Source organism: Rodentibacter genomosp. 1 (assembly GCF_001999285.1).
Lineage (GTDB): Bacteria > Pseudomonadota > Gammaproteobacteria > Enterobacterales > Pasteurellaceae > Rodentibacter.
Map to the genome: position 1 here is coordinate 115,344 of NZ_MLHN01000008.1, position 99,189 is coordinate 214,532.

A 99,189-nucleotide genomic window follows, 5' to 3' on the forward strand; every position below is an offset into this window, starting at 1 on the left:
GTCGCAATCAGTACTTTTTTCATATTAGATCTCCTGAGATTAAAGATTATGCTGATTTTTTACTTTGGTATTTCATAACTACTAAAGCAAAAAGAGCAGCGATGATTAAAATGCCTTGTGGAATGAGGGTTTCTAGATAAGGGTAAATACCCAACCACGAAATTTCCGGTATGCCGTTCATTAATGTTGGCTCAAATAATTTCCCTTCAATTAGTTCCAAGACCGATTTGCCGGCAAAGACAAATGCCATCGCATACAGAAATGTGCCGGTGAACATAAAAAATGGTTTAAGGGGAAGTTTTACCACGCTATAACGCATAATGAAATAGCAAATTGCCAGTAGCAATACACCGATGAGGAACCCGGCAAAAAGATAAGCTAAACCGACCGCACTTTTGGTATCACTTGCCAAAGCGTAATAGAACAAGACGGTTTCCGCCCCTTCGCGATAAACTGCTAAAAAGCTGGTGAGCCATAAACCGGCTAAAGAGCCAGCGGTTAATGCCGTAGAAAGTTTGCCTTCTAAATAACGCTTCCAATTTTGCGCTTCGACTTTGGAAAGCAGCCAGTAACTCATCATAAAAAGCATCACAACGGCAATCATCATTGTAAAACCTTCTAACAGCTCCCTGTTTTGACCGGAATTTTCAAAAATAAGTTGGAAAATAAAGGCGGTGACAACACTTGCGCCCAAGGCGGCATAGATAGACTGGCGAATTATCGGCAATTTGTCTTGATGATTATTTTTGACGAGGTATGCCACAATAGCAGCGACAATGAGTAAGGCTTCCAAGCCTTCACGTAGAATGATTAACAGACTGTATAAGAATAATGACCAATCACTTTGTTCTCCGCCTTGCAACATTCCAACGGCTTTGGATAAATTTTGGGCTAAGCCCTCTGCTTGGGGTGGTAATTTGTCTCCTTGATTGGCTTTCATTAAGCTGACCATACGTGTGAAATAGCCTTCAATTTCCGCTTTGAAATTACTATTACGAGAGCCGATTTTATTTTCCATTCCACTGTTTTCAAACACATCAAAATAGGTATCTTGCACGGCAAGGATAGCTTTTTTCTGTTCGCCTTTCTCATAAAGTGAAATAGCTTGTTGAATACCTTGATTGACTTGATCGGCAATTTTTTGCCAATCTTGTTGTATATTTTCCGCAGATTGTGCCGTATTATCTTGTTGATTTTGTTCTTCACGGGTGGTTGGTAACGCCGGCAATAATTCCTCAATATCTTGTAGAAGGTTCGTACTTTGATAGGCGATTTCCGTCATTTGATCCGCTTGTTCGCTTAAACGAATTAAATTATAGAATTGTTGATTAATCGCGGAGGATTGTTCGGAAGAACGATGAGTGCGTACCGCCATTTCCATTTCTGAATTTTTATAGCCGTCATATTGTGCTTGCTGAAAGGATTGTTTAGCTTTGGCGAAATTGCCTTGTTCATAAGCCTCAATGGCTTGTGCCACTAAATCATCAATGGTTTTAAAATTTTGTTGCCAGTAAGGCAAAATCTGAGCATTTTGATAGACGCTGTGTTGTCCGTCTGCATTAAGTTGATGACCTTCTGCTAAGGCGGGTAATACCTCCTGCAATGCCTGTTTTAGCCCGTTAATTTTGGCTTGAATTTCATCTAGGGACTTACCTTCTCCAATCATTTTACGAATTTCGCCAAAGGTGGATTCCATTTGATAGCTTTTTTGAGTGGAAAAATTAATACGAATCGGGCCTTCTAAATTTTCAAAGACTTCAAAATACGCCATCTGAACTTCAGTACGGGCATCATCAGGATTATTTTGTTGAAGGAGTGCGGTTGTTTTATCCAATCGTGCTGTAATATCCGCTACCCATTGTTGATAGTTATCTTGTGCTAAAACGAGTTGAGAAAAGAAAAAAGTAAATAATACTGCGCCACAACGCACAATACGCAACATTGAAATCTCCAAATGCAATTCATTCTTATTTCTGAGTATTATCCTATAATAAGAAAAAATCTCAACTGTGATTTTATTATTTTGTGATGTTGGTCAAATTTGGGGCAGAGGTGAAAACGAAAAGTGCGGTCAATTTTGACCGCACTTCTATTGATAGATTATTAACTAAACATTGCAGAGATGGATTCTTCATTGCTGATACGACGAATAGCCTCGGCAAGCATTGAAGATAAAGTGAGAATACGCACTTTTCCAAGGGCTTTCATTTCGGCTGAAAGTGGAATAGTATCGGTAACCACAATTTCATCAATAGCGTCACTTGCCAAATTTTTCGCAGCCGAGCCGGAGAAAACAGCATGTGTTGCATAAGCAAATACGCGTTTTGCACCACGTTCTTTGAGGGCTTCCGCCGCTTTGCATAATGTACCGCCGGTATCAATCATATCATCTACAAGAATACAATCACGTCCTGCAACATCCCCAATAATATGCATAACTTGTGCGACATTTGCATGAGGGCGACGTTTATCAATAATTGCCATATCGGTATCGTTTAATAATTTCGCTACCGCACGGGCACGTACCACACCACCGATATCCGGAGAAACGACAATTGGATTTTCAAGATCGGTCTTTTTCAAAATATCGTGAATCAGCACCGGTGAGCCGAACACGTTATCAACCGGCACATCAAAGAAACCTTGGATTTGTTCTGCGTGTAAATCGCAGGTGAGGACTCGGTCGATTCCCACCGTGGAAAGCATATCTGCCACCACTTTAGCGGTGATAGGTACACGGGCTGAACGTACACGACGATCTTGACGTGCATAACCGAAATAAGGAATCACAGCAGTGATACGGCCAGCAGAAGCACGGCGTAAAGCATCCACCATCACGATTAATTCCATTAAATTATCGTTGGTTGGCGCACAGGTTGATTGGATGATAAATACATCTGCCCCCCGTACATTTTCATTGATTTGAACTTGAATTTCACCATCGCTGAAACGACCGACTGTCGCATCGCCAAGAGAAATGTATAAACGTTCTGAAATACGTTTTGCAAGTTCAGGTGTTGCATTACCCGCGAAGAGTTTAATGTCTGGCATTTTGTTATGACCTCAGGTTAAATTGTAGATGAGTAAGGGAGATTGTGATGTTTCAACAGTTGATGTAACGGCGAAACATTGAGTCCTTTCGCAACAAAACCGAATAGTTCTTTTGGTTTTTGTTGAAAGCATGCTTGAGCATCTGCTTCGTTATCAAATTCAGCGAATACGCAAGCACCGGTTCCAGTTAATCTTGCCGGCGCATATTGTAGCAACCAGTTCAGGGCTTTTTCAACGTCTGAATAGTGATTTAGCACAATTTTTTGGCAATCGTTTTCGTAGGGCGAATGGAGTAGGCTGTCTAAAGTTCTTTTAGGTGTATTGCGCGGTAAATTAGGATCACTGAAAATTACAGCGGTAGAAATTGAACTTTCCGGTTTTAATATTACAAACCATTTTTCGGCAGGAGAGCAGTAAGTGATTTTTTCGCCTACACCTTCAGCAAAAGCAGCGTGACCATGTACAAAAATAGGCACATCCGCCCCCAAGTTCAATCCTATTTCGGCCAGTTTATCAAGAGATAAATTGGCACCCCAAAGATAATTTAAGGCAACCAGTGTGGTTGCAGCATTGGAAGAACCTCCACCGACACCGCCTCCCATAGGAAGAATTTTATCTAAATGAATGCTGGCACCCTTTGTGATGTTAGCTTCTTCTTGTAAACGTTTTGCTGCTCGGTAAATTAAATTATCTTCGGGTTTTAAATGGGGAATATCCGGTGTGATAATAATGTCGCTATGTTGTTCACAAACTTCAATTTCAAGCCAATCGCCGAAATCAAGAAATTGGAATAGAGTTTGCAGTTCGTGATAACCGTTTGGGAGTTTACCGTTGATGTAAAGGAATAAATTAAGCTTTGCAGGACTTGGAAAACGTTGAGGCTTTCCAAGTAAAGGTTGTGAAGAAAGTGCGGTCGAAAATTGATATGTTTTCATTAAAATATCCACTCGTCCACGCGAATTTTTAGAGTTTGAGCAGTATTTTGGTTTTTTAGTAAAATATTTTCCGGCATGGAATTTTCAGCATGATAAGTTAAATAATCCGCTGTCCAAATCGAACCCTCAAGGGGATAGCTAAATGCACCAAGTCGATGATTCATCCCGACTTTATAATCAGAATTGGCGGCTGGTTGTCCTTTCAGCCAATAAGCGAGATGTTCTAAGGGAATATCCATACCGATCATCTCTTGTAGCAATAATTTGGCATTGCGTGCGGATTGTCGGTTGCCATTGTTATCCGAAATCGTCATTCCTTTTGCATTCATTTCAATTAATAATGTAGATTTGCTAATTAAAGAATAGAGTTTGAGTGTATAGGATTGTGGATTTTGATATTGCCATTCAAAACGACTGGAAAAACGTTCTGTTGGGCTAATATAACCAATTTGCCCCTTGGCACGATATTGTTGGATTTTTTCTATTTTTTGCAAATGTTGTTGCCATGTCGCATCAGTTTTATCAAGGTACTGCACATTGGTGGGGCGTTCAGCATCTAATGTGCAGGCAGTTAGAATCGTTGTGATAAAAAGTGCGGTTAAAAATTTTAATGATTTCATAGATTATGTTTAGTCAAAAAATTGCGGCTATTGTAAGAGCTCATCTCTATTTAGTAAAGCCTGTTTTTATTGCGTTTGATAGGCTTTTTTCATCTCTCTAATTAGGTTGGTTCGGCGACGGTTTAACTCATCCCGAATCCCTTGTTTTTCAAATCCGTCTGCAATCACTTGTTGTACATCCACTTTTTCAGCCGCTTTTAATAAGACGTTGATATAATCCCGTTGTGGGTATTCCCGCATTTCAAAACCGGTTCTCCCTCTTGTATCGGCAAGGCAAACTAACAGGAATTCTTGGAAACGTTGCGGTTTTCGCCATACATCAAAACGGTTAAACAGTTTCATCAGCGTTTCCGGACGAAGTTCAAAGGCTTTGTGAATATGAGTGTGATATTCACAAGTGAGTTCAGCAAGTTCTTGATAGTAATTGGGTACTTTTAACCGTTTACAAAGGCTGCGGGTTGGTTTTATGCCTGCTGATTCATGTCCATAATGATGAGGAAGGATTTCTTTGGGCGTGAGGGCTTTGCCCAGATCATGACAAACAGCTGCAAAACGAACCGCACTTTGATTGAGTGCAGGATTATTTTCTGTGAGTTTTACCGCTTGTTGCAACACTAACATGGTATGCACAAAGCTATCAATTTCCGGATGATGTTGTGGCGGATTGGGTATGCCGTAAAGGGCATTAAGTTCAGGGAAAAGGATTGTCAAAGCATCAATTTGATGTAGCACGTCAAAATAAATTTCAGGGTGCTTTTCATTTAATGCCTTTTCTGTTTCAAGCCAAACACGTTCTGCCGTTAAATGTGATAGTTCGCCACTTTGTGTCAGATTTTTCATCAATCGGAGGGTTTCCGGTGCAATTTTAAATCCCAACTGATGGAAACGTGCGGCGAAACGGGCGACACGTAAAACCCGTAAAGGATCTTCTGCAAATGCCGGAGAAATATGACGCAAGATCCGTTTCTCTAAATCCTGTTTACCATGATAGGGATCGTGAAGATTGCCTTGTTTATCCTGTGCCATAGCATTAATGGTGAGATCTCGGCGAATAAGATCTTGTTCTAGCGTGATATTTTCTGAAAAATCACAGATGAATCCGGTATAACCATTGCCTGATTTTCGTTCTGTTCGAGCAAGGGCATATTCCTCTTTGGTTTTGGGATTGAGAAAAACAGGGAAGTCTTTACCAACTTGTTGATAGCCTTGTGTCAATAAGTAGTCGGGGGTAGCGCCCACAATCACCCAATCTCGATCTTTTACCGGTAAACCGAGTAATTGATCTCGAACCGCACCGCCAACTAAATAGATTTCCATTGATTTTCCTCAAAAAGAAACACCGAACTTGTGCTCGGTGCTATCAAATTATGCCCAACCGTCACGACGTTTACGTCTTGGTAAAATATGAGGGATAATTAGGCCGAGTAATAAGCCTACACCAAGCACAGAACCGCCATAAATAAACCATTGGATAGCGATTTCACGTTTTCCGACATCAAGCATGGCTTCAAGGTCACGATTTTTATTTTTGACGATCTCTAATTCACGTTTGAGTTGAGAATTTTGTTCTAATAATTCGCTACTTTGTTGCTCCGATTGTTTGGTACGACGTTGCATTTCCACCGTACGTTGTTGCCAATCATTGTCTAGGTGATTGAGTTTTAATGTTAATTCTTGAATTTGTGCTTTTAATTTGGGATTTTCTAATTTGCTGCTTGGGGTATTGCTTAATTCAGCGGTTAAAATCCAAGCTTCACGATTTTTGCTATCACGAATGAGGCTGTATTTACCTTGTCGTTCTAGCACATTAACCTGTTCTCCCGATTGAATCGCACCGGCAATTTTAAATTGATCACCGGCACCACGGCGAAGATAGGTATTTAGATTTTCTGTGACATATTGGGTTTCGGCATAGGCGGAATTGATTGCTGCGCCGAGCAAAACAGTTGAGAGTAAAAATTGAGTTAGTATTGAGGAGATTTTTGGCATAGTTATCCTTTAATTGTTTTAATTCACTTTGGTACAGACATTGATTAAGAAGGAAAGTGCGGTCAAATTTCACCACACTTTTTATTAGTACGGCATAATGTAATTGTTACACAAACCTGATTTCATGGCTATTGACAGGGATACATATAATGTATCCCTACATTTCGTTGAAATTCCTAATTTTGTGTATTTGTTACATCATACCCTATTAGTGAAAAATTGCCCGTAAGATATAGAAAATCACGATAGCAAAGAAAGCCCCCGCTGGTAGGGTAACAATCCATGAGCTAATGATATTACGAATTACCGTCAAGTTTAAGGCGGCAATACCGCGGGCAAAACCGATACCTAAAATTGCGCCAACAAGCGTTTGTGTGGTAGAGATTGGTAAACCCGTACCGGAAGCAACAACTACGGTCATTGCGGTGGCAAACTGAGCTGCGAAACCACGACTTGGCGTTAAATCTGTAATACCTGATCCTACCGTAGCCATTACTTTTTGCCCCATGGAAATTAATCCCACTGCAATACCTAATGCGCCTAATGGGAGTATCCACCACGCTAATGTACCACCAGAAACGATTTTGCCCCCTTCATCAACAATGGAGACAACGGCTGAAAGTGGCCCGATTGCGTTTGCCACATCGTTAGAACCGTGAGCGAATGCCATGGCACAGGCGGTTAGGAGCATTAAAATACTAAATACTTTTTCAACGGCGCCGAATGTGCCTTTTGTTGCTGATTGAGCGAAGGTTTTACTGCGGAAATAGAAGTGGAAGAAAATCATACCGACGAGGCTGATAGCCAATGAAATTGCTAAGGTTTCACCGTTAGAAAGATGTAATCCAACATGTTTTAAACCTTTTTTCATTGTCACGATACAGAGCACAAAGATGGTGACACCCATGTAGTAAGGCCCATATTTTTGTGCGTTTTTAAGGGGTTGGTCAGTATCAAAGATGAGTTTTTGTGTGCTGGCAAAAATCGCATAAGCTAAAACCCCGGCAATCACAGGCGTAACAAACCAACTTCCGACAATGCTACCGATGGTTGACCAATCCACTGAGCCCGGGCCGATAGTCACACAAGCAAAGCCGAGAATAGCACCGATAATGGTATGTGTGCCGGAAACCGGCCATCCCATTTTAGTTGCGATAAATAACCATGCACCGGAAGCAAAGAGTGCGGAGATCATCCCGAGGGCGAGAATGTCCGGTGTATCGACAAATTGCATAGGATCAATCACACCACTTTTAATGGTCTCTGTCACTTCACCACCGGCAAGATAGGCACCGGCTGACTCAAAAATTAATGCGATAATAATCGCTTGTTTTGCGGTAATCGTGCCTGAACCCACAGAGGTTCCCATAGAATTTGACACATCATTGGCGCCAATACCAAACGCCATAAAAAATCCAAACACAGCGGTGATCAACACCAACCATGTACCATACTGATTAATTATTTCCATAGTCTTTTTCCTATGTATATGAGTTTTATGAACGCGCTAACATTAATTCAATACGTGAACCGACACGTTGTGCTTGGTCGGCAAGGACACCTACCCACTCAATAATTTTATATAAGAACATTACATCAATCGGATTGTAACGGCTTTCAATGGTATAAAGCATTTTTCGTAGTTTAATTTGCATTTGATCTGTATCGTCTTCAATGCTATCCAATTCCTGAATCATATTGTTCACTAACTGTAACTCACGACCTTTAAAGCCGGTTTCTAACAATTTATCCATTTCTTCAATCACCAAATGGGCTTGATGAATGGAATCTAAACTACGGCGAACATAGTTCAAAAAATCTTCTTGCATTTCTTCCGGGATACCAAACTGGCGACCAATCATCCGACCGGCAATATCTTTGGCGAAGTTTGCAAGTTTGTCTTGTTGTGTGACTAATTCCAATAAATCGGTACGATCGATGGGTAAGAATAAACCACGCGGTAATTTCAAACGAATTTCACGTTTGAGACTATCCGCTTCACGTTCGCGTTGAGAAATTTCTAAACGCACGCTTTCTGCATTTTCCCAATCTTTTGAGAAGGTTTTTTCAAAAAAAGGAATCAAAAGATCGCAACATTCCGTCACTTTGTCTGAATGTTTCTGCAAAGGTTTTAATGGTGAGTGGGCAAATAATCCAAGAATATTATTCATTGCCATATCTCATTTACTCCATAACAGGGGGTTGAAATTCGTGCGCATATTACCTGATTTTTATTTGAAATAGAATTGATTTTATAGATGGCGGTTATCGGGTTATTGATTAATATTTTATGTATATCTCTAGAAACATTCATACAAGAACAGTTTGAATAAGCATTTTCTGCAATATTATGGATAAAAAAGTTTTTATTTCGTTATTATTAAGTAGAAGGGAAGTAACACAAAAAACCTTGATTTATTTACATTTACTTGTATATTTAACCAGTTAAATTAATAAAGGATTTATCCTCATGACCAATGAAGTTGAACTCAAACTTGCTGTTTCTCCGGAAATATTTCACTTACTTGAAAAACATCTACAACAATTTAATCTATTAAAATGTAAAAATATTGATTTAGGGAATACTTATTATGATTATCCCGATCATTTTCTTGCTAAGCAAAAGATGGGATTACGTATTCGTCAAGAAAATCAAACCTTTACATTAACCCTCAAAACTAACGGAAAAGTCCTAGGCGGTTTGCACGAGCGTCCGGAATATAATTTGTCGCTGGAAGAAAAAGAAACACCGACAAATGAACAGCTACGGAATTTGTACCACTTTGAGCAGTTACCCAATGCACCATTAAATGCCATATTCTCCACGGATTTTAACCGCACTTTTTGGTTAGTTGAATTTCGAGATTCCAAAATTGAAGTCGCCTTTGATCAAGGGGAGATTGTGAGCGGCGACCATTCACAACCTATTTGTGAAATTGAGTTTGAATTAAAAGAAGGGAAAGTTAGCGATCTTTTCTATTTTGTGGAAGAATTGCCCGTTTTGACCGATATTTATTTTAGCAGTGCGAGCAAGGCGAAGCGTGGCTATCAACTTAGTAGCCCCGTAGTTTTAACGGATTGGCTAGATAAATGGCGTGATTTTTTGAACAAAGATCGAGAAGAAAGTGCGGTAGATTTTAACGCAAAATTTCACCGAATTTTAAAAATGGAGCAAGCATTGGTGGAAGAAACCTTGTCTTTAGCGCCCTCGTTTTTTAGCCAAGATTTTATGAAAACCGTGGAACGGGTCGGGGCATTTTTCAATTTGTATCATTATTACGATGAAAATAAGACATTGTTTGAGCAGGTATTAGAACAGAGAAACAAAGACTCGGTAGAAGATGGTATATTGCAACAGTTGCTTGAAAGTAATCAAAGGTTTCTTGACGATATTCAGGCTTTGATTCGTTTTCACAGTGAAACCAAGGATAATGAAAAAACTATTGAAAAATTGACCGCACTTTTTAAGACACGTTTATATTTTGAACGAATGATTCAGTTAATGCGTTTATCGGTATCGGGCGAATCAAGCCTGTATCATTAAAAAGTATCGCTATTCGATATTGCGTGTTCAAAACAGTTTTATTTGATGGAGAAATACCATGGCGAAAGCCCCTAAAACGGCTTATGTATGTAATGATTGTGGCGCAGAGTTTTCCCGTTGGCAAGGGCAATGTTCTGCTTGCAAGGCGTGGAATACCATTAGCGAAGTACGGTTGATTTCTGCGGTAAAAAGCAAAAATGACCGTTTCAGTGGTTATGCCGGTGAAACGCAGGCAAAAATTCAAACGCTGTCAGAAATTAGTTTGCAGGAAACGCCACGATTTACCAGTGGATTTAAAGAGCTTGATCGTGTACTGGGCGGGGGAATTGTACCGGGCAGTGCGATTTTGATCGGGGGGCATCCCGGTGCCGGAAAAAGTACCTTGTTGTTACAGGTGATGTGTGGTTTGGCTCAAAAAATGACCGCACTTTATGTGACGGGGGAAGAATCCTTACAACAAGTGGCAATGAGAGCGAATCGCTTAGGTTTACCGAATGATAAACTCAATATGCTTTCTGAAACTTCGGTAGAGCAGATTTGTAATCTTGCCGATCAACTCAAACCACAAATTATCGTGATTGATTCTATTCAAGTCATGCATTTGGCTGATATTCAATCTTCGCCCGGTAGTGTGGCGCAAGTGCGGGAATGTGCTTCTTTTTTGACACGCTATGCGAAAACCCGACAAGTAGCGATTATTATGGTGGGGCACGTGACAAAGGACGGCACACTTGCCGGCCCCAAAGTGTTGGAACATGCCATAGACTGTTCCTTGCTTTTGGAAGGGGAGGCGGATTCCCGTTATCGTACCCTACGTAGTCATAAAAATCGCTTTGGGGCAGTGAATGAACTGGGCGTATTTGGTATGACAGAACAAGGTTTACGTGAGGTAAAAAATCCATCAGCGATCTTTCTCAGCCGTGGTGACGAGCAAACATCGGGTAGTTCTGTGATGGTATTGTGGGAAGGGACACGCCCGTTATTGGTTGAAATTCAAGCCTTAGTGGATCATTCTATGTTGTCAAATCCACGTCGTGTTGCGGTAGGGTTAGAACAAAACCGTTTGGCGTTATTACTTGCGGTACTGCATCGCCACGGGGGATTACAGATGGCGGATCAAGATGTATTTGTTAACGTTGTAGGTGGGGTGAAAGTCACGGAAACCAGTGCAGATCTTGCCTTATTACTTGCACTAATTTCCAGTTTTCGCAATCGTCCTTTACCACAAGATTTAGTGATCTTTGGTGAGGTAGGACTTGCCGGTGAAATTCGTCCTGTACCGAGTGGGCAAGAACGTATTAGCGAAGCAGCAAAACACGGATTTAAACGTGCCATTGTACCTTTTGGTAATAAACCGAAAAGTGCGGTCGAAAATATGCAAGTTTTTACGGTGAAAAAATTAGCGGATGCGTTAGCGGTTCTGGATAATTTCTAGAAATTCATTGTCATACTGAAAACTTCGCCAAAATCAATTAGAATACCTTGCATAAATAATCGGTATTATGTCGCAAGCACACAAAAGTAGGAATTTCAATGAAGTAGTAGGGACACACTGTGTGTCTGATAGTAACATATTGAAATAATTTGATTTTATAAAGGACATAGGCAGTGTATCCCTACAATTCCAAAATTAGGTTTATGCAACTGCTACATAATGCCGTAGATAATGGGGACAAAACAAAATGGAAAAAAAGAAGCCGCTAGATGCGATTGATATTAAAATCCTTAATGAACTACAGCGTAATGGCAAAATTTCAAATATTGACCTCTCCAAAAAAGTTGGATTATCACCGACCCCTTGCTTAGAACGGGTAAAACGTTTGGAAAAGCAAGGCGTGATTATGGGCTATCGTGCCTTGCTTAATCCAGAGTTACTTGATGCACAACTTTTAGTGATTGTTGAAATCACACTTGTTCGTGGTAAACCAGATGTATTTGAAGAATTTAATGCGGCGATTCAAGCCCTTGATGAAATTCAAGAATGTCATCTTGTGTCCGGTGATTTTGATTATTTATTGAAAACTCGGGTGGCAGATATGGCGGCTTATCGAAAATTATTAGGCACAACACTACTTCGTTTACCAGGTGTGAACGATACTCGCACCTATGTTGTGATGGAAGAAGTCAAACAAACTAATTATCTTGTTTTAAAATAAAAAATGATTAAACAAATTACTGAACGATTTACACCGAAACAATATCTCGCTGAATTGATTTTAGGCTTGATCGCACTTTTCGGTTTGTACATGATTGTGGCTTGGTCAAGCTATACACCACTGGATAATTCTTGGTCAACCGCAAGTTTTCAAACCGAAACCATCAATAAAGCCGGTGCTTTTGGTGCATGGTTAATTGATGCGTTTTTTGTGTTTTTTGGCTATATAGGCAATTTACTTCCTTTTTTGATTTTTCTTATCCCTACGTTTTTGTTGAAAACAAAAGCGGTTCGCTTTTTATCTGTGACTAAAATCTTGCTACGGAGCTTTGGTTTTATCACTTTAGTAATTGGGTTAACCATGGCAGTCACCTTGTTATTTTCTAATACCAATTATTATTTATCCGGTGGGGTATTAGGCGGTAGTCTTGTCGTATGGCTTTATCCAATTTTAGGAAAATTTGGCTGTATTCTACTGGGTTTTACTCTCACCATTGTGGGGTTTATTTTTTGTTCAGGCGCTTCTTTGATCCGTCTTATTATCCGTTTTTATCATTGGTTGACGATGAAAAATGACAACCCAAGGGATATAGAACAGTCTTCAACATCCGTTGAGGAGCTTGAACAAATTGTGATTCAAAAGCCGGAATCTTTGGTGATGAATAGAGATAATGGTACGGAAGAACCAGTTCAAAGTGGGGAAAAACATTTAACAACGAGTGAGGATGCTGAAACGCCTCTTGTTCAACCGGAAACGCTGATTAATATCAGTGGTTTGTCACCATCAATGACACGCCCTTCTGACTCCAAACAAATGACATCTGAATTTCACGAAAATTTTGATGCTTTCAAAGCTGAAACCTTTGATGAATTACCGAAAGTAAGCATTGCGGCTTATGGTGAAGCCACATTTCAGCCACCTGTTTCGATTTGGCAAAACACAAGCCAACAACACCATATTGAAGAAGAACAAAGTACGGCTGATTTTTCCTCGGTTTCTAAATTAAATGAGCCCACAATACCGACGGTCACGCTCGCCCCGGCTACGCAAAATTCATCATCACAATTGACCGCACTTTCTGATGAAGTGAATGATGAAACAGATAATTTGGCACGTCAATTTGCTGAGCAAGAGCAGCATCGCCTTGCAGAAATGGAAGCCCGTGCTAAAGCCTTAAATGCAGAAGAAACATTAAAAGTCATTTTAGCAGAGCCACAAACCGCTATTCAAAGCACACAAGAGAAAGAAACTGCACCGATTTATAAGCCTTATGGCGATTCATTGATTCATCCGGCATTCCAACAACCGACAACGAAACGTGAGAAACCGACTACACCATTGCCGAGTTTGGATTTATTGGAATATCGTCCAACACAAGCGCAAGATATTACTAGAGAGGAAATTCACAATATCTCTCAACGTATTGAGCAGCAGCTCCGTAATTTTAACGTTAAAGCGGTGGTGAAAGATGTATTGGTCGGGCCGGTGGTCACACGTTACGAGCTTGAATTACAACCGGGAGTGAAAGCCTCAAAAGTGACAAATATTGATACGGATTTGGCACGTGCGTTGATGTTCCGTTCTATTCGTGTCGCAGAAGTGATTCCGGGTAAACCCTATATTGGTATTGAAACACCGAATGCCCACCGTCAAATTGTGCCGTTACGTGATGTATTAGACAGCAATGAATTCCGTGATTCTAAAGCGCTTTTACCGATGGCATTAGGGAAAGATATCAGTGGTAAACCTGTTGTGGTGGATTTGGCGAAAATGCCGCATTTATTGGTGGCAGGTTCAACAGGTTCCGGTAAATCGGTTGGCGTGAATACTATGATTTTAAGTTTGCTTTTCCGTGTTCAACCGGAACAAGTGAAGTTTATTATGATTGACCCAAAAGTTGTAGAACTTTCCGTCTATAACGATATTCCACATTTGCTCACGCCGGTTGTTACCGATATGAAGAAAGCGGCGAATGCATTACGTTGGTGTGTCGATGAAATGGAACGCCGTTATCAGCTACTTTCCGCTCTTCGTGTACGAAATATTGAAGGGTTTAACGAAAAAATTGATGAATATGAAGGCATGGGAATGCCTGTACCGAACCCAATTTGGAAACCGGGCGATACGATGGACCAAATGCCACCGGCACTGAAAAAATTAAGCTATATTGTAGTGATTGTCGATGAATTTGCCGATTTGATGATGGTGGCAGGGAAACAAATCGAAGAGTTTATTGCCCGTCTTGCTCAAAAAGCACGAGCAATTGGGATTCACTTGATATTGGCAACACAACGTCCGTCAGTAGATGTAATTACCGGATTAATTAAAGCGAATGTGCCTAGCCGTATTGCCTTTACGGTGGCAAGTAAAATTGATTCCCGTACGATTTTGGATCAGGGCGGGGCTGAAGCCTTATTAGGTCGTGGTGATATGCTTTATTCCGGACAGGGATCATCCGATCTGATTCGTGTTCACGGTGCATTTATGAGTGATGATGAAGTGGTACGTATTGCCGATGATTGGCGTGCCCGTGGAAAACCGGATTATATTGACGGCATTTTGGACAGTGCAGATGAGGAAGAAAGTGCGGAAAAATCAGCAGGAAGCAGTGGGGAACTGGATCCGCTATTTGATGAAGTGATGGAGTTTGTTCTCACAACAGGCACCACTTCTGTCTCTGCTCTTCAACGTAAATTCAGCGTAGGCTTTAACCGTGCTGCCAGAATTATGGATCAAATGGAAGAACAAGGCGTTGTGAGTGCCATGCAAAATGGTAAACGTGAAATTCTTGCACGTCGTCCGGATTATTAATTTCTCTTTTAAAAAGGAAAGTAAAATGAAAAAAACATCGTTAAAATTATTCACAAACTCGCCCGCTCGTTTGTTCACCTCTCACGAGGCCGTTGGCAAAGCCAACGTTCAAAAAACAACGTTTTTTGTGACCGCACTTGGTGTGGTGGGGTTGGGGTTAATGAGTTTTAGCCCTATCGCACTTGCTGATGCCGCAAGTGAATTACAATCACGTTTAACACGAGTAAATGTATTAAGTGCGGATTTTTCCCAAACAGTTACTGCTGCGGGGGGAAAAAATGTGCAACAAGGGAGTGGGAAACTTCAAATTAAACGCCCGAATTTATTTAGAATGGAGACTAAATCACCACAAGAAACACAAATTATTGCTGATGGCAAAACCCTTTGGTATTACGATCCTTTTGTACAACAAGTGACGGCACAATGGGTGAAAGATGCAGTAAATAATACCCCTTTTGTGTTGCTGACCAGTGATGATAAAAGCCATTGGAATCAATATTCGGTAACGCAGCAGGTAGATACTTTTGTGTTAAAACCTAAATCAGCGAAAAGTAATATTAAACAGTTTGATATTCGTGTGGATGCCAATGGCGTATTGAAAAATTTCAGCACCACAGAAAAAGACGGACAAACCAACCTTTACGTGTTGCGTAATATTACCAACCAATCTCTCCCTGATAGTTTATTTAGCTTCAATCCACCTAAAGGCGTGGAGTTGGATGACCAACGTAAAAAGTAATGCTTGGGGCGTATTAATTACGCCCTTGATTTTTATTTTAAATGCTTTAATGGGGAAAAAATGATGGCGAATCTTGATTTTGATTTTTCGGAAAATGATTTTCGTCCCCTTGCCGCCAGAATGCGCCCGACCAATCTCGATCAATATTTTGGTCAATCACATCTTATTGGTGAAGGTAAACCGCTACGTAAAGCGATTCAAGCCGGTCATATTCATTCTATGATTTTTTGGGGGCCGCCCGGCACGGGCAAAACCACATTGGCAGAAATTGTTGCTAATCAAATTAACGCGGATGTTGAACGCATTTCAGCGGTTACCGGTGGGATAAAGGAAATTCGTGAAGCCATTGAGCGTGCAAAACAAAACCGTCTCGCTGCTCGAAAAACGGTTTTATTTGTAGATGAAGTGCATCGTTTCAACAAAAGCCAGCAGGATGCCTTTCTCCCCCATATTGAAGACGGCACGATTATCTTTATCGGTGCAACAACAGAGAATCCCTCTTTTGAATTGAATAATGCCTTACTTTCCCGTGCAAGGGTATATGTGTTGAAATCTTTAACCGTTGATGAAATAGAATCCGTGCTTCAGCAGGCACTACAAGATTCGGCACGTGGATTGGCAAAAGAGCGGTTAATTTTAGAAGAGAATTTATTACGGACGCTTGCTGAATATGCTAATGGTGATGCCCGTCTCGCCTTGAATTGTCTTGAATTGATGGTGGATATGGCAGATGAAGTGGAAAACGGCAAAAAAATTGACCGCACTTTACTGAAAACAGTACTGGGCGAGCGTCAAGCCCGTTTTGATAAACAGGGTGATCGTTTCTATGATCTTATTTCAGCTTTGCATAAATCCGTTCGGGGATCAGCTCCTGATGCGGCATTATATTGGTATGCACGTATTTTAACGGCGGGTGGCGATCCGCTTTATGTCGCAAGACGGCTGTTAGCCATTGCCTCGGAAGATATTGGGAATGCGGATCCCCGTGCGATGCAAGTGGCGCTTGCCGCTTGGGATTGTTTTACCCGAGTGGGGGCTTATGAAGGAGAGCGTGCCATAGCGCAAGCGATTATTTATCTTGCCGTTGCCCCGAAAAGTAATGCGGTTTATACCGCTTTTAATACGGCAAAACAGCAAGCCAAAAACTTACCGGATTATGATGTACCGCCTCATTTACGCAATGCACCTACTAACCTGATGAAAGAGTTGGGGTTTGGGGTGGAATATCGTTACGCTCATGATGAACCCAATGCTTATGCTGCCGGTGAAAATTATTTCCCTGAAGAACTTAAAGAGACACAATATTATTTTCCGACAAATCGTGGGATGGAAATTCAAATTAAAGAAAAGTTAGAGCGATTACGTGAACAGGATAAAAATGCGGTGAAAAAACGGTACAAATAACAAATGCGTGGATTTCCACGCATTTTTCTTAGAACATACTACGCCCGCTCTCTGTTTTTTCCGGTACGGCTTGAATGACATCCCAGTGCTCTACAATTTTGCCATCTTTATCAAAACGGAAAATATCCACCACTGCCTCACCACGATCTTCGTCATTTAACTGACTATGAACATGTAGGGCAACCAAATCGCCATCAGCTAATACACGTTTTACGGTTGCTTTTGATTTTGGATGGGCTTTTAAGAACGGCGTAAACGCATCAATAAAGGCTTGTTTACCATCAGCCACGGTTGGATTGTGTTGCAAGTATTCTTTACCGATATATTTGTCACTGGCTTCTTGTAACTTATGTTGATTAAACACCATTTCATAGAAATCAAGCGCAGCAGCTTTGTTTTGTTCCGGTGTTGAAGCAAATAAACTTGTTGAAAATGCAAAAAGTGCGGTTGTTAAAAGAACTTTTTTCATCAAAACTCCTTCATATTCTATTAAAAAAGCACGGGCATTATAATGAAATTAAATCTTAAAGCTAGTGTGTATTTGGAAATAGACTTTTTCTTATTATGAAATAATTAAGACCGAAAACTGATTGAATTGCAGATTCTAACAATCAATTCCACCGTACTCTTGAATCTCGATTATTAGCTAAGCTAATTTTACTTACTTGAGGATATGACTGAATTCTTCTTATGCGCTGTTGTATTTCTACACCATATCTACATTTTTTTATTGGTAAAACATCAAAATATCTTATAATCATCAATATTACTTACCTTTATATTAATTTTTCCTATGAGTAATGATTTTCTAATAAGGTTTTCTTATTTTTTATTAATGGGTTTTGGCTTTCCTATTATGCGTTATATGAGTATTCATTTTGAAACACTAAATAATAATGCGGTTCGATTTATCTCCGGTGGTTTATTATTTGTTTTTATTTGTGTCTTAAAATATAGGAATGAGTTAGTTAAGTTGTTAAGAGAACCGGCAATCATTTTTTATCTTCTTTTGTTGGCGGTGTTTATGACTGCCAATATGTATTTTTTTATTAATGGTCTTAAATATACTTCGGCTTTAGCGGGTAGCGTTTTTGGTATTATCTCAATGCCTTTAGCCGTTATTATGGCTGCAATTTTCTTTCGCGATGAAAGGGAAAAGGTAAAACAAAAGAATTTTTATATTGGGAGCGCCTTGGCTATCATTGGCTCTTTGCTATTTGTCATTGAGGGAAATAATGCTAGTGGCGGTAACGATTTTATAACGGGTTCACTTTTTTTAGGCACCGCCATATTTATTCAATCTATCCAAAATCTTTTTGTTAAAAAGGTTTCAAAAAAATTAAATGCTGTCGTTATCAGTGCTTTTACCGCTACGTTATCCGGTATTTTTTATCTGATTTTAGCAAAAGATAGTGGCGTTATTTATCAGTTGCAGGATGTGAGTTTCGGTTTATTAATAGGGTTAATTTTTGCAGGAATGTATGGAATGCTAACGGGAATGTTGTTGGCATTTTATATCGTTCAAAAGCAAGGTATTGTTGTTTTTAACATTATTCAATTAACCGTACCTTTATCTACGGCTTTAATTAGTTATGTCACCTTGGGGGAAACCATTTCGGTTTATCAAGGTTTTGGTGCTGCGATAGTTATTGTGGGATGTGTTTTTTCATTGAGAAAAAATCAGCAATAGAATCAATGAAATTTATTGAAGTTATAAAAGAATCATCACTTAATAAGAGTTTGATAATATTCTATTGGTTTTCTCGGTATTATGTGGCAAATACACAAAATAGAAAATTCATACAAAATATAAGGCGTACTGAGTATGCCCTTTGTTTATAAGCCATTAAAGTTATTGATATTGGATATAATAATCCGTGTGTCCCTATAATCATATTAAAATACCGGTTCTATCATTTTCTACATAATACTGAAAGTGCGGTTAATTTTGACCGCACTTTTCTTTACACAATACAAACCTCCAATTTCAATTGTTTATTGTGGAATTGTTGCAGTGTATTGCGGTGTCCGATACTGAGAATAATCATATTCGGTAAACATTCTTTAATGATTTTATAAAGCTGATATTCGGTGGCTTCATCAAGTGCGGAAGTCGTTTCATCCAAGAAAACTACGTCAGGTTTCGTGAGCAAGATACGAATGAACGCAACCCGTTGTAATTCACCGGGTGATAAAATAGCCTGCCAGTCGTTTTCTATATCAAGCGCGTGGAGATATTTTTCCAAGCAACAATCACGCATTATATTGATTAAGTCCGGATGATGAGGATTAATGTCCGGATAACAAATAGCCTCACGCAAAGTCCCTTGTGGCATATAGGGGCGTTGCGGTAAAAATAAACTTCCCATACAGGGGTGTTCCGCAATCCCGATAATTTCAAAAGGATAGATGCCGGCAATGGCCTTGAGTAAGGTAGTTTTACCTGTACCTGACGCCCCTTGAATGAGTAACGCATCACCATTTTCAAGTTCTACATTTATGTTATTTAATAAAATGCGTCCTTGTTCGTCTTTTATACCAAAATCTTTTAATGCCACTCGATTGGAGCAGGTATAAGGTTGGGAGATTCCCGACCTATCTAATTCATCTAATTTGGTTATAAAACCATAAAGACGATTAAGACGTGCCTGATATAAGGTAAATTCTTCATAAAATAACCGGAAGAAAGAAAGTGCGGTCATTAATCGATTAAAGGCTTGCACGGTTTGGTGCATATCGCCCAGTTTGATTTGGCCACTAAAAAAACGGGGGGCTTGTAGCATTAATGGTAATAGTTTGGCAAAACGGGTAACGCTGTTGTTAAAACCGTCCAAACCAAGCATTTTTAAGACAATCGCCCAACGGTTGCGAATGATTTGAGAAAATTTATCTTTCAGTAAAATTTGCTCTTTCGGCTCACCATGATAAAAGGCAATACTTTCCGCATTATCACGCACACGAATTAATGAATAACGATAGTCTCCATTGAGTTTTTCTTTATTAAAGTTGAGTTTTATCAATGGGTAGCCAATCCAAACGGACATTAGGGTAGCAAAAATAATAAAGCCATAAATAAAGAACACCACGCCTTTTTCAATAGTCAAACCGAAGATATTTAATACACCGGAAAGTGACCAGAGAATAATAGTAAACTCAATGGTGGTCAGAACAGAATTTATCATTCCCCGCACAATTTGCATGGTGCTGGTGATAAATTCCCGTGCATCCTGTTCAATTCGCTGATCGATATTATCGGGGAGTTCCCGTTCATATTTGAGTCGATAATAGTTTTTATTTTCCAGCCAGCGTTTCACTAAAATCCTATTAAGACTTTCTAACCAACGAATTTCAAAAACTTGGCGTAGAAAATAATCAATAATGGTATGTACTACTTGAATAAGTACTAAAAGTGCGTTGAGTTTAGCAAAGAACCAAAATTTATCTGCATTGAGTTCTTGCATTGAGCTATACAAGCCATTGTAGAAAAAGGAATTGAGCACACTAAACCGTACTTCAAGCAAAATCATCAGGAAAAGCAATAGCAGCATGGCAATCAGTTTAAGCCGGTTTTGCTTGGTAATGGATGGCGAGGCAATTCGCCAAAATTTTTTGCCGAAAATTGTGTGTTTTAATGCTGTCATTGTAAGGGTAACGCAGATTATCACCCAAAAAAGTGCGATCAAAATCCAGTTTAAACTATTATTGAGTTCGGTTTGCCAGTTCATAAATGTTTATCAATGAAAAAAGGGCGAGAGTGTTTCGCCCTGATAAGATTCAATGAATTAGAAGGAATATTCTACGTTAGCCCAATAAGTGCGAGGCATACCTAACACAGCAAAGCTACGATCATAACGGCCACGTTGAACCTGCCAGTATGATTTATTAAATAAATTTTCTATTCCAACACGGAATGTCAGGCTTTGTTGCTCACTTAATTTCGCCACGTATTTAGCACCTGCATCAACCGTCGTATAAGATGGAAAGGCAAATTTTTCAGAATAATCTTGATAGGATTTTCCGTAGTATTGAACAGCTGCATTAAGTGTTAAAGCTCTGATAAATGGGGTATCCCATTCAACGGCGGCTTTAGCAATCCAACGAGGGCTTGCCACTTGTGAGCCGTTGATAATCGGACCGGCAAAACTTGAGTAATCAATTAATTTTCCTTGATTGTAAGTGATACCTAAACTTGGGCGTAATGTACTATTTAGCAGATTTCCGTAGATATTTAATTCAATACCGCGGTTACGTTCTTTGCCTTGTTCCTGTCCGGTTTTAGTATGAACACCGGGGCGTGATAATTGGTAAATGCTTAAGGTTGTAGTTGCAAGATCTTTCCAGTTTTTACGCACCCCTAATTCAATTTGTCGGCTAACAACAGGTTTTGCCATAACGCCGGTATCCTCATCAGTTGCACCCGGTTCCAAATCTTCTAAATAATTGGCATAAAAAGTTAAGTTTGGATTAGGTACATAGGCTGCCATCACCATTGGGCTAAAACGACTTTCGTGATAGCGAACATCTCGATCTGGTTTTGCCGGATAAGGCAGGGCGTGTTGCTTAATCCACTGGAAACGTCCGCCGAGTGTTAAACGAACGGTGTTATCAATAAATGAAGCGGTATCTGCAAAGGCGAGGCTGTAACTCGCTAGTTTTTCGTTCGTTGCGCCTTGAGTTACGGCCTTATTGGGCTGCTGGGATGTCATAAATTGCGGATGATAAAGATTAAGATTGGAATAAATATTTTGATTTAAAACCGTCCCCTGATCAAAATCACGTTGGCGTCTTACCGCATCAAATGCTAAATTCCAGTTGTGGTTGATCGAACCGGTTTCAAATTCACCTTGTAATTTTAGATTTTCGCTTGTTGTACGAATATGGTAATCCATCGCTCTGAGTTGTTGTAAACGATATTGTTCGGTATAGGTGGTTTCATCCATCATTCGAACTTGACCGAATGTACCGTAATAGCGTGATTCCATATAACCCAAGCCACCGGATAACATCATGTTATAAGGTAGATCATATTCAAAGGTTCCCATAATGGTTTGATCTTGAGTAGTTTGACCGTTCCAATGTGGCACAAAATTTGTATCACCGTTTGGTGCGCTTGGTAAACGATAGTTTAAGCGCTGAATATCTTGAATACGCGCACGGCCGCCATGTGTTGCCCGTTTGGCATACATATAATCAATACCTGCACGGAACTTCTCACCACGATAGTCCAAACCCACAGCCAATTCTTTGTTTCGTTCGTCATAGTTATGGCGTGCCGTATCACCATCACGATATTTCCCGTTTAGGCGGATACCCCATTCTTTATTTGCACCGAAACGGCGACCAAAATCAAAGGTTTCCTGTAAACGATTGTTGCTGTACCAAGCAAAACCAAGTTGATTAATATCTTCATCCGCCGCCCGTTTGGTCTCAACATTTAAGGAAGAACCGGCGGCACCTTCAGGATCCATTCCGGCGACAGCCGTTGAAGCGCCTTTGATTAGCTGAGCGGAGCTAACGGCAGCAGTTGGGGAGTTATAAGTAGAATAAAGCCCTGGTAATCCATTCACTGTAATTTGACGGGCATCCAATTGCAATCCTCGCACATAAATGCCCGATAAGGTATTGGTTTCTCCACCGAAATTCATCACAGAAGAATCAATTTTAGCAATTCCGTCTAAAAGATTACGTTGTTGAGAATTTTCAAAGGCTTTTTCATCGTAGTGAACAACCGCAATAGGTGAAGTAAATGCAGTTTGTCGCCCCAGTAAACTGAGATTAACAATTTCTTTTTGTTTTTCACCGGCCGCTTTGGCTTTTTCTAGCTCACTCACGACATTGATTTGATCTAATACGGTGGAATCTAAGCTTGCATCAGATACTTGAGTCTCTGCTAGTGTAGAAACAGATATTCCGGCAAATAGCGCAGTATAAAGAATGTTATGTTTAAACATCATGATTGCTTCCCTTAAAATGAATGAAATAAAAAAGAGTCACAAGTATAACTGAAAATAATTGTTTATCTCAATAAGAATAATTTGTATTTGTTATTAATAAAATATAGAGAAAATTAGTTAGGAGGAAAGTGTAGAAGAAATGACAAAAGCGTGGAGACGTGTGAGAAAAGGGTAATGTCTAAAATTTTAGCCCTCTCTGTTTATAGAGAGAGCTATGGTAAAAATACAATGAAAAACAACCGCACTTTGTTTCTTAATGCTTTGATTTTTCATTAATAAATTGAAAGAGCGCATTTTTAGGCGAATTGCTTTATTTCAGTTTTTCTAATCGAGCCATCAATACGTCATCACTCAAACCTTGTATTTTTCTCATCCGATAGAATAATAACACGGCGGCAAAGGTCAGAGAAACGACAAAGGCAATCCAGAAACCTTGAGCACCAATATTGGGGATAAGCAAATCGGTTCGCGCGAGCGTATAGCCTAACGGCACACCGATCACCCAATAGGCAAAAAGGGTGATATAGAGAATGACTTTAGTATCTTTATAACCACGTAACACTCCGCTTACAACGACTTGTATCGTATCTGAAAACTGGTAAATTGCTGCAATAAGCAATAAACCGGCGGCCATACTAATCACGGTTCTATCTGTTACAAAAATGCCTGCAATTTCGTAGCGAAAGAATACGGTAATAAATGCGGTGATGAGTGTGACGGTTAAACCAAGAATAATGGCTGAGTAAGCGATATTTTTCGCTTTTTTTGGTGAACCTGAGCCGAGTGCCTGCCCAACAAGAATTGTAGTGGCCATACCGATCGACATCGGAAACATAAAAATAAAGGAACTGGTATTTAACGCAATTTGATGGCTTGCCACAATAGTTGCACCAAGCGGAGAAAGCAATAATGCGGTAATCGCAAACAGTGCCACTTCACAACAAATCGAAAGGGCGATAGGTAAACCTAGCTGCAAAAGTTTTTTTAATGTAACAAAATGAGGTTTTTCAATGAGTTGGCTAAATACTTTTAGTTCACGTTCTTGACGATTAAAGTAAGAGTAGCTAATCATCATAAAAAACATTAACCAATTCACTATTGCCGTTGCAATACCGCAACCCACCGCACCGAATGCCGGTACGCCGAGTTTACCGTAAATAAAAATGTAGTTCAGCGGAATATTTACCATCAAACCAAGAAAAGTAATCACCATGGCGGGCTTGGTTTTTGCAATACCATCATTTAAACAACGAAAATTAATCAGCAATAAATAAGCGGGTAGTCCCCACACCATGGCATGCAGATAGTCTCGCGCAATTTGTGCCATTTGAGGCTCCATTTGCATAAATTGTAAGACAAAATCGCTGTGATAAATAAATAATCCAAGAGGAATACTGCTTGAAAGGGCAATCCAAATACCTTGTCGAACTTGATGTGCGATGCGATGGCGTTGTCCGGAACCATTTAAATAGGAAATGGTTGGGGGTAAGGCAAGTAATAAGCCATGCCCGAAGAGAACTAACGGTAGCCAAATAGAAGCACCGACAGAAATGGCAGCCATATCCGTAGAGCTTACCCGCCCTGCCATAATGGTATCTACAAGCCCCATTGAATTTTGAGCGACTTGTGCCAGCAAAATAGGGATAGCAATTTTAATTAGTTTTTTAATATCAACGTGATACTCGGATAAAAGACGAAAATTCATAAATTTGATATACTACGCAAAAATTTGATTGAGGGAAATTTATGTTTACAGGAATTGTACAGGGCATAGCCCCGATTCATTCAGTTACAGAAAAGACACATTTTAGAACACAGGTCGTAAAATTACCACCTGAAATGCGCAAAGGGTTAGAAATTGGTGCGTCTGTCGCGAATAATGGGGTGTGTTTGACTGTGACTCAAATTCATGATGATTTAGTCAGTTTCGATTTAATGCAGGAAACCTTACGAATTACTAATCTAGGCGAATTAAAGGCAGGTGATTTCGTTAATATTGAACGCGCCATGCAAATGGGCGATGAGATTGGCGGGCATATTTTATCCGGTCATGTTTATTGTACTGCGGTGATTTCCGACATCATCACAACCGAAAACAATCGCCAAATTTGGTTTAAATTACCGAATATGGAAGTCATGAAATATATTTTAACCAAAGGTTTTGTGGCGGTAGATGGTATTAGCTTGACCATTGGTGAAGTGAAAGACAATCAATTTTGCGTGAATTTGATCCCTGAAACATTACAAAGAACCTTGATGGGGCAGCGAAAAATAGGGGATGTGGTCAATATTGAAATTGATCCTCAAACTCAAGCAATTGTTGATACGGTAGAGCGTTATTTAGCGGCTCGCACCTAAATGAAAAGAGCGGTCAAAAACCTTACTGTTTTCGGTATTATGTCGCAGTTGCACAAATCTGTTTTTGGGTAGGGACACACTGTCGTGTGTCCCTACATGTCGTTGAAGTTTCTGTTTTTGTGCATTTGCTAGATAATATCGAAAAATCTTACTTTTTTTTGACCGCTCTTTTATAAAATTAATTTTTCTGTTTTTTCGATTTTTTCCACTTCCAAACTAAGAATAGGGCAACAGCAGCAACCAATATGTAAATAACCATTTGACCCTTCTGTATTTGCTCATGTAGCCAATCTAAATTTCTCGCCCCAAATTCTCCAAGGTACACCCAAATTGGCACAGAAATAATGGCTGCACAGAAATCAATGAACACAAAACGGGCGTAGCTTACTCGACGTGTAATGCCTGAAACCATATAAATTGGCGCTCTTAAGCCTGGGAGAAAGCGAGCGATAAATAGCACCCGATTACCATACTGAGCGAATTTTTCACGTACCATTTTTAAACGTTTTAAGGTGACAATTTTTCTCATTGGTCTGAAACGTAAAATTTTTGTGCCATAAATTCGACCTAGCCAATACATACAGGAATCACCGGCAAGTACGCCGAACATACTGACTAACAACATGACATGGGAATTAATACTTTCGGGATAAAGCCCGGCGATGACACCACCTGAAACAAGGGTTATATCTTCCGGAATAGGAACACCAAAGCCACAGATAATCAAAACAAAAAGTACAGCCCAGTAGCCGTAATCAGTAAAAAAACTAATAAGAAATTCCATTTTTGCCTGCTATTTTCATTCTCTCAATGGGTAAAAATTGGGAGGTATTCTAATCTTTTCTGACTGAATATCCTAGAAAAAGTTTGCCTTGGTGGAGAGGATATTTTATAATCTGCGCCCTCAAAGTCAGGGACTTTGGGACAATTCAGGAAAGTTGTTGGGTCGCCTGCAACTTTTTAATTTTTAATCTTATTTCAAAGAGAACATCAAAATGGCATTTAAATTTAACGCTGAAGTTCGTGTAGCGCAAGGTACGGGTGCGAGCCGCCGTCTGCGTCATAATGGTCAAATTCCTGCTATTGTTTATGGTGGTAAGGAAGCACCGGTTTCAATCATCTTAAATCACGATGAACTAAACAATGCACAAGTTCATGATTCTTTCTACTCTGATGTGATTACACTTGTCATTGACGGTAAAGAAGTCGCTGTGAAAGTGCAAGCCATGCAACGTCACCCGTTTAAACCAAAATTGGTTCATGTTGATTTCAAAAGAGTATAATTCAGTATTTATTCTCTTTTAAGCTGATTTTATTCCCGAAATAGCTTTTCTCTTAAAATTAGCTCTCATTATTAGATAATAAAAAAGCCTTGAAGTGAGTATTTTCAAGGCTTTATCGGTTCTTATTGGATTGTGTTGGATTTCAATTTGGTGCTGGCGTCATTTGAATTGATAGTGATAAAGCCTTGTGTATAAAGGGTTCTTTGTAATTTGATTTTTTAATGTACTACTAAAATACAAAGTCATCTATTAAAATGACTATTCTTTGAACAATTATTTGGATCGTAAAGAGAGGGGATCAGCCAATAGCGACCACCCAAATTTAGTCGCTCAAATTTTCTCTTTTTACAGTGCCGGCAAAATCGGCAATATTTCCCATTTTGGTAAAATTGGCTTTACTCTTTCAGTAAAATTTAGGTTGGCGTAAAATTGCGTTCACCTCTAACCGATCCATTTTTGGATTGGTTGCTTATTCTCAAATTGAGGTTAAGTCATTAAGTAAAATTTAATAACTGGCAAAATAACTTTCACCGTTGGTGGGTGTTGAAATATTAAATCAGGTGTTCGTGTTATACGAATGCCTCAATCGTTCGCATCATACGAATCGTTCAACTGTTACCATATAGTCAGGGTTCACATTTCCTCAAATTTGAGGGCGTTAAATTTTCCCTCGCGCGCGTACTGCTGAAAAAATTCCAATAAAAAAGGCTCAATGCGCTGCACTAAGCCTTTTGAATTATGCTGTTTTGATATGATTCAATAGCACTTCATTGATCCGAGTTTGCCAACCTTGCCCCGTTGCTCTGAACGCTTGAATCACTTCAGGCGATAATCTTAACGTGATAGATTGTTTAGTCGGTGCTTTCTGCTTTCCTCTCCCTGCTCGAATTTTCCCTTGCTGTTCCATCTCTTTTTGGTGGTTTTTTACCATTGCCATAAACTCAGGGGGCATAACCTCTACTAAAGGTTTAGCAAGCGCAAAATCAGCCTCTGTCAATTCTCTAACTTCGCCATCTGCATTAATAAGCGGTTCTCTGTGTTTCATATCTCTTTACCTCTCTTTTATTTGCCTTGCGTGTCAATGATCTTCCAAAATTGAACCACAAAGATCCTTTAAAAGTGATCCACTTTTATTATTTCTTAATTACGATGTTTAAATCGATAAGATTCATTACCCGTTTCTAAAATATGGCAATGTGAATTAACCTATCTAAAAGTGCATTTGTCACTTTTGCCTCAGTAAATAGGGTGTCCCACTCTGAAAACTCAAGGTTTGTCGTAATGATAACACTGGTATTTTCATGAAGTTGACTCGTTAAATGAAACAGTAATGCCCCACCTTTTTGACTAAAGGGTAAGTAGCCTAGCTCATCCAAAATGATGACATCTTGACGAGTCATCTAAGGGACAAGCTTAAATTGTTTCATTTGATTATCCAGCTCAAGCTGATTCACCAAATCCAATACGTTCCAAAATCGTACTTTATAGCCTTGTTCTGCAGCTTGGATGCCAAATGCCGTCGCTCAGTGCGTTTTTCCTGTACCTGGACCACCCACTAAAATAATATTACGCTTGGCTTTAATCTATTCACCATCCAGCAAAAGTTGAAAGCGGGCTTCATCTAAAAGGCTTTGCTTAAAATCAAATTCAGCAAAGGTTCTTTGTTGGGGAAACTTAGCACGTTTAATCCGCCCTAAAGTTTGGTTAATGCTTCGTTGTGTGATTTCAACATTTAGTAAACGTGCGAGAATATCGAGCGTCGGGCGTTTGCGTCGAACACCTTCAATCACGATATCGTCAAATTCATTTGCCATTGTTGTTAATTTAAGCTGTTGTAGTCATGCAATATAGTCTTGTCTTTCCATTATTATCTCTTGTCTGTTTTATTTTAGTGAAGGAAAGGTAGTGGTTCTTCGATATTGAAGGAGTTGGTCAAATTGACTGAGATTTGCTTTAGGCGGACAACGCAGCGCAACGTGTCGACTCTCTATTTTAGGGACTGTTGGTTCAGTCAATCTTAAGATAATATTCAGTACGGCTTCAACAGTAGGTAATCCTTGTTCTAATGCGAGCTCTGCGGCAGTCACGCCGACTTCCTCGCCAAAATCCGCAATTAAACTCAGAAGCTTAACCATTGCCTTGTCACCACGAGGTTGTTTGAGTAAGTGATGTTGAAGGGTTTTAATCGCAGGAGGAAGTACCAAAGGGCGGAAAAGCCGCTTACGGCGTGTTTGAACTTGTCGCTCGACTTGACCTTTCTCCCAACCTGAGGCCGGTGTACAAGCGACAGGCTCAATGAGAAAAGGGTTCATCATTGCCAAAATCCCTCATTAAATGACCGCTCTTTGCCTGATTTTATCTGTTTGACAATGGTTTTAGGGTTATCATAAATTCCCCGAGAGGGGACACCACCAAAATAAGTAAAGGCGTGATTATGTGCATCGATAAGCATTTCTAAGGTTTGTCTAAAATAAGCTCGGACATAATAAGCACGAGAATGACAAAGTCGAAATGAGCGATATTTACCGTTGTTTCAACCTCATTTAATACCACTTTCTCAATGCTCCAATCAAATTGATAAGACTCACCGAGTGGAAATTTTTGAGGGATAAAAACAGCCGTAGTGGGTGGGGAAAAAGAGGCTTTATAACGCTTAATAAAACGAGAAACACAAGGGTATTGCCCTTCAAAGCCAAGGCTTTGCAAATACTCAAAATGACGTACTGCAGTTAAACGTTGAGAAGGTGGCTTATCCATCTCCTCTTTGAGTCGTTCAATTAATAGGGCTTTATAAGGCCCTAATTTAGGTGAATCTGTGTGTTGACGTTGATAGTTTGGAATCTCAACCATATTGAGATATTTTTTGACTGTACGACGACTGAGTCGAAGTTTTTCAGCGATTTTACGCTGAGAAAGCCCCTCTTTATGGTAAAGGCGACGTATTTTTAAGATGGTTTCCATGCAAAGCATACCAGGTTATTCCCTGTTTAAATAACAAGGAGTTTATCAAAAGATGCAGTGGATCACTTTTCGATGATCTTACTGCATCAGCCTGGTGCATTTTTGCATGATCATTAACAGGTAGTAAGATCCTACTAAACGTACTACTAAAACTCAAGGAGTTAGTAGTATCTCGTTGGCTCGCATTGGACAATAAAAAAGCCTTGAAGTGAGTGTTTTCAAGGCTTTATCGGTTCTTGTTGGATTGTGTTGGATTTCAATTTGGTGGGCTGGCGTCATCTGAATTGATGGCGATAAATCCTTTTAAATACTGAATTTCTTTTAATTTGATTTTTAAGTGTATAACTAAACGTATAACTAAAACAAAAAGTCATCTATCAAAATGACTATTATTTAAACAATTATTATGATCGTAAAAAGAGGGTATCAGCCAATGGCGATCACCCCAATTTAGCCTCTAAACTTCACTGACCTTTAACCGGTCCTTTTTTGGTCTCGTTGTTTATCCTCAAATTGAGGTTAAGTCATTAAGTAAAATTTAATAACTGGCAAAATAACTTTCACCGTTGGTGGATGTTGAAACATGTCGAAAGGATTGCGTGATAGTTTCCGGCAAGTGAAAAGGTACTCCTAGACGGGGTGGGCGTTCCACGGGGTTTAGGGCGCGTGGTTTTCGGCAGTTTTTTGAATTTCTAGTCATCATCATCTTTCTAACAAAACTCAATTTGAGGTTTATTATTCGATTAGGTGTTCTTGTCATACGAATGCCTTAATCTTTCGCTTGATACGAATAGTTCAACCGTTACCTATAGCCACGGTTCACATCTCCTCAAATTTGAGGGCGTTAAATTTTCCCTCGCGCGCGTACTGCTCCCTAAATTCAATAAAAAAGGCTCAATGCGCTGCACTAAGCCTTGTTAATCATTATTTTTGCTTGCTTCTATCTCTGCCGGCTCTGGGCTTTGTGGTGTGTAACTTGGTAGCTCAATTTCGCCTTTTTGGTGCGCTTGGATTTGATCAAAGCCTTGTTTTAATTCATTGAATAAATTTCTTTTTTCCATTTTTTCAGGCTTTAATTTCACCCCCAAATTAATGATTAATTTAGCCATTGAGCAACCACGCCTTTATATCTTGAGATGTTTTAACATTTTCAGGCAAAGTCACAAATTCATCATTGATACGTTCTTTCATTCTATCCATATCGTAGTTAAATTCGGTGGTTCTGCTTCTGATTTTTACAAGCTCATTATATTCTTTATGTGGTTTTTTAGCGCTCATGAGGAGGATGATTTGAAAGGCAAGGAGGTAGCGTTTACTCTTAGCATTTCGAACTAAGGTCAGTTTTATCTTTTAGGCTACCCCACGATTAAGGTGATTATAAGGCTTTATTCTTTCTTTTACCAAGTCATTTTTAGTTTACGCCCCTGTTCAACACAATCTTTTAAATAAAGGTTAATCAATGTTTGATAGGGTAATTTCATTTCTTCTGCCAAGCCTTTGAAATAATCTATGGTTTCATCTTCAATGCGAATGGTAACCACTTTTTTAGATTTTAGATTATTGGCATAAGGATTTTTAACTCCCTTGCTGAAGTCATATTCTTCTCTCATTATTGCCCCCTGTATTGGTTAATTTCTCGTTTGGTTGCTTTTCTTGCTGAAATAATCCGGATATTGTTATCTCTTTCACAATGCACCACTACAAGCACGTTACTTTTCTCACTACGCCCTAACAATAAAAAGCGCTCTTCTAAGAAAGAGTGATCGGGGTCGGGAATTAATAATGCATCGTCATCATAAAAAACGCTGACTGCCTCAGTGAAATTAATTCCGTGCTTTCTCTCGTTTATCTCTGCTTTGTTTTTATCCCACTCAAAGCCAGCAATAGAAAACATAACTGCCCTTTATCGGTTGATAGTAAATACATTATATTTACACTAACATAAAAAGCAACGTTAATTTAGAAAAGTTTCACCTATGGATCAATCCAAGACTTTCCACCACCTAAAAAATAAAAAAAGTGTATAGATACACGAAAATCATTAGACACACTAGACACATCCGATTTTTAGAAAAAATATTTTTATTTTTCAAATGGTTAAGCCTAATTTTTGTGTCTAAACGCATTAGACACACCTTAGACACAGTTAGACACATTCGCGAATTGTTTATTTTTTGATTAGACACAAAACCCCATTTTTTAGACACAAAACCCCTAAAATTAGACACAAAAAGGGTATTTTTAGACACAGCATTTTTATTAAGCGATTGATATATTTAGCTTTTGTTCTTTTGTGTCTAGTGTGTCTAAGTTTTTTTGATGTTTTCTACACACGGAAAAAAATTTTTTCGTTGGTGGATAAAAAAAGAGCAAATCATTTCTGATCTGCTCTTTGTTATTTGATAGTCCGTACCTTTCAAAATAGGCTTTCTATTCCGTTTCTATGCTTTCCTCATCATCTTCATCCAATACGGCCAACACATAACAACGGATTGTTTTATTGCCTCGGATGGCTCTCGGTAATTGTTTTCGGTATTTGTAACCGCTGGCATTTGAAGTTTCTAACATACCTACACCCGCCAAGACTTCATTCGCCTGTTTCTCATTAAAGCCTTTAATCACATCTTCAAGATAAACCTGTGGAAAGACCCAATATCTATCGCTTTCTTGGGGTTCTTTGCTGTCGGCTAACTGGCGATAACCTGCCATATCTCTCGGCTCTTGTTGGTTATGATTAAAGGGAAATTCAATAAACCGTGCGCCATTTCGCAATAACCAACCATTCACCTGTTCAATAATCTGTTTTTCCTCCCGAGAATGTAGCCCGTACTCGTTCACCCATTCATTAAAACTGTGTAAAAGTGCGGTCTGATTTTCCGCTGTTTTCCACCCGGTAAAAGGGCTTGCCAGTTGTAGGGCAGTTTCCAGTATGGCAAATCGACCAGCCACCCGTTTAACTTGTGGACTCGCGTCATTGGGTAGCATTGCTTGCCATTGCTCCGCATAACGTTGATATTCAGCCACCACCGCTTGTTTATTTTCCAATAGCCACATAATCCACGCTTTGCCCATTGTGCCGTAGTATTGGCGTGTCATGGCGTTTAAATGGTCGGCGTGGGCTTTGCCATTGCCAAAATGATAAAACGTGTTGGCGGGCTGAATAGGGATATTTAACAAACGCACTAATTGCCCCGCATTGGTTCTGATGTTGTCCTGTTTGAGATATAACTCTAAATCTTGCTCACCGGTGGAAAAGGCAAGAATGCGCCAGCGGTTTAGCTCTCGGTTTCCGCCTTCCTTTGCCCCTTGGATTTTCCCTACGCCATTAAATAACGCGTAAGCGGTCTGTTCTACGTGCTTTTTACTTGCCCCTTGCCCGATTTCATCAAGGGGAATAAAGCCGTCATTTCGTGCGGCGGCTTCGTTAATTAAGCCTAGGCTGGTGCCGTTCCACGATAACCGGATTAAATCAGGCTCGCCATAAATTGAACTGGCAATATTGGCGATAGTCGTTTTCCCTGCGCTGGATTTTCCGAACAGGTGAACGCCAAAACTTTCCGCCCCAATCAAGCCAATCAAAGGGGCGGCCAACGAACACGCCACGCCCAACATCATAGAATGATTGCCTTCGAGATATTGCCCGATTTCTTGTTGCCATTCCTGTAGCGAGCCTTTGGCTTGATAGCCTGCGGTGGTGGCTGATTTGTTGTTGAAGTAAACGGGCTGATTCGGTTTCCCCAACACTTCACCATTCGGCAAAATATACGCGTTAAAATCCGCCTGCCAGCCTGTTTCATTCACAATCTGATAAATCGGCTTGTCTTGTGTATCTTGGAGATAATCCGCGAGGTGCGGTTTCAAGCGTTGGCTATTGGTGAGCCTAACGCCTTTTTGCTTGAGCAGTTGCCAGCCGGCACGCTCGCCAATTTCCGCCCACGGGAGAGCGATTAAAGTCGGTTCGGTTTTGCCCTGCGCTTGGAAAGAGAGCATAGAAAAGTAATCACTTTCGGAAATGCCTACGCCCACCACATCCACACAATCCGCCAGCCATTCGCATTTATCAACCATTTCGCCGGTGTCTTTGTCTAACTTCGGAACAACCCTAAAAAGCCCCGCTATGCCGTTTTCCTTGCGTTTTTCGGTGTAAGGTTGATGATTATCTCGGGTTGATTCGCAAATGAGCTGAATTTCACCGTGATAGGTTTCGCCCTTGCGTATGCGCTGAATATATCGGCTTACATCTTCAATCATCTGTAAGGCTTCATCACAATACATCACATTTTCGGCTGCCGTATGTTTGGCAAGATTCAAATAAACCGCTTCTAAAACTTCCGTGTCTAACGCATTGCCACCATTTGCCCGAATTAAACGAACATAACGGGCGTTTTTCGGGGCAATTCGCAATGATTGAATAGATTCTAAGGCTTTATCGTCCACCACCACACAAGGCGATTTACGGGCGTTTTCGCCTAAGGCATTTTCAAGGTCGATTTCAACCGCACTTTTACCCGATTCATTAATATGTTTGGCAATCTCCCACGCCTGCAAGCCTAAGCAAATCGTGATTTCTGTTTCGCCTGTTTGGTCTTGGACTTTCACAAAAGGGGCGTTTTTTAGTTTAGCCATTGTTGCCCTCCTGTTTCACTCGCTGTGCGCTTTTCTATTTGAGCAAGGGCAATCTGTGCTTCTTGAGATATTAAAGCGATATTGGCGCGCAGAAAGCCTAATACAGTGAATTTCATTAAATCCTGCTGGATTTCTTCTGCACTTAAATTCGCCAGCGCATCATCTACATTGTGAACGCCTTTGCGTGCCGGCATTGATTGAATTAGCCATTTCTCCACATAATGACAATCAGCCACCAACGCCCGCAGATAATCATCATAGCCTTTCATCTCGGTATCAACGGGAATAAGGGTCTCCCTCATGGTGTCAAAAAGTGAAAACAGGGCAGAAAATGCCATCGCTTTATCTTCCATAGCACAGGCTAACGCCTCTTTCTCCCGTTCGGAATAGTCCGACCAGTCTAACTTTTCTTGTGAAGGATTGGATTTTGTTGTTTTAGCCATTGCTTACCCCTTGTTTTTTAATCACCACCGCTTGATAGACTTCATCATTCAAGGCTTTTTCTGATAGGCTTAACGCTTCCGCCAGACTGCTTACCGTACCGAGTATGATGGGCTTTTGTTGGCTATATCCGACGACTTGATAATTTACCTTACTCATTCGATACCCCTTGCAACTTCTCATTTTCAACGCGCTCGATATTGAGCCGGTCAATTTGTTCGATCACTTCATTGAATTTATAAATCAAATAGCCGTTGGCTTGATTGAAGTCTTTCAACGTGCCGGCATTGTCTTTTGTGAGGTTTGCACCTTGAGATTTCGCCAGCGCATTAAATAACTTTCCACCCGCCTTTAACCGTTCGACTAAATCCGCCATTTCCGACCGCATTTTCAGCTTGTGGTGGAAATCATCGGGGTAAAGTTCAAAACATCGCTTGTTACTCTCTGAAATTAGCCTAAATTGCCGTGTAATTTGAGCGTAGGCGAACGCTAGGGGGTTAAGTGATAATTTCCCTTTGTATTTCCCTTTAATCGCTCCTTGCGTTTCCTGTTGCGTTTTTGGGGTTTCCTCAATTTGAGGAGACCGATCCAAATTTGGATCGGTGTTATTTCCAACTTCCTCAATTTCCACCCGCTCCACGTTGCGATAGCTAAAATCATCTCTGTTTGATTCAACGTAGGCTTTGATTTCTTCTGCCCGTGCAAGGGCGACGCCTTCCGCACAAATAAACGTGCGCCCGTCTTGATAGTGTAGGGTGACGTTATTCATTGCCTTTGCCTCCCTTCATATTGCTAAGGTGAAATTCTGCATTGCCTGCGCTATCTCGTAACACATTGAGGAGATAAGCGTTCGCTTGGATTAATCCGCCTAATTGTCTCACGGTGGCATTGTTTAAGGCTTGGTCGTTGAAATTCTGCTCTTTCTCATCAGCAAAAATGCCTAAGTGTTCCATCATCTTGCCTACGGCAAATAACCCATATTCAATTGATTCGCAAAGATATTCGCTTTCATTGCGGATGGCCTCTAGGGTTTCTTTGGTGGTCTCGTCACTATCGACTTTTTCAAATAAAATGTTTTGAATAGCGTTATATTTAAGCATTGTTCACCTCCGAAAAAGTGCGGTTAATTCTCGCCACGGTTGCGATATGGCGAAAATCGGCAGATAAGCTCAAGCGTGCTTGTTCTTCGGTGATGGAATAAAGAGAAATTACGCATAAATTAAAATGCGCCTGTGTGCGATTCACACATAGAAATTTGAATAGCATTTTGGATAGTCCTTGTATTAATTTTTTAGGAACTACCGCTAGACTTCCTACGGTCGGGCGGTAGAACGTAACAGGGTAGGAAACTGCCATACAAGGAAGACAGCCAACCGCTAAGGGTTGCCTATTACGCACTACCATTGAAAAATGATCGGTTTTTGATTATGTAAAACAAAACCCGCCATTATTTGAGGTGTGCGAGTGTTACGCATAAAAAAACACGCTTTGGGCGTGCTATGCGCCTTGTATAAATTCAGCTTCCTACGGCTGGCAATCTCTTTTTCAGACTGCCTTTTTACTCTATGCCTATCGTGGGAAAGTGTCAAGCGGTAAATTTATGAATTTAGGTTTAGTTGTTTTTTAACGTTAAGATAAAATCCGATAATGCTTTTAGAAAATCGGGTGATAACCATAGAAAAAAAGCTATAGCAACGCCCACGCCACAAGACTTAAAAAAGAATTTTAAGCCTGCGGATATTTCTAATCCTGCTTTATCTGCGCCGTTTTCACTCATATTTCCCCCTATACTCACTGTTGTTAATAAGTTGCTAATAAATCTACAATGCTATAAGCCTGCCATAGGGTATTGGTTGCATTTTTTAAATGCGCTTGAGCTTTGTCGTCTAAGGTGTATGAGGTGGTAGCTTTAGGCATAGCTCACCTCCGAAAAAGTGCGGTCATTTTTAAGGTTGATTTTGCTGGCAAGAACAAGCACAAATTCACGGGCTAAAATGGCTCGGGCTTGTAATTCGCTGTCAGCATTAATGCGGATTTTTTGGATATGATTGGTTAAATCGGTGCGACGTATAGCCGCAAAAATGAATTGGTACATTTGTGTAACTCCAGTGAATCGTTTTTCAAGAGTTACCGCTTTAAGTTTCGAGGCTTTTTGGCGGTAACGTGTAACGGGCTCGAAAACTGCGATCACTGGAACACAGCAAAGGGCGAAACCTTTCCCGCTACACGCTACCATAGATAGACGCGCTAGGCGTTCTTTAGGTGTGTGTAAACCACGCATAAAAAAACACGCTTTCGGCGTGCTATGCGCCAGTGATAGATTATTCGAGTTTCGAGGCTCGACCTTTAACTTTTTCTTAAAGGCAGAAAAATCATAATGAATTTGACCGCACTTTGTAAAGCAGTTTTTGTTGGATTTTTCAAAAGTCATTAGTTTGTCTCATAAATAATTAGGGTATTTTTGGTAATGGTAATCGATTGATAACGTTCAAAATCTAGCCCTTGTTGCCGCAAGCCTTTGAGGATTTTCGCCTTGTTGTCAAACCGGGCGATATTCTCTTGGTTGCCTGTGTGGGTTGTACCGATTACGTCATAAATAGGTTTGTGCTTGCGTTTCATTGGTGTTTATCCGGCAAAACTGAAAGCGATAATCAGAAAGCTGATAAACATTAAAAATTCGATGATTTCTTCTTTCATTCTGTCTCCAATCTGTTCCCTATTATTTCGGGAGTGGTTTGTTTTAAATTCAAGAATTAGCCCATATATTCGCGCGCACGCACGCGCGCGTACTGGTGAAGAAATTATTTATTTTCTATGCTGCCCAATTTCTCAAAACGATTAGATAGCATTGATTGTAATTTAAATCGGCGTTCTTCAAAGTCGTGAATATCGCTATCTAGTAACATCTCATTTGCCCGTTCTAGATATTCCAATCGTTCAAGCTGGTTTGCATTTAGGTGTTCCCGCACATCGCCTTGAATATTTCGCTCGGCTTTGAATTGTTTCACGCTCTGCTTTAATACAATGCCTGTTAGCATATTGATTTCGTTGATATAGTGATTTCTTGCGGTTAGCTTGCCTTGCCGTGCTCTCATTCGTTCAAGGGCGTTATTCATTGATTTAAACGGGGATTTCGCTAGTTCTCGGCTTTGTTTCCAGCGGGCTAATTCTTGTTGATGAATATCCGGTGCTATTTCACTTAATCGTTTTTCACAGGCGATAAAATAACGCCTTGCTCGTTTACCTTGATGGGTTTTATCCACCATAGAAATTTCTTTTGCCATATCAAGCGAGATTTTGTACTCAATGGGCTTACGTCCTCGTTCATTTTTTTTACTCAAATTTGAGTAAAATAAATTAGGTGATTTTGATTTTTTGCTTGATAGATTTATCACGCAAAAATCTTCATTTTCGATAAAGCCATATTCATCAACCAAACGTTTAAACCAATCATTAAAACGGGTTTTATTTTCTAAAAATCCGTGTAAAGTTCTTGCGTCAACGTGATAGGTCGTGATGCCTTTGTAGGTGGTTTCCTCAATGGGTAAAAGTGCGGTGATTTCGGTTTTAGTGTTCATCTGTCATTTCTCCTTGCCGTTGTTCCATTCGTTTTAGCTGTTTTTTCAAGGCGTAAAGCTGGGTTTCTAAGGTTTCATGCTCTCGGCCCAATTTTCGCCACGGCTCTAATTCACTCTCTAAGCTGTGTATTTTGAGTTTTATTACGTCCACCACCTCATCTAAGGGATAAGGCTCAAAGTCGCTGTATAGGCTTAAAAACGTGAATATCGTTGATGATTTTCGGTAGTGGTCGATTGCTTGTTTCAGCAGTAAATCATTGTGTTTTGCAATGGTGCATTTCATTTTTTATCCTTAAAAAGTCAGCTTTTATTGGGGGATCTTCCTTAAAAAAACGTTGATTTGCGGATCGTTTTGGTATCAATTACGGATCGCTTCTTGGGGTTTTCTTAGTGTTTTCAGAGTGGATCTTTATTTACCTTTTCCCCCGTAAAGCACGCCGCATTTTCTTACTCACTCGGCTTAGTAACTGTTGGTGTAATGCCTTAATCTCTGCCAGTGGGTCATAGTGTTGTGAGCGTTCATTTTGAAAAAACTTTCGCGCCTCATCAGTCATTAAATCCGTTCTTACTGTGGGTTTTCTGTAACGTGGCAATCTTTCCCGACGTGATAGCATTTCTGCCTTCTCAAACTCGATTAAAGCCTGTGTGCGGTAGTCGTTAAACAATTCACTGGCTTTGGCTCGTAACGTGTGAGGTTTCATTCTTGCCGCACGCTCTTCACCTAAAACCGACTTTAAAGCGTGAGTAGCATTGCCAATTCGTGCATAGGTTTTCGCAAAGTCTTTCCGTATGGCTTGCCCGTAACTCATTGCCCTAAACCCCTCTTAACTGCTCTTGAGCAATTTCAATCAGGCGATCTACATTGCCTAAGTGCCGGTGGATAGTTGCCCACATTTCCTTGTCTGTAATGTCGCTTTTTAGCGGTGCGCCTTTCGCCATATTGTCGGCAATGGAAATAATCCGTTCTAAATATTCCCTCGCTTGTTGCAATGTTGGTTTTTCTTGGCTGTCATTTTCTTGAGTGCTGTTTACTTGTTCGGTCATTTGGTTAAATCTCCCTTAACGTCCACCAACGGCAAATAAACTAATTCACCTCGTTTTTTATTGCTGGTGGTCAGTCTTTCAAATTCTTGGCGTAAGGTTTGAATATCCATTAAGGCAAGATTTGCCATCTCATTAATCAGGTCAAACACTTCATTCGGCTGCATCGGTGTTTTTGTGCCGTCAGGGTTAAGAGTTGATGCCTTGCCGGTAACGGCTGAACTTGAAAATGCCTCAATACGGCCAATCATCTCTTCAATGCCCGCCAGTGTTGCACTGTGTTGTTTTTTCTCTTGGGTTGGTGTCATTGCATTGTTCATTGTGAAAATCGCTCTATGCTCGTTAAATTAAGGATTTTGATTAGCCTTTAATGGCTAAAATAAAATTGGCTAAATTGGGTAATTGCCACAAAATCAAAGCGACAAATCCGCCTGCGCCTAACATCAATAAAAAGCACTTAATCCCGCTTGAAATGTTTTCCCCGTATTTATCCGCTCCTTGTTCGCTCATGCTTCCTCCTATGCTGATTTGTGTAAATAGATTGCTCACAAATGGAAATCTGATAGAATTTCGTCGTTGTTCCGCTTTTGGCGGTGTGATTAGCCCTGAATCTTGGCTTGGTGTGATTCGGGGCTTTTTGTTTTGTCTCATTCGTGAAACTTCCCCTCTTTTTGGCTCACTTCGTTTTCGTGTAATACATAAACGCCTACTCGGTGAGTTAATCCACTTGAATCGGTTTCATCTCGGTAGAAGGTATCAATCACATAGCCTTTATCCCGTAGTTCCTTGATTCGTGCCGGAGGGTAATAAATCCCTTTGGCTCTTAATTCGTGGGTGCTATGTTCTTTCTTGCGTAAACACTGCAGAATAAAAAGCCGTTGTTCGTGGGTATCTGTCGTATTGATGGCTTCCATAATGCCGCCTTATGGTCGATTCTCGGCCAGCTTTGCAATGTAAGCGTTAATCTCGCTTTCAAGGTAGCCAACGGAATTTACGCCTAATTGAATTTTCTTCGGGAAGTCAGGGCGATAACGCTTAGATTTTGGGTTCTGCCAGTCGGAAAAAGTGGATTTACTCACGCCAAAACGATTAATCGCTGCATTTCGTCTGATAATGCTGTCTTGTTGATGGGCGGTCTCTGGCATTGAGGTTTTCATTGGCATTGTGTTTTCTCCATAAATGATAGTGATTAAGAATTGATAAGCCTGCTTTGGCTTTCCTTGTGTCGGTGGGGATTGTAGAAAAGTGGAAATATTGAATCATCGCAACGAAAAAGATATTTTCGCTGCGAAAAAATAGGATTGATTTGGAAGGATTTTTCGGAAATAAAAAAACGCCCTAGGTGGGCGTTAGTGATTTATGGAGTTAGCCGTTTATTAGCATTAGAGAAATATTCTTCTATTGTGCGTTGCTCTAAGCCTTGAGCTGTTCTGTTTTCGGTTTGTCGTTGCTCTAAAATGTCTCTTATGATTTCTCCTTGTGTCCATTTTTTAGCTTTTGATTTGACTGTTTGCAATACTTCTCCAAGTAAATAGAGTGCATTATCTAAATTTAATTTGCTATTAGGATCGGCTGCCAGTGCTTTATATTTATTTGATAGCTCTGCGTATAGATTACGACCTCGCTCTAACCGTTCTTCAGCATCTTGTTGGCTTAGTTTAGCCTGTTGTAGCTGAATAGATAAAGATTGCATTGCTAAATCTTGATCTCTGATTCGGCTTTCTTTATTTGCTAACTCTGTTTTAATTTCATTTAATTTGGCTTGTAAATTGGTATTTTCAGCTAAATACTTTTGATACTCTTTGTTCATTCGTTCATATTCAGCTGAATCAATAACGGGCTTTAATTCTTCATTGTGAAAAATGGTTTTAGGGCGATCATTTGGGTAATTTTCAGAAATAAATTTTTTTAAATCAGAAATCCAAAAGTGCCTACGACTATAAGCGACATGATCAATTTTTTCTTCTTTAGTTGTAGGGTCTATGTATTTTTCGCCACCATCTCCATGTTCTCTTACCGCCCTTAGTTCACCATTATTTACTACTCTATTTAATATCCTAGTCTTTTTTTCAAGACAGGGGATATATGGATGTCTATAAATACTTTGAGAAATATTTGTTAATAATTCTGTTTCCCCCGCTAAATCTTCAAATTTAACTCCACACCATAACAAAGCCGCTTCTGGCAGAGGAATAACCTCATAATCAATAATAGAACATTCTGGGAGTGAATTATAATATTGTTGGGTTTTAGCCATCTTTTAACGCCCCTATGCGTACCCTATTCAGTGAGAACACGGCAAAGAACAAATAGGGTTATTCTCTTTCAGTGTGGGTAATTAAGCCACTCCTAGCCGTGTAAATTGGTTTGGATTTCGTAAGACTGTAAAAGTCTCTATTGGAATAGATTATAACCTGTTATTATATCCAGTCAAAAGAAAAAGTGCGGTGAAATTTGACCGCACTTTATTTCAGATTTAAACAACCATTTGCAAATGATGTTTAGGTAATGCACCTTGAGAACATTCCTCAATAAAATCGCCCCATACTTGCAACAATTTGAATCGTTGCTCTAATCGTTCGCCACGGTCATAAGCGGCTTTTATCCGGTCTGATTTCATGTGTGATAACGCCACCTCGATTAATTCGCTATCATAACCTTGCTCATTAAGGTAAGTGCTGGCAATGGAGCGTAAACCGTGCGCCACCAGCTTACCGGCATAGCCCATTCGTTTAATAGCCGCATTTGCTGTTTGCGTGTTTACGTGGGTTTGAGGATTTTTCACACTGGGGAATAGATAAGTTTTGCCACTGCTCAATTTCTTGATTTCCCGTAATATGGCGAGGGCTTGGCGTGACAGGGTTATTTTATGAATGCGCCCCTTGTCGTTTTCTTTAATGCCTTTTTGAATGTAAATCGTCCACAGTCTTGTGGTTTCGTCAATGTCCTCATAGCGTGCTGTTGCCGCCTCATTTGGGCGTGTCATGGTGAGAAGTTGCCACAGGATTAAATAACGTGTCTGTAAGTGAATTTGAGCGTGATTTAAGGTGTAAATAAACTCGCTCAAGTCTTCCGGCTTGATAGTTTTGAAATGTTCAACAGTGGGACTATCAAATTCTTTTGAGATATTGGCGGTAGGGTTCACCGATATAATGTCACGGTGTAGGGCGTAGGTCATTATTTCGTTGTGTTTTTGAATCGTGCGCTTGAGTTTCTCTAATTTGCCCTCGTCTTGATATTGCTTAAAGGCTTTTAAGGCTAAAGGGGCGGTAATTTGAGAAATAGGCAAGTGTCCAAAGTGGGGGAGTAGATTCCGCTTAATGAGGCTTTCTATGTCTTTTTGATAATCAAGCGAAAAGTTCTTTTTTGTTTTTCGATATTCGAACCACGCCCAAGCAACCGATTCATAGGTATTGATTAATTCTTTGTGTTTGATTTCTTCTTGCTGTTGGTGGTGAATTTGCGGATCGATACCTTGAGAAAGCAAAGCCCTTAATTCTTCCCGTTTTTCCCTTGCTTGTGATAGTGAAACATCGGGATATTTTCCCAATCCAATTAAAGCCCGTTTTTTGGTTAGCGGTTTGTAGTAATTAAACCGCCATAGTTTCGCACCGGTTGATTTAATCAATAAATAAAGCCCCAATCCATCAGACAAAGTGTAATCTTTATCTTTAGGCTTGGATTTGTCTATCTCTGTGTTCGTGAGTGGTTTAGTTATACGTGCCAAAATAACCGCCTTTTCTGCGTATAACTAACAAAAAATCTAATCAGCAATAAAGCCTTAAATATCAAGCCTTCGTGAGTTTTTAGTTATACGTGATTTGTTGATTGGTGAGCAGTATAACTAAACGTATAACTAAAACTCAAGGATTTAGTAGTATCTCGTTGGCTCGCATTGGACAATAAAAAAAGCCTTGAAGTGAGTGTTTTCAAGGCTTTATCGGTTCTTGTTGGATTGTGTTGGATTTCAATTTGGTGGAGCTGGCGGGAGTTGAACCCGCGTCCGAAATCACTCTACCTTCAGTACTACACGTTTAGTCGGTCTTTAGTTTCACTTAAGCATGCGGACAGACACGCTAAACTTAAGCCAGTTTGATTCAATTTAATGCTTCGATCCTCAAACGGCGGCTTCCACACGATCTCGTTTTGGTTTGACTCCGCGTTATCCCCGTCTTACGAGCGGAAGTTGGGGCGCGAAGGCTAAATGCAGGTTATTAAGCTGCTAAAGCGTATTGTTCGTCGTTTGCGACTATTTTTTGCGGTTTATTTACGAGGCCTACCGCACCTCGACGTGCACCTTGGGCTTTGCTAATCCCGTCGAATCCAGAATCAGCCCCAAATTGGGCGTAAGTTTATCAAAAAAAGATGCGAAGTAAAAGAATCTATTCATAAAGCTTTTTTATTGGGTTAGAATTCGCCCACTTTTTATTGAAAGGAAAAATAGAATGAAAAATTTGACATCTCTTGTTATTGCTTCGATGAGTGCATTATTTTTAGCGATAAATGCTTCTGCTCTTCCTACTAAAAAAGAGGAGGTAAAAGTTGCTACCAAAAAAGAAAGTGTGGCTGAAATGAAGTCTGTTTCACAAGCCGCCTCAATTCATATTGAGAATCGTCAATTAACTGTTGATAATAACGGTCAGGCGTTAGCTGTATTTAAATATGTGGTGACAAATATTGGTAATAAACCCATTTCAGCTATTCAATGGCTCAATGCTTATGTGAGCAAACGTGAAGTGATTCATAATCAAGATATGAAACTGGATCTTACATCACCATTAATGCCGGGGCATTCATTATCAATTAATTTACAAATTCCTTTTGTGCAGATTCAAGAAAAATTCAGACCGATTTTTATGGATTCTCAATCTAGAATTGATGTTTACCCAATTGATCGGATTATTCGTTTTAGTGATAAAAAAGAACTTCACGAACGTTAATCATTTCCTCCTAGCTTAAGCCTGCCAATGTGTAGGCTTATTTTACATGTATAGTTGAACAGTGGTTTTCTTCCCGTTATACTAAACACCTGTTTTTTAACCGCACTTTGATTTATGTTTTTCACTCGCAAAATTATTCATATTGATATGGATTGTTTTTATGCTTCGGTAGAGATTCGTGATAACCCTGCTTTGCGAGGAAAACCTGTTGCTGTTGGTGGAAGTTCCCGCCAGCGTGGTGTTTTAACAACATGTAATTATGAAGCGAGAAAATTTGGTTTACATAGCGCAATGCCAACCGCACAGGCAGTGAAAAAATGTCCGAATCTTATTCTTGTACCCGTCAATATGCCGTTATACAAACAGGTTTCATTGCAAATCCATCAAATTTTTCGCCGTTATACCAACATCATTGAACCTCTTTCATTGGATGAGGCCTATCTGGATGTGACGGATTGCGAAAAATGTTCAGGTTCCGCCACTTGGATTGCACAAGAAATTCGCCAAGCGATTTTTGACGAACTCAAATTGACGGCATCGGCAGGTATTGCTCCTCTTAAATTTCTTGCCAAAATTGCCTCTGATATGAATAAACCGAACGGACAATTTGTAATTAAACCGGACGAGATAGAGGAATTTGTTAAAACCTTGCCTTTAAAGAAAATCCCCGGTGTGGGAAAAATCACATCACAGCGTTTATTAGAAATGGGGCTTGAAACCTGTGCTGATGTTCAAAGATTAGATCAAACCGTATTACTCAATCAATTTGGCAAAATAGGTAAGCGGATTTGGGATTTTAGCCATGGCATTGATGAACGGGAAGTGCAACCTTATCGGGAACGTAAATCTGTGGGCGTAGAACGTACATTGGTAGAAAATATCCATCATTTGGAACAAGGAATTGTGTTGCTGGATAAACTTTACACCGAACTTATTCAGCGTGTTGAACGTAGTGTGCCAAATACACCATTATCTGCGTTTCGTAAAATAGGCGTAAAACTTAAATTTGAGGATTTTCAAGTGACCACCTTAGAAAAAACAGGGTTGTCACTGTCATTATCGGGGTTTCAGCAATTATTAGGGCAAATTTGGCAACGTAGTAATGGAAGAACGGTGCGGTTAATTGGATTACACGTTAATTTACCTGAGGAAAATAAACAGGAGCAAATGAGCCTTTGGTGATATAATCTCGGCACTTTGAATACCATTGATGAGAGAACTATGGAACATAAATTAGAAGATATTATTGACATTTTTAATCAATGCTTTGAACAGGAATACAACACGCGCCTTGTAAAAGGCGGGGAAGAACCTATTTACATTCCGGCAAATGAAAGTGTCCCCTATAACGCCATTTATTTTGCACGAGGTTTCTACAGTAGTGCATTGCACGAAATTGCCCATTGGCTGGTTGCCGGCAAAGAACGCCGTAAATTGGAAGATTTCGGCTATTGGTATGAGCCGGACGGCCGCTCGGAAGCGCGTCAGCGTGATTTTGAAAAAGTTGAAGTAAAGCCGCAGGCATTGGAATGGATTTTGGCAACCGCCGCTGGTTTTCGCTATTTTGCCAGTGCGGATAATCTTAATGGTAATCCCGGTGATACCCAACCTTTTAAACAAGCCGTGTATGAACAGGTAAAAGGTTATGCGGAAAGAGGCTTACCGAAACGGGCGGAGACCTTACGAAAAGCCTTAGCGGATTTTTATGGCACGGAAGATCGTATTGATTTGAGTAAATTTGATGTGACGCGTATTTAAAAGTGCGGTTGGTTTTATACGATTATTTATGGCTTCGCCACTGTTAGCAAAAAAAACAACGTTCAAAAAATGTGTTTTTTGTGACCGCACTTCCACATTGTCAATTTCCCCTAAAATCAGCTAGAATACGCGGATTTTATGATAGGTCCGAAATATAAAAGAAGATGAAAGAATCCATTATTGTAAAACTTGAAAGTTTAAAAGAACGTTATGAAGAGTTAGAAGCGTTGCTAGGTGACGCTTCTGTTATTAGTGATCAGGATAAATTCCGTGCCTATTCCAAAGAATATGCACAACTTGAAGATGTGGTGAAATGTTTTCATCGCTGGACACAGCTTAATAACAACATTGAAGAAGCGGAAATGTTGTTAGATGATCCGGAAATGAAAGAAATGGCACAAATGGAAATTGAAGAATCCAAAACAGAAATTGAAGAAGTGGAACAGCAACTTCAAATCCTTTTATTGCCAAAAGATCCGAATGATGAATACAACTGCTATTTGGAAATTCGTGCCGGAACCGGTGGGGATGAAGCGGGAATTTTTGCCGGTGATTTATTCCGTATGTACAGCCGCTATGCGGAAAGTAAACGTTGGTGTGTAGAAATGTTGAGTGCGAATGAAAGTGAGCAGGGCGGCTATAAAGAAGTGATTGTAAAAGTGAGCGGTGATGGCGTATATGGTCAGTTAAAATTTGAATCCGGCGGTCATCGTGTACAACGCGTGCCAAAAACCGAATCTCAAGGTCGTATTCATACTTCTGCTTGTACTGTGGCGGTTATGCCGGAATTACCGGAATCGGAAATGCCGGAAATTAATCCTGCTGATTTACGCATTGATACTTATCGTTCGTCCGGTGCAGGTGGTCAGCACGTTAATACGACAGATTCCGCGGTGCGTATCACCCATATTCCAACGGGGATAGTGGTAGAATGTCAAGATGAACGTTCACAGCATAAAAATAAAGCCAAAGCCATGTCGGTGCTTGCCTCACGCATTGTCCAAGCGGAGCAAGAACGCCAAGCGGCAGAACAAACGGATATGCGCCGTAATTTATTAGGTTCAGGCGATCGTTCCGATAAAATTCGTACTTATAACTATCCGCAAGGTCGCGTTACCGATCATCGCATCAATTTAACGATTTATCGTTTAGATGAGGTGATGAATGGTAAAATTGATGAACTGATTCAGCCGATTATCACCGAATATCAAGCGGACCAATTGGCGGCATTATCTGAAACAAATTAACGAGTAGGGCATCTGATCTCAGATGCTCTTTTTTACTTTTAGGGAGCAATAAAATGTTAGTTGAAAATCCAAAGGATCAAAAAGTGCAAGATGCGGAATTTTCTTCATTTTTCCAAACTTCACAGCCGGTGTTGGCGAGCCGTTTTAAACGCTGGCTTGCCAGTATGATTAACGGCGTGATTTTATGGGTTGTATTAACGATCGGCTTTATATTTGGAGACTTTACCGGATTTCTTTCTATCTTGTTGTATTTAGGTTTACAGATCTATTTTATGAAAACTTACGGTCAGACAATGGCAAAACGTTGGCTGGGATTACGTGTTTTTGATTATCAAACCCAACAGCCGATAGCGTTTGGCAAATATATTGGGCGTGAGCTGATTGATCAATTGCTTGCATGGACAAGTTTTTTAATCCTTATCAGTGGAATTGTCGCGCTTATACGTGATGATCGTCGCTCTTTAACCGATTTAGTGATTGGTACTGTAGTGGTTCAAGACAAAAAATAATGAATTATCGACAATGGTTGAAACAAGCCTCGGAAGCCTTAAATCAAGCCAATCCTGATGAAAACGGCAAAACTGATGCCTTGGTGTTATTACAATTTGCCACCGGAAAATCCCGTACACAAATTTTAGCTTTTGATGAAACGGAGATTGATGAAAAAGTGCGGTCAAATTTAACCGCACTTTTGGCTCGTCGTTTAAAGGGGGAGCCCATTGCCTATATTTTAGGTGAAAAAGAATTTTGGTCATTATCATTAAATGTTTCTAAAAGCACCTTAATCCCTCGTCCTGACACAGAAATTTTAGTGGAGAAAGCCTTGATGATAGCGAAGGAAAAACTCCAGAAAAATCCACCGTACTTTGCTATATTGGATCTCGGCACGGGAACGGGAGCGATTGCTTTAGCGTTGGCATCAGAATTAATGCCAATTTGTGAAAAACAGCAGACCGAATTAAAAATTATTGGGGTGGATTTGATCCCGAATGCGGTGGAATTGGCAAAATCCAATGCGGAAAAAAATCAACTCAATGTTGCTTTTTTCCAAAGTCAATGGTTTGAAAATGTAGAGGGGAAGTATGATTTGATTGTCAGCAATCCTCCTTATATTGATGAAAAAGATGAACATTTAAATCAAGGTGATATACGCTTTGAACCGCTTTCTGCTTTGGTTGCTTCCGAACAAGGTTATGGGGATTTGCAACATATTATCAAACTCGCACCTGCTTATTTAAAAAATAGCGGAGCATTGTTAGTGGAACATGGTTGGCAACAAGGTGAAAAAGTGCGGTCAATTTTCGTTGAAAATCATTGGGAAAACATTGCAACCTTGCGGGATTATGGCGACACTGAGCGAGTGACATACGGTTTTTGGGACAATTATGAAGTATTATAAACGAGCGTTATACGATAAATTTGTGAGCTTTTATCATATTATTTCCGAGAATGAAGGGAACACTGAAGCACAGTTACGCGCTAAAATGGGACATTTGGTACGTAAAGCGCGTAGTGAAATTTCACCGGATTGGGCGGTAGAAGATCGTATTCATCATTTATTACAATTGGTCTATGGTGACTGGGGTTTTCATTGTGATCCTGAACATTATTTTTATGCTCGAAATCTCTATTTACCCTATGTCTTAGAATATCGTGAGGGCATGCCGGTGAGCCTTGGGGCAATTATCTTATACCTTGCGGAAGCCTTAGATTTACCGATCTATCCTGTCAATTTCCCAACGCAATTAATTTTGCGTGCTGAAGTGGATGAGCAAGTGGCATTTATCGATCCTTGGAATGGAAACTACATTTCTCAAGAAAAATTACAGCAGCTTTATGAAGGAGCTTTTGGATTTGGTGCAAAGATCCAATCTGAGGAACTTGATCGTGCAGATATTCAACAGCTTTTTTCTCGCTTTGAACAGCTTGCCAAAAATGCCCTCATTCGTGAAGAACATAATGATATGGCGTTTCGTTATATTGAATCATTAGTTCATCAATCTGATGATCCCCATAATATCCGCGATCGTGGTTTAGTATTGGCTCAGATGGGGGCATATTCCCAAGCATTGAAAGATCTAGAGTATTTTGTCGATAAATGTTCGCAAGATCCCACTGCCGCATTGATTCGGGTACAACTATTAGAACTCAAAGGCGAGATTGATAAAGATCGCCAAGTTATTCATTAAGAAGGAAAACTTATGCAAAATAAATTAGTAAAAATTGGTCATATTGAGTTGGCAAACGACAAACCTTTTGTTCTTTTTGGCGGAATGAATGTACTTGAAAGCCGTGATATGGCGATGCAAGTGTGTGAGACCTATGTGAAAGTGACAGAAAAACTCAATGTGCCTTATGTGTTTAAAGCCTCTTTTGACAAAGCCAATCGTTCATCTATTCATTCATACCGAGGGCCGGGTATGGAAGAAGGTTTAAAAATTTTCCAAGAATTGAAAGCCACATTCGGTGTAAAAATTATCACGGATGTACATGAAATTTACCAATGTCAGCCTGTGGCAGATGTCGTGGATGTGATTCAACTTCCGGCATTTTTAGCCCGTCAAACGGATCTGGTGGAAGCAATGGCTCGAACAGGTGCCGTGATTAATGTAAAAAAACCACAGTTTTTAAGCCCGGGGCAAATGGGGAATATTGTGGAAAAAATCGAAGAGTGCGGTAATGATAAAGTGATTCTTTGTGATCGTGGGACAAATTTTGGCTATGATAATTTAATCGTCGATATGCTTGGTTTTAGTGTGATGAAAAAAGTGTCAAAAGGTAGCCCGGTGATCTTTGATGTGACCCATTCACTGCAATGTCGTGATCCGTTTGGGGCAGCATCAGGTGGTCGCCGTGAGCAAGTGACGGAGCTTGCCCGTTCAGGTTTAGCAGTGGGCATTGCCGGTTTATTTTTAGAAGCACATCCAAATCCGAATCACGCCAAATGTGATGGGCCGTCAGCCTTACCATTGTCAGCTTTGGAAGGTTTTGTTTCACAAATGAAAGCCATTGACGATTTAGTTAAATCTTTCCCTGAATTGGATACGTCAATTTAATAGCGAAGTGCGGTTAAAAATAGGAAGGTTTTTCTGGATTATTTGTAGGGACACACTGCGTGTGTCCGCTATAAAATATGTGATAATTGGACACACGCAGTCATTTCATTGAAATAACTGTTTTGTGTATTCACTATATAATACCGAAATTTTGATCGCGCTTTTTTAAATAAAAAAGGAGAACATAATGCAAATCGTATTTTTAGATAGTACCGCTATTCCAAAACATATTCCTATTCCTCGTCCAAGTTTTGAGCATGAATGGATTGAATACCCTCATACCTCTGCTGATCAAACTATTGAACGGGCGAAAAATGCAGATATTGTGATTACCAGTAAAGTCATTTTTGATCGTAAAACGCTTGAACAGCTCCCAAAACTTAAACTTATTGCAATTACTGCAACAGGTACTAATAACATTGACTTAATTGCAGCAAAAGAATTAGGGGTTGAAGTCAAAAATGTGACAGGCTACTCCAGTGTCACCGTCCCCGAACACGTAATGGGGTTGATTTTCTCCTTAAAACACAGTCTTGCCGGTTGGTTGCGTGATCAAACTTCTGCCAAATGGGGGGAAAGCCAACAGTTTTGTTACTTCGATTATCCGATTACCGATGTGCGGGGTTCTACCCTTGGTATCGTAGGAAAGGGGTGTTTAGGTTCTGAAGTCGGGCGTTTGGCTAAAGCATTGGGAATGAATGTGCTTTACGCAGAGCATAAAGATGCGACAACTTGCCGTGAGGGATATACGCCTTTTAATGAGGTATTAAAGCAAGCGGATATATTGACTTTACATTGTCCATTGACTCAAACAACTGAAAATTTAATCAATGCGGAAACCCTGTCACAAATGAAAAACGGGGCATTCTTAATCAATACAGGACGTGGGCCTTTAGTGGATGAAATCGCCTTATTAAACGCATTAACAAGTGGGCATTTGGGGGGGGCTGCCTTAGATGTGATGATTAAAGAACCACCGGAAAAAGACAATCCGTTGATACTTGCGGCAAAAACCATGCCAAACTTAATTATTACCCCACACATTGCGTGGGCAAGTGATAGTGCGGTGACGACATTAGTGAAAAAAGTGACGCAAAATATGGAAGATTTTGTCGCACAATTAAACCAAAAGTAATATGAATTTACCCATTTCTCTTTATATTGCCTTACGTTATTGGCGAGCGAAAAGTGCGGATCGTTTTGGGCGATTAGTGACGAGCCTCGCCAGCTTGGGCATTGTTTTAGGTGTGATGGCACTGATTATCGTACTTTCGGTGATGAATGGGCTGGAGGGGTATCAAAAGCAACAAGTGCTTTCCTCCATTCCACATGCCATTATTAGTCAAGAGCAACCAATTTCCACAAAAAAACCGTTAGAAAATCTACCGCACTTTGTGCAAAAAGCCGTACCGATTAACACCACAAAAGTGATTTATCAAACAACTAAAGGCGTGAGTGCGGGGCAGGTGATTGGTGTACAATCCTTTTCTGATGATCCTTTATTGGAAGGCCAAGATCGTATTCCTTTTGAAACCTTATTGCCCACAGGTGAATTTAAATTGATAATTGGCAATCAATTGGCTCAAAAACTTGGTGTCAATGTCGGTGATAAAATCCGCTTAATGATTACGGAAAATAGCCAATACACCCCCTTTGGGCGTGTGCCGATGCAGCGTTTGTTTACTGTGAGTGATATTTACTTTGATTATAGCGAAGCATCTGGTTACGAAGCCTTTGCCAATTTATCGGATATTGGGCGATTAATGCGTATTCAACCGGAACAGGCACAGGGCTATCGTTTGTTCTTGACCGATCCTTTTTTAATTACTGAATTACCCGCTTATTTCCCTCAGCAACAAATCACCGATTGGCGTGTACAAAAAGGCGAATTTTTCCAAGCTGTGCGTATGGAAAAAAATATGATGGGGCTATTGATTAGCCTGATTATCGTGGTTGCCATTTCTAATATCGTCACCTCTTTGAGTCTCATGGTGGTGGACAAACAAGGGGAAATCGCTATTTTGCAAACCCAAGGGCTGACGAAATCACAAGTACGTTCAGTGTTTATTTACCAAGGCTTGCTCGTGGGGTTGGTCGGTACGTTGATTGGGGCAATATTGGGCATATTGATTACCCTAAACTTGACAACGATCATAAGTGCGGTCAATCCAAACAGTGTTTTTTTGCCTACTGAACTAGGAGCTTGGCAAATTTGCTTTGTTATTGCGTTCTCTCTTTTATTATCTTTATTATCCACTATTTATCCTGCTTATCGTGCGGCAAAAACAGAGCCGGCGGAAGCATTGCGTTATGAGTAAAGTATGAGTCAATATTTATTACAGTGTGAAAATATCAGTAAATTTTATCAAGAAGGTGATAACCAAACTCAAGTCCTAAAAGGGGTGTCTTTTGCCATGAAACCGAATGAATTGGTAGCAGTTGTCGGCAGTTCAGGTTCCGGAAAAAGTACGCTTTTACATACTTTAGGCGGTTTAGATCAGCCAAGTAGTGGGGAAGTGTTTATTAAAGGTCAATCACTGCAAAAAGCCTCGGAATCAGAATTAGCGAAATTGAGAAATCAGAATTTGGGTTTTGTGTATCAATTTCATCATTTGATGGCAGATTTTTCAGCCCTTGAAAATGTGATGATGCCAATGTTGATTGGTCGTCAAAATAAAACAGAAGCGAAAGACCGTGCAGAAAAAATGCTCAATGCAGTGGGATTAAGCCATCGTATTTCTCATCGCCCGTCAGCGCTTTCAGGTGGTGAACGCCAGCGTGTTGCCATTGCCCGTGCCTTGGTAAATCATCCAGCTTTAGTGTTGGCAGACGAACCGACGGGAAATTTAGATCATAAAACAACGGAAAGCATTTTCGAGTTAATTCAAACCTTGAATCAGGAACAAAGTATCGCTTTTTTACTCGTTACCCATGATATGGGGTTAGCTGAAAAATTATCCCGCCGTCTTACGATGCAAGATGGGGTATTAAGGGAAGACGTAGAATGAACACTCCGTTTTTTATTAGCTGGCGTTATCAGCGTGGTAAGCAGAAAAATCCTTTGGTGGCATTGATTGCCAAATTCTCAGCAATTGGCATTGCTTTGGGCGTAGCTGTGCTGATTGTTGGTTTAAGTGCCATGAATGGCTTTGAACGGGAATTAAATCAACGTATCTTAGCTGTGGTTCCTCATGCTGAAATTATGGTGAATGAAAATGCTCATGAGAAAACGATTAATCATTGGCAAAATCTCTCAGCACGTTTAAAAACAAATGAAAAAATAACCGCACTTTCCCCTTTTGTCAGTTTTACGGCATTGGTTGAGAACGGCAGTAAACTGAAAGTGGTACAGGTAAAAGGCTTGGATAAAACCACACAAGATCAGGTGAGCTCACTCGGAAAGTTTGTCGAGGGGAATGGCTGGCAACAGTTTGACAAAGAAGGCGGGTTGGTACTCGGTTTTGGTATCGCAAAAGAGTTGGAGGTCAAAGAAGGGGATTGGGTTTCCCTACTGATTTCACAAGCCAATGAAGAAGAATTATCCCAGCCTTATCGTGAACGTGTTCAAGTGACAGGTATTTTGCGTTTAGACGGTCAGCTTGATCACAGTTATGCCTTACTTTCACTTCCACAAGCGCAAGAATTATTGGGTTATCGAGCAGACCAAATTACCGGCGTAGAGCTTAAAGTTGCCGATCCTTTTAAGGTTCAAGCTCTTAACTATTCTGAGTTGAGCGATTATCCACAGTTGCTTTATGTACAAAATTGGATTGCTAAATTTGGCTATATGTATCGTGATATCCAGCTTATTCGTACCGTGATGTATATTGCCATGGTGCTTGTGATCGGGGTTGCCTGTTTCAATATTGTTTCCACCTTGATGATGGCGGTAAAAGATAAGCAAGGCGATATTGCTATTATGCGTACATTAGGTGCAAATAATGGGTTTATTAAACGTATTTTTATCTGGTACGGCTTGCAAGCAGGAATGAAAGGGTGTTTAATAGGTATCGTTCTTGGCGTGATTTTGGCGTTGAATTTAACTTCGCTTATTCAAGGCTTAGAATATTTACTCGGAAAGAAATTGCTATCGGACGGCATTTATTTTGTCGATTTTCTTCCTAGCGAGCTTCATTGGCAAGATGTTTTGTTAGTTTTAGTGGCAGCGTTAGTCTTAAGTCTCTTGGCGAGCCTTTATCCGGCAAGTCGAGCAGCCAAACTTCAACCGGCTCGGGTGTTGAGCAGCCATTAAACAATATTGGAACTTTTACAATGAACTAGTTTACTAGTACAGAAAATAAGTGTAGAGTATTTGCAATTTTCAAACACAATACTTAAAAAATATAAGAGAGTGATGTATGACAAAAGAAAAAATTAAAATCGTCGTCGCAAATGATGATACACGTATCGAAAAGATTGATCAGGTTTTACCGCCTATCGCCCTATTAGAAAAATTCCCCGCTAGCGAAGAAGCGGCGGCACTCGTTAAACAAACCCGCCAAGAAACACATAATATTATTCATGGTAAAGATGATCGATTATTAGTGATTATCGGTCCATGCTCCATTCATGATCCTAAAGCGGCGCTTGAATATGCCAATCGTTTAAAACCCCTACGTGAAAAATATAAAGACAGCCTAGAAATTATTATGCGTGTTTATTTTGAAAAACCACGCACCACAGTAGGTTGGAAAGGATTGATCAATGACCCTTACTTAAATGATACTTATCGTTTGAATGATGGTTTACGCATTGCCCGTAAATTACTCTCTGATATTAATAATCTTGGTGTACCGTCTGCCGGTGAATTTTTAGATATGATTACACCACAATATGTTGCGGATTTTATGAGCTGGGGGGCGATTGGTGCACGTACTACTGAATCGCAGGTTCACCGTGAATTAGCTTCCGGTTTATCTTGCGCTGTTGGTTTCAAAAATGCGACGAATGGTGGGGTAAAAGTGGCATTAGATGCGGTTGGTTCTGCAGAAGCACCCCATAATTTCTTATCGGTCACTAAATTTGGCCATTCAGCCATTGTTTCTACCAAAGGTAATGAAGATTGCCACATTATTTTACGTGGTGGGGATAAAGGGCCAAATTACAGTGCCGAAGATGTGGCAAAAGTCTGCGCAGAAATTGAAAAAACCGGTCGTGTTCCGCATGTTATGGTAGATTTTAGTCATGCCAATAGCAGTAAACAATTCAAAAAACAAATGGACGTTTGTGAAGATGTCAGCAAACAAATCGCCAGCGGTTCAAAACAAATCTTTGGAGTGATGGTAGAAAGCCACTTAGTTGAAGGTCGCCAAGATTTAGTCAATGGCAAAGCCGCTACTTACGGACAAAGCATCACCGATGCTTGTATCGGTTGGGAAGATACGGAGATCTTACTCAAGCAGCTGTCTGATGCGGTGATTGCACGTCGCAACGTCAACGCATAGTTTTAAGTTTTAGTTTCATTTTAGTGTATAGGGGGCGAGTTTTTCGCCCTTTTTTCTTATTGAGTGGTTAATTCATCGCAATGCGAATTCAATGGTCTCTAATGTGTTTTATCAAAGTATTTATTGCGTTAAAAGTGCGGTTGGTTTTAAATGAGAAATATTTTTTATTAAGGAATCTCATCTTTTATGAAATTTGATGAATTGGACTTATCAGATGGACGGACTAAATTGGATTTGCTTGCAGGCATTATCCAAATAGAAAAAGGGAATTATCTAGATTTTATCGTTGATCGTCCGGAAGGTATGAAAGGATATATGTTACAACTCACTACCTTTGGACATGGAAAAGTGTTTGATGGAAAGCAATTTTTTTCCGTTAAACGAGGGCAACTTGTACTGTTTCCACCGAATACGCTTCAGCATTACTATCGCCAATCCGAATATCAATATTGGCATTATAAATGGATTTATTTTCATCCCAAACCACGGTGGCTAAAATGGTTGAATTGGACAAATTGTAAGGAAAATATTGGGCGTATTGTTATCAATGAAATGCTTTCTTTTCAAGAAATTAGCCAACTTTTCAGTAAAATTGCACAAGAGTCTGAGTCAAATGATTTGCTTAAAAAGGAAATGAATTCCGGGTTGTTGGAATATTTACTGATGAAGTGTGTTTCAGTGGAGAATATTAAAGATGCTTCACCAATAGATAGCAGAATATTAAAGGTTTGCGATCTAATTTTAGAAAATTTGTCACAAAATTGGAGTGTTGAATATTTTGCTAATCAGGTCTTTTTATCTGAGTCTCGTCTTTCACATTTATTTAAACAATCTCTAGGAATTGGTTTGATTCAATGGCGTGAACAGCAACGTATTGGCGAGGCGAAAAAATTGCTTTACTTCTCGAGTTTACCAGTCCATAAAATTGCAAAGTCCTTAGGTTATGAGGATTCTCTGTACTTTTCAAAAATTTTCAAAAAACATACCGCACTTTCGCCCTCTCAATTTCGTGTTGGTGAGTTGAGTGGTGAAATTAAAATGTGATCCATTTCTCACTTTATTGGCTGTAGCGGATTTTTCCATATTCTTAACAGAAAGTTACCTATGCTTTTTGAATTAAATTACTAAGATATTTAATAGCCTTAATTGCTGTTGTAAGTTAAGGAATTATTCATTTTATGAGGAAAATCTTATGAAAAAGCCAACATTCAAACATTTCTTACTTTCCGGTCTTTTTACATTTGCTTGTTACAGTTCAGCGATTGCAAGTGATGTGGTAAATATTTCAAAAATTGATGGTATGCCTTGGTTTAACCGTATGGCTGAAGGGGTTGTTCAAGCGGGCAAAGATAACCATATTAATGCTTATCAGGTGGGACCGTCAAATACCGATGCCCCTCAGCAGGTGAAATTAATTGAAGATTTAATCGCTAAGAAAGTCAGTGCGATTTCTATTGTACCTAATGATGCCAGTGCATTAGAACCCGTACTGAAAAAGGCCAAACAAAACGGTATTGTTATATTAACTAATGAATCGGTTGGTCAACCGAGTGCTGACTGGGATATTGAAATTATTGATAATACCCAATTTGCAGCGGATTATGTTGAAGAGGTGGCAAAATCATTAGGCGGCAAAGGGGGTTATGTACTCTATGTCGGGAGTTTAACCGTTCCGCAACATAACCTTTGGGCGGATCTTTTTGTGAAATATCAAAAACAACATTATCCAGATATGTTTGAGGTAACTAGCAGAATGCCGGTGGCAGAGAATATTAATGATGCCCGTCGTACGACGATTGATTTAGTAAAAGCTCATCCTGATCTTAAAGCGGTCATTTCTTTCGGTTCACAAGGTCCGATTGGAGCAGGGCTCGCAGTAAAAGAAAAACGATTAAAAGGTAAGTTAAATGTTTTCGGTATGATGATTCCTTCACAAGCCGCTTCTTTAATTAAGAGCGGTAATATTACAATGGGGATTACTTATGATCCGGCGAATGCAGGCTATGCTTTAGCAGCAGTGGCGGCAAAAGTATTGAAAGGAGAAAAAATTGAAGAGGGATTGGTCATTCCAAATGTTGGCCAAGCTAAAGTAGATCAAGAGAGAAAACTATTGCAATTCCACAACGTATTGAAGGTAACTCAAGAAAATATAGATAACCTATATTAACTAAAATTCTACCGGGTTCTTTTGAACCCGGTTTCCGCTAAAGGAGATTATATGTCTTTTATTTCAATGCGTAATATTAGTAAAACCTTTAATGGCGTAAAAGCTTTAAATCAGGTTGAATTATCATTAAATTATGGCGAAGCACTTTGTTTAGCTGGGCAAAACGGCTGTGGAAAATCAACATTAATTAAGATTTTATCAGGGGTTTATCAACCGGATCGGGGCGCGGAAATTCAGATTGGCGCAAGTCAATACGATAAATTAACACCGGAAGAATCTATTAACAAAGCTATTCAAGTTATCTATCAGGATTTATCTCTTTTTCCTAACTTGAGTGTTGCAGAGAATATTGCGATGAATGCGTATCGCCAATTCGGTTGGGTGAGTTCACAAAAAATACGAGAAATTGCCCGCCAAGCAATTGATAGCATTAATGCGGATTTGAATTTAGATGATCTTGTTGAGGATCTACCTATTGCTCGACAACAATTGGTTGCGATTTGTCGGGCATTGGCACAAAACGCCAAATTGTTAATTATGGATGAACCAACGGCTTCATTAACCGCAAAGGAAGTCAATCATCTACTTGATGTAGTGATTAAGCTAAAAAGTAAAGGAATTAGTATTATTTTTGTCAGCCATCGATTAAAAGAAGTGATGACGGTATCTGACAGCGTATTAGTTCTGAAAGACGGTAATATGGTGGGTAAATATCCTATTAAAGAGATGGATGAGAAGCGTTTGGCTTTTCTTATGAGTGGATTGGAAATCAATAAAGTGCGGTTAAATTTGTCGGATTTTTCACAATATCCGACAGTACTTGATGTAAGAAACCTGACCCGAGAGCATCAATACCGGAATATTAATTTTTCCATTAAAAAAGGAGAGATTGTGTCTTTAGTCGGTTTACTCGGTGCCGGTAGAACGGAACTTTGTCTGAGTTTATTCGGTATTACACAGCCAACGAGTGGGGAATGTTATTTAAACGGCGAACCAACAAAAATTAACAATAACCGTGAGGCAATTGCAAAAGGGATTGTTTATGTTTCGGAAGATCGAATGAATACCGGCTTGATTATGCAAGAATCTATTCATCATAATATTATTTCAACCATATTTAAGCGCATTATTAATCCTTTTGGAATTATTCAATCACATAAAGCCCGTCAATATACAAATCAACTTATTCAGTCATTAAAAATTAAAGTATCGGATCCTGATCTTCCGGTTAATACATTATCAGGTGGTAATGCTCAGCGGGTTTCTATTGCCAAGTGGTTGGCAATCAACCCTAAAGTGATTATTTTAGACTCACCCACTATCGGTGTCGATGTTGCTAATAAAGAGGGGATTTTTCAAATTATTCAATCTCTTGCAGAACAAGGCATTACTGTTATTTTTGTGACCGATGAAATAGAAGAAGCCTATTATTATAGTCATCGTGTATTGGTTATGAAAAAAGGGGAAATCATTGCAGAATTTATGCCGTCAAATTGTACTGAGCAAGATATCGAGGAACTGGTCTATGAAAAATACGAACAATAAAATCCTATTTATTACATTATTTGTATTATGTACATTACTTAGTTTTTTTACCCAAGATTTTCTTTCTATTGAAAATATTTACGATGTAATCAATAACTATGCGATGTTGATGATATTAGCTTGTGGTTTATTTGTCGTACTCATTTCCGGTGGTATTGATATTTCATTTCCTGCAATAACAATCATCGCCCAGTATATAATGGTTGGGTTAATACAACAATATGATATTGGGTTATTTGGTGTTTTCATTAGTGCCGGTACAGTCGGTATTTTATTTGGATTGATTAATGGCATTATTGTTCATAAATTAAATGTACCTTCAATTATTATTACTATTTCAACACTCAATATTTTTTATGGTGGATTATTATATGTGACTAAGGGTGTTTGGCTGTATGATTTCCCAGAATGGTTTCAGCAAGAGTTTATATTATTTAAACAAACTACTTTGGAGGGATTTGAATATGGATTATCTTTTCAAATTCTTGTTGCCATATTTGCAATATTACTGACGGCTGTAATAACAAATAAATTAACTCTAGGTCGTAAGATTTATGCCTTAGGTGGAAATAAAGAAGCGACTTCTAGAATGGGATTCAATTTGCTTTATCTATATTTGGTTGTTTATGGTTATATGGGATTAATGGCTGGTCTTGCAGGTGTTGTACAATCTTATACGGTACAATCAGTTGCACCGGATTCATTACTGGGTTATGAATTAACCGTATTAGCAGCCGTTGTATTAGGCGGCGCAAGTTTATCGGGGGGAAAAGGGACGCTATCAGGAACAATAATGGGGGTGATTTTATTGGCCGTTATTCAAAATGGGTTGAATTTATTAAATATTTCTTCCTATTGGCAGACCGTTATTACGGGTGGCATTATTATTTTAAGTGTAAGTGTCACAGCATTTACACAAAGAAAAAAATAAGGAGAAGAGAATGAAATTGCAATCAGATAATACTATCAAATATCTCTTTCTATTATTCATTATTGCTATCTCAATATTTAGTATTTTAATTCCAGATATATTTTGGTCAATTGCTAATTTTCAATCAATCGCTTCACAAATGGCGGTATTGGGTATTTTAACCTTAGCGATGGCTATCCCAATGCTAACAAGCGGTATTAATCTATCAATTATTGCAACAATGAATGCTTGTGCATTAATCATAGCGTATTTTATTACTAAGCAAGATAGTCTTGGGTATTTATTGATTGGATTGTCCTTAAGTCTGCTGTGCGCTTTTTTAATTGGTCTATTTAATGGTACATTAATTTCTATTGTTAAGGTATCACCTATTTTGGCAACATTGGGAACAATGACATTAATTAATGGATTGAATATTTTGGTGACAAATGGTTCCACTGTTGCTAATTTTCCTGAAAGTTTTCTGTCTATTAGTTCTACAACGTTTTTATTTGTCCCATTTCCCTTAATTATATTTCTGTTTTTAGCATTGATTGTCTGGTTTTTACTCGAAAAAACAACAATTGGTAAATCGATTTATTTTATTGGAAATAATGAAAAGGCAACATTTTATTCAGGGATTGATACTAGAAAAGTCATTATTGTTGTTTATATTATCTCTTCTTTACTTTGTATGTTTGCTGCGATATTGATGATGTCAAAATTAAACTCAGCCAAAGCATATTATGGAGATTCTTATTTATTAATTTCTATTTTGGCATCCGTGTTGGGAGGCGTCAATCCTGACGGAGGAAAAGGGAAGTTAATTGGTATATTGATTGCTTTAATTTTACTACAAATAATCGAGAGCGGTTTAAATATGCTAGGGGTAAGTAGTTATATCACTATGATATTATGGGGAAGTTTACTTATTTTATTTATCTTTTTGCAAAGATATCGTTTATTTAAATAAATCGGGGATAATAAATGCAATATGAAAAAACATTAATTGATACCGGTAATGTCGTTATCGGTATTGAATTGGGATCAACCCGTGTCAAAGCCGTATTAATTGATCAAAAAGGGACAATTTTAGCGACCGGTGGCGCGGATTGGGAAAACCATTTAATTAATAATATTTGGACTTACCATCAAGAAGAAATTTGGTCGACATTACGGTCTGCCTTTGAAAATTTACAAATGACGGTTAAGGAGAAATATCGGACGGTAATCAAAACTGCACGAGCCATTGGTATTAGTGCGATGATGCACGGCTATTTACCTTTTGATAAAGAGGGAAATCAACTGGTACCATTTCGGACTTGGCGCAATAATATTACGTTTACAGCTGCCCAAAAATTAACGGAATTGTTTCAATATCCTATTCCACAGCGGTGGAGTATCGCTCATCTTTATCAAGCTATTTTGAATGAGGAACCGCACCTTGAAAAACTTGCCTATTTAACCACGTTATCCGGTTATATCCACTGGCGATTAACAGGAGAAAAATATCTTGGCATTGGTGATGCTTCCGGTATGTTTCCTATCGACACGGAAACGTCTGACTATAACAAAACAATGTTGGAACAATTTAGCCGGTTAATTGAAAATAAAAATTATGATTGGCACATTGAAGATGTGTTACCACAAGTTCAAGTTGCAGGAAAAACAGCAGGAAAATTGACCGCACTTGGAGCAAAATTATTAGATCCGACAGGGGCTTTACACGCAAATATTCCATTTTGTCCACCAGAAGGCGATGCAGGCACCGGAATGGTGGCAACCAACTGTATTAAAGAAAAAACAGGGAATATTTCCGCCGGTACATCAGCCTTTGCAATGATTGTATTAGAAAAAGCATTATCAAGAGTCTATGCTGAATTAGATATTGTTACTACACCGGCAGGAAAATTAGTCGCAATGGCTCACGCCCAAAATTGTACGACTGATATTAATGCCTGGGTTAACTTATTGGGCGAATGTTTACAAACATTTGGTATCAAAATTTGTACTGAAGAATTATACGAGACGTTATTTCTTCATGCTTTACAGGGGGATACGGATTGTGGCGGATTATTGTCCTACGGATTTTATTCTGGGGAACATAATGTCGGTTTGGAAAAAGGCTGCCCGTTATTTTTGCATCCGGCTAACGCCAAATTTAATTTAGCTAATTTTATGAGGGTTCACTTATATACAGCATTTGGTGCAATGAAATTAGGCATGGATATTTTATTGCGGCAGGAAAAGGTTACAATCACGCGTATTCTTGGACACGGCGGCATTTTTAAAACGGAAAATGTTGCTCAACAAATATTAGCTTCTGCATTAAATATTCCGCTTGCTACAATGGAGACCGCTTCTAATGGCGGTGCTTGGGGGATTGCTTTATTAGCCAATTTTTTAAGTCGCTCAGAAACCTTTTCTTTAGAAGACTATCTGGACAATGATATTTTCAATCAAGTGGAAATCAGCTTAGTTTATCCGGAAAAACAAATCACAGAAGGTTATCAGCAATTCATTGAGCACTACAAACAAGGTATACCAATTATTCAAACCGCAATAGAGCGGGATTTTATCGAGTAAATATGAAAAAATCTGATTAAATTTGATGAGTCATAACAAATAAGGTGAGTATTTCTTGTTAGTGTCAATTATTGATAATTTTAAACAAAGATTGGGCATTGCTAGTGGGATTATTGTTAAAGAGGGAAGCAGGAATACTATTTGTATTGTGTATTCTCTCTGAGCAAGTCGGTCAGTATTTGAAATAATACAGAAATCATAGCTATGATGGATAAACAATACTACCTGTATGGAAATGTAAAAAGAAAAAGTAAGAGGAAAGACCGGATAAAACAAAGCCCCGCGTTAAGTTACACGGGGCTATGATAGGGATATATGGTGCGACTAGCTGGACTCGAACCAGTGACCCCCACCATGTCAAGGTGGTGCTCTAACCAACTGAGCTATAGTCGCTTTGAATGTGGCGGATGATAAACAGTTTTTTTTATGAAGACAAGAAATTTTTTTTATGTTTGTGATGAATGCTAAAAAAATGAGCAAAAATACAGGAAGTTAAGGGGAAAACTCTTTTTTGATTTTGAATTTTTTTAAGCGTATAATGCGCGCCGATTTATTTCGCTCAAAAGGCTTGAGCGAACTTGTTTTATTTTTAATATATCAATATTGACGGAGTAGCATAATGTCTAGAAGACTAAGAAGAACGAAGATTGTTTGTACTATGGGGCCGGCCACTGACCGCGATAACAATCTGGAGAAAATTATCGCAGCAGGTGCAAATGTCGTTCGTATGAATTTCTCACACGGTACACCGGAGGATCATATTGAGCGTGCTGAACGAGTTCGTTCTATTGCGAAAAAATTGGGTAAAACGGTGGCAATTTTAGGTGATTTGCAAGGTCCTAAAATTCGTGTTTCTACTTTCAAAGATGGCAAAATTTTCTTAAATGTTGGTGATAAATTCATTCTTGATGCTGAGTTGCCAAAGGGTGAAGGTAATCAAGATTCCGTTGGTTTAGACTATAAAACCCTTCCACAAGATGTGGTTCCGGGCGATATCCTGCTATTAGACGATGGTCGTGTTCAATTAAAGGTATTGTCAACAGAAGGGGCGAAAGTATTTACTGAAGTGACTGTTGGCGGTCCGTTATCAAATAATAAAGGGATTAATAAATTAGGTGGCGGTTTATCTGCTGATGCATTAACCGAAAAAGATAAGGCAGATATTATCACTGCAGCACGTATTGGTGTTGATTTCCTCGCAGTATCTTTCCCACGTTCAAGTGCTGATCTAAATTATGCTCGTGAACTTGCTCAACAAGCTGGATTAAATGCGAAAATTGTGGCGAAAGTTGAACGAGCAGAAACTGTGGTTGATGATGCAGCTATGGACGATATCATTTTAGCATCAGATGTGATCATGGTTGCCCGTGGTGATTTAGGGGTTGAAATTGGTGATCCTGAATTAGTGGGCGTTCAGAAAAAATTGATCCGTCGTTCACGTCAATTAAACCGTGCTGTGATCACGGCGACTCAAATGATGGAGTCTATGATCAGTAATCCAATGCCGACCCGTGCGGAAGTCATGGATGTGGCGAATGCGGTATTAGATGGTACCGATGCGGTTATGCTTTCTGCTGAAACAGCAGCAGGTCAATATCCGGCAGAGACAGTGGCGGCTATGGCTCGTGTTTGTTTAGGAGCAGAAAAAATGCCTAGCGTAAACGTATCCCGTCATCGTATGGATAAAGAGTTTACCGATATTGAAGAAGCCGTTGCAATGTCTGCAATGTATTCGGCAAATCATATGAAAGGTATTGCAGCGATTATCACTTTAACCCATTCCGGTCGTACGGCATTATATATGTCTCGTATTAGTTCTGGGTTACCAATTTTTGCTTTATCCCGTAATCAAGAAACGCTCAATCTTTGTGCATTATATCGTGGAGTAACGCCGGTATTTAGTGATACTGAGTCACGTAGTGCAAATGGTGCACAAGCTGCAATTGCATTGCTAAAAGAAAAAGGTTATTTAAATTCAGGTGATTTGGTGTTGTTAACTCAAGGTGATGAGACGATCAAACATACTAATGTGTGCCGTACTTTAATCGTTGAGTAATGAGCAAATTGAGAGAAAAGAGCGGTGGATTTTTCCACCGTTTTTTATTGCTATTGCAAGGCATAAAAAATCATCAGATACAAATCTCATAGAAAATTGACCGCACTTTTTTCTTAAATCTCCCCATCATTTGCGGTATTATAGCCACCAATTCTATTGAGTCTCAAAATATCTATGGCATCCCAACCACAAGTTAAATCATCTGATAAAAAAACTGCACAAATTAGCATCCCTCCCCATTCTCTTGAAGCTGAGCAAGCCGTGTTAGGCGGCATTATGTTAAGCAATCAACATTGGGATGGTATTGCTGAGCGCGTGATTGCCGATGATTTTTATACCTTTGCCCACCGCATCATTTTTCAAACAATGGAAGAATTAATGCGGAATCAATCACCTATTGATCTGATTACGCTTGATCAAGCGCTAAAAAATAAAGGGGTGAGTGAGGAAGTTGGGGGATTTGCTTATCTTGCTGACTTGTCAAACAATACGCCAAATGCAATTAATATTTTAGCGTATGCGGATATTGTGCGTGAAAAAGCGATTCTACGTGAACTCATTGCTGTGGGCAATCGTATTGCGGAAAATAGCTATTCCCCTAAAGGGCAAGACATTAAATTGATTTTGGATGAGGCGGAGAGGGAAGTCTTTGCCATTGCGGAAAAACGTAGCACTTCTAGTGAAGGACCGCAAAATGTGATCACTGTGCTACAAAATACAATTGAGCGTATTGATACATTAAGCAAGTTGGAAAATCATTCCGGTGTGACAGGGGTGACAACAGGATTTACGGATCTTGATAAAAAAACAGCCGGGTTACAACCTTCAGATTTAATTATTGTTGCAGCTCGTCCTTCCATGGGGAAAACTACCTTTGCCATGAACCTCTGTGAAAATGCCGCCATGGCAAGTGAGAAACCTGTGCTAGTGTTTAGTTTAGAGATGCCGGCCGAGCAAATTATGATGCGTATGATTGCTTCTCTTGCTCGTGTAGATCAAACTAAAATTCGTACAGGACAAGGCTTAGATGAAATTGAGTGGAATAAAATTAGCAGCGTATTTGGAATGTTTAAACAGAAGAATAATCTTTATATTGATGATTCTTCCGGTTTAACGCCAACAGAATTACGATCTCGTGCACGCCGCGTTTATCGTGAAAATGGCGGATTGAGCCTGATTATGGTGGATTATTTACAACTTATGCGTGCACCGGCATTTTCAGATAACCGTACTTTAGAGATTGCAGAAATTTCACGTTCTTTAAAAGCTTTAGCAAAGGAGTTAGAAGTACCGGTTATTGCGCTTTCTCAGTTGAATCGAACACTTGAACAACGTGCGGATAAACGTCCGGTGAACTCGGATTTACGTGAATCGGGATCTATTGAGCAGGATGCCGACTTAATTATGTTTATTTATCGTGACGAGGTTTATAACGATAATTCCGAGGACAAAGGGGTGGCAGAAATTATTATTGGTAAACAGCGTAACGGCCCGATTGGTCGTGTACGATTAAAATTTAACGGACAGTTCTCCCGCTTTGATAATCTTGCCGAGCAACGTGAGTATTATGACAATTATTAAGGATAAATAATGAACGTAAAACCGGCGACAGCGAAGATTAGCTCCTGTGCTTTAAAACAAAATTTAGAGGTAATTAAACAAAAAGCACCTCATAGTAAAATTATTGCGGTTGTTAAAGCCAATGCCTATGGGCATGGGGTGGTATTTGTCGCATCGACACTTGAAAATACGGTAGATTGTTTTGGGGTGGCGCGTTTGGAAGAAGCGTTGGCATTGCGATCGCATGGCATCACAAAACCTATTTTATTGCTCGAAGGTTTTTTTGATGAAAAGGATTTGCCAATTCTTGCTGTGAATAATATTGAAACGATCGTACACAATCGTGAACAGCTTGAGGCATTAAAACGTGCAACGGTACCAAGCCCGATTAAAGTGTGGCTTAAAATTGATACCGGTATGCACCGTTTGGGCGTAGCCCTTGATGAAGTGGATGAATTTTATCAAGCATTAAAAAAACTTCCTCAAATTCAACCGCACTTAGGTTTTGTCAGCCATTTTAGTCGGGCTGACGAGCTTGAATCTGATTATACCCCACTTCAAATTAATCGATTTTTATCCGTGACCCAAGATAAACAGGGAGAACGCAGTATCGCAGCATCGGGAGGGATTTTATTTTGGCAAGAATCTCATTTAGATTGGATTCGTCCCGGTATTATTATGTACGGTATTTCTCCAACAGATACTGTAGGCGCTAAATTTAACTTAACTCCCGTGATGAATCTCACTTCTTCCCTTATTGCCGTACGAAACCATAAAAAAGGCGAACCGGTCGGCTACGGGGGAATTTGGACAAGCCCTTGTGATACCAAAATCGGTGTGGTAGCAATTGGTTATGGTGATGGTTATCCACGCGATGTGCCGGAAGGTACACCCGTGTATTTAAATGGGCGTATCGTGCCAATTGTGGGGCGGGTATCTATGGATATGCTGACTGTCGATTTAGGGTGGGATAGCCAAGATCAAGTTGGTGATGAAGTGATTTTATGGGGAAAAGAATTACCGATAGAGACCGTTGCCCAGTTTACCGGCATTTTAAGCTATGAATTGATTACAAAATTAACACCTCGTGTTATCACCGAATATGTAGACTAAATTTAAAATTAATAAATAATAGAAGGAAATACTATGAAAAATATCAATCCAACCCATACTCAGGCGTGGAAAGCGTTAGAAACGCATCAAACCGAATTGGCAAATATGACCATTCAAAATTTATTCCAACAAGAAAAGGATCGCTTTAAAGATTATTCATTAACCTTTAAGGATCAAATTTTGGTGGATTTCTCAAAAAACAATATTAATCAACAAACTCTTTCACTTCTTCGACAACTGGCTCAAGAATGTTCGCTGGACAGTGCAAAAGAGGCAATGTTTAGTGGTGAAAAAATTAACCGTACCGAAAACCGTGCCGTATTACATACCGCACTTCGCAATCGGGCTAACACACCTGTGATGGTGGATGGCAAAGATGTGATGCCGGAAGTAAATGCGGTTTTGGCAAAAATGAAGGATTTTTGTCAGCGCGTGATTTCCGGTGAGTGGAAAGGTTATAGCGGAAAAGCTATTACTGATGTGGTGAATATCGGGATTGGCGGTTCGGATTTAGGTCCTTATATGGTAACGGAAGCGCTACGCCCTTATAAAAATCATCTTACGATGCACTTTGTTTCTAATGTGGACGGCACACATATTGCAGAGACACTGAAAAAAGTGAATCCGGAAACCACACTTTTCTTGGTTGCGTCTAAAACCTTTACCACCCAAGAAACCATGACAAATGCTGAAAGCGCACGTGATTGGTTATTGGCTTCGGCACAAGATAAAAGTGCGGTCGCAAAACATTTTGCGGCACTTTCTACTAATGGCAAAGCAGTAGCCGAGTTTGGGATTGATACCAATAATATGTTTGAGTTTTGGGATTGGGTAGGAGGACGTTATTCTTTATGGTCTGCTATTGGGTTATCCATTGCACTTTCTATTGGTTTTGACAACTTCGAGCAATTGTTAAGCGGGGCACATGAAATGGATAAACATTTCCGCACAGCACCAATTGAACAGAATATTCCAACTACTTTAGCCCTTGTGGGATTGTGGAACACGAATTTTTTAGGCGCACAAACTGAGGCAATTTTACCTTACGATCAATATTTACATCGTTTTGCCGCCTATTTCCAACAAGGCAATATGGAGTCAAACGGTAAATATGTAGATAGAAACGGCAACACCATTAGCCATTATCAAACCGGCCCAATCATCTGGGGCGAACCGGGTACAAACGGTCAGCACGCCTTTTATCAATTAATTCACCAAGGTACAACTTTAATTCCTTGTGATTTTATTGCACCGGCACAAAGTCATAATCCATTAGCGGATCATCATAACAAATTACTGTCTAACTTCTTTGCACAAACAGAAGCATTAGCGTTCGGTAAAACAAAAGAAGAAGTCGAAGCGGAGTTTGTGAAAGCGGGTAAATCCTTAGATGAGGTAAAAGAGATTGTGCCGTTTAAAGTGTTTACCGGTAACAAGCCGACCAACTCTATTCTAGTGCAAAAAATCACCCCATTTACATTGGGGGCATTGATCGCCATGTATGAACATAAAATCTTTGTTCAAGGCGTGATTTTTAATATCTTCAGCTTCGACCAATGGGGGGTGGAATTGGGTAAACAACTGGCTAACCGTATTCTACCGGAATTAGCGGATAGCGAAAAAGTCTCAAGCCACGACAGCTCAACAAATGGCTTGATTAATCAATTTAAAGCCTGGCGATAAATAAATTGGAGTGAAAAGTGCGGTCGATTTTGACCGCATTTTTAATAAGATATATGTAGTAGTTGTATAAATCTGATTTTTGTTTATCCGAACCATACTAATGGTGGTTATAAAAATCAAACAATTTCAATATATTAAAAGATACCAATGCGGTACCTCTATATTTTTCCTTTTTGCATTTGCTACATAATATTAGTAGATAGAATCTTCTCTTTAGTTTTTAATCCATTCATCATTTAACGAGATAAAATTAGATGTTAATTCCGGCAAAGTTAATTTGTAGCTATCGTTTACAAAACAGTGTGTTGCGCACTTCATTGTTACAATATCTTGATAAATCACATCATTACCCACTTGTATTAGTTCATGCTCCTGCCGGTTATGGTAAAACGACGTTGGTTTCTCAATGGGTTGGAAGACAGAAAAATGTAGGCTGGTATTCGTTGGACGAAAGTGATAATCAATCGGAACGATTTGCGACCTATTTTATTGCAGCGTTAAGGAGTGCGCTTAAGCTAGAGGTTAAAACTGATGAATCTTTACATCGCCAAAAAAATTTACAAACGCTGTTTACTGAGCAACTTGTAAAAATTTCAACTGTTACCGAGCATTTTTATTTAGTGATTGATGACTATCATATTATTGATAATGAAGACATTCATGAGGCTCTAAAATATTGGATTCGTCACCAACCACCTTGTATGACACTGATTTTAATTTCTCGTTCAGTCCCCCCTCTTGGTATTGCCGGTTTGCATGTTCAAGAGCAGCTACTGGAAGTGAATAGCCATCAGCTTTCTTTCAGCCATTCGGAAAGTGTAGAATTTTTTCAGTCACGTTTAAATCAGAGCATAGCAACACCGGACATTACCGAACTTTGTGATGATGTTGAAGGATGGCCGACAGCACTTCAGCTTATTAGTTTATCCGCTAAGCAACAGAACATATCTCTTAAAGATGCTGCGAAACGTTTGGCTAAACTTAATAATTTCCATATTAATGATTATCTCAGTGATGAGGTATTAAACCGGATTGATCGCAATACGAGGTTATTTATACTTCGTTGTTCAATTTTACGTTCAATGAATGAAACATTAGTTCAACAGGTTACCGGTGAGTTGAATAGCCGGAATAAATTGGAATCTATTGAAAAACAGGGGCTTTTTTTACAACAAATGGATGCTGAGGATAATTGGTGGCGCTTTCACCCATTATTTGCTTCATTTTTGAATCATTGTTGTCAATTAGAACTCGCTGATGAGCTTGATCAGCTTCATGCTAAAGCAGCAAAAGCATGGCTGAAATTGGGATATACAACCGAAGCTTTATACCATTCGGTACAATTAGCAGATCGTGGTATTTTACTTGATATTTTATCGAAACAAGGTTGGAAATTATTTCATCAAGGTGAACTCAAGCTACTTGAGCAACATTTAGACTATCTGGATGATATAAGTTTTACTCAATCACCTCAATTGATTTTATTAAAAGCATGGTTAGCGCAAAGCCAGCACCGTAATAGTGAAGTAAATGGTATTTTTGGACATTTTGAGCAGGTATTGGCTGATCAGAAAATTCAACTCAGTCAGGCTATTCAGTCTGAATTTGATGTATTACGTGCTCAGGTTGCCATTAATCAGGGCGATGAAAACACTGCCCTTTCTTTAGCTTCCCAAGCTTTAGAGCATTTACCCTCAAATGCGAATTATGCAAAAATTGTTGCTACTTCAATTATTGGTGAGGCTTACCATTGCTATGGTAATTTTAATGAAGCGCTAAAAATGCTCAGAAAAGCCGAAAAAATGGCGTGGAAATACAATGCACCACACAGTATTCTATGGACATTACTCCAACAGTCGGAAATTTTTATTGCGCAAGGTTTCACTCAGGCCGGTTATGATCTTTTGGATAAAGCGGGTGATTTTGTTAAAGAGCATCATTTACAAAAAGTGCCAATGTATGAGTTTTTACTACGTTTAAAAGGACAAATTTTATGGGATTGGTATCATTTAGATAAAGCAGAAGCAATGGCAAATGCCGGTATTAAGGTACTAAATAAAGATGAAGATCGCCTTCAATGTTTAGCGTTACTATGCAAAATATCTATTGTTCGTGGTGATTTGGATAATGCCTCTCGTCTTCTCAAACAGATTATTTATTTGCAAAAAATGAACCGGTATCATCAAGATTGGAATGCCAATGCTAATCAAGTCAAAATCGTGTTGTGGCAAATGCTTGGTGATGTTGAATCTGCAGAGTCTTGGCTTGCTCAAACGCATCGTCCTACTAATGAAAAAAATCACTTTAATCAAATTCAGTGGCGAAATATTGCAAGAGCATTGCTTTTATTAGGACAATATTCAGATGCTGAAGAAATTTTAAATCGAGTGATTCAAACCGCTAAAGAACTAAAGCTGACGAGTGACTTGAATCGAGCGCTTATTTTACGAAATCGTTTATATTTTCTTACCGGGGAAAAAGAATTGGCACAACGGGATTTAATTGATGCCCTACAACTTACCCGCCAAACAAATTTTATTAGTATTTTTGTCATTGAAGGCGAAAATATGGCACAACAAATTCGTCAGTTGTTACAGGCTAACATCTTGGATGAATTAAGCGTACATAAAGCACAATTTATTTTGCGTAACATTAATCAGTATTATCGACATAAATTTGCCCATTTTGATGAACAATTTGTCAATAATCTTATTTCTAACCCTAAAGTACCTGAATTATTAAAGATTAGTCCTTTAACCCTAAGAGAATGGCAAGTCTTAGGCTTGATTTACTCCGGTTATAGTAATGAGCAGATTTCAGATGAATTACTGGTGGCAACTACAACGATAAAAAGTCATATTCGTAATCTTTATCAAAAAATCGGTGTATCAAATCGGCATGATGCGATTGCTTATGCAAAAGAACTGCTTCAATTGATGGGCTACGGCTAATTTCTATAATTTTATTTAAAAACTGACCGCACTTTAATTGTAGGTAAGAGTAGGGGGCTCACCTACACAAACCATGATTTTTGTGCGTGGATTGTGCTATTCATACACACTACGAAAATGTACAAAAAAGCCACCTTGTTCAAGGTGGCAATAAAGCAGCAAAAGCGTATTACTTAGAAGAAACTTGTTGTAAGAAAATTTTCCGAGGGGAGGTTAAACCGAGTTTTTCTGCTTCATTCACTAAATTTAGTGCTCGGTTGACATCATTTTGTTTTAGGGCATTGCTCACGGCTTGTTTGAAATAGGCTTCTGTTTCTTTATCCACTGAGGTTATCACCGCTTTACTAGGGTGTTCCTCTTTCACTATAGGTTTTGCCCCAACGGATTGATTTGAAGCACTTTTCTTTCCTGTAAATATCTCCGTCGGAATACCAATAAAACGTGTTCCATCGGCAGCGGTCACGTTAATATTGATTTCCCCATAAGGGCTGTGTTTAACCTCAATATCTGCAATAGACGGTGGCTGTTTGCCGGTCGCTTGAGCAAAACTTTTGGCCGGGTGAGGAACCATAGTTGTTTTTTGTACATCTTGAGCTGTGGTATAAACCAACAGATAAATATAGTCTTGGTTTGGCGTTGGGGTTAGATTCAATTCTGCAACCAAACGATTAGGCTGTAACCCTCGCTCACCTTTAAATTTAAACTCAGAAGAAGGATAGCGTGCAGCAATATTAAATTGACTATCTAACACAATAGCATTGGGTACAAAGACGTGGTCTTTAGTCATTGGGCTGGATATCTGAATTTCCAATGTTCCTTGATTCGCCGGAATACGGTATGTTGCAACAGGGCTTTCCATACCGGCAAATGGCACAATGAAATTCTGTTTTTGCTGTGTGCTTAATGTGGTCGTGACTGTTTCAGAATAGGGGACATCCTTCCAATTTAATTGTGATAACACTGTTGAGTTAATATGGTTTGGTGTTGCAGTGCTTGGCAAAACAACTAACATATTAGCCAATAAAAGTGCGGTAGAAAAAAGCGTTTTTTTCATATTAACCTCATAACTCTAAAAGAAAGGGAGAGACATTTCTCCCCCCTGTAATTCGGCGGGATTACCACCACGCTTCAAATTGAACACCGGCGATAAATTCACTATCTTTAGCTTTATAACCTGCATTGGTACGTACGTCAGTATTGAACTTATCATTCCAGTGTGCATAGGTACCAAATACTCGGATAGCAGGGCGAGCCCAAATACTTGAACCGGCTTGCCATTGTTGTGCAAGGGTGACTTTGGTGAGATCATTTTTATGACCTGTGGCTTGATCTTTAATGCGATCATAGCCGACTTCCACCAACGAGCTCATCGTATCTGTCCATTTATACATCGGGCGTACACCGGCAGAATACCAAGTTTTACCTTGTTTATTATCCAAGTCTGTTTTTTCATAAATCAATGCATACATCACTTCTATTTTATCCGTTGCGGATACCACCCCTTGGTTAATTAAGCGGAGCATATTACCTTTATTATTGGCAGAACCGCCTTGAGAATGCCCGGTGCTCCAAGAGGTCATTGAATCTGTTGCGTACTGCGCAGTAAATTTATTGAAACCACCAAAAAATTCGTCTTGGGTATGTTCTAAGGTAACCATATAGCCGTTTTTACTTGCGCCTTGCTCTCGGGAGGCATGGTTTTTGGTATGTGAATTGCCATAATCAACACCAATTTCTAAACGACCATTTTTACTGACTTTTAAATCAGCTAAACGAATATCGAAAACATCATTATAAACGTCTTTGTTTTTATCCTGAGTAGAGTCCCATTTTTGGGTTAGCGGATTATATGTCCAACCATACGCACCGCCTTTCTCTGTATTACGGGTTACCGCAAGAGAGAGTTTACCAAAACCGAGATCAATGTTTTCAACCCCGGCACCGGGACCTGAAATATCCCAATAGTAGAAGTCGTTCATATGGACATCGTGGCGTTGGTAGAAACGTTTACCTGCCCATAATGTTGCTCCCGGTAAACTGTCTGCAAAGTTTTTAAATTGCACGTTGATTTCGCGTAAAGCCGGACTGGTATCTTCCCAATCTCCTTGTTGATTAACGCTATAAGCCACATTGGAATCTAAATAGAAGGATTTATTGCCTTCTTTGTAAAGCTCTTGTCCAAGTTTAAATTCAGCATAGGTTTCGGCTTCATTCCCTAAACGATACTTAGAACCACCGCCATTGACTGTAAAAGCGGATTGTTCTCCACCACCGGATGTCCAACCAATACCGGAACGGGCATAACCATGAAAATCAACCGCACTTGCGGATGTGGCTATCAATACGCCTGTAATTGCAGTTGCGAGTAGTGTTTTTTTGTTGTCCATAATAAATCTCTCTTTGTTATTGGTTAATTTAGGATAAAGTGAACATGTATGATTTATTACCATACAGATTTTTATACACCGATTTCTTTAAATAGACGGCGACAGGCTTTCCCGTCCTCTTTAAATAAATGACAACGTTCAGGCATAATACCAATTTCAATTTCATCACCTTCTGAAACTAGCACCACATCATTTTGGCGATAAACAAATATCGGTTGATGAATTTCAGGTATTTCAATGTGGATTTGGGTTTCGTGTCCTAACAATTCGACAACTTGAACAATACCACGTAAGCGAACTTCAGCCTGAACAACAGGAATGACATGCTCCGGGCGAATGCCTAAAGATAACATCTCGCCCTCATTGACGCCTTCACCTTCGACCGGAATCCAGAAATTATGATGATTGGAATCCGGCAATTCCACTTGAACACGCTCAGCTTCTACGGCAGTAACACGAACCGGTAAGAAATTCATTTTCGGTGAGCCGATGAAACCTGCAACAAAACGGTTTGCCGGATAGTGATAAAGTTCTAATGGTTTACCGACTTGGGCAACATTGGTAGTAATTTGCGGATTATTTCCGAGGGCTTGTAAGACAACAATTTTGTCAGCTAGGGTCATTGCTTCGACTTGGTCATGAGTGACATAAATCATCGTACGACCTAATTTTTTATGTAATTTGGAGATCTCAACCCGCATTTGCACGCGTAGCCCAGCGTCAAGATTTGAAAGTGGTTCGTCTAACAGGAAAACTTCAGGCTGTGAAACTAGGGTTCGACCGATTGCTACGCGTTGACGTTGACCACCTGATAGTGCCTTAGGTTTACGATCAAGCAAATGGGCTAATTGTAATACTTCGGCAACTTGATTAACGCGTTGATCCCGCTCTTCCCTACTGACTCCGGCTAATTTCAAACCAAAAGACATATTATCCGCTACGTTCAAATGGGGATATAGTGCATAAGATTGGAAAACCATTCCAATTCCACGTTTTGCGGGCTCTACATCATTCATTCTTTTATCGCCAATAAATAAATCTCCGCTTGTAATATCTTCAAGGCCGGCAATCATTCTCAATAATGTTGATTTACCACAACCTGAAGGCCCAACAAAAACAACAAATTCCCCTTCGTTGATTTCTAAATTAACATTTCTTGAAATGTGGATATCCCCATAGGATTTATTGACATTACGCAGTGATACATTGGCCATAACAAAACCTCATTAACATCAATTGTTCTTTTTGGATACACATCATTGCTCATCTCAATAGAGAAAAAATCATCCTTTTATCATTTTTTCGAGGATTAGAAGAAAAAAGTATGACTTCTTTCTTTTTACAGTGAAATTGGTAAATAAAATACATTTTTTAGTACGTTTTTTGAGTGAGATCATATTTTTTAATTTTAAAACTGTGATCAGTTTCACAAAACAAAAAATTATTAAAAATATTGTAGGATAATTCCTGGGGGGCGTAGATAAAGGGATGATAACAAAGGGAAATATTTATTGATAATTTGATCTTAATAAACAAGACATAAGGTTATCTTTAAACGTTAACGTCCTAATCATTGATAAACTCTCAAGGAGCGTACTATGAGTAAAACATTATTGAAATTCACCTTAACGGCAGTAGCAGGATTGGTATTGTCTTCGTCTGTTATGGCTAAGATGACAGAGGGGAAGCTAGTCATTTGGATTAATGGCGACAAAGGGTATAACGGGCTTGCAGAGGTCGGTAAAAAATTTGAAGCCGATACAGGGGTATCTGTTCTAGTCGAACATCCGGATAAATTAGAAGAAAAATTTCCACAGGTGGCTTCTACCGGTGATGGGCCGGATATTATTTTCTGGGCTCACGATCGTTTTGGCGGCTATGCTCAATCCGGTTTATTGGCTGAACTACAACCAAGCCAAGAATTTAAAGATAAATTTGTCGATTTCGCTTGGGATGCGGAAAATTATAATGGCAAGATTATTGGCTATCCTGTCGCAATTGAAGCCTTATCGCTTATTTATAATAAAGATTTAACGCCTGAAGCCCCAAAATCTTGGGAAGATATTCTAGAGTTAGATAAAAAACTGAAAAAAGAGGGTAAAAACGCCATTATGTGGAATTTGGCAGAGCCTTATTTTACTTGGCCTGTTGTTGCCTCAAATGGCGGTTATGCATTTAAATATGCTAACGGACGTTATGATGCCAATGATATTGGTGTAAATAATGAAGGCTCACAAAAAGGGTTACAGTTTGTTGTCGATATGGTTAAAACTAAAGTCATCAATGCTGATATGGATTATGCCGTTGCAGAAGCAAGTTTTAATAAAGGCGAAACGGCATTAACCATTAACGGGCCTTGGGCTTGGGGAAATATTGAAAAAAGTAAAATCAATTATGGCGTGGCAGTGCTTCCAACTTTAAATGGTCAAGCCTCTAAGCCATTTGTTGGGGTGTTAAGCGCTGGGGTGAATGCGGCAAGCCCGAATAAAGATTTTGCTAAAGAATTTTTAGAAAATTATTTATTGACAAATGAAGGCTTGGCAACCGTCAATGCAGATAAACCACTGGGGGCGGTAGCGTTGAAATCCTACCAAGAGCAATTAGCAAAAGATACTCGAATTGCAGCGACAATGGTGAATGCACAAAATGGTGAAATTATGCCAAATATTCCACAAATGACGGCATTTTGGTATGCAGAGCGTAGTGCGATTACTAACGCAGTATCCGGTCGTCAAGAGGTGAAAGCCGCATTAGATGATGCGAGAGCCAGAATTCAAAAACAATAATCTTATTTCGGGCGGGTATCTCACCCGCCCAGTCCGTCTGTGGCTATATAAAAAAGTGCGGTCAAAATTTATGCTATTTTAGATTCAGTTTTAAGGAAAATAAGTCCGCATTTTTGTATCACTTAAATGTGATAGTTAATTTCTCAGCATTTCGAGGTGTATTATGCTAAAAAACATTGATTCCGCTCCATCGAAATTTTCTATTAACCGATTAAAAATGCTATTGATTGGTGCTGTTCTCTTGATCGATTTTTATTTGGTTATGCTGATGTATTCTCGTGGCGAATATTTATTTGCACTTTTAACCCTAGTGATCCTCACGTCTGGTATCTATATTTTTAGTAGCCAAAAAGTCTATGCTTGGCGATATGTTTTTCCCGGAATGATGGGAATGGTGATTTTCATTTTGTTCCCGCTTGTTGCCACGATTGCCATCGCTTTTACTAATTATAGCGGAACAAATCAGCTTTCTTTTGAACGTGCGCTTAATGTGTTGACACAGCAACATTATTTTTCCGGCAGCAAATATGATTTCAAATTATATCCACAGTCGGATGAACGTTTTCAATTGGTTTTGCATAATAAAAATACCGATCAATTTTTTGTCTCTGATAATATTTTATTGACTGACACGCCGGTAAATGTAAGAGAAAAAGCCGCCCCAGAGGGGGAAAGTTCACCCTTAAAAGTGGTAGCACAAAATCGTTCTGCATTACAAGCTATGGTGGTCATATTGCCTGATGGAAGCGAATTGACAATGAGTTCATTACGTCAATTTTCAGAGCAAAAAATGCGTTATACCTATGATGAAAATACGCAGATTTTAACCAATAATGAAACAATGAAACGTTATCGTGCTAACGATGACAAAGGTTTCTTTCAAGCTATTGATGGGAATGGAAACTGGGAAAATGAAACTCTTGAGCCGGGTTATACTGTGACTACGGGTTTTCATAATTTTATTAAAATTTTTACCGATGAGGGGATTCAAAAGCCATTCATACAAATCTTTATTTGGACAATTATATTTTCTGTATTAACGGTTGTATTTACCGTTATCATTGGTATGGTTTTGGCTTGTATTGTGCAATGGGAAGCATTACGGGGTAAAAGTATTTATCGCTTATTACTGATTTTACCTTATGCTGTACCTGCATTTATTTCCATTTTGGTTTTCAAAGGATTATTTAACCAAAGTTTTGGTGAGATCAATATGATTCTCAATAATCTCTTTGGTATCAGACCCGAATGGTTTAATGATCCCTTACTCGCCAAAATTATGATTCTCATTGTAAATACTTGGTTGGGCTACCCTTATATGATGATCCTATGTATGGGGCTACTCAAAGCTATTCCTCAAGATCTGTATGAAGCCTCCGCAATGGACGGTGCATCAACTTGGCAAAATTTTACCAAAATTACTTTCCCATTGTTACTAAAACCATTAACACCGCTAATGATTGCAAGTTTTGCCTTTAACTTTAATAACTTTGTATTGATTCAGTTATTGACTAATGGTCGTCCGGATATGATTGGCACAACCACACCGGCAGGTTACACCGATCTATTGGTTAGTTATACCTATCGCATTGCGTTTGAAGGTAGCGGAACGCAAGATTTTGGGCTTGCCGCAGCCATTGCGACCCTTATTTTCCTATTAGTGGGCGGGTTAGCATTATTAAATATCAAAGCAACGAAAATGAAATTAGATTAGGAGGATTATTATGGCTATTGTACAACCAAAATCTATGCGTTATCGCCTGTGGGCAACGCACGCTGCATTAATCCTATTCATTTCACTCATTATGTTTCCATTATTAATGGTTATTGGTATTTCGCTACGTCCGGGAAATTTAGCACTGGGCGATATTATTCCTCGCGAAATTTCTTGGGAACATTGGAAGCTTGCCTTGGGGTTTGATGTGGTTCATTCTGACGGTTCTGTTACCCCACCACCATTCCCAGTGCTACTATGGTTATGGAATTCGGTCAAGGTTGCCACAATTACAGCCGTAGGTATTGTCACGCTTTCTACAACCTGTGCCTATGCCTTTGCCAGAATGAAATTTAAAGGGAAAAAAACACTCTTACAGGGAATGCTAATTTTTCAAATGTTCCCTGCCGTGTTGTCACTTGTTGCTCTCTATGCTTTATTTGATCGCTTGGGGCAATATGTTCCGTTTCTCGGGTTAAACACCCACGCAGGTGCTATCTTTGCCTACTTAGGTGGAATTGCTTTGCACGTTTGGACGATCAAAGGCTATTTTGAAACCATTGATGGTTCCTTAGAAGAAGCTGCTGCTCTAGATGGGGCGACACCTTGGCAGGCATTCCGTTTAATTTTATTGCCGTTATCTGTTCCAATTTTAGCGGTTGTTTTCATTCTTTCATTCATTGCAGCTATTACAGAAGTCCCTGTTGCTTCATTACTCTTACGTGATGTCAACAGTTACACGCTAGCAGTGGGAATGCAGCAATATCTTTATGCCCAAAATTACCTTTGGGGGGATTTTGCCGCAGCTGCAGTATTATCTGCTATTCCAATCACCGCAGTCTTCTTGATTGCCCAACGATGGCTTGTGGGAGGCTTAACCGCAGGTGGGGTAAAAGGATAAAAAACTTGATAAATCATCGCCTGATCCATATCAGATGTTATCGGATATGGATCAGGCTTATTTGAATTATAAAAAACAGAACCGCTATAAACCTTCAATATTAGAAATTATTTTTCCTTCCAATAGCCGATCCATTCTTTTAATAGCTGCATATTTTTTGCAATCGCTCCCCCTTGAGGAACAAAATGCATCATAGTTAATTCGTATTCTTTAGGCGTAATCCCTTCGCCGACACTCGCCGGCAATACCTCAAATCCCTGTTGTTGGAAAAGTAGCCTTGCCCGCTGCATATGCCATTCATTGGTCACCAGAATAATTTTATTGATATGCTCTTTTTCCAATATTTTTTTGGTAAACAAGGTATTTTCCTTGGTGGTTAAGGCATTCGGCTCAACCCATTTTGTGGGGATATGAAAGAAGTTTTGTAATTCTTCTGCGGCAATTTTCGCCTCAATTGCACCCGTCGGGCTTCTACCTGTAATGAGAAGCGGTAAGTCTGTTTCTTTTTGTAAATACGCCGCATAGCGTAAGCGTTCAAGCTGAATGGCAGTGGAAGCAAGCGGCGCATAAAGCTCGTTGCTATCCCGCAATCCGCCCCCCAATAACACAATGGCTTGTGCATTTTGGTAGTCGTTGAGTGTTAAATTGTCTTCCGTAATTAAGCTGTCTTTCAAGGTTTGTGCCGTGAAGGGAATGCTCAATATATAAAGTAGAGCGAGCCCAAGAGCGGTCAAAATTCGGCTTAATTTTTTGAAATTGAATTTTTCCAATATCAATGCCAACAGCCATAAAATCAAAATGTTAAATGGTGGCAGAATCATGGCGGTGATGAGCTTTTTGATTTCTATCATTTTTTGTCAATTTCCACAAAATCAATATTTTTTGTCCATAAATGGGCATAGCCGGAATTTTTCCCGTAAGCGTTATCGCATACTCGGTTTGGAATTTCCAGTAAGCAGGAGAAAATATGGCCGTGTAAACGGGTGGTGGTTACCTGATCATTTTGTAAAAATACCTTGGCGACACGATTCACAATGCGTTTGGTGTAAGCAAACCAAAATTGATGAAAAAGATTTTTCAGCCAGCCCCAATTTTGTTGATGGGCAAATTTACTGATACGCCAACTAAGAGCCAAAACGATACTGTCTAATCGGGTGAGAATATCTTCCCAGTCTTGCACATTAGCCTGAGACGGCAGGGTGGTAAGGATATTTTTTTCCACGTCACTGGCTTCAATATCTTTGCGTAAAAAATAAAGTTGTTTACCGCTGTTGCCTTGTTTTGTCGGCAATGTGCCGTAAAGCTGATGTGCCATATCCGGTGATAATGTCACATTTGAGGAAAATTGTTTAAAACTTTCCGCCGTGCGTTCATCACGGGCAAGTAAGTAACAATCCGCGTGTTGATTGAAAAGTGCGGCTGATTTTTCGAGATTTTTTTGATCTTTAAAATACAGCGTTTGTGGCAAGACAATGATGCGATTATTGGGGAAATGCTGAACCATTGCCTCACGAATTTTTTGATGTTGTGGATAGAGATCGCCAAAGTTACCCCCACCGTGTAACAAAATAGTGGTATTTGGGGTAATCTTTTGTTTTACTTCATTAATATCTATATCAAACTCACAACGTTTTAATGTCACATGGATATGGTGATCTTTAAAAAATTGTTCTGTGCCGTGATAGATCAATAAATCACCCACATTTAAATGTAACGGATAATCAAAGTAAAACACGTCATTTTTATCTTTGATTAAATCCGCAATGGGATCGAGTTGCTGCTTTAGAGAAACTAATGTTGAATTCATTTTTTTACCTTTTTCAAAATATAGCCAAACAAGAAGGCTTTTTCTGTACGATTTAAACCGATTAATAAAATCACTGAAATTAGTCCAAATTCTAATAAGATGGAATGAACGATAAATTCAGCGAAAGTATAAAGACGTTGTGTATCCGACAGATAAATCAGCCCGATTAAGAAAGAAAATACGATGCCGATATTAAGTAAATATGTGACAAATTCTTTTCGGTTAAATTGAATTTTTTTGTTAATGAAATAGAAACGGTAGATTTGCATGAAAAGTGCGGTGGAAAATCTGCCGATAAAAGCATAGATTGGGTTATAACCGAGGGTAAATAAATAATAGGCGAGTGGCACGGTACAAAGATCAATGATGGCAATGACAATGTTGTATTGCTTAATTTTGTTTGTGCCGATAGCCAACGCCGTCATCCAAAATGATCCCGCCATGGCACTAATCAGCGAGCATAACAGGGTAATTTGTACTAATTGTTGCACATATATCGGTAAATGATCACCTAACCAGAAGGTAAGCAACGTGTGGGGAAAATAAAGTACCGGTGCAGATAAAATCGCAATGAGATAAAAGGAATATTTTGATGTGCCGAGAATAAGCTTTTTATTGCGTTCGTAATCTTTTGCCGCATAAGATTGCACAAGTTGTGGGTTAAATGCCACTTGAAAGTTATTCACAAAGCTATAAATCGCGGTATCCACTTGGGTAGCAATGCCTACGGCGGCATTGACGGTGACCCCAAAAAACAGGTTGATGACCATATTTAAGCCTTGTGTTGAGGCGACATAAGCCGTTTGCCCGAGTAACATCCAACCGGAAAAACTTGCCATTTCCTTTGTTTTGCTAAAATCCTTGTAAAAACGAAAACGGGTTTCACTGTAAAAAGTGCGGCGGGTAAAATTAACATAAAGCATAAATACGAGCAGGCTCACCCCAAGTAATAATAGGCTATAACTGATTAATTTATCGTATTGTTCAATCTGCATTAAAATAAAGATAGCAGAGAGTTTAAATGCTGTCTCACTCAAGCCCAGCCAAGCATAAAATGACATTCGCTCATGGGCGACAATCATGGCATTGAAAGGCACTTTAATAATTTCAATCAGGGCAATGAGAAGAGCAATTTGATAGACAATATTGGCCGCGTGCATTCTTTCTGTCGGAATATTGAGTTTATGGTTTAAAAACCAAAGCCCCACGGTTTCCGCCAGCACTGCCACGATAAGCATAATAAAGAGATGATTTAAGATACTGATATTAAAAATAATATTGACACGGCTTGAGTCATTGGAGGCTTTTTCCACATTAATAAAACGTTGGGTGGTTGCCGTCATCGTACCGTTAAAAAACGAAAACAAAATCACCACGCCCATGACTATGTTATAAATCCCGAAATCTTCCACGCCCAGCACACGTAATACCACACGTGAAATATAAAGCATTGCGCCCATATTAAAGAGCATTCGGATATAAAGAAACAGGGTATTTTTCGCAATGGTTTTATTCGACATGGTGACTGATTCTCGCCTTAAAATTGGTGGGGAATTATAGATTTCTTTAGTATAATCAGCAATCTTTTATGCAACTATTTCTAATCGAATAGATACCATAATTTTAGTTGAGAGAATGATGAATAAATATTTGATTTCCCTAGATAAAGATGAGCAACGTCGTGTGCTTTTCTTTTCGCAACCCGATACGGCAGATTTTTGTGTCTTTCCCGCCATTAATACCATGCAACGGGAATGGGAAGAATTGGCGCAGCCGTTTGATTTGGCTCAATTTGAGCAGCGTTACGGGCGTAAAGTGACGAAAGGTGAAATTGGTTGTACGCTGAGTCATCTTGCTGTGTATCGTTTAATCGTGGAAGATGAATCGGTGGCAGACGATGATTACGCCTTAGTGTGCGAAGATGATGCTTTGTTGGCGCCAAATTTCCAACAAAATTTGACCGCACTTTTAAACCAAAATAATGCCATGCCGATTGTGCTTATCGGGCAATCCAAAATTGCTCAATTTAATGATACAGAGTTGGAAATTAATTATCCGACAACCTTTTCATTTTTGTGCCACAAAGCAGGGGCGGTGTCTTATGCCTATCCCTATAAAAGCTATTTTGCCGGTACGGTAGGATATTTAATCAAAAAATCCGCCGCCCGTGTTTTTCTCAAACTGCTTGAACAAGGCAAACCTTTTTGGCTTGCTGATGACTTTTTATTATTTGAAACGAGATTTGCCTTGCTGAATCAAGTGGTTCGTCCGCTGATGGTGATCGAAAATCCAAAATTAGTCAGCAATCTTGAGGCGATTCGAGGTTCTCAAGCCAATAATCTTGCGAAAAAATTGATGAAATATCCGCTGAAAAAAATAATGGCGATTCAGAAAAATTTAGGAAAATAAATGACCGCACTTTTTAATCTTTTCTATATCTATGATCCGTGGTTTTTCCATGTGGTGCGTATGTCTTTTGTGGTTGGCTTGCTTGCTTTGGGCGTGTTGTTTTATCGCTATATAAAGAAAAAAAACACGCAAGGCATTGTGGTGCCAATGGATAGTTTAGCTGTATTGTTAGGGCTAATTTTATTGAGTGTGATTCCGCTACTGATAAATGGCACAAGGGATTTTTCAGTGGTGACTATGTATGTGAAATCACTGATTTTATTTATTTTCGGTATTGGGTTTTATAACGTTTTCTATGTGATACCCAATGGGCAACAGCTGCTTGTGCGTGATTTACAAATCGGGGTTGTGGTGCAATTTGTATTTGGCATATTAGCCTTGTTTGGTGTGTCATTTTTGGTGGATTTTTTGCTTTCAACCAATGCGGTGTTACCGGCAAGATTTTATGGTTCGGAACAGGAATACCGCCTGTATAACATCACGGCGACAGCCTTTTTCCAACTGAGTTTATTTTACTTAATGCTGTTCCATTTTTTATTAGCGTATAACGCAAAACATAGCAGTATTCCGAGTGTTTTTATATTTTTGATGCTCTGTATCGGGTTGATTTCCGGTAGAACCTTTTTGTTGCTTTCCGTAGTGAGTATAGCCGTGTATTTTAAATGGCGATATGTCCCATCGTTGATTGCATTTTTGCTATTGGTGCTGGGATTGGCTTATTTTGCACCCAAAAATCCTTATGTCGCTCATGCGCTAGAGCCGATCATTAATTTGTTGCACGGCGTCGGTTTTGTGAGTTCTTCCACCGATACTTTAGTCAAAAATCATTTATTTATGCCGACTTTGAAACAATTTATCAGTGGTGATGGTATGTATATGACAGGGCAGTTAGAGACAGGGCGTTATTACGGTAGTACGGATTCCGGTTTTTTACGCCAAATTTTATACGGTGGCATAGCTTACGCACTGGTTTGTTTTTTTGCCACCTTTTATTTTGTCCGTAAAGTCGCCCTGAATTGGTTTGATGGCAGTTGGAAATTTATTCTTTCCGCTTTTGTGATTCTTACCGCCTGCAATATCAAAGCCGACACCTTCGCCTTTCCAGGCATTATGTTTGTGATGTTGATGTTTTTGTCGTTATTTGGCACTCATGGCAAACAACGCATTTTCTTAGAGAAAGAGGGAAAAAATGTTTAGTATCATTGTGCCGTCTTACAACCGAAAATCGGAAATTCCTGTTTTATTGGAAAGTTTAGGGGAGCAAACCCATAAAGCATTTGAGGTGGTGATTGTTGATGATTACTCGAAAGAGCCAGTTGTGGTGGAGAAATCTTATCCCTTTAAAGTAACAGTGATTCGTAATGAAACCAATCAGGGGGCGGCGGAAAGTCGAAATATCGGTGCGAGAGCCGCATTGGGAGAATGGTTGTTATTTTTGGATGATGATGATCGTTTTGCTGAGAATAAATGTGAGCGATTGGCAGAGGTGATTAACAAACATCCTGATATTAATTTTATTTACCACCCTGCAAAATGCGAAATGGTGAACGAAGGTTTTACCTATGTAACCAAACCGATCCCACCACAAGAAATTAGTGTGGAACGGATTTTACTTGCCAACAAAATTGGCGGTATGCCGATGGTAGCGGTCAAGAAAGATCTTTTCTTAAAAATAGGCGGATTATCAACCGCACTTCGCTCTTTGGAAGACTATGATTTCCTCTTAAAAGTGATCAAAGAGCCTGATTTCAAGCCTTATATGCTGAGTGAGCCATTGACCTTTTGTACTTTTCACACCAAACGTGCCAGTGTCTCAACGGATACCACCAATACAGAAAAAGCCATTGATTACATTCGTGAGCATTATGTGGAAACACAAGAGCAGGCACATAATTTCAATATTAACGCCAGCTATATTTTGGCTTATCCACATATCATGAACTTATCACGCAAGGCGGCGTATTATTATTTTGATATTTTTAAACAAACCAAAAGTATTAAACAATTCGTGATTGCAATGGTTGTGCTGATTTCGCCGAAACTGGCACTGAATTTGAAACGATTTATGTAATAGAAAGGATAGTCATGAAATTTTCAGTTTTAATGTCTTTATATATTAAAGAAAATCCGCGATTTTTACGGGAATGTTTTGAAAGTCTAGCCGCTCAAACCCATCAGGCGGATGAAATCGTTTTAGTATTTGATGGTGAGGTTACTGAGGAACTGGAAACAGTGGTTTCCGAATTTGAAAAACAGTTACCGTTAAAATTAGTGAAATTACCGCAAAATCGAGGACTGGGAAATGCCTTAAATGAAGGGTTGAAACATTGCAGTCATCAGTGGGTTTTCCGTATGGATACGGATGATATTTGCGTGCCGGAACGTTTTGCTAAACAAGTGACATTTATTGAACAACACCCCGATACCATTATTTTTGGCGGACAAATTGCCGAGTTTGGTGAGAATGTCAATGATATTGTGGCTTACCGCCGTGTGCCGACAGAAGCAGAGGATATTGTGAAATTTACGCAAAAACGTTGCCCTTTTAACCATATGACGGTGGCATATCAAAAAAGTGTGGTGATAAATTGTGGGGGGTATGAGGATCTGCAAGAGGATTATTATTTATGGATTAAACTTGTGGCACAAGGTCAAGCCGTGGCAAATTTACCGGATATTTTGGTTTATGCTCGGGTAGGCAATGGAATGGTTGGGCGGCGGCGTGGTTTAAATCAGGCTAAAGCAGAATGGCGGTTATTTAAATTAAAATATCGTTTAGGTATTCAGGATTTCGCCTCAGGTTTTTTTATTTTTGTATTGCGATCAGGCTCCCGTTTATTGCCAACTGCCTTATTAAAAGCGGCTTATAATCAATTTTTAAGAAAATAATGTTAAAAGGAAAGCAAATGAAAAAAATCTCGTTATTATCGACCGCACTTTTATCCTGCTTAATTATGGGATGTTCCAGTGTCAGTCAAACAGTATCAGCAAATATTCCTGCGGTGAGCCGTGATGCGGTTTATTCCAAACCCCGTACACAGAATAATTTTAATGATTATGTACAATTTTTAAAAGGCAAAGCGGTAACGGAAGGGGTTTCTCCAGCGACGTTAAATGCACAAAATAATATTCGTTATATAGAAAAAGCGGTGGCGTTAGATCGGGCGCAGGCAGGAAGAACCGTCAAACGTGATCCAAACCAACCGCCAGTGCTAAATCCAAATGGTACAACCAATTACCTCAATAAAGTACTGACCAATAATAAAGTGAATGTGGCGGAGGATCGTTATTGGGAAGTCCAAGTACCGCTTCAACGGGCAAGTCAGCGTTATGGCGTACAACAAGAATATATCCTTGCATTATGGGGAATGGAAAGCAGTTTCGGACATTACCAAGGACGTTATGATGTGTTATCTGCCTTGGCGACTCTTGCCTTTGATGGCAGACGTGAAGCCTTGTTTAGCAAAGAATTTATCAATGCGATGAAAATGTTGGATCGAGATCATATTCAACGTGCCCGAATGTTGGGATCGTGGGCGGGCGCAATGGGGCAAACCCAATTTATGCCAAGTGCTTTCTTAAATTATGCGGCTGATGGTAACGGCGATGGGAGAAAGGATATTTGGACAAATCAATTTGATGCTTTTGCTTCCATTGCAAATTATTTACATACCGTAGGTTGGGACGATAAATTGCCTTGGGGTATCGAAGTGACGTTAACCCAACCCATTGATTTATCCCTTTCCGGTATTGAGAAAAATAAAGCCCGTTCTTTGCGTGATTGGCAAGCTCAAGGTGTGATGCCGTTAAGTTTCAGCGCACAAGAACAATCAAAATTGACCGCACTTTCCCATACGGATCTTTGGCTTGTCCGTCCGGATAAACAGGTAGGGAGAGCATTTTTAGTATCAAATAATTTCCGCACGATTTTAGACTGGAATAAATCTAATTATTTTGCCGTGAGTATCGGAATGTTTGCGGATCTAATTAAAGAAAGGATTGGGCTGTAAAATAGACAGTCTGTTTTCAAGTGCGGTCGATTTTTGTTTGAAATTTGTCGGATTATATGGAAACCAAATTGAACGCACAGCCAAAAAACATTGTATATATGTTGATGGGATTGCCGTGACTCGCTCATTGCGGTATAAACATTAATAAACAATTGCCTTGCGTGCAATTAAACGAATAAATTCAATCATTTAATCAAAGTATGAAAACAGTATTTAACAAACTTTATACCATTACATTATTCTCAACGACACCATTATGTGTTTTCGCTAACCAACCACCGGAAAATTTTTCCCGCTTAAACCAAATGGATGCACTTCAACAACAGCGTCAACAGCAAAATCAGAAGGAGCAAGAGAAAACCCTACAATCTCAGGCTGATGTTCGTTTAGAGACGACAAATGACGAAAAATTGTCCCTATCCGATAAAGAAACCCTTTGTTACCCGATTCATCATATTGCATTGATTGATTATTCAGCGGAACATTCCTCTTCTAAGAGCCAATTCCAATGGGCATTAAATCAAGCCTCTGATGATTTAAAACTCACCCTCCCACATTGTTTTGGGGGAGAAGGACTTGGGGTTTTGATGAAACAAATTCAAAATCGAATTATTGAAAAAGGATACGTGACGACACGTGTTGTCACACAAGAGCAAGATCTGAAAGGTGGTTCATTAGTGTTGACGATTATTCCCGGTAAAGTCGGGAATATTCTCGTTGAGGATAGTGGTGATATTTCACGTTTTACCCGTTTAAGTGCCTTAACAGGTTTCACTTTTGCAAAAGGTGATCTTTTGAATGTAAGGGATATGGAGCAATCCCTTGAAAATCTTAAAAGGGTGCCGACAGCAGAAGCAAACATTGAGTTATTACCTAGCGAGACCGAGATAGGTGTCAGCGATATTAAAATCAGTTATCAACAAACCTTGCCTTTTAGACTTAATTTAAGTTTGGATGACGCCGGTTCAAAATCAACGGGGAAATATCAAGCAAGCGGTACCTTGTCCATTGATAATCTTTTTTCTGCTAACGATCTTTTTTATACCTCTTTTACACATAGTTTAAAAACTCACAATGATGAAAAAGGTAACCGTGCCAGTAAAAATTTAACCTTCTATTATTCTATCCCTTTCGGTTATTGGACGTTATCGGCATCACAAACTTATAACCGTTATCGTCAAGAAGTGTTTGGTGCGTTCGATAATAACTATCTTTATTCGGGAAAAAGTAACACAACAAAGGCGACACTATCTTATTTAGTTTATCGGGACAGTAAGCGTAAGACCTCTGTTTTTGGTGGCTTTTGGTCTCGTCAATCCGGTAACTATGTGGATGGCTCAGAGATTGATGTACAAAAACGTCGTATGGCGGGTTGGGAGGCAGGACTTTCTCATAAAGAATATATGGGTGATGCGGTTCTTGAATTATCAGCTAGCTATAAACGGGGAACCGGTGTAAGGGGCGCATTATCCGCACCGGAGGAGCTTTGGGGAGAAGGGACATCCCGTCCTGAAATAATTTTTGCCGATATTAATTTTACTCAACCTTTTATGCTGGGTAAGCAATCTTGGCAATATCAAACTGCTTGGCGTGCACAATGGAACAAAACGCCTTTAATTGCTCAAGATCGTTTCAGTATTGGCGGACGTTATACCGTAAGGGGTTTTGATGGTGAACTGACACTTGCCGGTGAACGAGGCTGGTTATGGCGTAATGAATTTGCTTGGAATGTGAAGGGTAAAGGACAACAACTTTATTTGGCTCTTGATGGCGGACGGGTGATGGGGTGGTCGACCCAATCCCAATTAGGACATCATCTTATTGGGAGTGCCATTGGGTTAAAAGGCGGTGGGAAAGGTTTTTACTATGATGTTTTTGTCGGCAAACCAATCAGCAAACCAACCGGTTTTAAAACCTCCCATACCGTAGCCGGTTTTAATCTGGGTTATAGTTTTTAATAGCGCTTTTCTCCCGATGTTTACAGAGGGAGAGATTTGAATAAAAGATTTTGAAATAAGGATTTAAAAATGAATAAAAAGTGTTTCCGTGTCATTTTCAGTAAAACCTTACAATGTTTGGTTGTCACATCGGAATTGGCGAAAAGTGCGGATAAATCACCATCAGCGCCAAATACCGACAAAGTGCGGTTAAAAAATACGGTGTTTTCATTGAACCCAACCGTATTTGCCTTATTTTGTGCTTTTGGTTTTGTGACCTTTTCAACGCCTTCCCTTGCAGAGGCCTTAATTATCCGTGCAGACCAAAGTGCATCAAAAAATCATCAACCTATCGTGTTACAAACGGCAAACGGGTTACCTCAGGTCAATATCCAAACGCCGAATGATAAAGGGTTATCCCATAATAAATACAGTAAATTTGATGTGGATACTAAAGGCGCCATTCTAAACAACAGCCGAACCAATGTTCAGACCCAACAAGGCGGCTGGGTGCAAGGTAACCCTTACCTTGCCCGTGGTGAGGCAAAAGTGATTTTAAATGAAGTCAATTCATCGGATCCTTCCGTGCTGAAAGGCTATGTGGAAGTGGCGGGTAAAAAAGCCGATGTCATCATTGCTAATCCATCAGGCATTCATTGTGACGGTTGCGGGGTGATTAATTCCGATCGTGCGACACTGACGACCGGCAAACCACAAATCCAAAACGGCAATTTGGAAAGTTTCGTGGTAGAAAAAGGTAAAGTAAGTGTATCCGGTAAAGGCTTAGATAACAGTCGGGTGGATTATACGGAGATTATTGCACGAGAAACCCAACTCAATGCCGGCGTTTGGTCAAAAAAAGAAATGAAGGTGGTCACCGGTAAAAATACGGTGAAGCGTACGGATAAAGCGGAAGATTTGCAAATTATTCATACAAACCAAGCAACCGCTCAAGAATCTAAGCCGAAAGTTGCGATTGATGTAGGGCAATTAGGGGGAATGTATGCAGGAAAGATCCATTTAATTGGTACTGAACAAGGTGTCGGTGTACACAATGCCGGGCATATTGGTGCGAATGCTGAAACGCTCAAGATTGACAGCCAAGGTCGAATTGTCAATAGCGGTACGTTAAATGCGAATAAAGCGGTTCAGCTTACAGGTACACAAGGTATTGAAAACACAGGTAAGATTGAAAACCGTCAGGGAGATATCACACTTAATAGCAAATCGAATATTAAACAAGATGGGGCGATTGTTGCCCGCTCAGGTAATATTCATAAAACTGCCAATCGGGGCATTAGCCAACAAGGTGAATCCATTGCAAAAGGGAATATTCACTACCATGCTGCCGATGTCAGCGCTTCAACCCACTCACTTATCGCAGCGGGTGTGGAGGTAAAAGATACGGCAGAAGGGGAGAAACGCGCACTGGAAAACTTCTCTGTACAGGGTAAAAATATTACTGTTGACACAACAGGTAAAACGGCATTACAAGGCAAAAATATTGCTTCGGGTAATCTCAAAATCGGTAGTTCGGAAGCAAACTTAGATCATAGTCAAATTTCAGCTTATTCAATTAAGGTTAACGCCGGTCATGGGGCGATAGAGGCTAATAATGCGCATCTCATTGCACAACGTGATTTAACACTTAAAACCCCTACCGCACTTCGAACCCAAAACAGTTACCTAAAAGCGGATAAGATTTCTACACAACAGTATTCACTTAATACGAAAAATTCGATTTGGGAGCAAACCGGCACGGACTTATTTTCGATTAATACGGCAGATAAGCTACAAAATCAAGGCGGTACCTTTAAAACACAAGGGGATTTGAGTGTTCATACTCAAGGTATTGATAATCGACAAGGACGTTTTATCGCCGCCGGAAAACTCACCATTGATGTTGGTAAAAATAAGGTCGATTCGACCGATGGCGTGCTTGCTTCAAACCAAGCATTGTCATTGACCTCCGGTGAACTTATCAATGACGGCGGTTTGATTCAATCACCGCAAGGCATCCGCCTGAATACGCAAGGCGGATATTTATCCAATCAACAAACGTTAACCGATAGCCAAGATAAAGGGATTGTGACCTTAGGTGAGTTGGAGATTGACGCCGCAGATTTGGGTAACCAACAAGGGCGAATAGTGAGTGGCGGGGATCAGCAGATTAAGGCGATGGAGGTGAATAATACTCAAGGTTTGATGAGAACCAATCAAGCTTTAAATCTTGTTGCACAATCCATTCAAAATCATGACGGTGTGATGTCGGCAAAATCAACAGCCACAATCTCAGTTGAGAAAAACTTTACTCAAACAGGGGGACAACTGGGGGCAAATGCGCTCATGCTTAATGCTGGAAGTCTCAATAGTACAGATAACAGCCTGATCGCGGCAGATCTTGCCAATATTCAAGTTTTAGGTAAGTTTAATCACCAACAAAGCCGTTTAAATACGCGCAATGATTTAACGATTCAAAGCCAAGCCTTAATTAATACCTTAGGTACCATCAATAGTGTTGCCGGAAATATCAAGATTAACACGCAACAACATCAACTCAATAATCACCAAGGGTATATTACCGCAAAAGGGCATATTGAATTAGATTCCGGCGAGTTAAAAAACCAAGATGGATCAATTTATTCCCAACAGGATATTCGGATTGATACTCACAATCAGAAGTTAAACAATCAACAGACTCAAGGTGAGTATCAGGGTATTTTGAGCCAAGGCAATTTAACTATCTATGCCGATAAATTAGATAATACGCAGGGAACCCTCTCGGCAAAATCCTCTCAACTGAATATCTCTGAATTAGTCAATCGTTTTGGAATTTTACAAAACCGTGATGATTTATTGTTGCATACACAACGTATTGATAATACGGAAGGGATGATTTCAGGGGTAAAAAACGTCGTCTTGGCTGTCAGTGATCTCTTTACACAAAAGGCGGGAAAAGTCGGTGCCGGGGAATTAGTATTAAATGCGGGGGAAGTTAATTCAACCGAGAAGAGTCTTATTGTTGCGGACAATGCCACATTAACTGTTAAAGGCAAACTCACTAATGCGAACAGTGAAATATCAACAACACAAAATCTCACCATAACGAGTCAGGCGTTGAATAATCAACGTGGCTTATTATTGGCAGAGCGTGGCAATGTCACCCTTAATACCCGACAATATCATTTAAATAATCTGCAAGGAAAAATCGTTGCCGGGCAACAAATCGGCTTAGAGAGCGGTATGTTGGATAATCAACAAGGGTTGATACAAGGTCAGAAAGGGATCCGGCTTAATACGCACCAACAGCATTTAAATAATGGGTTGGGGCAGATTATTAGCCAACAAGATTTAACCATTGCCTCAGGCGAGTTAAATAACCGACAAGGTTATCTCCAATCTGTAAAACAAGGCGATATTCAAATAGGTTCATCTTCCCTACATAATCAACAGGGGGTGATTGCTACCGGTGCCCACCTCGGTTTAAATGCCGGTACGGTGAATAATGATGAGGGGGTGATTGAAGCCAACACGTATCTTAATGCGAATCTTTCAAATCTTTATCAACAAAATGGTGTGGTGCAATCTGCACAATCACTGAATATGACGGTGAGTGGTGAGGTGCTTTCGACCAATCACAGTCAAATTATCGGTGAGAATGTTAATGTCACAGCATCAGGTCAATTTGATAATCAAGGAAGTGACATTATTGCTAAAAATAATGGGATCATTCGCAGTGGTCAATTTAATAACAGTGAAGCAAATCTCATTGCTGAGCAAGGCAATCTTGAAGTTCATACCAAGCAGCAAAACTTAACCAACCGGCTTGGGAAATTAAGTGCCGGGGCAAATCTGACCATTAACAGCGGTGAGTTGGATAATCAGCAAGGATTCATTCAAAGCCGTCAAAATATGGTGATTGATACCCACCAAGGTCACCTTAATAATCAGCAGACTCAGGGGCAAAACAAAGGGATCATTTCCTTGGGGGAGATCGCCTTAACGACACAAGATTTTTTCAATCAAAACGGTTATTTATTGAGCCAAAAAAATCAAATCCTTAATGCCAAATCAATTCATAATGATTCCGGCGTCTTGTCTTCACTTGCGTCTCAAAACCTGACAGTGAGTGAGGCTATTCGTAATATCAGAGGGCGAATCAGCAGTGTGTCTGCCACGGTGAATGCTCAGGAAATTGATAATCAGGCAGGATTGCTTCAAGGGGAACATCAACTCAAGATTCAAACCCGTGACAAGATGAATAATGATGAGGGGCAAGTAAAAGCCGGAGAAAAACTAGATATACAAACTCAAGGGTTAAACAACCATAAAGGACAAGTGCGAGCGATAGCTGGCGATTTAGCCATTTCCTCAATTCAACATATCAATAATACCTTGGGTTATCTCACGGCAAAAGGGCAAGCCACCATCACGGCAGATGGACTAAATAATCATCAAGGTGTGGTGTATAACGAGCAAGGCTTGCTTAATCTGAAATTACAACAAAACTTGAATAATCATCAAGGTGAAGTGATTGGCAAAGAGAATTTAAATATTGAAAGTGCCGCACTTCTTAATCAGCAAGGCAAGATTTATGTAGAAAAACAAGGCAATATTGGTATTAAAGGGCTGATTGATAACCAACAAAGCGGCAAAATTTACGGTATGGGGGAAACCCTTATTCACGCCAACCAAGTTGATAATCGTGGCGGTGAGATTCGGACTCAAGATAAATTAGTCTTAAATGCCACAACAGGGATTAATAACCAGAAAGTAGCAAATTCGGGATCCTTTATTGAAAGTGGTAATGAACTTATCCTGAATACGGTGACGCTTAATAATAGCCAAACAAAATCAACAGAGGAGAAGATGACTCAGGGGATTTTAGCCTCCTCATTGACCCTTGCTGCTCAAGTGGTTGATAACCACCAAGGAAAAATTCACAGTCGTGGGCAAAGCGATTTATTTGTTCAACAAACCTTAGATAACCGCCAAGGGGAAGTGACCGGTGGTTCGGTTTCTCTTGAGGGGAAAAATCTTCGTATTGATAACCAAAGTGGACGGTTACAAGCGGAACGATCCTTATCCATTCTAGCCGATGAAGTCACGACCAACGGGCATATTGAAGGGCAAGATGTTGCCATCACACAACAAAAAGATTTTGTGACGGCCAATTCGATTAATGCAGAGCGAAACTTACGGATTACTACCGCCGGCAATCTGATTAATCAACATCACCTTTATGCCGATGACAGTGTCACTTTAGATGCCAATCACATTACCAACCGTGTTGATGGACGAATCAGTAGTGCCAACACCCGACTAAGCGCAAAAGGGGAGGTGCTTAATGAAGGCTTGATTAACGGCGTGAGTGTTGATGATCAAGCAACCACCCTAGTGAAGGCAGGGGGGCAACTCATTAATACAGGCAAAGGCAGAATTTATGGTGATCATATTGCCCTTCAAGCGGATAGGATTGAAAACAGTGATAAAAATTACGGCAATGAAATTAAATCGGCTGTCATCGCAGCAAGAGGTGATCTAGATATTGCTGCCCGTGAAATTGAAAATAACACGGCGCATTATTTGTCTGATCATCAGGTAGGGGCGACATTATTCAGTGTAGGGGAAATGCGTTTTGGACGAACATTAAATGCTAATAATCAAGTGGAAGGTAAGGCAGAGGTGTTACGTAATAACAGTAGTGTGATTGAATCCGAAGGCAACATTAAACTGGGCGTCAATCAAATCTATAATAACAATACCCATTTTATGGTTGAGCATGTTAAAACGGGTCAAGCGCCGAATAACATCACGCTGTTAAATGCTCAAGACAAACTCAATGAAACCTATATTGTGCCGAAAGAGAGGATGGCAGACGGGAAGCTGAAAACCGATTATAGCAACCCATTAAATGGCGATAAATCCAAGATTAATCTTGATGATCCGCATATTTCAATGGGCTTACTTCGTTGGGCGGGTTGGAGCCGTGCCGGGAAATTGGTCTATAAAAGTGACGGTGCAGCACCGGTATTATTAAAACCCGGAGATGTGATTACAGCGGATACTCCATTGGCAGAGCGTAATGAAATGGTTTGCGAATATGCGGCAGGCAATCCGGTTTGCCGTTATATACCGGAAGGGCAATATGGAATAGACAGCCCGATTTGGGCGTATTTTAACGTCCCGGCACCACAAGAGTCCCAACCCGAGTTTCCTTTTGATGAACTTGCCAAACAACCTTGGTATAAAGAAAGTGAGTGGTTTGAGGGCATTGATAGCGGTGAATTTAAATTTAAACGCCCGGTTTATCCGTCATGGTGGTGGGGAAATCGAGAGGAGTACGACAAACAACTCATCAAGTGGAACTATTATGTTCAAAATATTAAACCGCTGGAGGATTGGGAATACAAATATCGTGCGAGCTTGGCAGCAGTGGATAAGGGGATTGCCAGCCACAATAAAGCACGTTTAGGCTCCTTGAAGGAACGGGATTATAAAAATTTCTGGCAAATCCGTCTTACAAATCGCCGCACAGATGAAAGTCACGTGTTGAAGACCCTACCGGGACAGATTCTTGCAGGGGGCGATATTGAGGTGCATAACCAATCCTTTATCAACGATCGCAGTGTCGTCATTGCAGGAGAAAAACTGTCGTTAGAAAATAAGATTCAAAATATTGATGAAAGAGGGCTGCACCGAGTGACCGATAGCGGTAACCATGTTTACACCTATGAGAGATGGCGTGGTGGGTTTAAACGTTATCACGAACGTAAATGGGACTCACAGGAGAGGTATGAGAGAATTATCGAAACGCCATTTGATATGAATATCTTCCAGGTTGTAGAAAATGGGGATTATGTAGCCAATAAGCAAACAGAAGATGAGTTGAAAAATAGCACAGCCCATCAATTGGATTTAACTCAGGTTAAGGTAAAAAGTGAAGGGCTTTCTTCGGCTGGCAATCTGGCACTTGGCACATTAGGTTCAGGGGAGTCTGCACATTTTACCCAATTAGGTGGCGATACCCGTCAGGTGGATAAATTGTCGGCTTGGTCAGGCAAAGGTCAATTAGTTGAATCCAAAACCTTGAATGGGCGATTGGAGGGCTTCCAGTCTTTACCCGGTACGAATCCAACAGATTCAACGGTGCGTCCGCTTGAGCGAATTAGCTTAAATGAAAACCAAGAAGTCCGTAGTATCCGCCCGAATTTAGTGATACCACACAATGTATTATATCGGGTCAATGCAAATCCGAATAATCGAGTCCTTATTGAAACAGATCCGGATTTTACCAACCAAAAACGGTGGTTAAGTTCGGATTATATGTTCAATGCATTACGTTATGAGCCGAGCCAAATGCAAAAACGGCTGGGTGACGGCTTTTATGAGCAACGTTTGGTAAGAGAACAAATTAACCGTTTAACAGGCAGAAACTTTGTGGGCGATTACCGGGATTTTGATAGCCAATATCGAGGCTTGATGAATGCCGGTGTGACCTTTGCACAAAAATTCAATTTACGTCCGGGCATTGCGCTTTCCCCAAGTCAAGTGGCGAGCCTGACCTCAGATATTGTGTGGTTGGAAACAGAACAAGTGACCTTACCGAATGGCAAGGTTGAAAGTGTTATCGTGCCGAAAGTGTATGCTGTAGCGAAAAAAGACGATATCACGGGCAATGGAAGCTTGCTTTCAGCAAATCGAGTTAGCCACAAAGGCGGAGAGTTTATTAATAACGGCACAGTCGCCGGACGGGAGATTGTGCAGTTTGATAGTGAAAGCATTCGCAACAGTGGCAAGATTAGCGGTGGCGCCGTGGTGGGGAATGTTCAGGGAGATATAGATAACCTTGGTGGCACGCTTGAAGCGGATAAAGCCATCTTGCTTAACGTGACGGGCAATTTTAATCACTCAAGCCAAACGCATACCACTTCAGTCAATGTCGATGGCTATCAACGTCGTGACACCCGAATTAGTCGAAAAGGTTTACTTCACGTGAAAGGGGAGAATGGCACGCTGCAAATCCAAGCGAATAACATCAACCTTGGCGGAGCGGATATTATTAATGACGGTAAGGGGCAAACCACTCTTTCCTCAAAAAATAATCTCAATTTGACCGCACTTTCGGTGGGTTATGATGAAAAGATGGGTGGAGGCAACCATTATCGTCACGAAGGTAAAGAGGGGGTGGAAATCAGCCGAATTAAAGGCGGTGGTGATGTGAGTTTGGCAGCCCAAAATATTTATTCGCAAGGGGCTGAACTAGAAAGTGAGGCGAAACTTACCGCTCTTGCAGAAAACGACCTAGTGCTAAATGGTGCGAAGGTGAGTCATGATTTTGAAGAGTTCCACAAAACGAAAAGTGGCAGTTTGGCAAAAGTGACGAAAACGAGTTTTGATAAACACCAATCGGAGACAAAACGAGGCAGTCAATTGAGTGGCAAGGAGATAATCCTTGCGGCAGGTCGTGATGTGAAAGGCAAAGGGTTGCAGGCGATAGCGGAAAATGACTTGGTTATCCAAGCCGGTAGGAATGCAGATATTGCCGCAGACACAAATCATTTCCGCCATATTCATAAAGAAACGAAGAAAACCTCGGGAGTATTCACCGGTGGCGGCGGTCTCACCTTTGGTTCTAAATCGGAAAAACATCATTTAGAAAGCGAAGGTTGGACGCAATCGGATGCCCGTAGCACCTTGGGTTCACTGAATGGGAATATTCAAATTCAAG

General features: G+C 39.8%; 88 protein-coding genes, 1 tRNA gene, 1 other RNA gene and 2 pseudogenes (1 of these 92 cut by a window edge). 44 read left to right on the top strand and 48 right to left on the bottom strand.

Annotated features, from left to right (window positions below; translation table 11 throughout):
* The 9 genes from BKK54_RS04690 to BKK54_RS04730 all read right to left on the bottom strand — a co-directional run.
* Positions 1 to 23, bottom strand: the beginning of a protein-coding gene (locus tag BKK54_RS04690; RefSeq protein WP_077541969.1) for an iron transporter. Its footprint begins 496 nt before the window's first position; the window shows 23 of its 519 coding nt (coding positions 1-23); the start codon lies at positions 21 to 23; its stop codon lies off the left edge, out of view.
* Positions 24 to 46: 23 nt separating this feature from the next.
* Positions 47 to 1,942 (bottom strand): FTR1 family protein, encoded by a 1,896-nt coding sequence (locus tag BKK54_RS04695; RefSeq protein ID WP_077541970.1) that lies wholly within the window; start codon positions 1,940 to 1,942, stop codon positions 47 to 49.
* 161 nt (positions 1,943 to 2,103) lie between these two features.
* Positions 2,104 to 3,051 (bottom strand): ribose-phosphate pyrophosphokinase, encoded by a 948-nt coding sequence (locus tag BKK54_RS04700; protein WP_077541971.1) that lies wholly within the window; start codon positions 3,049 to 3,051, stop codon positions 2,104 to 2,106.
* 17 nt (positions 3,052 to 3,068) lie between these two features.
* The gene (ispE, locus tag BKK54_RS04705) at positions 3,069 to 3,986 is read right to left on the bottom strand and encodes a 4-(cytidine 5'-diphospho)-2-C-methyl-D-erythritol kinase (protein ID WP_077541972.1); all 918 of its coding nucleotides are present in this window, start codon (positions 3,984 to 3,986) and stop codon (positions 3,069 to 3,071) included.
* Positions 3,986 to 4,606: a lipoprotein insertase outer membrane protein LolB gene (lolB, locus tag BKK54_RS04710; protein ID WP_077541973.1), complete on the bottom strand. Its 621-nt coding sequence runs from the start codon at positions 4,604 to 4,606 to the stop codon at positions 3,986 to 3,988. The genes ispE and lolB overlap by 1 nt, the downstream gene beginning before the upstream one ends.
* Before the next feature lie 66 nt (positions 4,607 to 4,672).
* The gene (locus tag BKK54_RS04715) at positions 4,673 to 5,923 is read right to left on the bottom strand and encodes a multifunctional CCA addition/repair protein (protein WP_077541974.1); all 1,251 of its coding nucleotides are present in this window, start codon (positions 5,921 to 5,923) and stop codon (positions 4,673 to 4,675) included.
* A gap of 48 nt (positions 5,924 to 5,971) precedes the next feature.
* Complete coding sequence (locus BKK54_RS04720) at positions 5,972 to 6,595, bottom strand: TIGR04211 family SH3 domain-containing protein (RefSeq protein WP_077541975.1); 624 nt, start codon at positions 6,593 to 6,595, stop codon at positions 5,972 to 5,974.
* Positions 6,596 to 6,803: 208 nt separating this feature from the next.
* Complete coding sequence (locus tag BKK54_RS04725) at positions 6,804 to 8,066, bottom strand: inorganic phosphate transporter (RefSeq protein ID WP_077541976.1); 1,263 nt, start codon at positions 8,064 to 8,066, stop codon at positions 6,804 to 6,806.
* Positions 8,067 to 8,091: 25 nt separating this feature from the next.
* Complete coding sequence (locus BKK54_RS04730) at positions 8,092 to 8,772, bottom strand: TIGR00153 family protein (protein ID WP_077541977.1); 681 nt, start codon at positions 8,770 to 8,772, stop codon at positions 8,092 to 8,094.
* Positions 8,773 to 9,065: 293 nt separating this feature from the next.
* On the opposite strand from BKK54_RS04730, the gene BKK54_RS04735 reads away from it, so the two are divergent.
* The 6 genes from BKK54_RS04735 to BKK54_RS04760 all read left to right on the top strand — a co-directional run bounded on the left by BKK54_RS04735 (position 9,066) and on the right by BKK54_RS04760 (position 17,249).
* Entirely contained in the window at positions 9,066 to 10,139 is a 1,074-nt protein-coding gene (locus BKK54_RS04735; RefSeq protein ID WP_077541978.1) for a CYTH domain-containing protein, read from the top strand.
* Positions 10,140 to 10,197: 58 nt separating this feature from the next.
* Positions 10,198 to 11,574 (top strand): DNA repair protein RadA, encoded by a 1,377-nt coding sequence (gene radA / locus BKK54_RS04740; protein WP_077541979.1) that lies wholly within the window; start codon positions 10,198 to 10,200, stop codon positions 11,572 to 11,574.
* 247 nt (positions 11,575 to 11,821) lie between these two features.
* Positions 11,822 to 12,295 (top strand): leucine-responsive transcriptional regulator Lrp, encoded by a 474-nt coding sequence (gene lrp / locus BKK54_RS04745; RefSeq protein ID WP_077541980.1) that lies wholly within the window; start codon positions 11,822 to 11,824, stop codon positions 12,293 to 12,295.
* A gap of 3 nt (positions 12,296 to 12,298) precedes the next feature.
* On the top strand, positions 12,299 to 15,106 hold the full coding sequence (locus BKK54_RS04750; protein ID WP_077541981.1) for a DNA translocase FtsK: 2,808 nt from the start codon (positions 12,299 to 12,301) through the stop codon (positions 15,104 to 15,106).
* 160 nt (positions 15,107 to 15,266) lie between these two features.
* Positions 15,267 to 15,845: an outer membrane lipoprotein chaperone LolA gene (gene lolA / locus BKK54_RS04755; RefSeq protein ID WP_244153113.1), complete on the top strand. Its 579-nt coding sequence runs from the start codon at positions 15,267 to 15,269 to the stop codon at positions 15,843 to 15,845.
* Positions 15,846 to 15,908: 63 nt separating this feature from the next.
* Complete coding sequence (locus tag BKK54_RS04760; RefSeq protein WP_077541983.1) at positions 15,909 to 17,249, top strand: replication-associated recombination protein A; 1,341 nt, start codon at positions 15,909 to 15,911, stop codon at positions 17,247 to 17,249.
* 28 nt (positions 17,250 to 17,277) lie between these two features.
* On the opposite strand, the gene BKK54_RS04765 is transcribed toward BKK54_RS04760, so the two are convergent.
* Entirely contained in the window at positions 17,278 to 17,718 is a 441-nt protein-coding gene (locus tag BKK54_RS04765; protein ID WP_077541984.1) for a nuclear transport factor 2 family protein, read from the bottom strand.
* Positions 17,719 to 18,042: 324 nt separating this feature from the next.
* Here BKK54_RS04765 and BKK54_RS04770 point away from each other — a divergent pair, with 324 nt between their 5' ends.
* Positions 18,043 to 18,939: a DMT family transporter gene (locus BKK54_RS04770; protein ID WP_077541985.1), complete on the top strand. Its 897-nt coding sequence runs from the start codon at positions 18,043 to 18,045 to the stop codon at positions 18,937 to 18,939.
* Between the two features lie 274 nt (positions 18,940 to 19,213).
* On the opposite strand, the gene BKK54_RS04775 is transcribed toward BKK54_RS04770, so the two are convergent.
* From BKK54_RS04775 to BKK54_RS04785, 3 genes are all read right to left on the bottom strand, one after another.
* The gene (locus tag BKK54_RS04775; RefSeq protein ID WP_077541986.1) at positions 19,214 to 20,974 is read right to left on the bottom strand and encodes an ABC transporter ATP-binding protein/permease; all 1,761 of its coding nucleotides are present in this window, start codon (positions 20,972 to 20,974) and stop codon (positions 19,214 to 19,216) included.
* 57 nt (positions 20,975 to 21,031) lie between these two features.
* On the bottom strand, positions 21,032 to 23,203 hold the full coding sequence (locus BKK54_RS04780; protein WP_077541987.1) for a TonB-dependent receptor: 2,172 nt from the start codon (positions 23,201 to 23,203) through the stop codon (positions 21,032 to 21,034).
* 310 nt (positions 23,204 to 23,513) lie between these two features.
* Positions 23,514 to 24,908 (bottom strand): MATE family efflux transporter, encoded by a 1,395-nt coding sequence (locus BKK54_RS04785; RefSeq protein ID WP_077541988.1) that lies wholly within the window; start codon positions 24,906 to 24,908, stop codon positions 23,514 to 23,516.
* 41 nt (positions 24,909 to 24,949) lie between these two features.
* On the opposite strand from BKK54_RS04785, the gene BKK54_RS04790 reads away from it, so the two are divergent.
* On the top strand, positions 24,950 to 25,561 hold the full coding sequence (locus BKK54_RS04790) for a riboflavin synthase subunit alpha (RefSeq protein ID WP_077541989.1): 612 nt from the start codon (positions 24,950 to 24,952) through the stop codon (positions 25,559 to 25,561).
* A 178-nt stretch (positions 25,562 to 25,739) separates the two neighbouring features.
* Here the strand turns inward: BKK54_RS04790 and BKK54_RS04795 are convergent, their stop codons facing one another.
* A complete protein-coding gene (locus tag BKK54_RS04795; protein WP_077541990.1) occupies positions 25,740 to 26,345 on the bottom strand; it encodes a DedA family protein in 606 nt (201 codons plus the stop codon).
* A gap of 211 nt (positions 26,346 to 26,556) precedes the next feature.
* Here BKK54_RS04795 and rplY point away from each other — a divergent pair, with 211 nt between their 5' ends.
* Complete coding sequence (gene rplY / locus BKK54_RS04800; protein ID WP_077541991.1) at positions 26,557 to 26,844, top strand: 50S ribosomal protein L25; 288 nt, start codon at positions 26,557 to 26,559, stop codon at positions 26,842 to 26,844.
* A gap of 265 nt (positions 26,845 to 27,109) precedes the next feature.
* Positions 27,110 to 27,271: a hypothetical protein gene (locus BKK54_RS11730; RefSeq protein ID WP_158074615.1), complete on the top strand. Its 162-nt coding sequence runs from the start codon at positions 27,110 to 27,112 to the stop codon at positions 27,269 to 27,271.
* A gap of 309 nt (positions 27,272 to 27,580) precedes the next feature.
* Here BKK54_RS11730 and BKK54_RS04805 read toward each other — a convergent pair whose 3' ends face one another.
* The 27 genes and pseudogenes from BKK54_RS04805 to ssrA all read right to left on the bottom strand — a co-directional run bounded on the left by BKK54_RS04805 (position 27,581) and on the right by ssrA (position 43,828).
* The gene (locus tag BKK54_RS04805) at positions 27,581 to 27,889 is read right to left on the bottom strand and encodes a BrnA antitoxin family protein (RefSeq protein WP_077541992.1); all 309 of its coding nucleotides are present in this window, start codon (positions 27,887 to 27,889) and stop codon (positions 27,581 to 27,583) included.
* Positions 27,890 to 28,025: 136 nt separating this feature from the next.
* A pseudogene (gene istB / locus BKK54_RS12215) lies at positions 28,026 to 28,658 on the bottom strand (IS21-like element helper ATPase IstB).
* 69 nt (positions 28,659 to 28,727) lie between these two features.
* Positions 28,728 to 29,814 (bottom strand): annotated as a pseudogene (gene istA / locus BKK54_RS04815) (IS21 family transposase).
* A gap of 908 nt (positions 29,815 to 30,722) precedes the next feature.
* A complete protein-coding gene (locus BKK54_RS04820; protein ID WP_077541993.1) occupies positions 30,723 to 30,914 on the bottom strand; it encodes a hypothetical protein in 192 nt (63 codons plus the stop codon).
* Positions 30,907 to 31,083, bottom strand: coding sequence for a hypothetical protein (locus BKK54_RS11735; protein ID WP_158074616.1), 177 nt, complete (start codon positions 31,081 to 31,083; stop codon positions 30,907 to 30,909). The genes BKK54_RS04820 and BKK54_RS11735 overlap by 8 nt, the downstream gene beginning before the upstream one ends.
* A 119-nt stretch (positions 31,084 to 31,202) precedes the next feature.
* Entirely contained in the window at positions 31,203 to 31,415 is a 213-nt protein-coding gene (locus BKK54_RS04825) for a BrnA antitoxin family protein (protein ID WP_077427175.1), read from the bottom strand.
* Positions 31,415 to 31,699: a BrnT family toxin gene (locus BKK54_RS04830; protein ID WP_077541994.1), complete on the bottom strand. Its 285-nt coding sequence runs from the start codon at positions 31,697 to 31,699 to the stop codon at positions 31,415 to 31,417. Before BKK54_RS04830 ends, BKK54_RS04825 begins: the two co-directional genes overlap by 1 nt.
* 536 nt (positions 31,700 to 32,235) lie before the next feature.
* Complete coding sequence (locus tag BKK54_RS04835) at positions 32,236 to 34,431, bottom strand: DUF927 domain-containing protein (RefSeq protein ID WP_077541995.1); 2,196 nt, start codon at positions 34,429 to 34,431, stop codon at positions 32,236 to 32,238.
* Positions 34,419 to 34,874, bottom strand: coding sequence for a hypothetical protein (locus tag BKK54_RS04840; protein ID WP_077541996.1), 456 nt, complete (start codon positions 34,872 to 34,874; stop codon positions 34,419 to 34,421). Before BKK54_RS04840 ends, BKK54_RS04835 begins: the two co-directional genes overlap by 13 nt.
* Positions 34,867 to 35,031, bottom strand: a complete 165-nt coding sequence (locus BKK54_RS11740) for a hypothetical protein (protein WP_158074617.1) — start codon at positions 35,029 to 35,031, stop codon at positions 34,867 to 34,869. Before BKK54_RS11740 ends, BKK54_RS04840 begins: the two co-directional genes overlap by 8 nt.
* The gene (locus tag BKK54_RS04845) at positions 35,024 to 35,641 is read right to left on the bottom strand and encodes a hypothetical protein (RefSeq protein WP_244153108.1); all 618 of its coding nucleotides are present in this window, start codon (positions 35,639 to 35,641) and stop codon (positions 35,024 to 35,026) included. The genes BKK54_RS11740 and BKK54_RS04845 overlap by 8 nt, the downstream gene beginning before the upstream one ends.
* Positions 35,634 to 35,972 carry a hypothetical protein gene (locus tag BKK54_RS04850; protein ID WP_077541997.1) on the bottom strand — a complete coding sequence of 113 codons (339 nt, stop codon included), beginning with the start codon at positions 35,970 to 35,972 and terminating at the stop codon, positions 35,634 to 35,636. Before BKK54_RS04850 ends, BKK54_RS04845 begins: the two co-directional genes overlap by 8 nt.
* The gene (locus tag BKK54_RS11745) at positions 35,965 to 36,138 is read right to left on the bottom strand and encodes a hypothetical protein (protein ID WP_158074618.1); all 174 of its coding nucleotides are present in this window, start codon (positions 36,136 to 36,138) and stop codon (positions 35,965 to 35,967) included. Before BKK54_RS11745 ends, BKK54_RS04850 begins: the two co-directional genes overlap by 8 nt.
* A gap of 346 nt (positions 36,139 to 36,484) precedes the next feature.
* A complete protein-coding gene (locus BKK54_RS11830; protein WP_167366613.1) occupies positions 36,485 to 36,649 on the bottom strand; it encodes a hypothetical protein in 165 nt (54 codons plus the stop codon).
* 132 nt (positions 36,650 to 36,781) lie between these two features.
* Positions 36,782 to 37,303, bottom strand: coding sequence for a host cell division inhibitor Icd-like protein (locus BKK54_RS04860; protein WP_077541998.1), 522 nt, complete (start codon positions 37,301 to 37,303; stop codon positions 36,782 to 36,784).
* On the bottom strand, positions 37,303 to 37,491 hold the full coding sequence (locus tag BKK54_RS04865) for a hypothetical protein (protein WP_077541999.1): 189 nt from the start codon (positions 37,489 to 37,491) through the stop codon (positions 37,303 to 37,305). The genes BKK54_RS04860 and BKK54_RS04865 overlap by 1 nt, the downstream gene beginning before the upstream one ends.
* A 182-nt stretch (positions 37,492 to 37,673) precedes the next feature.
* Entirely contained in the window at positions 37,674 to 38,450 is a 777-nt protein-coding gene (locus BKK54_RS04870) for an antA/AntB antirepressor family protein (RefSeq protein ID WP_077542000.1), read from the bottom strand.
* Positions 38,440 to 38,733, bottom strand: coding sequence for a hypothetical protein (locus BKK54_RS04875; protein WP_077542001.1), 294 nt, complete (start codon positions 38,731 to 38,733; stop codon positions 38,440 to 38,442). The genes BKK54_RS04870 and BKK54_RS04875 overlap by 11 nt, the downstream gene beginning before the upstream one ends.
* A gap of 130 nt (positions 38,734 to 38,863) precedes the next feature.
* Entirely contained in the window at positions 38,864 to 39,259 is a 396-nt protein-coding gene (locus BKK54_RS04880; RefSeq protein WP_077542002.1) for a hypothetical protein, read from the bottom strand.
* Between the two features lie 4 nt (positions 39,260 to 39,263).
* Positions 39,264 to 39,494 carry a hypothetical protein gene (locus BKK54_RS04885; protein ID WP_077542003.1) on the bottom strand — a complete coding sequence of 77 codons (231 nt, stop codon included), beginning with the start codon at positions 39,492 to 39,494 and terminating at the stop codon, positions 39,264 to 39,266.
* Positions 39,491 to 39,811 (bottom strand): hypothetical protein, encoded by a 321-nt coding sequence (locus BKK54_RS04890; RefSeq protein WP_158074619.1) that lies wholly within the window; start codon positions 39,809 to 39,811, stop codon positions 39,491 to 39,493. The genes BKK54_RS04885 and BKK54_RS04890 overlap by 4 nt, the downstream gene beginning before the upstream one ends.
* A 40-nt stretch (positions 39,812 to 39,851) precedes the next feature.
* Positions 39,852 to 40,001 carry a hypothetical protein gene (locus tag BKK54_RS11835; RefSeq protein ID WP_167366614.1) on the bottom strand — a complete coding sequence of 50 codons (150 nt, stop codon included), beginning with the start codon at positions 39,999 to 40,001 and terminating at the stop codon, positions 39,852 to 39,854.
* Between the two features lie 137 nt (positions 40,002 to 40,138).
* Positions 40,139 to 40,405, bottom strand: coding sequence for a helix-turn-helix domain-containing protein (locus BKK54_RS04900; RefSeq protein ID WP_077542006.1), 267 nt, complete (start codon positions 40,403 to 40,405; stop codon positions 40,139 to 40,141).
* A 9-nt stretch (positions 40,406 to 40,414) separates the two neighbouring features.
* Positions 40,415 to 40,654 (bottom strand): helix-turn-helix transcriptional regulator, encoded by a 240-nt coding sequence (locus BKK54_RS04905; RefSeq protein ID WP_244151997.1) that lies wholly within the window; start codon positions 40,652 to 40,654, stop codon positions 40,415 to 40,417.
* Between the two features lie 194 nt (positions 40,655 to 40,848).
* Positions 40,849 to 41,748, bottom strand: a complete 900-nt coding sequence (locus BKK54_RS04910; protein ID WP_077425367.1) for a hypothetical protein — start codon at positions 41,746 to 41,748, stop codon at positions 40,849 to 40,851.
* Positions 41,749 to 41,967: 219 nt separating this feature from the next.
* On the bottom strand, positions 41,968 to 43,218 hold the full coding sequence (locus BKK54_RS04915) for an integrase arm-type DNA-binding domain-containing protein (RefSeq protein WP_077542007.1): 1,251 nt from the start codon (positions 43,216 to 43,218) through the stop codon (positions 41,968 to 41,970).
* A gap of 246 nt (positions 43,219 to 43,464) precedes the next feature.
* Positions 43,465 to 43,828: a transfer-messenger RNA gene (gene ssrA / locus BKK54_RS04920) on the bottom strand.
* A gap of 108 nt (positions 43,829 to 43,936) precedes the next feature.
* Between ssrA and BKK54_RS04925 the strand changes: the two genes are divergently transcribed.
* The 19 genes from BKK54_RS04925 (at position 43,937) to BKK54_RS05015 (ending at position 63,144) form a co-directional block, all read left to right on the top strand.
* Entirely contained in the window at positions 43,937 to 44,431 is a 495-nt protein-coding gene (locus BKK54_RS04925; protein ID WP_077542008.1) for a hypothetical protein, read from the top strand.
* Positions 44,432 to 44,545: 114 nt separating this feature from the next.
* Positions 44,546 to 45,613: a DNA polymerase IV gene (gene dinB, locus BKK54_RS04930; RefSeq protein ID WP_077542009.1), complete on the top strand. Its 1,068-nt coding sequence runs from the start codon at positions 44,546 to 44,548 to the stop codon at positions 45,611 to 45,613.
* Positions 45,614 to 45,652: 39 nt separating this feature from the next.
* Positions 45,653 to 46,189: an elongation factor P hydroxylase gene (locus tag BKK54_RS04935; RefSeq protein WP_077542010.1), complete on the top strand. Its 537-nt coding sequence runs from the start codon at positions 45,653 to 45,655 to the stop codon at positions 46,187 to 46,189.
* Positions 46,190 to 46,353: 164 nt separating this feature from the next.
* Positions 46,354 to 47,436 carry a peptide chain release factor 1 gene (gene prfA / locus BKK54_RS04940; RefSeq protein ID WP_077542011.1) on the top strand — a complete coding sequence of 361 codons (1,083 nt, stop codon included), beginning with the start codon at positions 46,354 to 46,356 and terminating at the stop codon, positions 47,434 to 47,436.
* 53 nt (positions 47,437 to 47,489) lie between these two features.
* Positions 47,490 to 47,945 carry an RDD family protein gene (locus BKK54_RS04945; protein ID WP_077542012.1) on the top strand — a complete coding sequence of 152 codons (456 nt, stop codon included), beginning with the start codon at positions 47,490 to 47,492 and terminating at the stop codon, positions 47,943 to 47,945.
* On the top strand, positions 47,945 to 48,835 hold the full coding sequence (gene prmC, locus BKK54_RS04950; protein ID WP_077542013.1) for a peptide chain release factor N(5)-glutamine methyltransferase: 891 nt from the start codon (positions 47,945 to 47,947) through the stop codon (positions 48,833 to 48,835). Before BKK54_RS04945 ends, prmC begins: the two co-directional genes overlap by 1 nt.
* Complete coding sequence (locus tag BKK54_RS04955; RefSeq protein ID WP_077542014.1) at positions 48,822 to 49,625, top strand: SirB1 family protein; 804 nt, start codon at positions 48,822 to 48,824, stop codon at positions 49,623 to 49,625. Before prmC ends, BKK54_RS04955 begins: the two co-directional genes overlap by 14 nt.
* A 12-nt stretch (positions 49,626 to 49,637) precedes the next feature.
* Complete coding sequence (gene kdsA, locus BKK54_RS04960) at positions 49,638 to 50,492, top strand: 3-deoxy-8-phosphooctulonate synthase (RefSeq protein ID WP_077542015.1); 855 nt, start codon at positions 49,638 to 49,640, stop codon at positions 50,490 to 50,492.
* A gap of 187 nt (positions 50,493 to 50,679) precedes the next feature.
* On the top strand, positions 50,680 to 51,627 hold the full coding sequence (locus tag BKK54_RS04965) for a 2-hydroxyacid dehydrogenase (protein ID WP_077542016.1): 948 nt from the start codon (positions 50,680 to 50,682) through the stop codon (positions 51,625 to 51,627).
* Between the two features lies 1 nt (position 51,628).
* Positions 51,629 to 52,810: a lipoprotein-releasing ABC transporter permease subunit gene (locus tag BKK54_RS04970; RefSeq protein WP_077542017.1), complete on the top strand. Its 1,182-nt coding sequence runs from the start codon at positions 51,629 to 51,631 to the stop codon at positions 52,808 to 52,810.
* A gap of 3 nt (positions 52,811 to 52,813) precedes the next feature.
* Positions 52,814 to 53,500, top strand: a complete 687-nt coding sequence (gene lolD / locus BKK54_RS04975; protein WP_077542018.1) for a lipoprotein-releasing ABC transporter ATP-binding protein LolD — start codon at positions 52,814 to 52,816, stop codon at positions 53,498 to 53,500.
* Positions 53,497 to 54,744, top strand: a complete 1,248-nt coding sequence (gene lolE, locus BKK54_RS04980) for a lipoprotein-releasing ABC transporter permease subunit LolE (protein WP_077542019.1) — start codon at positions 53,497 to 53,499, stop codon at positions 54,742 to 54,744. The genes lolD and lolE overlap by 4 nt, the downstream gene beginning before the upstream one ends.
* 106 nt (positions 54,745 to 54,850) lie before the next feature.
* The gene (gene aroG, locus BKK54_RS04985; protein WP_077542020.1) at positions 54,851 to 55,936 is read left to right on the top strand and encodes a 3-deoxy-7-phosphoheptulonate synthase AroG; all 1,086 of its coding nucleotides are present in this window, start codon (positions 54,851 to 54,853) and stop codon (positions 55,934 to 55,936) included.
* Positions 55,937 to 56,122: 186 nt separating this feature from the next.
* Positions 56,123 to 56,980, top strand: coding sequence for an arabinose operon transcriptional regulator AraC (araC, locus tag BKK54_RS04990; RefSeq protein ID WP_077542021.1), 858 nt, complete (start codon positions 56,123 to 56,125; stop codon positions 56,978 to 56,980).
* 148 nt (positions 56,981 to 57,128) lie between these two features.
* Positions 57,129 to 58,103 carry a substrate-binding domain-containing protein gene (locus BKK54_RS04995; protein WP_077542022.1) on the top strand — a complete coding sequence of 325 codons (975 nt, stop codon included), beginning with the start codon at positions 57,129 to 57,131 and terminating at the stop codon, positions 58,101 to 58,103.
* 51 nt (positions 58,104 to 58,154) lie between these two features.
* Positions 58,155 to 59,648, top strand: coding sequence for a sugar ABC transporter ATP-binding protein (locus BKK54_RS05000; protein WP_077542023.1), 1,494 nt, complete (start codon positions 58,155 to 58,157; stop codon positions 59,646 to 59,648).
* Positions 59,629 to 60,579: an ABC transporter permease gene (locus BKK54_RS05005; protein WP_077542024.1), complete on the top strand. Its 951-nt coding sequence runs from the start codon at positions 59,629 to 59,631 to the stop codon at positions 60,577 to 60,579. Before BKK54_RS05000 ends, BKK54_RS05005 begins: the two co-directional genes overlap by 20 nt.
* 10 nt (positions 60,580 to 60,589) lie before the next feature.
* Complete coding sequence (locus BKK54_RS05010; RefSeq protein ID WP_077542025.1) at positions 60,590 to 61,531, top strand: ABC transporter permease; 942 nt, start codon at positions 60,590 to 60,592, stop codon at positions 61,529 to 61,531.
* A 14-nt stretch (positions 61,532 to 61,545) separates the two neighbouring features.
* Positions 61,546 to 63,144 carry a xylulokinase gene (locus tag BKK54_RS05015; protein ID WP_077542026.1) on the top strand — a complete coding sequence of 533 codons (1,599 nt, stop codon included), beginning with the start codon at positions 61,546 to 61,548 and terminating at the stop codon, positions 63,142 to 63,144.
* A 316-nt stretch (positions 63,145 to 63,460) separates the two neighbouring features.
* Here BKK54_RS05015 and BKK54_RS05020 read toward each other — a convergent pair.
* A tRNA-Val gene (locus BKK54_RS05020) sits at positions 63,461 to 63,537 on the bottom strand.
* Positions 63,538 to 63,763: 226 nt separating this feature from the next.
* On the opposite strand from BKK54_RS05020, the gene pyk reads away from it, so the two are divergent.
* The 5 genes from pyk (at position 63,764) to malT (ending at position 72,507) form a co-directional block, all read left to right on the top strand.
* Positions 63,764 to 65,200, top strand: a complete 1,437-nt coding sequence (gene pyk / locus BKK54_RS05025; RefSeq protein WP_077542027.1) for a pyruvate kinase — start codon at positions 63,764 to 63,766, stop codon at positions 65,198 to 65,200.
* 174 nt (positions 65,201 to 65,374) lie between these two features.
* The gene (locus BKK54_RS05030; protein ID WP_077542028.1) at positions 65,375 to 66,781 is read left to right on the top strand and encodes a replicative DNA helicase; all 1,407 of its coding nucleotides are present in this window, start codon (positions 65,375 to 65,377) and stop codon (positions 66,779 to 66,781) included.
* Between the two features lie 9 nt (positions 66,782 to 66,790).
* Positions 66,791 to 67,873 (top strand): alanine racemase, encoded by a 1,083-nt coding sequence (alr, locus tag BKK54_RS05035; protein WP_077542029.1) that lies wholly within the window; start codon positions 66,791 to 66,793, stop codon positions 67,871 to 67,873.
* A gap of 33 nt (positions 67,874 to 67,906) precedes the next feature.
* The gene (gene pgi / locus BKK54_RS05040; protein ID WP_077542030.1) at positions 67,907 to 69,556 is read left to right on the top strand and encodes a glucose-6-phosphate isomerase; all 1,650 of its coding nucleotides are present in this window, start codon (positions 67,907 to 67,909) and stop codon (positions 69,554 to 69,556) included.
* Between the two features lie 254 nt (positions 69,557 to 69,810).
* Positions 69,811 to 72,507: an HTH-type transcriptional regulator MalT gene (malT, locus tag BKK54_RS05045; protein WP_077542031.1), complete on the top strand. Its 2,697-nt coding sequence runs from the start codon at positions 69,811 to 69,813 to the stop codon at positions 72,505 to 72,507.
* Positions 72,508 to 72,676: 169 nt separating this feature from the next.
* Here malT and malM read toward each other — a convergent pair whose 3' ends face one another.
* The 3 genes from malM to malK all read right to left on the bottom strand — a co-directional run bounded on the left by malM (position 72,677) and on the right by malK (position 76,108).
* Positions 72,677 to 73,561: a maltose operon protein MalM gene (gene malM, locus BKK54_RS05050; protein WP_077542032.1), complete on the bottom strand. Its 885-nt coding sequence runs from the start codon at positions 73,559 to 73,561 to the stop codon at positions 72,677 to 72,679.
* A gap of 61 nt (positions 73,562 to 73,622) precedes the next feature.
* A complete protein-coding gene (locus tag BKK54_RS05055) occupies positions 73,623 to 74,894 on the bottom strand; it encodes a maltoporin (protein WP_077542033.1) in 1,272 nt (423 codons plus the stop codon).
* A gap of 71 nt (positions 74,895 to 74,965) precedes the next feature.
* Complete coding sequence (gene malK, locus BKK54_RS05060) at positions 74,966 to 76,108, bottom strand: maltose/maltodextrin ABC transporter ATP-binding protein MalK (RefSeq protein WP_077542034.1); 1,143 nt, start codon at positions 76,106 to 76,108, stop codon at positions 74,966 to 74,968.
* 384 nt (positions 76,109 to 76,492) lie between these two features.
* On the opposite strand from malK, the gene malE reads away from it, so the two are divergent.
* The 3 genes from malE (at position 76,493) to malG (ending at position 80,295) form a co-directional block, all read left to right on the top strand.
* A complete protein-coding gene (malE, locus tag BKK54_RS05065) occupies positions 76,493 to 77,680 on the top strand; it encodes a maltose/maltodextrin ABC transporter substrate-binding protein MalE (protein WP_077542035.1) in 1,188 nt (395 codons plus the stop codon).
* A gap of 163 nt (positions 77,681 to 77,843) precedes the next feature.
* The gene (gene malF, locus BKK54_RS05070; RefSeq protein ID WP_077542036.1) at positions 77,844 to 79,394 is read left to right on the top strand and encodes a maltose ABC transporter permease MalF; all 1,551 of its coding nucleotides are present in this window, start codon (positions 77,844 to 77,846) and stop codon (positions 79,392 to 79,394) included.
* A 10-nt stretch (positions 79,395 to 79,404) separates the two neighbouring features.
* A complete protein-coding gene (malG, locus tag BKK54_RS05075) occupies positions 79,405 to 80,295 on the top strand; it encodes a maltose ABC transporter permease MalG (RefSeq protein ID WP_077542037.1) in 891 nt (296 codons plus the stop codon).
* A gap of 107 nt (positions 80,296 to 80,402) precedes the next feature.
* Here malG and BKK54_RS05080 read toward each other — a convergent pair whose 3' ends face one another.
* The 3 genes from BKK54_RS05080 to BKK54_RS05090 are packed head-to-tail and all read right to left on the bottom strand — an operon-like array spanning position 80,403 to position 83,622.
* Positions 80,403 to 81,146, bottom strand: coding sequence for a YdcF family protein (locus BKK54_RS05080; RefSeq protein ID WP_077542038.1), 744 nt, complete (start codon positions 81,144 to 81,146; stop codon positions 80,403 to 80,405).
* Entirely contained in the window at positions 81,143 to 82,102 is a 960-nt protein-coding gene (locus BKK54_RS05085) for a polysaccharide pyruvyl transferase family protein (protein ID WP_077542039.1), read from the bottom strand. Before BKK54_RS05085 ends, BKK54_RS05080 begins: the two co-directional genes overlap by 4 nt.
* Positions 82,099 to 83,622 (bottom strand): lipopolysaccharide biosynthesis protein, encoded by a 1,524-nt coding sequence (locus tag BKK54_RS05090; RefSeq protein WP_077542040.1) that lies wholly within the window; start codon positions 83,620 to 83,622, stop codon positions 82,099 to 82,101. Before BKK54_RS05090 ends, BKK54_RS05085 begins: the two co-directional genes overlap by 4 nt.
* Before the next feature lie 115 nt (positions 83,623 to 83,737).
* Between BKK54_RS05090 and BKK54_RS05095 the strand changes: the two genes are divergently transcribed.
* The 7 genes from BKK54_RS05095 to BKK54_RS05125 form a co-directional block, all read left to right on the top strand.
* Positions 83,738 to 84,511 (top strand): glycosyltransferase family 25 protein, encoded by a 774-nt coding sequence (locus BKK54_RS05095; protein ID WP_167366615.1) that lies wholly within the window; start codon positions 83,738 to 83,740, stop codon positions 84,509 to 84,511.
* Positions 84,512 to 85,708 carry a hypothetical protein gene (locus BKK54_RS05100; RefSeq protein WP_077542042.1) on the top strand — a complete coding sequence of 399 codons (1,197 nt, stop codon included), beginning with the start codon at positions 84,512 to 84,514 and terminating at the stop codon, positions 85,706 to 85,708.
* Complete coding sequence (locus BKK54_RS05105) at positions 85,701 to 86,582, top strand: glycosyltransferase family 2 protein (protein ID WP_077542043.1); 882 nt, start codon at positions 85,701 to 85,703, stop codon at positions 86,580 to 86,582. The genes BKK54_RS05100 and BKK54_RS05105 overlap by 8 nt, the downstream gene beginning before the upstream one ends.
* A gap of 14 nt (positions 86,583 to 86,596) precedes the next feature.
* Entirely contained in the window at positions 86,597 to 87,400 is an 804-nt protein-coding gene (locus BKK54_RS05110) for a glycosyltransferase family 2 protein (RefSeq protein ID WP_077542044.1), read from the top strand.
* A 17-nt stretch (positions 87,401 to 87,417) separates the two neighbouring features.
* The gene (locus BKK54_RS05115; RefSeq protein WP_077542056.1) at positions 87,418 to 88,521 is read left to right on the top strand and encodes a lytic murein transglycosylase; all 1,104 of its coding nucleotides are present in this window, start codon (positions 87,418 to 87,420) and stop codon (positions 88,519 to 88,521) included.
* Between the two features lie 200 nt (positions 88,522 to 88,721).
* Positions 88,722 to 90,479, top strand: a complete 1,758-nt coding sequence (locus BKK54_RS05120) for a ShlB/FhaC/HecB family hemolysin secretion/activation protein (RefSeq protein WP_077542045.1) — start codon at positions 88,722 to 88,724, stop codon at positions 90,477 to 90,479.
* A gap of 69 nt (positions 90,480 to 90,548) precedes the next feature.
* Positions 90,549 to 99,189: filamentous hemagglutinin N-terminal domain-containing protein (locus BKK54_RS05125; protein WP_077542046.1), on the top strand; the 8,641-nt coding region annotated here is incomplete at its 3' end.

Coding starts and splice junctions, on each gene's coding strand:
- BKK54_RS04695 (WP_077541970.1), bottom strand. CDS start 1,942: ATGTTGCGTATTGTGCGTTGTGGCGCAGTATTATTTACTTTTTTCTTT.
- BKK54_RS04700 (WP_077541971.1), bottom strand. CDS start 3,051: ATGCCAGACATTAAACTCTTCGCGGGTAATGCAACACCTGAACTTGCA.
- ispE (WP_077541972.1), bottom strand. CDS start 3,986: ATGAAAACATATCAATTTTCGACCGCACTTTCTTCACAACCTTTACTT.
- lolB (WP_077541973.1), bottom strand. CDS start 4,606: ATGAAATCATTAAAATTTTTAACCGCACTTTTTATCACAACGATTCTA.
- BKK54_RS04715 (WP_077541974.1), bottom strand. CDS start 5,923: ATGGAAATCTATTTAGTTGGCGGTGCGGTTCGAGATCAATTACTCGGT.
- BKK54_RS04720 (WP_077541975.1), bottom strand. CDS start 6,595: ATGCCAAAAATCTCCTCAATACTAACTCAATTTTTACTCTCAACTGTT.
- BKK54_RS04725 (WP_077541976.1), bottom strand. CDS start 8,066: ATGGAAATAATTAATCAGTATGGTACATGGTTGGTGTTGATCACCGCT.
- BKK54_RS04730 (WP_077541977.1), bottom strand. CDS start 8,772: ATGGCAATGAATAATATTCTTGGATTATTTGCCCACTCACCATTAAAA.
- BKK54_RS04735 (WP_077541978.1), top strand. CDS start 9,066: ATGACCAATGAAGTTGAACTCAAACTTGCTGTTTCTCCGGAAATATTT.
- radA (WP_077541979.1), top strand. CDS start 10,198: ATGGCGAAAGCCCCTAAAACGGCTTATGTATGTAATGATTGTGGCGCA.
- lrp (WP_077541980.1), top strand. CDS start 11,822: ATGGAAAAAAAGAAGCCGCTAGATGCGATTGATATTAAAATCCTTAAT.
- BKK54_RS04750 (WP_077541981.1), top strand. CDS start 12,299: ATGATTAAACAAATTACTGAACGATTTACACCGAAACAATATCTCGCT.
- lolA (WP_244153113.1), top strand. CDS start 15,267: ATGAGTTTTAGCCCTATCGCACTTGCTGATGCCGCAAGTGAATTACAA.
- BKK54_RS04760 (WP_077541983.1), top strand. CDS start 15,909: ATGGCGAATCTTGATTTTGATTTTTCGGAAAATGATTTTCGTCCCCTT.
- BKK54_RS04765 (WP_077541984.1), bottom strand. CDS start 17,718: ATGAAAAAAGTTCTTTTAACAACCGCACTTTTTGCATTTTCAACAAGT.
- BKK54_RS04770 (WP_077541985.1), top strand. CDS start 18,043: ATGAGTAATGATTTTCTAATAAGGTTTTCTTATTTTTTATTAATGGGT.
- BKK54_RS04775 (WP_077541986.1), bottom strand. CDS start 20,974: ATGAACTGGCAAACCGAACTCAATAATAGTTTAAACTGGATTTTGATC.
- BKK54_RS04780 (WP_077541987.1), bottom strand. CDS start 23,203: ATGATGTTTAAACATAACATTCTTTATACTGCGCTATTTGCCGGAATA.
- BKK54_RS04785 (WP_077541988.1), bottom strand. CDS start 24,908: ATGAATTTTCGTCTTTTATCCGAGTATCACGTTGATATTAAAAAACTA.
- BKK54_RS04790 (WP_077541989.1), top strand. CDS start 24,950: ATGTTTACAGGAATTGTACAGGGCATAGCCCCGATTCATTCAGTTACA.
- BKK54_RS04795 (WP_077541990.1), bottom strand. CDS start 26,345: ATGGAATTTCTTATTAGTTTTTTTACTGATTACGGCTACTGGGCTGTA.
- rplY (WP_077541991.1), top strand. CDS start 26,557: ATGGCATTTAAATTTAACGCTGAAGTTCGTGTAGCGCAAGGTACGGGT.
- BKK54_RS04805 (WP_077541992.1), bottom strand. CDS start 27,889: ATGAAACACAGAGAACCGCTTATTAATGCAGATGGCGAAGTTAGAGAA.
- BKK54_RS04820 (WP_077541993.1), bottom strand. CDS start 30,914: ATGGCTAAATTAATCATTAATTTGGGGGTGAAATTAAAGCCTGAAAAA.
- BKK54_RS11735 (WP_158074616.1), bottom strand. CDS start 31,083: ATGAGCGCTAAAAAACCACATAAAGAATATAATGAGCTTGTAAAAATC.
- BKK54_RS04825 (WP_077427175.1), bottom strand. CDS start 31,415: ATGAGAGAAGAATATGACTTCAGCAAGGGAGTTAAAAATCCTTATGCC.
- BKK54_RS04830 (WP_077541994.1), bottom strand. CDS start 31,699: ATGTTTTCTATTGCTGGCTTTGAGTGGGATAAAAACAAAGCAGAGATA.
- BKK54_RS04835 (WP_077541995.1), bottom strand. CDS start 34,431: ATGGCTAAACTAAAAAACGCCCCTTTTGTGAAAGTCCAAGACCAAACA.
- BKK54_RS04840 (WP_077541996.1), bottom strand. CDS start 34,874: ATGGCTAAAACAACAAAATCCAATCCTTCACAAGAAAAGTTAGACTGG.
- BKK54_RS11740 (WP_158074617.1), bottom strand. CDS start 35,031: ATGAGTAAGGTAAATTATCAAGTCGTCGGATATAGCCAACAAAAGCCC.
- BKK54_RS04845 (WP_244153108.1), bottom strand. CDS start 35,641: ATGAATAACGTCACCCTACACTATCAAGACGGGCGCACGTTTATTTGT.
- BKK54_RS04850 (WP_077541997.1), bottom strand. CDS start 35,972: ATGCTTAAATATAACGCTATTCAAAACATTTTATTTGAAAAAGTCGAT.
- BKK54_RS11745 (WP_158074618.1), bottom strand. CDS start 36,138: ATGCTATTCAAATTTCTATGTGTGAATCGCACACAGGCGCATTTTAAT.
- BKK54_RS11830 (WP_167366613.1), bottom strand. CDS start 36,649: ATGAGTGAAAACGGCGCAGATAAAGCAGGATTAGAAATATCCGCAGGC.
- BKK54_RS04860 (WP_077541998.1), bottom strand. CDS start 37,303: ATGACTTTTGAAAAATCCAACAAAAACTGCTTTACAAAGTGCGGTCAA.
- BKK54_RS04865 (WP_077541999.1), bottom strand. CDS start 37,491: ATGAAACGCAAGCACAAACCTATTTATGACGTAATCGGTACAACCCAC.
- BKK54_RS04870 (WP_077542000.1), bottom strand. CDS start 38,450: ATGAACACTAAAACCGAAATCACCGCACTTTTACCCATTGAGGAAACC.
- BKK54_RS04875 (WP_077542001.1), bottom strand. CDS start 38,733: ATGAAATGCACCATTGCAAAACACAATGATTTACTGCTGAAACAAGCA.
- BKK54_RS04880 (WP_077542002.1), bottom strand. CDS start 39,259: ATGAGTTACGGGCAAGCCATACGGAAAGACTTTGCGAAAACCTATGCA.
- BKK54_RS04885 (WP_077542003.1), bottom strand. CDS start 39,494: ATGACCGAACAAGTAAACAGCACTCAAGAAAATGACAGCCAAGAAAAA.
- BKK54_RS04890 (WP_158074619.1), bottom strand. CDS start 39,811: ATGAACAATGCAATGACACCAACCCAAGAGAAAAAACAACACAGTGCA.
- BKK54_RS11835 (WP_167366614.1), bottom strand. CDS start 40,001: ATGAGCGAACAAGGAGCGGATAAATACGGGGAAAACATTTCAAGCGGG.
- BKK54_RS04900 (WP_077542006.1), bottom strand. CDS start 40,405: ATGGAAGCCATCAATACGACAGATACCCACGAACAACGGCTTTTTATT.
- BKK54_RS04905 (WP_244151997.1), bottom strand. CDS start 40,654: ATGCCAATGAAAACCTCAATGCCAGAGACCGCCCATCAACAAGACAGC.
- BKK54_RS04910 (WP_077425367.1), bottom strand. CDS start 41,748: ATGGCTAAAACCCAACAATATTATAATTCACTCCCAGAATGTTCTATT.
- BKK54_RS04925 (WP_077542008.1), top strand. CDS start 43,937: ATGAAAAATTTGACATCTCTTGTTATTGCTTCGATGAGTGCATTATTT.
- dinB (WP_077542009.1), top strand. CDS start 44,546: ATGTTTTTCACTCGCAAAATTATTCATATTGATATGGATTGTTTTTAT.
- BKK54_RS04935 (WP_077542010.1), top strand. CDS start 45,653: ATGGAACATAAATTAGAAGATATTATTGACATTTTTAATCAATGCTTT.
- prfA (WP_077542011.1), top strand. CDS start 46,354: ATGAAAGAATCCATTATTGTAAAACTTGAAAGTTTAAAAGAACGTTAT.
- BKK54_RS04945 (WP_077542012.1), top strand. CDS start 47,490: ATGTTAGTTGAAAATCCAAAGGATCAAAAAGTGCAAGATGCGGAATTT.
- prmC (WP_077542013.1), top strand. CDS start 47,945: ATGAATTATCGACAATGGTTGAAACAAGCCTCGGAAGCCTTAAATCAA.
- BKK54_RS04955 (WP_077542014.1), top strand. CDS start 48,822: ATGAAGTATTATAAACGAGCGTTATACGATAAATTTGTGAGCTTTTAT.
- kdsA (WP_077542015.1), top strand. CDS start 49,638: ATGCAAAATAAATTAGTAAAAATTGGTCATATTGAGTTGGCAAACGAC.
- BKK54_RS04965 (WP_077542016.1), top strand. CDS start 50,680: ATGCAAATCGTATTTTTAGATAGTACCGCTATTCCAAAACATATTCCT.
- BKK54_RS04970 (WP_077542017.1), top strand. CDS start 51,629: ATGAATTTACCCATTTCTCTTTATATTGCCTTACGTTATTGGCGAGCG.
- lolD (WP_077542018.1), top strand. CDS start 52,814: ATGAGTCAATATTTATTACAGTGTGAAAATATCAGTAAATTTTATCAA.
- lolE (WP_077542019.1), top strand. CDS start 53,497: ATGAACACTCCGTTTTTTATTAGCTGGCGTTATCAGCGTGGTAAGCAG.
- aroG (WP_077542020.1), top strand. CDS start 54,851: ATGACAAAAGAAAAAATTAAAATCGTCGTCGCAAATGATGATACACGT.
- araC (WP_077542021.1), top strand. CDS start 56,123: ATGAAATTTGATGAATTGGACTTATCAGATGGACGGACTAAATTGGAT.
- BKK54_RS04995 (WP_077542022.1), top strand. CDS start 57,129: ATGAAAAAGCCAACATTCAAACATTTCTTACTTTCCGGTCTTTTTACA.
- BKK54_RS05000 (WP_077542023.1), top strand. CDS start 58,155: ATGTCTTTTATTTCAATGCGTAATATTAGTAAAACCTTTAATGGCGTA.
- BKK54_RS05005 (WP_077542024.1), top strand. CDS start 59,629: ATGAAAAATACGAACAATAAAATCCTATTTATTACATTATTTGTATTA.
- BKK54_RS05010 (WP_077542025.1), top strand. CDS start 60,590: ATGAAATTGCAATCAGATAATACTATCAAATATCTCTTTCTATTATTC.
- BKK54_RS05015 (WP_077542026.1), top strand. CDS start 61,546: ATGCAATATGAAAAAACATTAATTGATACCGGTAATGTCGTTATCGGT.
- pyk (WP_077542027.1), top strand. CDS start 63,764: ATGTCTAGAAGACTAAGAAGAACGAAGATTGTTTGTACTATGGGGCCG.
- BKK54_RS05030 (WP_077542028.1), top strand. CDS start 65,375: ATGGCATCCCAACCACAAGTTAAATCATCTGATAAAAAAACTGCACAA.
- alr (WP_077542029.1), top strand. CDS start 66,791: ATGAACGTAAAACCGGCGACAGCGAAGATTAGCTCCTGTGCTTTAAAA.
- pgi (WP_077542030.1), top strand. CDS start 67,907: ATGAAAAATATCAATCCAACCCATACTCAGGCGTGGAAAGCGTTAGAA.
- malT (WP_077542031.1), top strand. CDS start 69,811: ATGTTAATTCCGGCAAAGTTAATTTGTAGCTATCGTTTACAAAACAGT.
- malM (WP_077542032.1), bottom strand. CDS start 73,561: ATGAAAAAAACGCTTTTTTCTACCGCACTTTTATTGGCTAATATGTTA.
- BKK54_RS05055 (WP_077542033.1), bottom strand. CDS start 74,894: ATGGACAACAAAAAAACACTACTCGCAACTGCAATTACAGGCGTATTG.
- malK (WP_077542034.1), bottom strand. CDS start 76,108: ATGGCCAATGTATCACTGCGTAATGTCAATAAATCCTATGGGGATATC.
- malE (WP_077542035.1), top strand. CDS start 76,493: ATGAGTAAAACATTATTGAAATTCACCTTAACGGCAGTAGCAGGATTG.
- malF (WP_077542036.1), top strand. CDS start 77,844: ATGCTAAAAAACATTGATTCCGCTCCATCGAAATTTTCTATTAACCGA.
- malG (WP_077542037.1), top strand. CDS start 79,405: ATGGCTATTGTACAACCAAAATCTATGCGTTATCGCCTGTGGGCAACG.
- BKK54_RS05080 (WP_077542038.1), bottom strand. CDS start 81,146: ATGATAGAAATCAAAAAGCTCATCACCGCCATGATTCTGCCACCATTT.
- BKK54_RS05085 (WP_077542039.1), bottom strand. CDS start 82,102: ATGAATTCAACATTAGTTTCTCTAAAGCAGCAACTCGATCCCATTGCG.
- BKK54_RS05090 (WP_077542040.1), bottom strand. CDS start 83,622: ATGTCGAATAAAACCATTGCGAAAAATACCCTGTTTCTTTATATCCGA.
- BKK54_RS05095 (WP_167366615.1), top strand. CDS start 83,738: ATGATGAATAAATATTTGATTTCCCTAGATAAAGATGAGCAACGTCGT.
- BKK54_RS05100 (WP_077542042.1), top strand. CDS start 84,512: ATGACCGCACTTTTTAATCTTTTCTATATCTATGATCCGTGGTTTTTC.
- BKK54_RS05105 (WP_077542043.1), top strand. CDS start 85,701: ATGTTTAGTATCATTGTGCCGTCTTACAACCGAAAATCGGAAATTCCT.
- BKK54_RS05110 (WP_077542044.1), top strand. CDS start 86,597: ATGAAATTTTCAGTTTTAATGTCTTTATATATTAAAGAAAATCCGCGA.
- BKK54_RS05115 (WP_077542056.1), top strand. CDS start 87,418: ATGAAAAAAATCTCGTTATTATCGACCGCACTTTTATCCTGCTTAATT.
- BKK54_RS05120 (WP_077542045.1), top strand. CDS start 88,722: ATGAAAACAGTATTTAACAAACTTTATACCATTACATTATTCTCAACG.